The organism is Actinocatenispora sera (assembly GCF_018324685.1).
In the GTDB taxonomy this organism is placed as follows: domain Bacteria; phylum Actinomycetota; class Actinomycetes; order Mycobacteriales; family Micromonosporaceae; genus Actinocatenispora; species Actinocatenispora sera.
The window spans coordinates 3,172,255-3,283,267 of the sequence record NZ_AP023354.1; the positions used below are offsets into that span (position 1 = coordinate 3,172,255).

General features: G+C 72.9%; 117 protein-coding genes, 1 pseudogene and 1 riboswitch (2 of these 119 running past the window's edge). Of the genes and pseudogenes, 67 read left to right on the top strand and 51 right to left on the bottom strand.

Translation table 11 applies throughout. From position 1 onward, the window contains the following. Positions 1 to 173, bottom strand: partial view of a histidinol-phosphatase gene (hisN, locus tag Asera_RS15235; protein ID WP_030448627.1) — the 5' end (the start) only. Its footprint begins 634 nt before the window's first position; the window shows 173 of its 807 coding nt (coding positions 1-173); its start codon is at positions 171 to 173; its stop codon lies beyond the left edge, outside the window. Positions 174 to 320: 147 nt separating this feature from the next. Here hisN and Asera_RS15240 point away from each other — a divergent pair, with 147 nt between their 5' ends. Continuing rightward, complete coding sequence (locus Asera_RS15240; protein WP_030448628.1) at positions 321 to 854, top strand: DUF2087 domain-containing protein; 534 nt, start codon at positions 321 to 323, stop codon at positions 852 to 854. A 154-nt stretch (positions 855 to 1,008) separates the two neighbouring features. Here the strand turns inward: Asera_RS15240 and Asera_RS15245 are convergent, their stop codons facing one another. The 3 genes from Asera_RS15245 to Asera_RS15255 form a co-directional block, all read right to left on the bottom strand. Further along, positions 1,009 to 1,755 carry a lysozyme gene (locus Asera_RS15245; RefSeq protein WP_051802776.1) on the bottom strand — a complete coding sequence of 249 codons (747 nt, stop codon included), beginning with the start codon at positions 1,753 to 1,755 and terminating at the stop codon, positions 1,009 to 1,011. Between the two features lie 265 nt (positions 1,756 to 2,020). Next, positions 2,021 to 2,947, bottom strand: coding sequence for a ribosome small subunit-dependent GTPase A (rsgA, locus tag Asera_RS15250; RefSeq protein WP_211255752.1), 927 nt, complete (start codon positions 2,945 to 2,947; stop codon positions 2,021 to 2,023). Between the two features lie 253 nt (positions 2,948 to 3,200). Further along, positions 3,201 to 4,544, bottom strand: coding sequence for a 3-phosphoshikimate 1-carboxyvinyltransferase (locus tag Asera_RS15255; protein ID WP_084132471.1), 1,344 nt, complete (start codon positions 4,542 to 4,544; stop codon positions 3,201 to 3,203). Positions 4,545 to 4,892: 348 nt separating this feature from the next. Between Asera_RS15255 and Asera_RS15260 the strand changes: the two genes are divergently transcribed. From Asera_RS15260 to rsrA, 4 genes are all read left to right on the top strand, one after another. Continuing rightward, the gene (locus tag Asera_RS15260) at positions 4,893 to 5,237 is read left to right on the top strand and encodes a WhiB family transcriptional regulator (protein ID WP_035298069.1); all 345 of its coding nucleotides are present in this window, start codon (positions 4,893 to 4,895) and stop codon (positions 5,235 to 5,237) included. After that, positions 5,192 to 5,845 carry an alpha/beta hydrolase family protein gene (locus Asera_RS15265; protein WP_051802777.1) on the top strand — a complete coding sequence of 218 codons (654 nt, stop codon included), beginning with the start codon at positions 5,192 to 5,194 and terminating at the stop codon, positions 5,843 to 5,845. The genes Asera_RS15260 and Asera_RS15265 overlap by 46 nt, the downstream gene beginning before the upstream one ends. Positions 5,846 to 6,076: 231 nt before the next feature. Further along, a complete protein-coding gene (locus tag Asera_RS15270) occupies positions 6,077 to 6,859 on the top strand; it encodes a sigma-70 family RNA polymerase sigma factor (protein WP_051802778.1) in 783 nt (260 codons plus the stop codon). A 63-nt stretch (positions 6,860 to 6,922) separates the two neighbouring features. Further along, on the top strand, positions 6,923 to 7,195 hold the full coding sequence (gene rsrA / locus Asera_RS15275) for a mycothiol system anti-sigma-R factor (protein WP_030448635.1): 273 nt from the start codon (positions 6,923 to 6,925) through the stop codon (positions 7,193 to 7,195). A 101-nt stretch (positions 7,196 to 7,296) separates the two neighbouring features. Here rsrA and Asera_RS33955 read toward each other — a convergent pair whose 3' ends face one another. Continuing rightward, positions 7,297 to 7,371, bottom strand: a complete 75-nt coding sequence (locus tag Asera_RS33955; protein ID WP_369814844.1) for a 50S ribosomal protein bL37 — start codon at positions 7,369 to 7,371, stop codon at positions 7,297 to 7,299. 241 nt (positions 7,372 to 7,612) lie between these two features. Between Asera_RS33955 and Asera_RS15280 the strand changes: the two genes are divergently transcribed. From Asera_RS15280 to Asera_RS15305, 6 genes are all read left to right on the top strand, one after another. Next, the gene (locus tag Asera_RS15280; protein WP_030448636.1) at positions 7,613 to 7,834 is read left to right on the top strand and encodes a biotin/lipoyl-binding carrier protein; all 222 of its coding nucleotides are present in this window, start codon (positions 7,613 to 7,615) and stop codon (positions 7,832 to 7,834) included. 328 nt (positions 7,835 to 8,162) lie between these two features. Further along, entirely contained in the window at positions 8,163 to 9,203 is a 1,041-nt protein-coding gene (locus Asera_RS15285; RefSeq protein ID WP_030448637.1) for an SIS domain-containing protein, read from the top strand. A gap of 674 nt (positions 9,204 to 9,877) precedes the next feature. Then, entirely contained in the window at positions 9,878 to 10,525 is a 648-nt protein-coding gene (locus Asera_RS15290) for an ABC transporter permease (RefSeq protein ID WP_030448638.1), read from the top strand. Positions 10,526 to 10,574: 49 nt separating this feature from the next. Next, the gene (locus tag Asera_RS15295; protein WP_035298121.1) at positions 10,575 to 11,750 is read left to right on the top strand and encodes an ABC transporter ATP-binding protein; all 1,176 of its coding nucleotides are present in this window, start codon (positions 10,575 to 10,577) and stop codon (positions 11,748 to 11,750) included. Next, positions 11,747 to 12,538 (top strand): ABC transporter permease, encoded by a 792-nt coding sequence (locus Asera_RS15300; protein WP_030448640.1) that lies wholly within the window; start codon positions 11,747 to 11,749, stop codon positions 12,536 to 12,538. The genes Asera_RS15295 and Asera_RS15300 overlap by 4 nt, the downstream gene beginning before the upstream one ends. 8 nt (positions 12,539 to 12,546) lie before the next feature. Further along, complete coding sequence (locus tag Asera_RS15305; RefSeq protein ID WP_035298075.1) at positions 12,547 to 13,515, top strand: glycine betaine ABC transporter substrate-binding protein; 969 nt, start codon at positions 12,547 to 12,549, stop codon at positions 13,513 to 13,515. 78 nt (positions 13,516 to 13,593) lie between these two features. On the opposite strand, the gene Asera_RS15310 is transcribed toward Asera_RS15305, so the two are convergent. From Asera_RS15310 to Asera_RS15320, 3 genes are read right to left on the bottom strand one after another with little or no spacing between them, the layout of a single operon-like run. Next, positions 13,594 to 14,280, bottom strand: a complete 687-nt coding sequence (locus Asera_RS15310; protein ID WP_030448642.1) for a hypothetical protein — start codon at positions 14,278 to 14,280, stop codon at positions 13,594 to 13,596. A 34-nt stretch (positions 14,281 to 14,314) separates the two neighbouring features. Next, positions 14,315 to 15,094 (bottom strand): dioxygenase family protein, encoded by a 780-nt coding sequence (locus tag Asera_RS15315; protein ID WP_030448643.1) that lies wholly within the window; start codon positions 15,092 to 15,094, stop codon positions 14,315 to 14,317. Positions 15,095 to 15,151: 57 nt separating this feature from the next. Next, positions 15,152 to 15,982, bottom strand: a complete 831-nt coding sequence (locus Asera_RS15320) for a DUF2785 domain-containing protein (protein ID WP_030448644.1) — start codon at positions 15,980 to 15,982, stop codon at positions 15,152 to 15,154. A gap of 86 nt (positions 15,983 to 16,068) precedes the next feature. Between Asera_RS15320 and Asera_RS15325 the strand changes: the two genes are divergently transcribed. After that, positions 16,069 to 17,547: a sensor histidine kinase gene (locus tag Asera_RS15325; protein WP_030448645.1), complete on the top strand. Its 1,479-nt coding sequence runs from the start codon at positions 16,069 to 16,071 to the stop codon at positions 17,545 to 17,547. 13 nt (positions 17,548 to 17,560) lie between these two features. Here the strand turns inward: Asera_RS15325 and Asera_RS15330 are convergent, their stop codons facing one another. Further along, on the bottom strand, positions 17,561 to 18,196 hold the full coding sequence (locus tag Asera_RS15330; protein WP_030448646.1) for a dihydrofolate reductase family protein: 636 nt from the start codon (positions 18,194 to 18,196) through the stop codon (positions 17,561 to 17,563). 338 nt (positions 18,197 to 18,534) lie between these two features. On the opposite strand from Asera_RS15330, the gene Asera_RS15335 reads away from it, so the two are divergent. Next, positions 18,535 to 19,518, top strand: coding sequence for a hypothetical protein (locus Asera_RS15335; RefSeq protein ID WP_157035085.1), 984 nt, complete (start codon positions 18,535 to 18,537; stop codon positions 19,516 to 19,518). 78 nt (positions 19,519 to 19,596) lie between these two features. Here the strand turns inward: Asera_RS15335 and Asera_RS15340 are convergent, their stop codons facing one another. After that, the gene (locus tag Asera_RS15340) at positions 19,597 to 20,595 is read right to left on the bottom strand and encodes an aldo/keto reductase (RefSeq protein ID WP_030448648.1); all 999 of its coding nucleotides are present in this window, start codon (positions 20,593 to 20,595) and stop codon (positions 19,597 to 19,599) included. Next, positions 20,592 to 21,026, bottom strand: coding sequence for a VOC family protein (locus Asera_RS15345; RefSeq protein WP_035298125.1), 435 nt, complete (start codon positions 21,024 to 21,026; stop codon positions 20,592 to 20,594). The genes Asera_RS15340 and Asera_RS15345 overlap by 4 nt, the downstream gene beginning before the upstream one ends. 63 nt (positions 21,027 to 21,089) lie before the next feature. Between Asera_RS15345 and Asera_RS33110 the strand changes: the two genes are divergently transcribed. From Asera_RS33110 to Asera_RS15380, 7 genes are all read left to right on the top strand, one after another. Next, entirely contained in the window at positions 21,090 to 21,956 is an 867-nt protein-coding gene (locus Asera_RS33110) for a TetR/AcrR family transcriptional regulator (RefSeq protein ID WP_244843891.1), read from the top strand. Between the two features lie 150 nt (positions 21,957 to 22,106). Next, positions 22,107 to 22,298: a hypothetical protein gene (locus Asera_RS15355; RefSeq protein ID WP_030448650.1), complete on the top strand. Its 192-nt coding sequence runs from the start codon at positions 22,107 to 22,109 to the stop codon at positions 22,296 to 22,298. Beyond that, entirely contained in the window at positions 22,295 to 25,003 is a 2,709-nt protein-coding gene (locus tag Asera_RS15360; RefSeq protein WP_244843892.1) for an ATP-binding protein, read from the top strand. The genes Asera_RS15355 and Asera_RS15360 overlap by 4 nt, the downstream gene beginning before the upstream one ends. 400 nt (positions 25,004 to 25,403) lie before the next feature. Further along, entirely contained in the window at positions 25,404 to 27,113 is a 1,710-nt protein-coding gene (locus tag Asera_RS15365; RefSeq protein ID WP_030448652.1) for a nitrite/sulfite reductase, read from the top strand. Then, positions 27,110 to 27,268 (top strand): hypothetical protein, encoded by a 159-nt coding sequence (locus Asera_RS15370; RefSeq protein WP_169745901.1) that lies wholly within the window; start codon positions 27,110 to 27,112, stop codon positions 27,266 to 27,268. Before Asera_RS15365 ends, Asera_RS15370 begins: the two co-directional genes overlap by 4 nt. Beyond that, on the top strand, positions 27,265 to 27,963 hold the full coding sequence (locus tag Asera_RS15375; protein ID WP_035298078.1) for a phosphoadenylyl-sulfate reductase: 699 nt from the start codon (positions 27,265 to 27,267) through the stop codon (positions 27,961 to 27,963). Before Asera_RS15370 ends, Asera_RS15375 begins: the two co-directional genes overlap by 4 nt. Next, positions 27,945 to 28,739 carry a sirohydrochlorin chelatase gene (locus Asera_RS15380; protein WP_244843893.1) on the top strand — a complete coding sequence of 265 codons (795 nt, stop codon included), beginning with the start codon at positions 27,945 to 27,947 and terminating at the stop codon, positions 28,737 to 28,739. The genes Asera_RS15375 and Asera_RS15380 overlap by 19 nt, the downstream gene beginning before the upstream one ends. 265 nt (positions 28,740 to 29,004) lie before the next feature. On the opposite strand, the gene Asera_RS15385 is transcribed toward Asera_RS15380, so the two are convergent. Continuing rightward, a complete protein-coding gene (locus tag Asera_RS15385; RefSeq protein WP_030448655.1) occupies positions 29,005 to 29,259 on the bottom strand; it encodes a WhiB family transcriptional regulator in 255 nt (84 codons plus the stop codon). A 308-nt stretch (positions 29,260 to 29,567) separates the two neighbouring features. Next, entirely contained in the window at positions 29,568 to 30,491 is a 924-nt protein-coding gene (locus tag Asera_RS15390) for a diacylglycerol/lipid kinase family protein (protein WP_030448656.1), read from the bottom strand. 126 nt (positions 30,492 to 30,617) lie between these two features. On the opposite strand from Asera_RS15390, the gene Asera_RS15395 reads away from it, so the two are divergent. Further along, the gene (locus Asera_RS15395) at positions 30,618 to 31,010 is read left to right on the top strand and encodes a hypothetical protein (RefSeq protein ID WP_030448657.1); all 393 of its coding nucleotides are present in this window, start codon (positions 30,618 to 30,620) and stop codon (positions 31,008 to 31,010) included. A 243-nt stretch (positions 31,011 to 31,253) separates the two neighbouring features. Beyond that, positions 31,254 to 32,987, top strand: a complete 1,734-nt coding sequence (gene ctaD / locus Asera_RS15400) for an aa3-type cytochrome oxidase subunit I (RefSeq protein WP_212804804.1) — start codon at positions 31,254 to 31,256, stop codon at positions 32,985 to 32,987. 75 nt (positions 32,988 to 33,062) lie between these two features. On the opposite strand, the gene Asera_RS15405 is transcribed toward ctaD, so the two are convergent. Then, on the bottom strand, positions 33,063 to 33,653 hold the full coding sequence (locus Asera_RS15405; RefSeq protein ID WP_030448658.1) for an isochorismatase family protein: 591 nt from the start codon (positions 33,651 to 33,653) through the stop codon (positions 33,063 to 33,065). A gap of 225 nt (positions 33,654 to 33,878) precedes the next feature. Here Asera_RS15405 and Asera_RS15410 point away from each other — a divergent pair, with 225 nt between their 5' ends. Together Asera_RS15410 and Asera_RS15415 are read left to right on the top strand one after the other, a co-directional pair. Continuing rightward, on the top strand, positions 33,879 to 34,499 hold the full coding sequence (locus Asera_RS15410) for a ClpP family protease (protein ID WP_030448659.1): 621 nt from the start codon (positions 33,879 to 33,881) through the stop codon (positions 34,497 to 34,499). Between the two features lies 1 nt (position 34,500). Further along, positions 34,501 to 35,130: a ClpP family protease gene (locus Asera_RS15415; protein WP_030448660.1), complete on the top strand. Its 630-nt coding sequence runs from the start codon at positions 34,501 to 34,503 to the stop codon at positions 35,128 to 35,130. Positions 35,131 to 35,205: 75 nt separating this feature from the next. Here the strand turns inward: Asera_RS15415 and Asera_RS33800 are convergent, their stop codons facing one another. Continuing rightward, positions 35,206 to 35,718, bottom strand: coding sequence for a helix-turn-helix domain-containing protein (locus tag Asera_RS33800; protein WP_051802783.1), 513 nt, complete (start codon positions 35,716 to 35,718; stop codon positions 35,206 to 35,208). A 179-nt stretch (positions 35,719 to 35,897) separates the two neighbouring features. Beyond that, positions 35,898 to 37,178 (bottom strand): nicotinate phosphoribosyltransferase, encoded by a 1,281-nt coding sequence (locus Asera_RS15425; protein WP_030448662.1) that lies wholly within the window; start codon positions 37,176 to 37,178, stop codon positions 35,898 to 35,900. 226 nt (positions 37,179 to 37,404) lie between these two features. On the opposite strand from Asera_RS15425, the gene Asera_RS15430 reads away from it, so the two are divergent. The 7 genes from Asera_RS15430 to Asera_RS15460 all read left to right on the top strand — a co-directional run bounded on the left by Asera_RS15430 (position 37,405) and on the right by Asera_RS15460 (position 47,320). Then, on the top strand, positions 37,405 to 39,867 hold the full coding sequence (locus Asera_RS15430; RefSeq protein ID WP_084132475.1) for a WS/DGAT domain-containing protein: 2,463 nt from the start codon (positions 37,405 to 37,407) through the stop codon (positions 39,865 to 39,867). A gap of 105 nt (positions 39,868 to 39,972) precedes the next feature. Beyond that, entirely contained in the window at positions 39,973 to 40,866 is an 894-nt protein-coding gene (locus Asera_RS15435) for a DMT family transporter (RefSeq protein ID WP_030448664.1), read from the top strand. Then, positions 40,866 to 41,624, top strand: a complete 759-nt coding sequence (locus tag Asera_RS15440) for an SDR family NAD(P)-dependent oxidoreductase (RefSeq protein WP_030448665.1) — start codon at positions 40,866 to 40,868, stop codon at positions 41,622 to 41,624. The genes Asera_RS15435 and Asera_RS15440 overlap by 1 nt, the downstream gene beginning before the upstream one ends. Positions 41,625 to 43,142: 1,518 nt before the next feature. Next, the gene (locus tag Asera_RS33960) at positions 43,143 to 43,748 is read left to right on the top strand and encodes a class I SAM-dependent methyltransferase (protein ID WP_425305978.1); all 606 of its coding nucleotides are present in this window, start codon (positions 43,143 to 43,145) and stop codon (positions 43,746 to 43,748) included. Positions 43,749 to 43,854: 106 nt separating this feature from the next. Next, on the top strand, positions 43,855 to 45,195 hold the full coding sequence (locus tag Asera_RS15450; RefSeq protein WP_030448667.1) for a bifunctional metallophosphatase/5'-nucleotidase: 1,341 nt from the start codon (positions 43,855 to 43,857) through the stop codon (positions 45,193 to 45,195). Positions 45,196 to 45,371: 176 nt separating this feature from the next. Beyond that, the gene (locus tag Asera_RS15455; protein ID WP_244843895.1) at positions 45,372 to 46,727 is read left to right on the top strand and encodes a radical SAM protein; all 1,356 of its coding nucleotides are present in this window, start codon (positions 45,372 to 45,374) and stop codon (positions 46,725 to 46,727) included. Between the two features lie 152 nt (positions 46,728 to 46,879). Further along, complete coding sequence (locus tag Asera_RS15460) at positions 46,880 to 47,320, top strand: hypothetical protein (RefSeq protein WP_030448669.1); 441 nt, start codon at positions 46,880 to 46,882, stop codon at positions 47,318 to 47,320. 37 nt (positions 47,321 to 47,357) lie between these two features. On the opposite strand, the gene Asera_RS15465 is transcribed toward Asera_RS15460, so the two are convergent. Next, positions 47,358 to 48,284 carry an AraC family transcriptional regulator gene (locus Asera_RS15465; RefSeq protein ID WP_030448670.1) on the bottom strand — a complete coding sequence of 309 codons (927 nt, stop codon included), beginning with the start codon at positions 48,282 to 48,284 and terminating at the stop codon, positions 47,358 to 47,360. A gap of 110 nt (positions 48,285 to 48,394) precedes the next feature. Between Asera_RS15465 and Asera_RS15470 the strand changes: the two genes are divergently transcribed. Then, positions 48,395 to 48,898 (top strand): anthrone oxygenase family protein, encoded by a 504-nt coding sequence (locus tag Asera_RS15470; protein WP_244843897.1) that lies wholly within the window; start codon positions 48,395 to 48,397, stop codon positions 48,896 to 48,898. A 106-nt stretch (positions 48,899 to 49,004) separates the two neighbouring features. On the opposite strand, the gene Asera_RS15475 is transcribed toward Asera_RS15470, so the two are convergent. From Asera_RS15475 to Asera_RS15485, 3 genes are read right to left on the bottom strand one after another with little or no spacing between them, the layout of a single operon-like run. Beyond that, positions 49,005 to 49,880, bottom strand: coding sequence for an LLM class F420-dependent oxidoreductase (locus Asera_RS15475; RefSeq protein WP_030448672.1), 876 nt, complete (start codon positions 49,878 to 49,880; stop codon positions 49,005 to 49,007). Positions 49,881 to 49,923: 43 nt separating this feature from the next. Beyond that, positions 49,924 to 50,115: a DUF397 domain-containing protein gene (locus Asera_RS15480; RefSeq protein WP_030448673.1), complete on the bottom strand. Its 192-nt coding sequence runs from the start codon at positions 50,113 to 50,115 to the stop codon at positions 49,924 to 49,926. Further along, positions 50,112 to 51,035 (bottom strand): helix-turn-helix domain-containing protein, encoded by a 924-nt coding sequence (locus Asera_RS15485; RefSeq protein WP_084132479.1) that lies wholly within the window; start codon positions 51,033 to 51,035, stop codon positions 50,112 to 50,114. The genes Asera_RS15480 and Asera_RS15485 overlap by 4 nt, the downstream gene beginning before the upstream one ends. A 150-nt stretch (positions 51,036 to 51,185) precedes the next feature. On the opposite strand from Asera_RS15485, the gene Asera_RS15490 reads away from it, so the two are divergent. Beyond that, on the top strand, positions 51,186 to 51,518 hold the full coding sequence (locus Asera_RS15490; protein WP_157035086.1) for a hypothetical protein: 333 nt from the start codon (positions 51,186 to 51,188) through the stop codon (positions 51,516 to 51,518). Between the two features lie 52 nt (positions 51,519 to 51,570). Further along, positions 51,571 to 51,924, top strand: a complete 354-nt coding sequence (locus Asera_RS15495; protein ID WP_030448676.1) for a VOC family protein — start codon at positions 51,571 to 51,573, stop codon at positions 51,922 to 51,924. A gap of 7 nt (positions 51,925 to 51,931) precedes the next feature. On the opposite strand, the gene Asera_RS15500 is transcribed toward Asera_RS15495, so the two are convergent. Next, positions 51,932 to 52,381 (bottom strand): winged helix-turn-helix transcriptional regulator, encoded by a 450-nt coding sequence (locus tag Asera_RS15500; protein ID WP_030448677.1) that lies wholly within the window; start codon positions 52,379 to 52,381, stop codon positions 51,932 to 51,934. 88 nt (positions 52,382 to 52,469) lie between these two features. On the opposite strand from Asera_RS15500, the gene Asera_RS15505 reads away from it, so the two are divergent. From Asera_RS15505 to glgC, 3 genes are all read left to right on the top strand, one after another. Then, positions 52,470 to 53,063, top strand: coding sequence for a dihydrofolate reductase family protein (locus Asera_RS15505; RefSeq protein WP_030448678.1), 594 nt, complete (start codon positions 52,470 to 52,472; stop codon positions 53,061 to 53,063). 46 nt (positions 53,064 to 53,109) lie between these two features. Then, a complete protein-coding gene (locus Asera_RS15510; RefSeq protein ID WP_244843899.1) occupies positions 53,110 to 53,487 on the top strand; it encodes a PPOX class F420-dependent oxidoreductase in 378 nt (125 codons plus the stop codon). A 111-nt stretch (positions 53,488 to 53,598) separates the two neighbouring features. Then, on the top strand, positions 53,599 to 54,825 hold the full coding sequence (gene glgC, locus Asera_RS15515; protein ID WP_030448680.1) for a glucose-1-phosphate adenylyltransferase: 1,227 nt from the start codon (positions 53,599 to 53,601) through the stop codon (positions 54,823 to 54,825). Positions 54,826 to 54,835: 10 nt separating this feature from the next. Here glgC and Asera_RS15520 read toward each other — a convergent pair whose 3' ends face one another. From Asera_RS15520 to Asera_RS15530, 3 genes are all read right to left on the bottom strand, one after another. After that, a complete protein-coding gene (locus tag Asera_RS15520) occupies positions 54,836 to 55,027 on the bottom strand; it encodes a hypothetical protein (RefSeq protein WP_157035087.1) in 192 nt (63 codons plus the stop codon). A gap of 63 nt (positions 55,028 to 55,090) precedes the next feature. Continuing rightward, positions 55,091 to 56,107: a trypsin-like serine peptidase gene (locus Asera_RS15525; RefSeq protein ID WP_157035088.1), complete on the bottom strand. Its 1,017-nt coding sequence runs from the start codon at positions 56,105 to 56,107 to the stop codon at positions 55,091 to 55,093. 111 nt (positions 56,108 to 56,218) lie between these two features. Further along, on the bottom strand, positions 56,219 to 57,802 hold the full coding sequence (locus Asera_RS15530; protein WP_030448683.1) for an FAD-dependent oxidoreductase: 1,584 nt from the start codon (positions 57,800 to 57,802) through the stop codon (positions 56,219 to 56,221). Positions 57,803 to 57,999: 197 nt separating this feature from the next. On the opposite strand from Asera_RS15530, the gene Asera_RS15535 reads away from it, so the two are divergent. Next, entirely contained in the window at positions 58,000 to 59,556 is a 1,557-nt protein-coding gene (locus tag Asera_RS15535) for a glycosyltransferase family 39 protein (protein ID WP_030448684.1), read from the top strand. A 70-nt stretch (positions 59,557 to 59,626) separates the two neighbouring features. On the opposite strand, the gene Asera_RS15540 is transcribed toward Asera_RS15535, so the two are convergent. Both Asera_RS15540 and Asera_RS15545 read right to left on the bottom strand, forming a co-directional pair. Then, positions 59,627 to 59,950, bottom strand: a complete 324-nt coding sequence (locus tag Asera_RS15540) for a hypothetical protein (protein ID WP_157035089.1) — start codon at positions 59,948 to 59,950, stop codon at positions 59,627 to 59,629. A 133-nt stretch (positions 59,951 to 60,083) separates the two neighbouring features. Next, complete coding sequence (locus tag Asera_RS15545; protein ID WP_051802786.1) at positions 60,084 to 60,728, bottom strand: O-methyltransferase; 645 nt, start codon at positions 60,726 to 60,728, stop codon at positions 60,084 to 60,086. Positions 60,729 to 60,892: 164 nt separating this feature from the next. Here Asera_RS15545 and Asera_RS15550 point away from each other — a divergent pair, with 164 nt between their 5' ends. Beyond that, a complete protein-coding gene (locus Asera_RS15550) occupies positions 60,893 to 62,239 on the top strand; it encodes a S1C family serine protease (RefSeq protein WP_051802787.1) in 1,347 nt (448 codons plus the stop codon). Between the two features lie 170 nt (positions 62,240 to 62,409). Then, positions 62,410 to 62,799: a Sec-independent protein translocase subunit TatB gene (locus Asera_RS15555; RefSeq protein ID WP_030448688.1), complete on the top strand. Its 390-nt coding sequence runs from the start codon at positions 62,410 to 62,412 to the stop codon at positions 62,797 to 62,799. A 3-nt stretch (positions 62,800 to 62,802) separates the two neighbouring features. Here the strand turns inward: Asera_RS15555 and Asera_RS15560 are convergent, their stop codons facing one another. Beyond that, complete coding sequence (locus tag Asera_RS15560; RefSeq protein WP_030448689.1) at positions 62,803 to 63,759, bottom strand: sigma-70 family RNA polymerase sigma factor; 957 nt, start codon at positions 63,757 to 63,759, stop codon at positions 62,803 to 62,805. Positions 63,760 to 63,954: 195 nt separating this feature from the next. Then, the gene (locus Asera_RS15565; RefSeq protein ID WP_030448690.1) at positions 63,955 to 65,103 is read right to left on the bottom strand and encodes an Mrp/NBP35 family ATP-binding protein; all 1,149 of its coding nucleotides are present in this window, start codon (positions 65,101 to 65,103) and stop codon (positions 63,955 to 63,957) included. A 237-nt stretch (positions 65,104 to 65,340) separates the two neighbouring features. Between Asera_RS15565 and Asera_RS15570 the strand changes: the two genes are divergently transcribed. Together Asera_RS15570 and Asera_RS15575 are read left to right on the top strand one after the other, a co-directional pair. Beyond that, positions 65,341 to 67,149: a serine hydrolase domain-containing protein gene (locus tag Asera_RS15570; protein ID WP_030448691.1), complete on the top strand. Its 1,809-nt coding sequence runs from the start codon at positions 65,341 to 65,343 to the stop codon at positions 67,147 to 67,149. A 113-nt stretch (positions 67,150 to 67,262) separates the two neighbouring features. Next, positions 67,263 to 67,802: a GNAT family N-acetyltransferase gene (locus tag Asera_RS15575; protein WP_169745902.1), complete on the top strand. Its 540-nt coding sequence runs from the start codon at positions 67,263 to 67,265 to the stop codon at positions 67,800 to 67,802. Positions 67,803 to 67,874: 72 nt separating this feature from the next. Here the strand turns inward: Asera_RS15575 and Asera_RS15580 are convergent, their stop codons facing one another. The 3 genes from Asera_RS15580 to Asera_RS15590 all read right to left on the bottom strand — a co-directional run bounded on the left by Asera_RS15580 (position 67,875) and on the right by Asera_RS15590 (position 71,092). Beyond that, positions 67,875 to 69,134 (bottom strand): hypothetical protein, encoded by a 1,260-nt coding sequence (locus Asera_RS15580; RefSeq protein WP_035298081.1) that lies wholly within the window; start codon positions 69,132 to 69,134, stop codon positions 67,875 to 67,877. 193 nt (positions 69,135 to 69,327) lie between these two features. Then, complete coding sequence (locus tag Asera_RS15585) at positions 69,328 to 69,849, bottom strand: DUF1003 domain-containing protein (RefSeq protein WP_030448693.1); 522 nt, start codon at positions 69,847 to 69,849, stop codon at positions 69,328 to 69,330. After that, a complete protein-coding gene (locus Asera_RS15590) occupies positions 69,842 to 71,092 on the bottom strand; it encodes a magnesium transporter MgtE N-terminal domain-containing protein (protein ID WP_030448694.1) in 1,251 nt (416 codons plus the stop codon). Before Asera_RS15590 ends, Asera_RS15585 begins: the two co-directional genes overlap by 8 nt. Before the next feature lie 163 nt (positions 71,093 to 71,255). Between Asera_RS15590 and Asera_RS15595 the strand changes: the two genes are divergently transcribed. Beyond that, complete coding sequence (locus Asera_RS15595; protein WP_030448695.1) at positions 71,256 to 72,107, top strand: PhzF family phenazine biosynthesis protein; 852 nt, start codon at positions 71,256 to 71,258, stop codon at positions 72,105 to 72,107. 139 nt (positions 72,108 to 72,246) lie between these two features. Here Asera_RS15595 and Asera_RS15600 read toward each other — a convergent pair whose 3' ends face one another. Beyond that, entirely contained in the window at positions 72,247 to 72,756 is a 510-nt protein-coding gene (locus Asera_RS15600) for a hypothetical protein (protein ID WP_030448696.1), read from the bottom strand. 47 nt (positions 72,757 to 72,803) lie between these two features. Next, entirely contained in the window at positions 72,804 to 73,430 is a 627-nt protein-coding gene (amrA, locus tag Asera_RS15605) for an AmmeMemoRadiSam system protein A (RefSeq protein WP_084132485.1), read from the bottom strand. 254 nt (positions 73,431 to 73,684) lie between these two features. Between amrA and Asera_RS15610 the strand changes: the two genes are divergently transcribed. Further along, positions 73,685 to 74,485 (top strand): SDR family NAD(P)-dependent oxidoreductase, encoded by an 801-nt coding sequence (locus Asera_RS15610; RefSeq protein ID WP_051802789.1) that lies wholly within the window; start codon positions 73,685 to 73,687, stop codon positions 74,483 to 74,485. A 21-nt stretch (positions 74,486 to 74,506) separates the two neighbouring features. On the opposite strand, the gene Asera_RS15615 is transcribed toward Asera_RS15610, so the two are convergent. Next, positions 74,507 to 75,007, bottom strand: coding sequence for a DUF4190 domain-containing protein (locus Asera_RS15615; protein ID WP_051802790.1), 501 nt, complete (start codon positions 75,005 to 75,007; stop codon positions 74,507 to 74,509). A 230-nt stretch (positions 75,008 to 75,237) separates the two neighbouring features. Beyond that, a complete protein-coding gene (locus tag Asera_RS15620; RefSeq protein WP_084132519.1) occupies positions 75,238 to 76,869 on the bottom strand; it encodes an Rv2578c family radical SAM protein in 1,632 nt (543 codons plus the stop codon). Between the two features lie 346 nt (positions 76,870 to 77,215). Here Asera_RS15620 and Asera_RS15625 point away from each other — a divergent pair, with 346 nt between their 5' ends. Beyond that, positions 77,216 to 77,599: a thiol-disulfide oxidoreductase DCC family protein gene (locus Asera_RS15625; RefSeq protein ID WP_030448701.1), complete on the top strand. Its 384-nt coding sequence runs from the start codon at positions 77,216 to 77,218 to the stop codon at positions 77,597 to 77,599. A gap of 92 nt (positions 77,600 to 77,691) precedes the next feature. Here the strand turns inward: Asera_RS15625 and Asera_RS15630 are convergent, their stop codons facing one another. Together Asera_RS15630 and Asera_RS15635 are read right to left on the bottom strand one after the other, a co-directional pair. Continuing rightward, on the bottom strand, positions 77,692 to 78,567 hold the full coding sequence (locus Asera_RS15630; RefSeq protein ID WP_342344421.1) for an MFS transporter permease: 876 nt from the start codon (positions 78,565 to 78,567) through the stop codon (positions 77,692 to 77,694). Beyond that, positions 78,564 to 79,061 (bottom strand): hypothetical protein, encoded by a 498-nt coding sequence (locus Asera_RS15635; RefSeq protein ID WP_244843901.1) that lies wholly within the window; start codon positions 79,059 to 79,061, stop codon positions 78,564 to 78,566. Before Asera_RS15635 ends, Asera_RS15630 begins: the two co-directional genes overlap by 4 nt. A gap of 199 nt (positions 79,062 to 79,260) precedes the next feature. Between Asera_RS15635 and Asera_RS15640 the strand changes: the two genes are divergently transcribed. The 8 genes and pseudogenes from Asera_RS15640 (at position 79,261) to Asera_RS15675 (ending at position 85,091) form a co-directional block, all read left to right on the top strand. Then, on the top strand, positions 79,261 to 80,040 hold the full coding sequence (locus tag Asera_RS15640; RefSeq protein ID WP_030448704.1) for a DUF695 domain-containing protein: 780 nt from the start codon (positions 79,261 to 79,263) through the stop codon (positions 80,038 to 80,040). Positions 80,041 to 80,176: 136 nt separating this feature from the next. Next, positions 80,177 to 80,695: a hypothetical protein gene (locus tag Asera_RS15645; RefSeq protein ID WP_030448705.1), complete on the top strand. Its 519-nt coding sequence runs from the start codon at positions 80,177 to 80,179 to the stop codon at positions 80,693 to 80,695. A gap of 123 nt (positions 80,696 to 80,818) precedes the next feature. Further along, a pseudogene (locus Asera_RS15650) lies at positions 80,819 to 81,433 on the top strand (TrmH family RNA methyltransferase); the annotation flags it as partial. Between the two features lie 149 nt (positions 81,434 to 81,582). After that, the gene (locus tag Asera_RS15655; protein ID WP_030448707.1) at positions 81,583 to 82,224 is read left to right on the top strand and encodes a DUF6758 family protein; all 642 of its coding nucleotides are present in this window, start codon (positions 81,583 to 81,585) and stop codon (positions 82,222 to 82,224) included. 236 nt (positions 82,225 to 82,460) lie between these two features. Next, positions 82,461 to 82,619, top strand: coding sequence for a hypothetical protein (locus tag Asera_RS15660; protein WP_169745903.1), 159 nt, complete (start codon positions 82,461 to 82,463; stop codon positions 82,617 to 82,619). 8 nt (positions 82,620 to 82,627) lie between these two features. Next, positions 82,628 to 83,416, top strand: a complete 789-nt coding sequence (locus tag Asera_RS15665; RefSeq protein ID WP_051802791.1) for a PH domain-containing protein — start codon at positions 82,628 to 82,630, stop codon at positions 83,414 to 83,416. Positions 83,417 to 83,547: 131 nt separating this feature from the next. Next, positions 83,548 to 84,426 (top strand): PHP domain-containing protein, encoded by an 879-nt coding sequence (locus Asera_RS15670; protein ID WP_157035091.1) that lies wholly within the window; start codon positions 83,548 to 83,550, stop codon positions 84,424 to 84,426. Between the two features lie 56 nt (positions 84,427 to 84,482). After that, positions 84,483 to 85,091: a MarC family protein gene (locus Asera_RS15675; protein ID WP_030448710.1), complete on the top strand. Its 609-nt coding sequence runs from the start codon at positions 84,483 to 84,485 to the stop codon at positions 85,089 to 85,091. Positions 85,092 to 85,152: 61 nt separating this feature from the next. Here Asera_RS15675 and Asera_RS15680 read toward each other — a convergent pair whose 3' ends face one another. After that, entirely contained in the window at positions 85,153 to 85,737 is a 585-nt protein-coding gene (locus tag Asera_RS15680) for a TetR family transcriptional regulator (protein ID WP_030448711.1), read from the bottom strand. Positions 85,738 to 85,838: 101 nt separating this feature from the next. Here Asera_RS15680 and Asera_RS15685 point away from each other — a divergent pair, with 101 nt between their 5' ends. Beyond that, the gene (locus tag Asera_RS15685) at positions 85,839 to 86,111 is read left to right on the top strand and encodes a putative antibiotic biosynthesis monooxygenase (protein WP_030448712.1); all 273 of its coding nucleotides are present in this window, start codon (positions 85,839 to 85,841) and stop codon (positions 86,109 to 86,111) included. A 127-nt stretch (positions 86,112 to 86,238) separates the two neighbouring features. Here the strand turns inward: Asera_RS15685 and Asera_RS15690 are convergent, their stop codons facing one another. Further along, positions 86,239 to 86,583, bottom strand: coding sequence for a DUF6191 domain-containing protein (locus Asera_RS15690; protein ID WP_157035092.1), 345 nt, complete (start codon positions 86,581 to 86,583; stop codon positions 86,239 to 86,241). A gap of 313 nt (positions 86,584 to 86,896) precedes the next feature. Between Asera_RS15690 and Asera_RS15695 the strand changes: the two genes are divergently transcribed. Both Asera_RS15695 and Asera_RS15700 read left to right on the top strand, forming a co-directional pair. Next, positions 86,897 to 87,805 (top strand): RecB family exonuclease, encoded by a 909-nt coding sequence (locus Asera_RS15695; RefSeq protein WP_051802809.1) that lies wholly within the window; start codon positions 86,897 to 86,899, stop codon positions 87,803 to 87,805. 117 nt (positions 87,806 to 87,922) lie between these two features. Then, a complete protein-coding gene (locus Asera_RS15700; protein WP_030448715.1) occupies positions 87,923 to 89,137 on the top strand; it encodes an MFS transporter in 1,215 nt (404 codons plus the stop codon). Here Asera_RS15700 and Asera_RS15705 read toward each other — a convergent pair. Next, the gene (locus tag Asera_RS15705) at positions 89,067 to 89,714 is read right to left on the bottom strand and encodes a TetR family transcriptional regulator (protein ID WP_051802810.1); all 648 of its coding nucleotides are present in this window, start codon (positions 89,712 to 89,714) and stop codon (positions 89,067 to 89,069) included. The genes Asera_RS15700 and Asera_RS15705 overlap by 71 nt on opposite strands. 90 nt (positions 89,715 to 89,804) lie before the next feature. On the opposite strand from Asera_RS15705, the gene Asera_RS15710 reads away from it, so the two are divergent. Continuing rightward, positions 89,805 to 90,620: an SDR family oxidoreductase gene (locus Asera_RS15710; RefSeq protein WP_030448717.1), complete on the top strand. Its 816-nt coding sequence runs from the start codon at positions 89,805 to 89,807 to the stop codon at positions 90,618 to 90,620. 36 nt (positions 90,621 to 90,656) lie between these two features. Here Asera_RS15710 and Asera_RS15715 read toward each other — a convergent pair whose 3' ends face one another. After that, positions 90,657 to 91,520 carry an oxygenase MpaB family protein gene (locus tag Asera_RS15715; RefSeq protein ID WP_051802792.1) on the bottom strand — a complete coding sequence of 288 codons (864 nt, stop codon included), beginning with the start codon at positions 91,518 to 91,520 and terminating at the stop codon, positions 90,657 to 90,659. Positions 91,521 to 91,793: 273 nt separating this feature from the next. On the opposite strand from Asera_RS15715, the gene Asera_RS15720 reads away from it, so the two are divergent. Beyond that, on the top strand, positions 91,794 to 92,147 hold the full coding sequence (locus tag Asera_RS15720; protein ID WP_030448719.1) for a nitroreductase/quinone reductase family protein: 354 nt from the start codon (positions 91,794 to 91,796) through the stop codon (positions 92,145 to 92,147). 2 nt (positions 92,148 to 92,149) lie between these two features. Here Asera_RS15720 and Asera_RS15725 read toward each other — a convergent pair whose 3' ends face one another. Next, on the bottom strand, positions 92,150 to 92,464 hold the full coding sequence (locus Asera_RS15725) for a hypothetical protein (protein WP_030448720.1): 315 nt from the start codon (positions 92,462 to 92,464) through the stop codon (positions 92,150 to 92,152). A gap of 160 nt (positions 92,465 to 92,624) precedes the next feature. Next, on the bottom strand, positions 92,625 to 94,262 hold the full coding sequence (locus Asera_RS15730) for a DEAD/DEAH box helicase (protein WP_035298158.1): 1,638 nt from the start codon (positions 94,260 to 94,262) through the stop codon (positions 92,625 to 92,627). Between the two features lie 548 nt (positions 94,263 to 94,810). On the opposite strand from Asera_RS15730, the gene Asera_RS15735 reads away from it, so the two are divergent. Then, positions 94,811 to 95,500, top strand: a complete 690-nt coding sequence (locus Asera_RS15735) for a ferritin-like fold-containing protein (protein WP_244843903.1) — start codon at positions 94,811 to 94,813, stop codon at positions 95,498 to 95,500. A 168-nt stretch (positions 95,501 to 95,668) separates the two neighbouring features. On the opposite strand, the gene Asera_RS15740 is transcribed toward Asera_RS15735, so the two are convergent. The 3 genes from Asera_RS15740 to Asera_RS15750 form a co-directional block, all read right to left on the bottom strand. Continuing rightward, positions 95,669 to 95,896, bottom strand: a complete 228-nt coding sequence (locus tag Asera_RS15740) for a DUF3107 domain-containing protein (protein WP_030448723.1) — start codon at positions 95,894 to 95,896, stop codon at positions 95,669 to 95,671. Between the two features lie 82 nt (positions 95,897 to 95,978). Continuing rightward, a complete protein-coding gene (locus tag Asera_RS15745; RefSeq protein WP_157035093.1) occupies positions 95,979 to 96,140 on the bottom strand; it encodes a hypothetical protein in 162 nt (53 codons plus the stop codon). Positions 96,141 to 96,249: 109 nt separating this feature from the next. Next, positions 96,250 to 96,906 carry a TetR/AcrR family transcriptional regulator gene (locus Asera_RS15750; RefSeq protein ID WP_030448724.1) on the bottom strand — a complete coding sequence of 219 codons (657 nt, stop codon included), beginning with the start codon at positions 96,904 to 96,906 and terminating at the stop codon, positions 96,250 to 96,252. A gap of 624 nt (positions 96,907 to 97,530) precedes the next feature. Here Asera_RS15750 and Asera_RS15755 point away from each other — a divergent pair. Further along, positions 97,531 to 100,083, top strand: a complete 2,553-nt coding sequence (locus tag Asera_RS15755) for a hypothetical protein (RefSeq protein WP_051802793.1) — start codon at positions 97,531 to 97,533, stop codon at positions 100,081 to 100,083. Between the two features lie 156 nt (positions 100,084 to 100,239). Here the strand turns inward: Asera_RS15755 and Asera_RS15760 are convergent, their stop codons facing one another. The 5 genes from Asera_RS15760 to Asera_RS15780 form a co-directional block, all read right to left on the bottom strand. After that, the gene (locus Asera_RS15760; RefSeq protein ID WP_030448726.1) at positions 100,240 to 101,223 is read right to left on the bottom strand and encodes a C40 family peptidase; all 984 of its coding nucleotides are present in this window, start codon (positions 101,221 to 101,223) and stop codon (positions 100,240 to 100,242) included. 12 nt (positions 101,224 to 101,235) lie between these two features. Further along, positions 101,236 to 101,386, bottom strand: a riboswitch (cyclic di-AMP (ydaO/yuaA leader). A 199-nt stretch (positions 101,387 to 101,585) separates the two neighbouring features. After that, positions 101,586 to 102,344 (bottom strand): polyprenyl diphosphate synthase, encoded by a 759-nt coding sequence (gene uppS, locus Asera_RS15765; protein WP_030448727.1) that lies wholly within the window; start codon positions 102,342 to 102,344, stop codon positions 101,586 to 101,588. A 130-nt stretch (positions 102,345 to 102,474) separates the two neighbouring features. After that, complete coding sequence (locus Asera_RS15770) at positions 102,475 to 103,026, bottom strand: hypothetical protein (protein ID WP_157035094.1); 552 nt, start codon at positions 103,024 to 103,026, stop codon at positions 102,475 to 102,477. Positions 103,027 to 103,240: 214 nt separating this feature from the next. Continuing rightward, positions 103,241 to 103,606: an STAS domain-containing protein gene (locus Asera_RS15775; protein WP_030448729.1), complete on the bottom strand. Its 366-nt coding sequence runs from the start codon at positions 103,604 to 103,606 to the stop codon at positions 103,241 to 103,243. A gap of 267 nt (positions 103,607 to 103,873) precedes the next feature. Beyond that, positions 103,874 to 104,746 (bottom strand): LysR substrate-binding domain-containing protein, encoded by an 873-nt coding sequence (locus Asera_RS15780; RefSeq protein ID WP_030448730.1) that lies wholly within the window; start codon positions 104,744 to 104,746, stop codon positions 103,874 to 103,876. A gap of 165 nt (positions 104,747 to 104,911) precedes the next feature. Here Asera_RS15780 and Asera_RS15785 point away from each other — a divergent pair, with 165 nt between their 5' ends. The 7 genes from Asera_RS15785 to Asera_RS15815 form a co-directional block, all read left to right on the top strand. Continuing rightward, positions 104,912 to 105,739: an alkaline phosphatase family protein gene (locus Asera_RS15785; RefSeq protein WP_084132493.1), complete on the top strand. Its 828-nt coding sequence runs from the start codon at positions 104,912 to 104,914 to the stop codon at positions 105,737 to 105,739. Further along, entirely contained in the window at positions 105,736 to 106,575 is an 840-nt protein-coding gene (locus tag Asera_RS15790) for an EamA family transporter (RefSeq protein WP_030448732.1), read from the top strand. The genes Asera_RS15785 and Asera_RS15790 overlap by 4 nt, the downstream gene beginning before the upstream one ends. A gap of 112 nt (positions 106,576 to 106,687) precedes the next feature. Further along, a complete protein-coding gene (locus Asera_RS15795) occupies positions 106,688 to 107,644 on the top strand; it encodes a formylglycine-generating enzyme family protein (RefSeq protein WP_030448733.1) in 957 nt (318 codons plus the stop codon). Between the two features lie 121 nt (positions 107,645 to 107,765). Beyond that, entirely contained in the window at positions 107,766 to 108,794 is a 1,029-nt protein-coding gene (locus Asera_RS15800; RefSeq protein ID WP_030448734.1) for a LacI family DNA-binding transcriptional regulator, read from the top strand. 249 nt (positions 108,795 to 109,043) lie between these two features. Beyond that, on the top strand, positions 109,044 to 110,216 hold the full coding sequence (locus tag Asera_RS15805; protein WP_212804604.1) for an ABC transporter substrate-binding protein: 1,173 nt from the start codon (positions 109,044 to 109,046) through the stop codon (positions 110,214 to 110,216). Continuing rightward, positions 110,207 to 110,362 (top strand): hypothetical protein, encoded by a 156-nt coding sequence (locus Asera_RS15810; protein ID WP_212804607.1) that lies wholly within the window; start codon positions 110,207 to 110,209, stop codon positions 110,360 to 110,362. The genes Asera_RS15805 and Asera_RS15810 overlap by 10 nt, the downstream gene beginning before the upstream one ends. Positions 110,363 to 110,387: 25 nt before the next feature. Further along, positions 110,388 to 111,013 carry the 5' portion of a carbohydrate ABC transporter permease gene (locus tag Asera_RS15815; RefSeq protein ID WP_030448736.1) on the top strand. Its footprint extends 352 nt past the window's final position, so the window shows 626 of its 978 coding nt (coding positions 1-626); its start codon is at positions 110,388 to 110,390; its stop codon lies beyond the right edge, outside the window.

The following is a 111,013-nucleotide window of genomic DNA, read 5'->3' on the forward strand; positions in this document are numbered from 1 at the left end:
CGGATCGACTCCTCCACCGACGAGTCGGCGTCGGTCACCGGGGTCAGGTCCGGCTTGGTGTCGACCCGCAGATCCAGCGCGCGGAACCGGGCCATCGAGATGCGGTCGGCCGCGTCGGCGAGCACGTGCGCAAGCGACAGGTCGTCGAGGAAGTCGTCGTGGGCGCGGGTCATGCCGAGAACTCTAGAGGTACTCGCCCAGCGCAGCGCCGTAACCGCCCGCCGAGCGGCGCCGGAACCACCCGTCGAGTGGGGGCGCGACCCGACGGCGTCCGGGTCACGGTGCGGCGGAGCCGCCCGCCCGGCACGGATAATCGGAGCATGAACCCGGAGATCATCTGCCGGCTGCTGGCCGAGCCGGAGCGAGTCAAGACGTACGCCGCGGTCGCGCTCGGCGCCACCTCGCCCAGTGCGGTGGCCCAGGCGACCGGCCTGGTCGCCCGGGACGTGGTCCGGGCCCTGGGGGTACTGACCGATCGCGGCCTGGTGACCGAGCAGGACGGCGTGCTGACCGCCGACCTGTCGGTGTTCAAGACGGCGGTCCGGGACAACCTGACCACCGAGCCGGTCGAGCGGTTGGACCCGGACGACAACCGGGACGCGGTGCTGCGAGCCTTCGTCACCGACGGGCGGCTGGTGAGCATCCCGGCCGCGCGCGGCAAGCGGCGCATCGTGCTGGAGCACCTGGCCGCCTGCTTCGAGCCGGGCGTGCGGTACCCGGAGCGCGCCGTCGACGCGGTGCTGCGCGCCTGGTACCACGACTACGCGTCGCTGCGCCGGTACCTGGTGGACGAGGAGCTGATGTCCCGCGAGCACGGCATCTACTGGCGCACCGGCGGCCCGGTCGACATCTGAGCCGACCCCGGGCCGCTCGCCGGCATCCCCCGCTCCCCGGCATCCCGGCCGGTCGCCGACACCCGGCCGGCTCGCCGGCAGCCCGGCCGCCGCAGACGGCGCTCGGCGCCCCTCGCTGCTGCGAGAGGCGCCGAGGCGGGTACCGCGGGTCGGCTCAGTCGTGGTTGGTGGCGAGCACCTTGAGCCGGTCAATGCTGCCGTTGAAGTAGTCCTGGTCGCCGGGGAACACGCCGGAGTCGGCGTACTGCCACATGGTCCAGGTGGCGGTGCCGGCGGGGATCGACGTCGGCGGGGTGGAGCGGTAGATGGCGATCCAGAACGGGTTCGTCGAGGCGAACGCGCTGGAGTTGCCGGTGCAGGTGTTCCACCAGTCGAACGTCGTGTAGATCATCGGGTACTTGTGCCAGCGGTTGTACATGTAGTTGGAGAAGTCCCGGATCCAACTGACCATGCCGGCGTGCGACAGCCCGTAGCAGGTGCCACCGCTGTAGGGGTTGTACTCGATGTCCAGCGCCGGCGGCAGCGTCTTGCCGTCGGCCGACCAGCCGCCACCGTGCGCGGAGAAGTACGACGCCTGGGTGGCGCCGGAGGAGATGTTCGGGCGGGCGAAGTGGTAGGCACCGCGGATCATGCCCACGTTGTACGAGCCGTTGTACTGCTGGGCGAAGTACGGGTTGGTGTAGCCCGTGCCCTCGGTCGCCTTGACGTAGGCGAATCGCCCGCCGTTGTTCCAGGCGGCCGACCAGTTGACGTTGCCCTGGTAGCCGGAGACGTCCATGCCCTTGACGTAGGTGGCTGCGTGGGCGGGGGCGGCCAGGCCGAGGCTCATCACCGCGGCGCTGGCCATGCCGATCGCGGCGATCACCAGGCGTCTGATCCGCCGGGCTGGGGAACCGGTCATGACTGAACCTCCTGTGTGTTCCAGCCAAGGGGGCTTGGTGGGAGCACGGGTCGGACCGTTCGGCACCTGTCCGGGCATCGGGTACGAGTCCGAAACGAACTTCCAAATCAGGCTGGATACGGCACAGATTCCCACCTTGTGCCGAACAGCTCAAGAGATCCTGGAGAAATTCTTCTCAACCATCGCCCAGAGTGGTGACTTCCGCCGTTCTCGTTACCAGCGGGTAGCGACCGCACCCCGAGCCCGGATCACCGCCGCGGACGCGTCACCACTCGGCGCCGGACCGCGACGCCAGCAGCCGCCGGTACGAGGCGAGCCGGCGCGCCGAGGCCCGCCCGGCGGCGACCAACGCGTCCAGCCCGCAGTCCAGTGCGTCCGGGTCGTGCGAGCAGCCCGACGGGCACTCCGCCGCCCCCTCGGCCAGATCCGGAAACCCGGACAGCAGCGACTCGGCCGACACGTGCGCCAGGCCGAACGAGCGCACCCCCGGTGTGTCGACCAGCCAGCCGTCCCCGCCGGCCAGCGGCAGTACCACCGCGCTGGTCGAGGTGTGCCGGCCCTTGCCGATCGCGCTGACCACCCCGACCGCCCGGTCCGCACCCGGTACCAGCCGGTTGACCAGCGTCGACTTGCCCACGCCGGAGTGGCCCACCAGTACCGACAGCTGGCCGGCGAGCCGGTCCACCAGCTCGGTCAGCGGCCGGTCCGGCCGGGTGTCCACCCGCGGCAGGTCCAGGTCGGCGTAGTAGTCCAGCAGCTCCGCCCGGGCCTCGTCGGCCGCCGGCAGGTCAGCCTTGGTCAGGCACAACAGCGGCTCGATGTCCGCGTCGTACGCGGCGACCAGGCACCGGTCGATGAACCCGGTCCGCGGCGGGGGGTCCTGCAGCGAGGACACGATCACCAGCTGGTCGGCGTTGGCCACGATGACCCGCTCGGTGTTGTCGTCGTCGTCCGCGGTACGCCGCAGCACCGAGCGCCGCGGCTCGATCCGGACGATGCGCGCCAGCGAGCCGGCCGCCCCGCTCAGATCGCCGACCATCGCCACCCGGTCACCCACCACCACCGACTTGCGGCCCATCTCCCGGGCGCGCATCGCGGTCACGGTGCCGCCCTCGTCCAGCACGCAGGTGTAGCGGCCCCGGTCGACGCCGACCACGAAGCCACCGGCGGAGTCGGCGTGCCGGGGACGGATCCTGGTCCGGGGGCGAGAACCGCGACCCGGGCGCACCCGGACGTCGTCCTCGTCGTACTCCCGGCGCCTGACTGTCGCCATCCACCCACCTGGCATCTCGTCGCGTCGCCCGATGCCCGGCGGCGTCGAGACGGACCCTGCTGCCCGCGACCCTATCCGGCGGCCCTCGCCGGCACTCCCGGACACGGCTACCCGCCGGGCATCCGCGCCGGTGCCGGCCCACCTCCGGCTCCGGCGGCAGCGCGCGCCGGGGTCAGCCGGCGAGCATCCGGTGCCAACGGGACGGGAAGCCCGGCAGGCTCTTCGCGGTCGTACCGACGTCGGACAGCGCCACCCCGGGCACCGCGAGGCCCAGCACCGCCCCGGCGTACGCGAGCCGGTGGTCGCCGCGGGTGTCGAACACGCCGCCGTGCAGCGGCCGGGGCGTGATCCGCAACCCGTCCGGGGTCTCCTCGACCGCACCGCCCAACGCCGCCAGGCCCGCGCACACTCCGCTGGCCAGATCCGGCTCACCGCCCAGCCGGCGCACCCCACGCAGGTACGACGGGGCGTCGGCGAGCGCCGCGATCGCGGCGAGCACCGGCACCAGCTCGCCCAGCCGGGCCACGTCGACCTCCGCCCCGTGCGGTTTGTCGACACCCGAGACCACCAGCCCGTCGGTGGTGTGGGTACAGCGGGCGCCGAAGCCGGTGAGCGCCTCGTGCAGCGCGGCGGTCGGCTGCGCCGCCCGGGCCGGCCACCGCGGCACCCGCACCGTGCCGCCGGTCACCACCGCTGCGGCGAGGAACGGCGCCGCCGCGACCAGGTCGGGCTCGATCGTCCAGGCCCGCCCGGTCAGCCGGCCCGGCCGCAGCTCCCAGCTGTCCGGCACCGACGCGTCGATCGCGGCGCCGGCCGCCCGCAGCATCGTCACCGTCAACTCGACGTGCGGAGTACCGGTCAGCGGCGGGCCCTCGTGCCGCACCCGCAGCCCGTGGTCGAAGTCGGCGCCCACCAGCAGCAGCCCGGACACCATCTGGCTGGAGGCGGACGAGTCGAGGCTGACCGCGCCGCCCGGTACGTGCCCGACGCCGTGCACCGTCAGCGGCAACCCGCCGGTCGGGCTGTCCACCCGGATGCCCAGGCTGCTCATCGCGGCCAGTTGCGGTTCCAGCCGGGCCTGGCGCAGGACCGGGTGGCCGTCGAACGAGACCGGGCCGGTGGCCAGCCCGGCCAGCGGCGGCAGGAACCGGGTGGCGGCCCCGGACAACTCGGTGTCCACGTGTACCGGGCCGGCCAGCGGCCGCGGCCGCAGCAGCCACTGCTCGTCGTCCGCACTGGACACGTGGCAGCCCATCGACCGCAGTCCGCGGGCCAGCACGATCGAGTCCCGGGACTCCGACGGGAACTGCAGCGTGCTCGGCCCCATCGAGATCGCCGCGAGCAGCAGCGCGCGGGCCGTCATCGACTTCGACCCGGGTACCGGCACGGTCGCGTCGACCGGCTGCCTCGCCGTCGGCGTCGCCCAGGGCACCGGCGCGTTCGGCTCGTCGGTCCGGACCCGGCGGGGCGGTCGACCGCTGGAGGGTCGACTGCCCGGTTCGTCCGCTGCCGGCATTGCCGGACCCCCGCTCGCGCTCATCATCCCAGTCTGCCCGGGTGAGGCAGGTTTGTGACCGCACCCGCGGCGGGCGAGGGTGTGGCCGCCGAACGGTACGGGCATCGACTGTGGACGATACGCGCCCGACGCCGACCCGGTCCCGGCTCGCCCGGCCATCCGGCGAGGACGCCACGCGTACCACGATGACCAGCCAAATCGCGGGCGAATGGTCGGTTTGGTGGCGAAGGGTGACACTGGGCGCGCCGACAACCCTTGCGTGTGGTCTGCGTGGTGGGGTAAAACACAGCCCCGCGGCCTCGACGCCGCAACCACCCACCACTGCCCCACCCAGCTCGGAGGTGGCACATGACCCGGGCGCGGATGCCCCGCCCGCACGAGGTCGCGGCGGCATGCCGGGACCCTCGGTTGCTCAGGGCTCGGCGCGACCGGTTGGGAGACCTCGCCTGGCGCGCCCAGGGGCGCTGCCAGACGGTCGACCCGGAGACGTTCTTCCCGGCGCCGAGTGAACCCGCCGACGTCGCACTCGCCCTCTGTCGCTCCTGCGACGTGCAGGGCGCCTGCCTCGCCTGGGCACTCGACCAGGGGGACTGCAACGGAGTCTGGGGTGGCACCACGCCCCGGGAGCGGCGCGCCATGCTGGTGGCATGGCGGTCGGAAAACACCCCGGAGCCGGCACCCGCGATGCCGTAACCGAGACCCTGCAGACCTCCCGTGGCGAGGCGCGGGTCGAGCTCGACCTGCCACCCTCGCCGCGCAGCCTGCTGGTCCTCGGGCACGGTGCCGGTGGCGGCGTGGACGCGGTCGACCTGGTTGCGGTGCGTGACGCGCTGCTGCCGGGACGGGTGGCGATCGCCCGGCTCACCCAGCCGTACCGGGTGGCCGGTCGCCGCGCGCCGGCGCCGGCCAACCACCTGGACGAGTCGTTCGTCGAGGTCGTCACCGGGCTGCGGGCCGAGCTCCCGGCGGTACCGCTGGTCGTCGGGGGCCGCTCGTCGGGCGCCCGGGTCGCCTGCCGCACCGCCCGCGCCCTCGACGCGGCCGGGGTGCTGGCGCTCGCGTTCCCGCTGCATCCACCGGGCAGACCGGAGAAGTCCCGGCTGCCCGAGCTGGACACCGGGCTGCCCACGCTGGTGGTCAACGGCGACCGGGACCCCTTCGGCGTACCGCCGTCGTCGGGCACCGTGCGCGTGGTGGTCCGGCCGGGGGAGCGGCACGGACTGAGCGTCGACCCGGCCGGGGTGGCCGCCGTGGTGCGCGACTGGTTCACCGAGCGTGGCTGGGCCCGACGGCCGGCGTGAGCCGGCGCACCGTGTCGCCCCACGCCGGCGTGAGCCGGCGCACCGTGTCGCCCCACGCCGGCGTGAGCCGGCGCACCGTGTCGCCCCCGCCGGCGTGAGCCGGCGCACCGCGATGCCCGGCGGCGTGAGCCGGCGCACCGGGCCGGCACCGGGCGCCGGTGGAATGCCGCCACCACCGCGGGCGTTGTCACAGTCGACGCGCCCCGGGGCCGCCCGGGGACGGAGGGAGCAATTGTGGTGGTAACGGCTCGTAGCGCCAGGACGGGTGATTCGGCCCGGCTGCGCAGCCTGCTGACGGCACCCGAGTGGACCCCGAGCGTGTCTGCCGACACCCCGGGCGTGAGCGGCTCCGGCGTGGGTCGGCTCGGCGTATCCTCGGCCGAGGTGCGGTCGAGGGGGGACGATCACGTGACGCCTACCGAGACGCCGGAACGCCGGCGCGCCCGGTTCGAACAGGACGCGATGCCGTTCGTGGACCAGCTGTACGCGGCTGGTCTGCGCATGACGCGCAACCCGGCTGATGCCGAGGACCTGGTGCAGGAGACCTACCTGAAGGCCTACGCGGCCTTCCACCAGTTCCAGCAGGGCACGAACCTGAAGGCATGGCTCTACCGCATCCTGACCAACACGTACATCAACTCCTATCGGCGCCGGCAGCGTCAGCCGGTGCAGGCGCCGACGGAGGAGATCACCGACTGGCAGCTGGCCGAGGCGGGCTCGCACTCGTCCAGCGGGCTGCGTTCGGCGGAGACCGAGGCGCTGGACCGGCTGCCGGACTCCGACGTGAAGGACGCGCTGCAGCAGCTCCCGGAGGAGTTCCGACTGGCTGTCTACCTCGCCGACGTCGAAGGCTTCTCGTACAAGGAGATCGCGGAGATCATGGACACGCCGATCGGCACGGTGATGTCCCGACTGCACCGCGGTCGCCGCAACCTGCGCCAGATGCTCGAGACGTACGCACACGGCAGGGGCATCTCGCGCGCGAGCTCGGCGCCGGCCGGGCAGGAGGTGTGACGTCGTGCAGGCGACGACGAGGCGCGTGGGCAGCATGACGACCGTGCGAAGTGAGGTGCGCTCGTGAGCTGCGGAGATCCACACGAAACCGACTGCCGAGACGTGCTCAACGAGGTGTACCTGTACCTCGATCTGGAGTGCAGCGACGATCGCCGCGAGGTGATCCGGGAACACCTGGACGAATGCACGCCGTGCCTGCAGGAGTACGGCATCGAGCAGGAGGTCAAGGTTCTGGTGGCGCGCTGCTGCGGCGGCGAGCACGCGCCGGTGGAGCTGAAGGCCCGGCTCATCTCGCGGCTGCGCGAGCTGGTGGTCGAGCCCGACGCGGCCGGCTGACGACCGACGGGGCGGTGGCTGCCGGGACCGGCGGGTCGATCCCGCCGGGTCGCGCGGCTGCTCGGCCGGTCCGGCGCCGGGTTGCGTCGGGCCGGACCCGATCAGGAGTTGGGGCGCTTGCCGTGGTTGGCGGCGCTCTTCTTCCGCGCCTTCTTCTTGCGAGACTTCTTGGCCATGTCTCCTCCTCGCCGGCGAGCCGGCCGTCGTACCGGTACGGCGTGTAAGGCTACCGGCGCCGATACCGGTACCACCGTGCCGGGTGGTGCAGCGCACGCGAGCCCTAGCGGGCCGGCCCCGCGCCGCGGCCGCGTCTCGTCGGTGCCACCACGGGCGTGCCGGCGTGGTTTGATACCGGCGGGACCGCCGCGGGCGGACAGCACGCGCGCGGGTCGGACAAGGGCGTTCAACCGGGAGGTTCTGGCGATGGCCGACGAGATCCGCGCCGAGATGGTGGCGAACGTGTGGAAGGTGGTCGCTGCCGCCGGCGACGCGGTGGCCGACGGGGACACGCTGGTGATCCTGGAGTCGATGAAGATGGAGATCCCGGTGCTCGCCGAGTCGGCCGGCACGGTCGCCAGCATCAACGTCAACGAGGGCGACGTGGTGCAGGAGGGCGACCTGATCGCCGTGGTCGAGTAGCTCACCGCAACGTCACGAAGGGCCCCGCCAGGTGCGGGGCCCTTCGCGTGTCCGGACATCGGTCGGGCCGTCGGGCCTGCGAGGTGTCCGGGCTGGGCGGCGTGCGCGTCGCGGTGCGCGCTCGACGGCGGAATGCGCGCGGCCCCTGCGCGCACAGGGTGAAGGATCACTGCACGATCGAGCGCGATAGTTGGCAACTTCGAGCGGTCTCGTGCACAATCCGTACCAGGAACTGCGTGCTGCGGGAAGGACCCGGCACCGGCACGGGAAACCGGGCACGGAAGGAGCGAACATGATCGAGCACACCGCGCAGGAGGCCGGTGCCGGCATGGCCGCCGACATCGCCGAGCAGGCGGCCGGGTACGAGCGGTTGCTCGCCGAGGGGCTCGCCCCGATCGCGGCGGTGGCGCGCCAGGTGGCCGAGCTGTCGCCGCGGTTCGTGCTGTTCACCGCGCGCGGCACGAGCGACCACGCCGCGCTGTTCGCCGCGTACCTGACGGAGATCCGGCTCGGCATCCCCGCCGGCCTGGCCTCCCCGTCGTCGATCACCGTGTACGGGGCGCGACCCGACCTGCGCGACGCGCTGGTGGTGGGGGTCAGCCAGAGCGGCGGCTCGCCCGACCTGACCGAGGTGGTCCGGGTGGCCCGCGAGTCCGGCGCGCACACCCTGGCGGTCACCAACAACGCCGGCTCGCCGCTGGCCGACGCGGCGCAGCTGCACATCGACGTGCTGGCCGGCAAGGAGCGCGCGGTCGCCGCCACCAAGACCTACACCGCCGAGCTGTTGGCGCTGCTGCTGTTCGTCGAGGGCATGCGCACCGGGTCCGGCCAGCTGGACGCGGCCGACCGGGCCGAGCTCGACCGGCTGCCGGAGCTGGCCCGCACGCTGATCGAGGACCCGACGCCGACCCAGCTCGCCGCGCGGTACCGGTTCGCCGACCGGCTGGTGACCACCGGCCGCGGCTACGCGTACCCGACGGCGCGGGAGACGGCGCTGAAGCTGATGGAGACGAGCTACCTGTCCGCGCTGGCGTTCTCCGGTGCCGACCTGCTGCACGGCCCGCTGGCGATGACCGACCCGGACGTGCCGGTGCTCGCGATGGTCGGTGACGGGCCCGCCGGCCGGTCGATGTCCGAGGTGCTCGGCCGGCTCGCCGAGCGGCGGGCGGACGTGCTCGTGGTCGGCAACGGCGCGCCGGCCGAGCTGCCGGCACACGCGGTCCGGATCGGTACGCCGGCCGTCGACGAGCGGTTCTCCCCGCTGCTGGACATCGTGCCGATGCAGCGGCTGGCGCTGGCGCTGGCGCTGGCCCGGGGCGAGGACCCGGACGCGCCGCGCGGCCTGAAGAAGGTCACCGAGACGCTCTGACCGCGTCACGGCCCGCCTTCCGGTGCGGGCCGAGTCGCTCTGACCTGGTCGCGGCCCGCCTTCCGGTGCGGGCCGAGTCGCTCTGACCTGGTCGCGGCCCGCCTTCCGGTGCGGGCCGAGTCGCTCTGACCTGGTCGCGGCCCGCCTTCCGGTGCGGGCCGAGTCGCTCTGACCTGGTCGCGGCCCGCCTTCCGGTGCGGGCCGCGACCAGGTCGGCAGGTCGAACGCGTCACCCAGCCTGTCTCGACCCGGTCGAAGCCGGGTCCCGGCCAAGGCCGCCACAGCACTGCGCGCGGATCAACGAGGTGCGGTAGCGCAACCTCGCCGGACGCCGGACGCCGGCCGGCGGCGAGGTTTGCCGGTCGTGCCCCTCGGGTATCACGAAAAGTTTCTCCCGCCGTGAACCAAGTCACACGGCGGTAACGAAATGCCGGTCCCGGCGCGAATATCCGCCCACCGCGACGCTCTCCCGCGTTAAATGGAAAAAATGCCCGGTATGTCGTCCGTTAAGGTCCGTTGCGCCGGCGCCCGGTACCTGTCGCGCCCCGTGCCGGCCGGCCGCGGCAACCGGCCGCGAACGGTCGGTGCGTGCGCCCCGTGACGCGCCGCCGGCCATCGGATCCCCGCGGACCCGCCCGGTGGGTCCGCGGCCGTCGAGGGAGGACGGTGACCGCTTGAGCTTCTGGGAGTACGTGCGCAACCGCCAAGAGCTGTTGTGGTTCGAGACCTACCAACACGCCAGCATGGTGCTGCAGTGCCTGCTACTCGCGACGGCGATCGGCCTGATCATCGCGATCGTCACGTACCGCAGCAAGACCGCGTCCGCGATGGCGACCGGCATCGCCTCGGTGCTGTTCACGATCCCGTCGTTCGCGCTGTTCGGTCTGCTCATCCCGGTGTTCGGGCTGGGCGTCACGCCGTCGGTGATCGCGCTGGTGCTCTACTCGCTGCTGCCGATCGTCCGCAACGCGGTGGTCGGAATGTCCAATGTGGACCCGTCACTGGTGGATGCCGCGCGGGGCATGGGGATGAGCCGGTTGCGAGTGCTGTTCAAGGTCGAAATGCCGCTCGCCTGGCCGGTGATCCTGACCGGCATCCGGGTCTCCGCCCAGCTGGTCATGGGCGTCGCCGCGATCGCGGCGTACGTGTCCGGGCCCGGACTGGGTGACCAGATCTTCTCCGGCCTGGCCCGCCTCGGTGGCGCCAACGCGGTCAACTCGGCGCTCGCCGGCACCGTCGGGATCATCATCCTGGCGCTCATCTTCGACGGCTTCTTCGTCCTCATCGGACGGTTCACCACATCGAGGGGCATCCGTGGCTGACGACATCACCACCGGTACGCAGGCCACCGCGGACGCGGACGACAGCGGTCTGCACAACGCGACGCACGGCGTCGAGATCCAGCTGCGCAACCTGACCAAGAAGTACCCGGGCCAGTCCCGCGCCGCGGTGCAGGACGTGACGATGACCATCCCGGCCGGCGAGATCGTCGCCCTGGTCGGCCCGTCCGGCTGCGGCAAGACCACCACGATGAAGCTGATCAACCGGCTGATCGAACCGACCTCCGGGGAGATCCTGATCGGCGGCGAGGACGCCCGCAAGCAGCCCGCCGACCAGCTGCGCCGGCACGTCGGGTACGTCATCCAGCAGGGTGGGCTGTTCCCGCACATGACCATCGCCGAGAACGTGGCGCTGGTACCGAAGATGCTCAAGTGGGCGAAGCCCCGCATCACCGAACGGGTCGACGAGATGCTGGAGCTGGTCGGGCTGGACCCGGCGCAGTTCCGGGACCGGTACCCCCGGCAGCTGTCCGGCGGCCAGCAGCAGCGGGTCGGCGTCGCCCGGGCGCTCGCCGCCGATCCGCCGGTGCTGCTGATGGACGAGCCGTTCGGCGCGGTCGACCCGATCACCCGCGGCCGGCTGCAGGACGAGCTGCTGCACCTGCAGGAGGAACTGCACAAGACGATCGTGTTCGTCACGCACGACTTCGACGAGGCGGTGAAGCTCGGCGACCGGATCGCGGTGCTCGCCGAGGGTTCGAAGATCGTGCAGTACGCCGAGCCGGCGGAGATCCTGGCCCGGCCGGCGAACGACTTCGTCCGCGGCTTCATCGGTACCGGCGGGGCGATGAAGCTGCTGCACGTCACCCGCATCGCCGACGTCGAGCTGGGCGCCGGGGTCACCGCGCAGGCGGGTGACGACGCCGCGACCGTCCACACCCGACTGTCCGAAGCGGACGAACCGTGGGCGGTCGTGCTCGACGCGAACTCGCGGCCGGTGCAGTGGGCCACGGTCGAGGACCTGGCCGGCAAGCAGGGCCCGGTGTCCGACTACGGCACCCCCATCACCACCACCATCTCCGGCCGCGCCGATCTGCAGGCCGGGCTGGAGGCGCTGCTCGGTTCCGACACCGACTTCGTCCCGGTCACCCGGCGCCGCCGCTACATCGGGCTGGTGTCGCTGAACACCGTGCAGGGCGCCATCCAGCAACTGCGCGAGCAGGCCAAGGAGCACGCCACCGTCTCGGCGGGGGAGGGCGGCGCATGACCCTGGCACCCGACGCCCGCACCGGCCCGGGCGAACTGGCGCCGGACGCCGCGGTCAAGCCCAAGCCGCGCCGCAAGTGGTACCTGGTGGGCACGCCCGCGCTGATCGTGGTCGTACTGCTGGCCGACTGGCTGTACGTGCGGGCGAGCCACCCGGACGCGAACGCCCGCACCACGCTGCAGTTCTCGTACCTCGCGACCAAGCTGCTGGAGCACCTGAAGCTCACCCTGGTCTCCGGCGTGTTCGTGCTGCTGATCGCGATCCCGCTGGGGATCCTGCTGTCCCGCCGGGGCGCCCGGTTCGCGATGCCGATCGTGCTGGCGCTGGCCAACATCGGCCAGGGTGCTCCGGCCATCGGCATCATCGTGCTGCTCGCCGTGTTGTGGCAGACCGGGTTCACCGTCGCCGTGGTCGCGTTGGTGATCTACGCGGTCCTGCCCTCGCTGCGCAACACGATGGTGGGACTCAACCAGATCGACCCGGCGCTCAAGGAGGCCGGCCGCGGCATCGGGATGTCCTCGGCGGCGGTGCTGTTCAAGGTGGAGCTGCCGCTCGCGGTACCGGTGATCCTGGCCGGCGTGCGCACCACGCTGGTGCTGCTGATCGGGGTGGCGGCGCTGTCGTCGCTGATCGGGGCCGGCGGGCTCGGCGAGATGATCAGCACCGGCGTGCAGCTGCAGCGCTACAACGTGCTCGTCACCGGCAGCGTGCTCGTCGCCTGCCTGGCCCTGTTCGTGGACTGGCTGGCCAGCCTGGCCGAACGCTACCTGCGCCCGCGCGGGATCTAGGAGGCAGTGTGTCGAAGTTGCTCAGGCTCGGGCTGGTCGCGGCAGGGCTCGCCGCCTGTGGGCTGCTCGCCACCGGCTGCGGGCTGCACCCCGCGTCGCAGTTCGCGCCGGACGTGACGGGCAAGAAGATCAAGGCGGGCAGCCTGGACGGCGCCACCCTGTCGGTGACCTCGAAGAACTTCACCGAGCAGATCCTGCTCGGCAAGATCACCGTGTTGGCACTCAAGGCCGCCGGTGCCGATGTGATCGACAAGACCAACGTGCAGGGTTCGATCAACTCGCGCAAGGCGATCGAACGCGGCGAGGCCGACATGGGCTGGGAGTACACCGGTACCGCCTGGATCACCTACATGGGCGAGTCGAAGCCGATCCCGGACCCGCGCAAGCAGTACCAGGCGGTCAAGGACCGGGACCTGGCCCGCAACCACATCGAGTGGTTGTCCTACGCCACCTTCAACAACACCTACGCGATGGCGGTGACCGGGCCGAACGCGAAGAAGTACGGCCTGAAGTCGTTGTCGGACATGAAGAAGGTGCCGCCGGCGAAGCGGTCGTTCTGCCTGGAGACCGAGTTCTACTCGCGGGTGGACGGGTTCTCCGGGATGCTCAAGTCGTACGGCATCCCCAAGCCACCGGCCAGCCAGGTGCACAAGCTGGACACCGGCGTGGTGTACGACGCGACCGCCAAGGGCACCTGCCTGTTCGGCGAGGTGTTCGACACCGACGGCCGGATCCCGGCGCTGCACCTCACCACGCTCGCCGACGATCGGCACTTCTTCCCGATCTACAACCCGGCACTGACCATCCGCGAGTCGGTGATCAAGAAGTACCCGCAGATCGCCACGATCGAGAAGCAGATCGCGTCCCGGCTGTCCACCCAGGTGATGCGAACGCTCAACGCCAAGGTCGACGTCGAGGGGCAGGAGCCCGTCCTGGTCGCCCGCGACTGGCTGCGCTCCGAGGGCCTGGTCGAGTGACCCGGAACCGGTCGTGACCGCGGCCGGGGCGCGGCACCGCCGCACCCCGGCCGCTGCGGTGGACGGTTGGGGGCCGGGTCAGATGGTGTCGAGGAGGCGGGGGAGCAGGGCGAGTACCCGATCGGCCCACTGGGCGGTGAGGCCGCCGCGTTTCCAGAACAGCACCTGGTTGCGTTCGAACCGCAGCCCCGCCTCGGGATAGGCGACGCGCGTGTCGACCAGCCAGGTCATCAGCTCGTTCGTCAGCACGCGGGATCGGAAGACGGGGTCGGTGTGCCGGATCTCGTACGAGGTGTAGAACCGCTCCTCGATCGACGCCTCGGCCTTGAGCCGCAGCGTCGCCCGCAGCGGCATGATCTCCATCGCCGGTACCGGCCGGGGCAGTGTCACCACCGCGACCGAGTTGGCCTGGATGACGTGGTTGTGGCCGTTGTAGATCCGGATCCGCAGCTCGAACAGCAGTACCGGCAGCCGGCGCAGCGTGACCGGGATCAGCAGCCAGGCCACCCGGTGTGGGTTGGCGTGCAGGCCGTCGCCGGAAAAGGGCCGGCCGCCGAACGCGCGTGCGATGTCGGGCCGCCCACGCAGCTGCACGGTCAGACCTCGGGACCGGGCCCACCGCACCAGCTCGCCGACCCGTTGGTCGCGCCGCCGGTCGACGGCCCGTACCAGGAGGCGCCACGCCACGATCAGCCCGGTGATCAACCCGCCCATCAGGAGCGCGCCGAGCATCAGCAAGGGCGCGGCGTCTCCGGAGTCGGACATGGGCCGAGCGTAAGGATGACGGGCAAGCGTGCCGTCAGTCGAACTGCACGGAGCGCTTCGACAGGCCGTACCAGAAGCCGGCGACCGGGGTGCGGTGCTCGGCGATCGTGTCCTCGGCGGCGCCGAGCGAGACGAACAGCGGGGCGAAGTGTTCGCTGCGCGGATGCGCCAGGCGGGGCGCCGGTGCCTGGTGCGCGAAGTCCAGCAGCCCGTCCACGTCGCCGTCGGCCAGGGTGCGGGCCGCCCAGTCGTCGAACTCGGTCATGAACGAGGCGGGTGCTGCGTCCACCCCGGCGCCGAAGTCCACGCAGGACAGGTTGTGGGTCAGGAAGCCCGAGCCGACGATCAGCACGCCCTCGTCGCGCAACGGCGCGAGCAGCCGGCCGACCTCGAACAGCTTCCGCGGGTCCAGCGTCGGCATCGAGATCTGCAGGACCGGTACGTCGGCGTCCGGGTACATCTCGACCAGCGGCACGTACGCGCCGTGGTCCAGGCCGCGGTCGGGTTCGTCCCGGGTCGGGTAGGCCGTGCCGACCAGCCGGCGTACCTTCGCGGCCAGTTCCGGCGCGCCGGGTGCGGGGTAGCGCACCTGGTAGTAGCGCTCCGGGAAGCCCCAGAAGTCGTAGGTCAGCGGCACCGTACTGGTGGCGCCGAGCGTCAGCGGCGCCTGCTCCCAGTGCGCCGAGACCATCAGGATCGCGGTCGGCCGGGGCAGCCCAGCGGACCAGCCGGCGAGCTGGCCGGTCCAGGTCGGGTCGTCGGCCAGCGGCGGGGCGCCGTGACCCAGGTACAGCACGGGCATGCGTTCGCTCATGCCTGTCACAAAGTCATTGATCTCGCAACTATTCCCGGGTCGGTCGCCGCCAGCGGCTCACCGGCCGGCGGAGGACGCCGGATCCGCCGGTGCGCGGCGCGCCGGGTACGGCGGGAACACCTCGTGCAGCCGGGCCGCGATGGCGTCCGTCACCGCCGCCCGGTGCGGGATCGCCCGCCGGTCGATCATCACGTAGGCGGCACGCAGCACCGCGAAGGTGTTCGCCGCCTCGACCGGCACCGGGCCCGGCTCGCCGGTGGCGAACAGCCGGTCGATCGACGCGAGCCAACCGGTGGCCTGCGCCTCGGTCAGCTCCGGCCGGGCCAGCGTGTGCGCCAGGGCCCGGGCCAACCGGTCCTCCTCCTGCTGCGCGTACCGGTAGTCGGTGCGCGCCACGGTGCGCTCGGCGACCAGCGTGAGCAGGTCCGCGAGCTCGGGCGCCGCAGTCCGCGGCGACCGCCCGAACGCGACCACCACGTCCGAACCGTGCGCGACGGCGTGCAGCCAGCCCAGCTCGTCGTCCCAGCCGCGCACGTCGGGCTCGGTCAGCCACCAGCCGGCGAACGCCGAGCGCCAGCCGGCCAGGGTGGCCGCGTCCAGCAGTCCCGCCGCGGTGGCCCGGTCGACCGTGTTGGCGAGGATCAGCGGTGCGAACGTGCGCGCCTGTACCCGCGGGTGGGTGAACCGCTCGACCATCGCGTCGCCGAGCGCGGCCAGCCGCTCGTCCAGCACGCCGCGCTCGATCCAGCGCCGCAGCACCTCGCGCGCCTGCCAGTCGCGTACCTCCGGGTCGGGGGAGGTGAGCAGCTCGAGCAGCTCCGCGACCGCGGCGTCGAGATCGTCCGGCACCGGGAAGTCGGCCGTCACCACGGCAGCCCAATCGGTCATGCCGGTGACCCTACCGAGCACGCCGTCCGGCCACTCCCGCCGCGTCGCCGCGGCAGGTACCTCGGCACACGCCCTACTCTGGTCGCGTGTCGACACTGCGAGACCTGGTCGAGGAGTACACCGACCTCGCCCCGGCGGACATCGAGCACCTGCACCGGTTGGCCGGTGACTGGCAGCTGCTGTCCGATCTGTCCTTCGCCGACCTGCTGCTGTGGGTACCGACCGCACACGGCCGGTTCCGTTGCGTGGCGCAGGTGCGGCCGACGACCGCGCCCACCGCGTACCAGGACGACCAGGTGGGGCGGGAGGCCGGTGCGCCCGACTTCGCGCACCTGGGCATCGCCCGCGACGAGCGGCGGATCTGGCGCGAGGGCGACCCGGTCTGGTACGGCGACACGCCGGCCCGGCACGAGGCGATCCCGGTGCGCCGGATCGGCTCGGACGAGATCATCGCGGTGGTCGGGCGCGACACCAACCTGTCCGACGCCCGTACCCCCGGCAAGCTGGAACTCAACTACCTCGGGCTGGCCGACGACCTGGCGCTGATGCTGACCCAGGGCACCTTCCCGCCCACCCACCATCCCGGCGAGACCACCTCGGCGCCGCGGATCGGCGACGGGCTGGTCCGCCTCGACGAGCACGGCAAGGCGGTGTACGCCAGCCCGAACGCGCAGTCCGCCTACCGCCGGATGGGGCTGCCGGGTGACCTGATCGGCGAGGACCTGGCGGCGCTCACCGGCCGGCTCGCCGACGACCCGCTGGAGGGCAGCGAGGCCACCGAACGCATCCTGACCGCGCTCGACGGCCAGGGCCCGGCGCGCAAGGAGATCGACGCGCGGGGCGCGAGCGTGCTGATGCGGGCGCTGCCGCTGCTGCCCGAGGGCACCCCGGCCGGCGCGCTGGTACTGGTCCGCGACGTCACCGAGGTACGCCGGCGGGACCGGGCGCTGCTGACCAAGGACGCCACCATCCGCGAGATCCACCACCGGGTGAAGAACAACCTGCAGACCGTCGCCGCGCTGCTCCGGTTGCAGGCCAGGCGATCCGTGCCGCAGGCGCGCGCCGCGCTGGAGGAGTCGGTACGCCGGGTCGCCTCGATCGCGCTGGTGCACGAGACGCTGTCGTTCACCTCCGACGAGGCGGTCGAGTTCGACACCATCGTCGACCGGGTCGCCTCGATGGCCGGCGAGGTCGCCGCGGCCGAGTCCAAGGTGGTGTTCCGTCGCGAGGGCAGCTTCGGGGTACTGCCCGCCGAGGTGGCCACCCCGCTGGTGATGGTGCTCAACGAGCTGCTGCAGAACGCGGCCGAGCACGCCTACCCGGCGGGCGAGTCGGGCGAGGTGGTGGTGTCCGCGCGGCGCCGCCGCCGGCAGGTCGACGTGACGGTCTGCGACGCCGGCGCCGGGCTGCCGGACGGGTTCGTCCTGGACGCGAGCGACCGGCTCGGCCTGCAGATCGTCCGTACCCTGGTCACCGGCGAGCTGCGCGGCACCATCGAGCTGCGCCCGCGCACCCCCGGCCCCGGCACCGAGGCGGCGCTCGCCATCCCGCTGCCCCGCCGCTGAACCGGGCCGGCGCTCAGCGCCGCACGCGGTAGCGGACGTGCGTGACGGTGGGGGAGCCGACGACCTCCACCGGCGTCAGCCGCGGGTCGCCGACGCCGGCGAAAAGCCGCTCGCCCGATCCCAGTACCACCGGGCTGACGTGCAGGAACAGCTCGTCCAGCAGGCCGGCGGCGAGGGCCTGGTTCACGGTGCTCGCGCCGCCCGCGACCAGCACGTCGGAGTCCCCGGCGGCCCGCCGGGCCGCGGCCACTGCCGCCTCGACACCGTCGGTGACGAAGTGGAACGTGGTACCGCCGGCCATCGGCAACGGTTCGCGCGGGTGGTGGGTCGCCACGAACACCGGCGCGTGATACGGCGGATCCGCACCCCACCAGCCCCGCCAGTCCGGGTCCCAGTCGCCGCGCCCGGCCGAGAACATGTTGCGGCCCATCACGAACGCCCCGACCCCGCGGTGCATGCGCGCCACCATCTCGCTGTCCGGGCCCGGTTCCCCGCCGTCGTCGCCCTGCATCGAGTGCCAGCGTTGGGTGGCGAACATCCATTCGTGCAGCCGTTCGCCGCCCACCCCGAGCGGCTCGTCGAGGCTCTGGTCGGGGCCGGCGACGTAGCCGTCGACCGAGACGGACAGGTTGCTTCTCACGATCCCCATGTACGGACCGACGAGACGTGGCCCGGAAACTCATCGCGAACCGTTCTCGCGGGTTCGGGCAATGGCGGGTGTGACACGGCCGGCGGCACGAAGCGCGCCGCGAACTCTTCACGCGGGTTCGGCAAACAGTAGATGTGAGGTCACGACACGAGGCCCGGCATCGCCGGGCGTGGGTGGGGACCCGGTGGGACCCGACCGCGGCGAGGCGCGCCGACCGGTCGCGGCACCGGGCATCCCGATCGGCACGGGGCACTCCCGACTGCACCGTGCCACCGCCCGGACCCCGCCAGGAGACCGATCTCGACCGGTCCGGGCGGCTGCCGCGATCGGCTGGCGCGGTGTCGATCCGGCTCGCCGCGCTCACCGCCGGCCTCGCTGCGACGCTCCTGGCCGCCGGCGGCCTCGCGTCGACCGGCGCCACCCCGGGCGCCTCGACCCCGGCCCCGGCCGGCAGCCGGCACGCCGACCGTCGGCACGGCCTGGCCGGCGTGCGGTGGGGGACTGACGAGCCTCAGGCCGCCGACACCACGACCGCGATTCGCCCGGTACCGGTGCGCTACCGGGCCGCCGGGAGCCACCCGGTGCGGTCCGTCGCACCGCCGCTCGGGCCCGGCTTCGGGTCCGGCCACTCGCTTCCCCGGCCGCGCGGGCGTCCACGGCCGCACGCGGTGGCGTGCCGAACCGCCGACCGGCTGTCGCTGTCGCTGGCCGAGCAGCCGGACACCGACCGGGGCCACCGCGGCCACCGCGCGCCCGGCGGCGGTACCGGCCACGGGCGCCTCACGGTGACCGCGGACGGGGTGCCGGTGGCCGACGCCGCGGGCACCGGCTCGGTGACCGCGACGGTGGCCGAGCAGGCACACCGGTACCGGATCGAGCAGGCGGTGCCGGGCTTCGGCAGCGCCGGCACCGTGCGGTCGACGTACACGGTGGCCTCGGCCGCCGGCGCCGGCGCCCCGCTGCCGGCCGGCTGGCGCTGCGCCGCGGACGGCGCCGACCCGAGGGTGGTGCCGCTGCTGACGCTCACCGCGCCGCTGCCGGTCACCGCCGACGGCACCGTACCGGCCCGGGCCTCGTTCGTCGCCGCGGTCGGCCACCTGCCCGGTGTCACCGCGGTACCGGTCACCGGCCTCACCGCCGCGACCAGCATCGACGGCGCCGGGTACCGGCCGGCACCGGTCACCGCGCTCGGCCACGGCCGTTACCGGGTCACGCTGCCGGCCGCCGCGACCGGTACCGCCGTCTCGCTGCGGCTGGCCACCACCGACGCGGCCGGTTCGACCCTCACCCGCACCCTCACCAACGCGTACCGGGTGGCGTGACGAGGTCCCGGAACCGACGGGCGCCCGCGACGCCCCGGCGGCGGGCGGCCGGGCCGGCGGGGGATCGCCGGCGGTTCGTCAGATCGCGGCCGCGCCGAGCACCCAGGGCGTGGTCTGCTCGATGAACTCGGTGGGGAATCCGGGTGCGAACCCGGTCGCCGCCTCCAGCCGCCGCACCTGCTCGGGTTCGAGCGAGACCTCGAGGCAGCCGAGGTTGTCCACCAGCTGGGCCACGGTGCGGGCGCCGATCATCGGCAGCACCGCCGGCGACCGTACCCGGGTCCAGGCCAGCGCGACCTGTGCCGCGGTCGCTCCGATCTCGTCGGCCACCGCCTGCACCACCCGCGCGATCGCCCGGTCGTGCGGATCGATCGAGCCGGGGTCGAGGCGGGTCGGCCCCGGTGCACCCGCCGAGGCGTACTTGCCGGAAAGCACGCCACCGCCCAGCGGACTCCAGGCGGTCACCGCCATCCCGAACGCCGCCGCCATCGGCAGCAGCTCGCGTTCGGCGTCGCGTTGCAGCAGGCTGTACGGCACCTGCAGGCCGGCGAAGCCGGTCCAGCCGCGCCACTGTGCCAGGGTGTTCGCCCGAGCCACCACCCAGGCCGGCGCGTCGGAGATGCCGACGTAGAGCACCGTGCCGGCGGTCACCGCGTCGTCCAGTGCCCGCATGGTCTCCTCGACCGGGGTGTGCCGGTCCCACAGGTGCACCCAGTAGACGTCGACATGGTCGGTACGCAGCCGGCGCAGGCTGGTCTCCAGCGACAGCCGCAGGTTCTTGCGGTGGTTGCCGCCGCCGTTGGGGTCGGTCGCATCCCGGGTGACGGTGTACTTCGTGGCCAGCACGAACCGGTCCCGGCGCCCGGCCAGCAGCTCGCCGACGATCTGCTCGCTGGCACCGCCCCGGTAGTTGATCGCGGTGTCGATCATGTTGCCGCCCGCGTCGGCGTACGCGTCGAGGATCCGGCGGCACTCCTCCGGCGAGGCACCGACCCCGCCCTGCTCGCCGAACGTCATCGCGCCCAGGACGAGCTCCGACACGCGCAGCCCGGTCGGGCCGAACCTGCGGTACCTCACCCGAACATCGCCGCCACGTGCGCGGCGAGCTCCTCCGCCGGTACGTCCCGGAGGTGCTGGTCGAGGGCCCAGCGATGCCCGGACGGGTCGAGGAACTGCGCGGTGCGGTCGCCCCAGAACGCGTCGTGCGGCGCCTCGAACTCGGTCGCGCCCGCGGCGAGCGCGCGCTGCCACGCGGCGTCGGTGTCGGGCACCGGAAGGTGGAACGCGGCCGGGGTACCGCCGAGCGCGGCCGGCGTGCGCATGCCGGCGGCCGGTACCTCGCCCGCGACGGCGAGCACGGTGTCGCCGAGTCGAAGTTCCACGGTGAGCGGCCGGCCGTCGGGCAGGTTGACCCGGCTCGTCTCGCGCGCGCCGAGCGCCGCGGCGTACCACTCGGCTGCGGCCTGCGGATCGTCGACCACCAGGTGCACGGCCAGTTGTGTTGTCATGCCCCCGACCATACATAGTGTTCAGTCATCGTGTCCAGACGTACGATCCGGTAGGGTTGCGGGGTGACCGCCCGACGCGACGACCCCGCTGCCAGCGCGCCCGAGCTCCGCGAACGCGTCCTCGACGCGCTCCGTGACCTGCTGCAGGAGCGCACCTTCGAGTCGCTCAGCGTGGCCGAGATCATCGCCGCGGCCCGGGTGTCCCGGGCGAGCTTCTACTTCTACTTCGCCGGCAAGCAGGCGGCCCTCGCCGAACTCGTGCGCCGCGCGGTCGGCGCCGGCCACCAGGCCGCGCAACCCTGGACGCGGTCCGCTCCACCCGCTCCCGGATCGCTGCCGGCCCCGGCCCCGGCCTCGCCTGGCGCCACGGCGTCGGCTGGTGCCGGGGCATCGCCGGGCGGCCCGGCATCGGCCGGCGGCGCCGAATCGGCGGGCGGTGCGGCATCGGCCGGCGGCGCCGAATCGGCGGGCGGTGCGGCATCGGCCGGCGGCGAATCGGCGGGCGGCGGGGAGCCGGCGGGCGCGGCGGTCGACCCGGATGCGGCGCTGCGCGCCGGAATCGAAGCCGGGGCGACACTGTGGCTCGACAACGCCGGCGTGCTGCGCGCCATCGTCGAGAACTGGGGCTCCGACCAGCAGCTTCGGCAGCTGTGGCTGGACCAGATGGCGACGTTCACCGCCGCGACGACGGCACGGATCCAGGCGGATCCGGAGGCGATGCGCCGGCTCGACGGCGTCGACGTGGCGGCCGTCGCCGCCTCGCTCACCTGGCTGGGCGAGCGGCTGTACTACCTGGCCGCGTGCGGAGTGCCACCGTTCGACGACCGTGCGGTGCTGGTCGACACGCTGCACCACGTCTGGACCTCGACGCTGCACCCGGCCGCTGTGGCCGGCACGCGGGACTCCGAAACAGACCCTAGGTATACCTAGGTCCCCGGGGGCGGCGCTAGGTATGCCTAGCGGAGTCCGGGTGCGGATCTAGGTACCCGCCAGCGGCAAAGATAGGTAATCGATGCCGATGTGGGTGGCCCCTTACCAGCGCAGGATGAACACGTACCTGATGACTGGTTTGGAGGAACGATGTTCAGCAACCCGGATGTACTGCTCGACCTGGCCAACGGCTACCAGCAGGACCACCTGGAGGCGGCCGGCCGGGCCCGCCTGCTCGCCGCCCGCAAGCGCGGCAGCCACCGTCGTACGCGCCGGCGCGGTGCGCCGCGGAGCACGGCTACTGTGGATCCGTGCGCGGGTGGGATGGTACCGGTCCGATGATGGTCGGACGCGACGGCGAGCTGCGCCGGCTGGTGCAGCTCGCCGAAGCCGGCCGGCCCGCCGTCGCGGTCATCGCCGGGGAACCCGGCATCGGCAAGACCCGGTTGGTGGCCGAGCTGACCCTCGGCCTGCCGACCGACACCAAGGTCCTCATCGGGCATGCCGAGCCCGGCTCGCTCTCCCGGCCGTACGAGGTGCTGCTCGACGCGATCGACGGGCGCCCCGGCGTGTCCGAGGCGGTGCTGGACGAGTTGACCGATCCGCACCGCAGCCCCGTGCAGCGACTGCACTCGGGCCTGTCGCTGCTGGCCGACCAGATCGGCAACGCGCCCGCGGTGATCGTCTTCGAGGACCTGCACTGGGCCGACTCGGAGAGCGCCGCGCTGTTCGAACGGCTCGCCGATCACGAAGGGCCGCGGCTGCTGATCGGCACGTACCGTCCCGACGAGGTGTCCGGCCGGCAGCCGATCGGCGCCCTGCTGGCCCGGATGGAGCGCCGGCACACCCTCACCCACCTGCGGCTCGGCCGGCTCACCGAGGCCGACACCGCCGCGTACGTCGCGTCCGCGCTCGGCAGCCCCGCCCCGTACCGGACCATCGCCGCCCTGCACCACCGCACCGGCGGCAACCCGTTCTTCCTGGAAGAGTTGCTGCGGTCGGCGCCCGACGACATCGAGTCGCTCGGTGACGCACCGCTGCCGTGGAGCCTCGCCGAGGCGTTGCGCCGGCAGGTCGAGTCGCTCCCCGCCGACATCCGGCACCTGGTCGAGGCCGCCGCCGTGCTCGGCTACCGGATCCCGTTCGACCTGCTCGCCGCCGTCACCGCGACCGGCGAGGACGAGCTGATCGCCGCGCTGCGCGAGCTTGTCGGCTCCGGGGTGCTGGTCGAGTCCGGCGAGGACGAGTTCAGCTTCCGGCATGCGCTGGTGCGCGAGTCGATCACCGGCGCCATGCTCGCCCGGCAGCGCCGCCGGATGCACGAGGCGGCGCTGGAGGTGCTGCTTCGAGACGACGACGCGGACCCCGCGCTGATCGCGCACCATGCCGCCGCCGCCGGCCGGTACGACGACGTGGTCGCCGCGGCCCGTCGCGGCGCCCCGCTCTACCTGTCGATCGGCTCCGCCTACCAGGCGTTGCAGCTGGCCGAGGCCGGCCTCGACGAGGTACCCGACGACGTCGAACTGCTGTGCTACGCCGCCCGGGCCGCGTGGCTGGCGAACCTGCTGGACGACGCCGTGCGGTACGCCCGGTGCTGGCGGGACCGCGCCACCGACGTCAGCGACCGCATCGACGCGCTGCACCTGCTGATCCGGGTGGCGTTCGACGCCGACGAGCCGGCCGAGCTGAGCACCGCCGCGCATCAGGTCGAGCGGCTGGTGGCCGGCCTCGCCCCCGGCCCGGAGGCGGCCCGCGCGATGACCGCGCTGGCCCAGGGGATGGCGCTGCTCGGCGACGTCGGCGCCACGGTCGACTGGGCCGACCGGGCGATCGCGCTCGCCGACGAGTTCGACCTGCCCAGGATCCGGCTGGCCGCGCTGGTGGAGAAGGGCGTGGCGATGACCGAACGGCCCGACAGCGCACCGGCCGGCTGGGCGATCCTGTCCGACCTGGTGGACGAGGCCGAGCGGTGCGACGAGTGGGTGCTGGCGGCCCGCGCGCTCAACCACATGATCCAGGATCTGCCGCCGTCGTTGCCCTCCGACCACGGCGACCTGCTGGAGCGGATGCGGGTCGACGCCGAGCGTGCCGGGTTCGAGCAGATGGCGGTGGCCGCGTACTACTCGGGTCGGGCCCGGCTCGCCGTCCGCGAGGGTGACCTGGCCGCGGCGATCGAGGCGCTGGAGGCCGGCCGACGGCTGAACCGCGGGTACCGGCGGCGCGGTCGGCGCGCCGACTACCACGGTCACTTCCTCACCGGCCTCTACCTGGAGGCGGGCCGGTTGGACGACGCCGCGGCGGTGCTCGACGAGCTACGCGCGCAGCCACAGCCGGTCGCCACCGCGATTCCCGGTCTCGCCCTGCACCTGGCCGCGCGGCGGGGCGCCCCGGAGGTCGGAGCCTGGCTGGACGAGTTCCTGGTGGCGCTGGCGAAACAGTCCTGGCGGGACGGCGAGCAGGCGCACGACCTGATCTCGGCCGCGCTGGCCGCGGACCTGCCGCTGGCCCGGCTGGACCAGCTGCGGGCCGAACTGATCGGACCGGAGTCCTGGGATCAGCACCGGCGGCTGGTGGATGCGCAGCTCGACGAGGCGCACCGGCGCTTCGCCGAGGCGCTGCCCGGCTACCAGGCGGTGGCCGACGAGCCGCTGCTGATGCCCGCGGTCGGCGGCACCGCGCATCTCGGCGCAGCCCGCTGCCTGCTCGCGTTGGGCCGCACCGACGAGGCGTGCCGGCACGCGGAGGCGGCCGGGTCGAAGCTGGCGAGCTGGGGCGGCTGGCGGGTCGCCGAACTCACCGCGGTACGGGCGGAGCTCGGCCTGGCCGGCCCCGCGGCAGCGGCGGCGGGCGAGCGCGGCGACGGGTTGACCCGTCGCGAGCGCGAGGTGGCGCGGCTGCTCGCGGCCGGCCTGACCAACGCCGAGCTGGCCGGCATGCTGCACATCTCGCCGAAGACCGCGGCCGTGCACGTGTCGAACATCCTGCGCAAGCTGGCGGTGTCCTCGCGCACCGAGGTCGCGGCCCGGCTCGGGGGCTCCGGTGACTGACCCGCGCCGTGCCCGCGCCGAGCGCCGCGCCGGCGTTCGTCCGGCGATGCGGGCAGAGATGCAGGTCACTGTGTACTGTCCGGCGATTGTTCGGCATGCGAAGCTGTGCGGTATGAGTGCCGCGGTGCAGCGCAGGTTGGTGGTGCGACGTCACGTCGACCACTGCCGCGTGCACAGCGCCATCTGTTGCCCGGTCGCCTGAGCGACCGTGGCTGCCGCCGTTCGGCGGCGTCCCGCCGGGTGCATGAACACCCCGGCCCACCTCACCGCCCGGTCGCCGTACGGCCACTCCTGATTCGATCCGCCGTGCCGTGCCGCCCGGGAGCACACCGACGTCCTCCCTGCCGCGGGTGATGTGCGGCGGTCCGCCTGCTCGCACTCCGCGCCGGAAAGGACCGACATGCCGGCCAGCACCTCCACCAGTACCGCCCCCGCCGCGCCGGGCGCCGCCCACCCGACCCGTACCGCCAGGCCGGCCCGGCCGAAGGGGCAGGGCCAGTGGGCCAACGGGCACCGGGAGCCGCTCAACGGCAACGAACAGCAGAAGAAGGACGACGACGGGCTGAACGTCCGGGTCCGGATCGAGAACATCTACGCGCACCGCGGCTTCGACTCGATCGACCCCGCCGACAAGCGCGGCCGGTTCCGCTGGTGGGGGCTCTACACCCAGCGCAGGCCCGGCATCGACGGTGGCCGCACCGCGGTGCTCGAGCCCGAGGAGCTGGAGGACCGGTACTTCATGCTGCGGGTGCGGGTCGACTCCGGCCAGCTCGACCTGGACCAGCTGCGCACCATCGCGTCGATCTCGACCGAGTTCGGCCGCGACACCGCCGATCTGACCGACCGGCAGAACATCCAGTTGCACTGGGTGGAGATCGAGAACGTACCGGAGATCTGGCGCCGGCTGGAGGCCGTCGGGCTGTCCACCACCGAGGCGTGCGGGGACGTACCGCGGGTCATCCTGGGCAGCCCGGTCGCCGGGGTCGCCGCGGACGAGGTCCTCGACGCCACCCCGGCGATCCGCGAGATCACCGACCGGTACCTGGGCAGCCAGGAGTTCTCCAACCTGCCCCGCAAGTACAAGACGACGGTGTCCTGGCTTCCCGACACCCCGTACGAGGCGAACGACATCGCGTTCCTCGGCGTCGAGCACCCCGAGTACGGGCCGGGCTTCGACGTGTGGGTCGGTGGCGGGCTGTCCACCAACCCGATGCTCGCCAAGCGGCTCGGCGTCTGGGTACCGCTGGCCGATGTGCCGCGCGTCTGGTGGGGCGTGACGAGCATCTTCCGCGACTACGGGTACCGCCGGCTGCGGGCCCGAGCCCGGATGAAGTTCCTGGTGGCCGACTGGGGCGTGGCGAAGTTCCGCGAGGTGCTGGAGACCGAGTACCTGAAGCGGCCGCTCGCCGACGGACCGGCACCGGAGCGCACCGCACCGATCGACCACGTCGGGGTACACCGGCAGGCCGACGGCAACTTCTACGTCGGGGTGTCGCCTTCCGTGGGCCGGGTGTCCGGCACGCTGCTCGGCCAGCTCGCCGACGTGGCCGCCGCGCACGGGTCGGGCCGGGTGCGCACCACTCCGTACCAGAAGCTGCTGGTGCTGGACGTGCCGGAGTCCGAAGTGGACTCGCTGGTGGCGGAGCTGGCCGGCATCGGCCTGTCGGCGACCCCGTCGCACTGGCAGCGCTCCGCGCTGGCCTGCACCGGCATCGAGTTCTGCAAGCTCGCGATCGTGGAGACCAAACAGCTGACCGCCGACCTGATCGCGGAGCTGGAGCGGCGGGTACCGGAGCTCGACGTACCGATCACCGTGCACGTCAACGGGTGCCCGAACGCCTGCGCCCGTACCCAGGTGGCCGACATCGGCCTGAAGGGCCAGCTGGTGCTCGACGCCGAGGGCCGGCAGGTGGGCGGCTTCCAGGTACATCTCGGCGGCGGACTCGGCCTGGACGCCGGGTTCGGCCGCAAGCTGCGCGGCCTGAAGGTGACCGCCACCGAGCTGCCCGACTACGTGGAGCGGCTGGCCCGTCGCTACCTGTCCGACCGCAAGCCGGACGAACGGTTCGCCCAGTGGGTGGTTCGCGCCGACGAGGAGGATCTAGCATGAGCACCAGTCGAGTAGTGCCCTATCACTGCCCGTACTGCGCGGGTGAGGACATCCGTCCACATGGGACCCAGCACGGCGAGTGGGAGTGCCGGGAGTGCGCCCGGGTGTTCGCGGTGCGGTTCGTCGGGCTGCTGGCCGCCGAGGACGTCCGGTGAGCGGCCGGGATCCGGCGGCGCTGCGCGAGGTGGCGCTGCGGGCGGGGCGGGACCTGGAGGGTGCGCCGGCCGAGGAGATCGTGGCCTGGGCCGCCGAGGAGTTCGGCGACCGGTTCTGCGTGACGTCCTCGTTCGCCGACGCGGTGCTGGCGCACGTGGTGTCCCGGGTCAAGCCGGGCGTCGACGTGGTGTTCCTGGACACCGGGCTGCACTTCACCGAGACGCTGGACGTACGGGACCGGGTGGCGCGGGACATGGCGGTCAACGTCCGTTCGATCCGGCCGTCGCTGACGGTCGGGCGGCAGGACGCCGAGTACGGGCCGCGACTGTTCGAGCGCGACCCCGACTCGTGCTGCGGGCTGCGCAAGGTGGAGCCGCTCGCCGAGGCGCTGGAGCCGTACGACGCGTGGGCGACCGGGCTGCGCCGCGACGAGTCGCCGACCCGGGCCGACACGAAGGTGGTCGACTACGACGCGAACCGCAACATGGTCAAGGTGGCGCCGATCGCGGCCTGGACACAGTCCGATGTGGACGCCTACATCGCCCGGCACCAGGTTCCGGTCAACGACCTGATCCGGCAGGGGTACGCGTCGGTCGGCTGCTGGCCGTGCACCCGCCGTACCGCGCCGGGGGAGGACCCGCGGGCCGGCCGCTGGCCGCTGTTCGACAAGGTCGAGTGCGGGATCCACTCGTGACGCTGCCGTTTCCTGGCGACCGCCGGGGCACCGCGCTGTTGCTGGTGGCGCACGGGAGCCGGGATCCGCGCTCCGGCGCGGCGATCGAGGCGTTGGCGGCGCGGGTCGCGGCGGCCCGGCCCGGGATGCGGGTGGCCGCCGCGTCGCTGGAACATCGCGGTCGCCGACCCGTACCGGTCGCGCGGGAGCTGGCCGCCGCCGGTGTCACCGGCATCGTGGCGGTACCGCTGCTGCTGACCGACGCGTACCACTCGACGGTCGACGTGCCCGCGGTCACCGCCGAGATCCGCGCCACGCTGCCGCGGCTGCCGGTCGCCCGTACCGGTGTGCTCGGCCCGGACGAGTTGCTGTCGGCCGCGCTGGCCGTCCGGCTCGCCGAGCTCGGGATGTCCGGTGTGGACGGACTGGTCCTGGCCGCGGCCGGTACCAGTGATCGGGCGGCGCGGCAGGGCATCGCCGAGGTCGCGGCGGGATTCGCGGCACGCCGCGGTGTCCCCGGTACGGTCGCGTTCGCGGCCGGGGCCGGCCCGGACGTTCCGACGGCGGTGGCCCGGCTGCGGTCGACCGGCGCGCGCCGGATCGCGGTGCTGTCGTACTTCCTTGCCCCGGGCCGGTTGCACGACCGCATCGTGGCCGGTGCGCGGGGTTGCGGCGTGCCGGTGAGCGCGCCGTTCGCGGACACCGGGCCGGTCGCCGAGCTCGTCCTGCGCCGGGCCGACCGGGCCTGGGATTCCGTTGCCCGGCAGCAGCCTGCGCTGTCGGTGCCGGTCTACTGACCGACCGTGTCATCCTCCATTGTGGACGGGGACCGACCCGGAGCCGGCGACGCCGCGCATGCGGTGCCGGGCTGGGCATCGCATCCCCGGCCGAGGCGGGTGGGTGGCTCCGGCGGCGGGTGATCGACGCCCGCCGTGCCGGCACGTCTGGTACGCAAGGCTAACGACCGGCGCCGCGATCCGTGACGCACCAAGGCGATGCGGACAGCACGATGCCCCGGACCTGATCGGTCCGGGGCATCGGCGCGCTTTGCGTCTTCGGGTGTCAGGCGGTCCGAGCCTGCACGTGCAGACTGCGACGGCGCTTCAGCGAGCGTCGCTCGTCTTCGCTCATTCCGCCCCACACACCAGCATCCTGGCCGGACTCCAGAGCCCACTGCAGGCAGGCTTCGGAGACCGGGCAACGCCGGCAGACCGCCTTGGCCTGCTCAACCTGCAGCACGGCCGGACCGGAGGTGCCGATCGGGAAGAACAGCTCCGGGTCCTCGTCGCGGCAGACGGCACGATGGCGCCAGTCCATGAGGGCAACACTCCTCGGGTCGTGTAGTTGCTACCGGTGGCTTTGTGGTTTGTCTCGCGTGCCGCCCCAGGCACGCGCCGACAGGCGTGTCACTCGCTTGTGAATACTTTCACGAACTCACGCGATGTCAAGGGGAAACCGGAAGAAAGTCGAACGCGGTGAGTAACGTCACCGCACATATGTTCTGACTTGTCCGGATTTACCGCCCTGATTTGGCGACTCCGTGAAACGCACCCGCGGTGCAAGCAACCGCTCTGTTCGTAGCCCCTGGTGTTCGTGCCCAAGGCACGCACACCCACGTCTCACCGTCAGCAGACTACGCGCAAAGCCTCCGGTGCGGAGCGAAACGTGATTTCGTCGCGCTCGTCAAGGTAATCACCATCGACCTGAAACGCCAGGGGTGTCAGGCAACTCAGCGTGAATTCGGAGATATCGTGCAGGGAGACCACCCGTTTGCCCCGTGGCCTGGCCCGCAACGACAGCGTCTGCTGCACCACCCGTAACGATGCGGCCAGCGGAAGACCACGCAGCGCAAGCACGTCCAGCCCGGTGTCGAAGCCGGCGTCCGGGTTCGGATTCACCGGGTGCGTACCGAAATACGTCCACGGTGCGGTGTTCTGCACGATCGCGAGCGACAGGTGCCGCTGCGGCTCCGCATCCGGCCGAGACAGCGTGATCGGTGCGGTGCGCCGATCGGTGCCGGTGAGGTACTGCAACAACGCGGAGCGTACGTACAGCCCCTTGGTCGCGGTGTGCCCGCGGGTGCGGGCCTGCTCCACCCGCTGGATCGTCGCGGCGTCCAACCCCAGCCCCGCCGAGCAGGTGAACCAGCGGTCGTCGGCCCGCCCGAGCCCGATCGTCCGGGTCCGCTTCTCCCGCAGCGCCTCCAGGATCACGCCGGTGCCCTCGGCCCAGTCGGCCGGTAGTCCCAGTGCGCGGGCGAACACGTTCGTCGATCCGCCCGGTACCACCGCGAGCGCCGGCACCTGCGGCCCCGGCCCGTCGGTCAACATGCCGTTGACGACCTCGCTGACCGTCCCGTCGCCGCCGAGCGTCACGATCACCTCGACGTCGCCGCGGGCCGCCTGCCGGGCCAGCTGGGCCGCGTGGCCTCGGCCCTCGGTGTAGCCGACCTCCAGGTCGACCTCGCTGCGCAGCGCCCGGGTCAGCACGTCACGGCTGCGCTCGGTGGTGGTGGTGGCGTTCGGGTTCACCACCAGCAGTGCGCGCATGACCAGCAATCTACCCAACCGCACGACCGCTCCGGTCGGCGCGCACCGCGGTTGGACACCGTACGAGGTCGGGGCGCGCGGCCTGCCGGGCACCGCCGCGCCGCGACCCGTCAGTACCCTGTGGGCGTGTCCGAACCGGAGCGCCGGGTGCTGCCGGCCACCCTCAAGATCGCCGTCGGGCTGCTCTGCGCGGAGGGCGTCGCGCTGTTCGCGCTGGGTATCTGGCTCGTTGTCGCGTCGTTCACCGGTCAGCCCACCGACCGTGCCGCGAGCATCACCGAGGCGGTCGTCACCGTGGTACTCGGGCTGCTCCTCGGCGTCCTCGGCTTCCTGCTGGTCCGCCGGCACGCCTGGGCCCGCGGCCCGGTCATCGTGCTGCAGCTGATGCTGCTCGCCATCGGCTACTTCATGATCAGCGCCGGCGTGGTGTGGGCCGGGATCCTCGTCATCGCGCTCGGCCTGGTGGTGGCCGGCCTGCTGATCGCCCCTGCCAGCCGCGAGAGTCTCGGCATCCACTGACCCCGGGCCGGTGCCGGCGGTGACGGCCGGGTCTGCGGGGCGCCGATCGGGGCGTCCACCAGGCATTGCGGCCGCGACACCCGACGCCGGAGCGCCCCGGTCGGGGGACTATTCTGCGCGAGGGTGTGGCTCGGACCGTGCCGGTGACTGCCGAACTGTCCGGGCCGCGCGTGCGCCGGCGCCCCCGTCGGCGCGGACAGCAACAGGAGGGCTTTCGTGACCACCGTCGCTCCCAGGCCGCCGGTGCCGAAGCAGCCGAGCGCACCGAAGCCGATCGTGACCCGGCCGTGGCCCGTGCACGAGGCGCCGCGCGGCTCGTGGTTGTCGCGCACCATCCGGACCACGGACGCGAAGCAGATCGGGATCATGTACATGGTCACCGCCTTCGCGTTCTTCCTGGTCGGCGGGTTGCTGGCGCTGCTGATGCGGGCGGAGCTGGCCCGGCCGGGCATGCAGTTCCTGTCGCCCGAGCAGTACAACCAGCTGTTCACCATGCACGGCACGATCATGCTGCTGATGTTCGCGACGCCGATCGTGTTCGCGTTCGCCAACTACATCGTGCCGCTGCAGATCGGCGCGCCCGACGTGGCGTTCCCGCGCCTCAACGCGTTCGCCTACTGGCTGTACCTGTTCGGTAGCACGCTGGTGGTCGCCGGCTTCATCACCCCGGGCGGTGCGGCCGACTTCGGCTGGTTCGCCTACCAGCCGCTCGCCGGCGTGGCGAACTCGCCGGGCGCCGGCGCCACGCTGTGGTTCGTCGGTCTGATGATCTCCGGTCTGGGCACGATCCTCGGCTCGGTCAACCTGGTGACCACCGTGCTGACGCTGCGCGCGCCCGGCATGACGATGTTCCGGATGCCCATGTTCACCTGGGCGATCACGGTGACCGCGCTGCTCGCGCTGCTGGTGTTCCCGATCCTCGCCGCCGCGCTCGCGGCCGCGGTCGCCGACCGGGTCCTCGGCACCCACGTGTACGACTCCGCCACCGGCGGCGCGATGCTCTGGCAGCACCTGTTCTGGTTCTTCGGCCATCCCGAGGTCTACATCGTCGCCCTGCCCTTCTTCGGGATCATCTCCGAGGTCATCCCGGTGTTCAGCCGCAAGCCGCTGTTCGGCTACAAGGGCATGGTCGGCGCGCTCGTCGGCATCGCGGCCCTGTCGATGACCGTCTGGGCGCACCACATGTTCGCCACCGGCCAGGTACTGCTGCCGTTCTTCTCGCTGCTCAGCTTCCTGATCGCGGTGCCGACCGGGATGAAGTTCTTCAACTGGATCGGCACCATGTGGCGCGGCCAGTTGACGTTCGAGTCGCCGATGTTGTTCTCGATCGGCTTCCTGGTCACGTTCCTGTTCGGCGGCCTGTCCGGCGTCTTGCTGGCCTCGCCGGCGATCGACTTCCACGTCTCCGACACGTACTTCGTGGTGGCGCACTTCCACTACGTGCTGTTCGGCACGATCGTGTTCGCCGTCTACGCCGGGGTCTACTTCTGGTTCCCGAAGATGACCGGCCGGATGATGGACGACAGGCTCGGCAAGCTGCACTTCTGGCTCACCGTGATCGGTTTCAACGGCACGTTCCTGGTGCAGCACTGGCTCGGCGCCGAGGGCATGCCCCGCCGCTACGCCGACTACCAGGCCGCGGACGGCTTCACCACGCTGAACACGATCTCGACGCTCGGCGCGTTCATCCTGGGCATCTCGACGCTGCCGTTCCTGTGGAACGTGTACAAGTCGTACAAGAGCGGCCCGGTCGTCGAGGTCGACGACCCGTGGGGCTACGGCAACTCGCTCGAGTGGGCCACCAGCTGCCCGCCGCCGCTGCGCAACTTCGACCGGATGGTGCGCATCCGCAGCGAGCGCCCGGCCTTCGACCTGAAGTTCCCGGAGCTGGAGGCCGTCGACGACCACGGCAAGCTGCCGCCAGCGCCGGTCTCGCCGGCGCCGGCGATCAACGCCAGCGCCGAGAAGGACGACTGAGCGACACCGACGACACGGCGGCCCGCACCGAGCACGGTGCGGGCCGCCGTCGTCGGTACCCGGGGCCGGGCCTGGTCACTCCACGTGCGGGGTGCCGGTCAGGGTGACCCCCGCGTCGGTCAACTCGGCCAGCGCCGCGTCCACCGTCGGCCGGGCCACCCCGGCGGTCAGGTCGAGCAGCACCCGGGTCCGGAAACCCTCCCGCACCGCGTCCAGTGCGGTCGCGCGCACGCAGTGGTCGGTGGCGATGCCGGCCACGTCGACCGCGTCCACGTCGTGCCGCCGCAGCCACTCCGCCAGCGTCACCCCGTGCGCCTTGCCCTCGAACCCCGAGTACGCCGCGGCGTAGGCGCCCTTGTCGAACAGCGCCTCCAGCCGCGCACGGTCCAGGTCCGGATGCAGGTCGGCGCCGACCGTGCCGGCCACGCAGTGTGGCGGCCAGCTGTGCACGTAGTCGGGGTCGGCGCTGAAGTGGTCGCCCGGATCGAGGTGGTGGTCGCGGGTCGCGACGACGTGCGCCCAGCAGCGGTCCGCCTCGGCCGCCGCCTCGTTGGCCGCGAACAGCGACGTCAGCCGCCGCGCGATCGCCGACCCGCCCGCCACCGCGAGCGAGCCACCCTCGCAGAAGTCGTTCTGCACGTCCACCACGATCAGTCCGGTTGCCACGGGGACCCCTCCTTCGTCGCTTCGATTCTTGCGCGCCGAGCGGCCCGATCCGGCCGATCCGGCAGTCAGCCGGCACACATCGGGGAGTCGGCCGCCCGGCTCGCTTCGCTGCCGGCTGATTCCGTCTGCTGACGGCAAAGAACCCTGCCGGCCTGCCCTCGGGTGCCGCACCGTTGGTCACGACGGCGCCGCGCCGGCGCACCGAACACAGAGCGGGGAGTGGGCATGCAAGCGTTCACGGGTGGGTCGCTGACCGCCATCGGGTCGATGGACGACCAGCTGGCCGGTCGGCTGCTGAGCCAGCGGATCATCGTGCTCGGCAGCGAGGTCGACGACGAGGTCGCCAACCGGCTGTGCACGCAGCTGCTGCTGCTGTCGGCGGAGGATCCGCGCGCCGACATCAGCCTGTACATCAACTCGCCGGGCGGGTCGGTGCTCTCCGGCCTGGCGATCTACGACGTGATGCGGCTGATCCCGAACGACGTCAGCACGCTGGCGCTCGGCCTGGCCGGCAGCATGGCTCAGTTCCTGCTGACCGCCGGCACCAGCGGCAAGCGGTACGCACTGCCCAACGCGCAGGTGCTGATGCACCAGGGGTCGGCCGGCCTCGGTGGCACCGCCGCCGATGTGGAGATCTACGCCAGCCAGCTGGAACGGCTCGGTGCGCTGATGCACCGGCTCACCGGCGAGCACAGCGGCCAGCCGGCCGAGACGATCGCCGCCGACGGCCTGCGGGACCGGTGGTTCACCGCGACCGAGGCACGCGAGTACGGCCTGATCGACCACATCCTCGAGCACGTCGACGACGTGCGACCCACGTCCGGCAAGCGGCGGATCGGAGTCTGACATGTCCCAGTACACGATCCCCACGGTGGTGGAGAAGACCGCGCTGGGCGAGCGGGCGTTCGACATCTACTCGCGGCTGCTGTCCGAGCGGATCATCTTCCTCGGCACCCCGATCGACGACGGCGTTGCCAACGTCGTCATCGCTCAGCTGCTGCACCTGGAGGCGGAGAGCCTGGATCTCGAGATCAACCTCTACATCAACTCGCCGGGCGGCTCGTTCAGCGCGTTGACGGCCATCTACGACACGATGCAGTTCGTCCGGCCCAACATCGCCACGCTGTGCGTCGGCCGCGCCTCGTCGGCTGCCGCCGTGCTGCTCGCCGCCGGTACGCCGGGCAAGCGCGCGGTGCTCGAACACGCCAAGGTGGTGCTGCACCAGCCGTCCACCGCGGAGGGTTCCTTCGACGTGGCCCAGGGCACGCTGCCGGACCTGGCCATCCAGGCCAAGGAGGTGGTGCGGCTGCGGGCCGAGATGGAGACGATCCTGAGCCGGCACACCGGCCACGACACGCAGAAGATCGCTGCCGACATCGACCGGAACAAGACGTTCACCGCGCAGCAGGCGGTCGACTACGGCATCGCCGACGAGATCCTCACCGTCCGCCCCATGCCGGCAGGAACCAGCTGGTAGCCGGGCCGCCCGGCGTGGTGTCGGCCTCGGCCGCCCGCCTGGCGCTGGCCGAGCGGGTGGCCGGGGCCGGGTCGGTCAGGCGGCGAGGCACTGCACGTCGGGGCTCGACGGCGGCGCGACCGGGAAGCGGCTCGGTGCACCGTCCCCGGACAGCCGCAGCAGCCGCAGCCTGGTCGGCGCGACCAGCGAGGCGGTCGGATCGGCCCACGACCCGGCCGGCTCGCGCTGCAGCGGGTCGAGCTCGTCGCGCAGCCCGAGGCGCACGTCGGGCCGGCTCCGGCCCGGACGCCAGCCCGGCCCGGGCAGCACGCGGTCGGCGCTGAGATCCCACAGCATCTCGGTCAGCAGCTCGGTCAGGTCGATGCCCAGCGCCGTGCACACCGCGGCCAGCACCTCCGACGACGCCTCCTTGCGGCCGCGCTCCAGCTCGGACAGGTAGGCCATGGAGATCTGGGCCGCCCCGGCGACCTCGCTCAGCGTCCGGCCCTGGAACTGGCGGGCCCGACGCAGGACCCGGCCCACCACCCGCCGCAGCAGCTGGGGGGTCGGGCGGTCACGTTGGGCAGGCACCGCATCCGGTTGGGCCATCGACGCCTCCTGAGCGCGTGTCGAGGTCCGCGTGCCGGTGATGTGGCGACGAACCCGCGCCGTCCGACAGGCGTTGGTGGAAAACCGATCCCCTCACCTATACCCGCTTCGACGGCCGTCCGGGACGCCATTTCGCCACCGGCGTAACCGGTCCGGCCGGCCGCCGCCACCGCGGCCGGTCAGTTGCTGATCATGGTGACCGGGATGGCCGGGTCACCGGCCGACAACTTCAACCCGTCCCACGGGATCGACACCAGGCACTCGGCCAGATGCGCCCGGCTGGTGGCCAGGTCCGGCAGGTCCGCCGCCGGCTCGCCGCCCACCAGGTACGGCCGCTGCAACGCCCGGTCGTGCGGCTCGGCGCTCGGCCGGCAGCGGGACGCCACGACCTCCTCCACCGCGGTACCGGTGGGCTTGTGCCGGCGCACCGCCACCTTGCGGCCGCCCACGGTCTTCTTGTTCTCCGACCGCTTCACCACCGGCCGCCCGTCCACCTCGACCAGCTTGTACACCAGCTGGGCGGTCGGCGCGCCGGAGCCGGTGACGACCGCGGTGCCGGCGCCGTACGCGTCGACCGGTGCCGCGGCGAGCGCGGCGATGGAGTGCTCGTCCAGGTCACCGGAGACCACGATGCGGGTGTCCCGGGCGCCGAGCGAGTCGAGCAGCTCGCGCGCCTGTACCGCCATCACCGACAGATCGCCCGAATCGATCCGGATCGCGCCGAGCTGCGGACCGGCCACCTCGATGGCCGTCCGGATGCCCTGGCTGATGTCGTACGTGTCGACCAGCAGGGTCGTACCGGTGCCGAGCGCGGCGATCTGCGAGGCGAACGCCTCCGCCTCCGAGTCGTGCAGCAGCGTGAACGCGTGCGCCGCGGTACCGGCGGTCGGCACGCCGTAGCGCACACCCGCGGCCACGTTGGAGGTGGAGGCGAACCCGGCGAGGTAGGCGGCCCGGGCGGCCGCGACCCCGGCCTGTTCGTGGGTGCGCCGGGAGCCCATCTCGATGATCGGCCGGCCGTGCGCGGCGGTGACCATCCGGGCCGCGCCGGATGCGATCGCGCAGTCGTGGTTGAGCACCGACAGCAGCAGCGTCTCGAGCAGCACGCCGACCGCGAACGGGGCGGCGACGGTCAGGATCGGTGACCCGGGGAAGTAGAGCTCGCCCTCGGCGTACCCCTCGATGTCGCCGGTGAAGCGGTAGTCGGCGAGCCAGCCGGCGGTGCGATCGTCGAGCACGTCCTGCCGGCGCAGCAGGTCCAGGTGCTCGTCGGTGAACCGGAACTCGCGGATCAGCTCGACCAGCCGCCCGGTGCCCGCGACCACCCCGTAGCGCCGGCCGCTGGGTAGCCGCCGGCCGAAGACCTCGAACACGCACGGCCGGTCGGCGGTGCCGTCGGCCAGTGCGGCCCGCACCATGGTCAGCTCGTACTGGTCGGTGAGCAGTGCGGTGGATTCCACGCCGTCTCCCGCATCGTCGCTGGCTGGGGGGCCGCCGCACGCACGGCGCGCCTCCGGGTCGCGGTCAGACTAGCCGCGCGCCCGCCGGGCACCGACGCGCCTGCCGCCCATCGTGGCCGGCGCGACCGACCGTCGCCCGCTGTGCGGCACGGAACAATGGCGCACAGCGGACGTCGAACCGGCGTAACGTTTTGGCGGAAGATCGCCGAACGCTGGGGGACGGTGGATGGGCCCGGGTGCTGACGGGACACCGCGCCGAGTGCTGGTGGTCTCGGCCGACATGGGCGGGGGGCATCACGCGACCGGGCGGGCGCTGGAGGAGAGCGTCGAACGGCACTGGCCGGGCAGCGAGGTGCGATGGGTCGACACGCTCGACGCGATGGGCGGCTGGGTCGGTCCGTTGTTTCGCCGCATCTACGTGGCGAACGTGCAGGCAACCCCGTGGATGTACGAGTTCTTCTACTCGGCGCTGTGGCGGCACCGCTGGTTCGCCGCCGCGTCCAAGGCGACGCTGGCCGCCTGGTCGGGCCGGCGGCTCGCCACCGAGGTGGAGCGGTTCGACCCGGACCTGATCCTGTCGACCTATCCGATCGGTTCGGCCGGGATGTCCTGGCTGCGGCGCCGCCGGCTGCTCCCGGTCCCCGTGGGTGCCTGGGTGTCGGACTTCGCGCCGCATCCGTTCTGGCTCTACCGCGACCTGGACGCGACGTTTCTGATGCACCCGGCCGCACTGCCGGCCGCCGAGCTGGCCGAACCGGGTATCGCGGCACGGGCGACGGTGCCGACCGTGGAGCGCCGGTACCACCCGGGTGACCCGCAGCTGGAGCGGCCCGAGCTGGGCCTGCCCGCGGACCGCTTCGTGGTGCTGGTGACCTGCGGTGCGTACGCGTTCGGCGCGGTCACCGAGGCGGTCGACGCGCTGCTCGCCGCGCCCGGGGCGATCCAGGTCGTGGTCGCCTGTGGCCGCAACGAGCGGCTGCGCAGCGCGCTGCTCGCCCGCGGCCTGCCCGGGGTGCGGCTGCTGCCGCTGGGCTGGGTGCCGGACACCGCGCCGCTGGTGCGGGCCGCGGATCTGGTGGTGACCAATGCGGGCGGCGCGACGTCGCTGGAGGCGCTGGCCACCGGCCGCCCGGTGGTGATGTTCCGGCCGATCGCCGCGCACGGTGCCGCCAACGCCGCGCTGATGAGCCTGTCCGGGCTGGCCGAGACGTGTTCGACGGCGGCGCAGCTGACCGCGCTGGTGTCGGCGCGCGCCAAGGCCGGCGGGTCGGGCGCCGAGAGCACCGCGGTCAAGGAGTACCTGGACGGCCACGATCCCGCGCTGGACCTGCCGGCGCTCGCCGCCAGTACCCCGCCGGCGCCGCCGCCGCCGACCGCGTCCGGGCGGATCCGGCCGGTGCGTCGGGCGTGGCCGCTGCGCCCGCCGGACTCGTTCTTCCTGCACGTGCAGACCCGGTCGATCACCCAGCAGGTCGGTGCGGTGATCACCGCCGAGCCGGAGCCGGGTGCCGCGCCGCTGACCGCCGAGGTACTGGTCGACCGGATCGGGGCGGCGCTGCCGGTGCTGACGACGCTGCGTCGCCGGGTGGTTCCGCGTGGTGGCTGGCTGCGGCCGGGCTGGGTGGTCGACCCGACGATCCGGGTGGCCGACCACGTGCACGAGGTCGTGGTCGCGAGCGAGGCCGAGCAGGCCGCGGCGCTGGACCGGTTCTGGTCCGAGCCCGTCTCGTTGCGCCGCCCACCGTGGCAGCTGCTGCTGGTCCGCCGGGACGACAGCGACGCGGACGGCTGCAGGCTGGCGTTCAAGATGCACCACTCGATCGGCGACGGGCTGTCGCTGATCGGCACCCTGGACCGGATCCTGGAGACCCCGGGTCGCCGGGCGCTGCGGCGCCGCGGCGCCCGCCGGCAGCGCTCCCGCACGGTGCGGGAGGTGGCGTTCCAGGCCAGCCGGGTGGTGCGGGGGATGTGGGAGCTGGGCACGCATGCCGGTGCACCGCGCCACCCGCTCAACCGGGAACTGACCGCGAACCGGCGCGGCGTGGTCACCGTGCCGTTGCCGACCGAGCAGGTGCGTGCCGCCGCCCGCCGGCACCGGGTACGCAGCAGCGAGGTGCTGCTCGGGGTGCTGGCCGAGGCGCTGCACCGGGCCGGGGTGGCGGACGGGGTGGGCGCGCCGGACCGGTTGCGCACGATGCTGCCGGTCGCGATGGCCTCGGCGAACGGCGCCCGTACCGCCGGGAACCAGACCGGCGTGGTGTCGGTGGATCTGCCGGTCGGCCCGATGACGGTCACCGAGCGGATCCAGCGCATCCGCGGCGACCTGCACCGGCGGATGGATCTGGGTGAGCCGCACGCGGCGGCGTTCGTCATGCGGGCGCTGGGGATGTTCCCGGCACCGGTGCACGCCTGGATGTCGCAGCGGGTGTACAGCAGCCAGTTCTTCAACATGATCGCGTCCTACATACCGGGCCCGTTGCAGCAGCGCCGGATCGCCGGCCACCGGCTGACCGCGGTTTACCCGGTGGTGGCGCTGGCCGAGGGGGTCCCGCTGGGTATCGGCATCATGCGCTACGCGGGTGTGACCGGCGTCTGCGTGCTGTACGACGAGTCGCTGCGCGGCATCGCCGAGCCGCTGGCCGGCGCGCTGCGCTCGGCGTTCGCCGACGCGCTGGCGGAGGGCCGCTGATGCTTCACCGGGGGAGTGCCGCCGGCGCTCGCGTCGGGCGGCGCCGGGCCGTCGTGCCGCCGTACCGGCTGGGACAGTCGCCGATCGTCCGGGTGCGGTGAGGCGATGCCGCCCGGACTGTTCATCGCCGTACCGGCGGCGGTGGTCGGCGCGTTGTCGTTCGGCATGTCGTCGAACCTGCAGTACCGCGCCACGCATCAGGTGCCGACCCGACGCGCCGGCGACCCGGCACTGCTCGCCGACCTGATGCACACGAGGATGTGGCGGCTGTCGATCGTCCTGGCGCTGACCGGCTTCAGCCTGCAGGTGCTGGCGCTGCGGTTCGGGCCGGTCATGCTGGTGCAGCCGTTGCTGGTGTGCAGCCTGCTGTTCTACGTGCTGCTCACCCCGGTGCTCGCCGGCCGCCGCCCGGACGCGGTACGGATCGGCGGCGCGCTGCTGACCCTCGCCGGGCTGGTGGCGTTCCTGCTGGTGGCGCGGCCGACCGATACCGGCGGTAGGGACCTGACCCCGGCGACCATCCTGCCGCTGGGCGTGGGCCTCGCGGTGTTGCTCACCGCCTGCCTGATCGCGGCGGCGACGGTGTCGAAGCAGTGGCGGCCGCTGCCGCTCGCGCTGGCCACCGGCATCTGCTACGGAGTGACCGCGGGCCTGGTGCGCAGCCTGTCCGACCGGTTCGCGGACGGTTTCCCGGAGCTGCTCTACCACTGGCAGCTGTACGCGATCTGCGTGCTCGGCCCGTTCGGCGTGCTGCTCAACCAGAACACGTTCCAGGCCGGCCGGCTGGGGTCGCCGGCGCTCGCGATCATCACCACGGTGGACCCGCTGATCTCGATCGGGGTGGGTCTGCTCTGGCTGGATGGCACGATCGCGGTGGGGGTGGCCGAGGTGGTGGGTGAGATCATCGCGTTGGCGGTGATGGCCCTCGGCATCGCCGTGTTGGCGACCCGGGCACCGCATCTCGTCGCGGCCGGGCAGCAGGTGGGGGAGGGTGACTGATGCGGGTGCGTGGTGCGGTCGCGCTGGTGACCGGTGCGTCCTCGGGGATCGGCTGGGCCACCGCGTTGCGGCTGGCCGAGCTGGGCGCCCGGCTGATCCTGACCGGCCGGGACACCGAACGGTTGGCGATGCTCGCGACGATGACCGGCGGTACCCCGCTCGCCACCGACCTGTCCGAGCCGGGCGCGGTGACCCGGCTGGCGCGCGCCGCGCTCGACGCGGCGGGCCGGGTGGACCTGCTGGTCAACAACGCCGGCGAGGGACACGCCGGCCGCTTCACCGCGATGAGTTCCGAGCAGGTGGCCCGGTTGGTGGCGGTGAACCTGTCGGCGCCGATCGAGCTGACCCGGGTACTGCTGCCCGGGATGGTGTCCCGGGGCACCGGCCACGTGGCGTTCGTCACGTCGATCGCCGGCCGTACCGGGGTGGCCGGCGAGGCGGTCTACTCGGCGGCGAAGGCCGGCGTCGACGCGTTCGCCGAGTCGCTGCGGTTCGAGCTGGCCGGCTCCGGAGTGCGGGTCGGCGTGCTCGTACCGGGCGTCGTGCGGACGGCGTTCTTCGACCGGCGCGGGGCCGCCTACCAGCGGCAACGCCCGCGGCCGCTGCCGGCGGCGCGGGTCGCCGACGCGCTGGTGCGCAGCATCGTCACGGAGCGGGACGAGAGCTTCACGCCGTCCTGGCTGCGGCTGCCGGTGGCGATCCGCGCGGTGGCGCCGGCCACGTACCGACGGTTGGCCGGGCGGTTCGGCGGTTCCTGAGCCGCGCTGGGTAACGTACCGTAGGCGGGTGGTTTCGCTCGGCCAGAACGTCACGGCCCGGTCCCGACCGGGAATCCTGGCGCAGCATGACGACGATTCTCCGGTAAGGTCTCTCCATCCGGTGCGGTTCGCCGGGCCATAACCCTCCCTTCATCGTCGGTTTGCGTGTGCGGCCGGCGTCGAATGAGCCGATCAGTCGACACCGTGGGGGTGGCCTGCGCGTGTCTCTGCGGTACCGAGTCGGGCGCGCCAGCGCTCGGCGGTGCGGATGGGCATGCGTACGGCCAGCGAGGCCCGGTGGGCGGCCAATGCGGCGGCCGGTCAGCGAGAGAACACGTGAAGTGAACAGGCAGCGTCCGGCAACCGTACAGGGACTATCGAGTTATTCGTCCGTGATGCGATACTGCCTCACCTTGCGAATAACGAGAGACGTTATCGGGAGAACACATGGGTCAGCTCAAGCAGCGCGTCAACGGCCTGGTCGAGAGGACGACCGGATACCGGTTCGTGCGGGCAGATCAGCTGCGCGGGCTCAAGACGGGCATGGTTGGCCTGGTGGAGCAGTTCACCGGCGGTGAGGTGAACGGGTGGGTGTCGGTGCCGCGAGGCGCCGACCCGGTGCGGGTGAGCCTGCAGGTCAGCGGCTTCGAGGTCGCTGCCACCTGGGCGAGCGACGCGGTCAAGCGGGGCAACTACGGCGAGGCGCGGCGCTTCCACTTCCGGATCAAGGACATCTGGCAGTACGTCACGACCGACGACAAGTTGACCGTCAGCGTCGACGGCGTCGCCCTGCCCATCACCAAGCACGGCATGTACCTGCGCCCCCGCAACAACGGGCAACACAGTCTAGGAGAGTTGAAGCGTCGGATGTCCAACGGTCACGTCTTCGGCCAGACCGGCCGACTCCAGTTGTCCAAGAAGCTCGACACCGAGTGGCAGGACAAGGTCATGGGCCTGTACGGCCAGGTCCGCGAGCTGGTCAAGGAGGTGTACGGGTACGACGTCTTCTTCGTCTACGGCACCCTGCTCGGTGCGGTCCGCGAGGGCGGCGTGATCGGCCACGACGTCGACTTCGACGCCGCGTACGTGTCCCGGCACAGCGACGGCAAGGTCTCCGCCGACGAGCTCCAGGAGATCGCGTTCCGGCTGGTGGAAAGCGGCCTGGACGTGGAGTGCAAGCGCACCGCACTGCACATCCACGACACCAAGGACCCGGAAACCCGGATCGACCTGTTCCACACGTACTTCAACGACGAGGGGCTGCTGCAGTTCCCGTTCGGTGTCGCGGGCACCACCGAGGTGCGCAAGAGCGACTGGAAGGGCACCAAGGAGATCGACTTCTGCGGTGGCCGCGGGCTGCTGCCGGTCAACGCCGAGCAGATGGCCGAGCACCTCTACGGCGAGGGCTGGCGGACCCCGAAGCCGGGCTTCAAGTGGGCGCGGGACCGGGTCAAGAGCGACCAGTCCGGCATGATGCCGCTGTCGTACGGCGAAGAGGTCTACTGGTCGAACTTCTACATGCGGGCCAACTTCGACAGCGGCTCGACGTTCTTCGAGGCGATCAACGCCCGCGAGGACACCCCGCAGAACATCATCGACATCGGCTGCGGCCAGGGGCGCGACTCGTACGCGTTCGGCAAGGCCGGCCGCACCGTGCTCGGCATGGACCGCTCCAAGGTCGGTGTCAAGCACGCCGCCGCCAAGGCCGAGGAGTTCGGCATCGCCGACCGCGTCAGGTTCACCGCCTGTGACGTGTCCGACGCGCCGGCGCTGCGCAAGAACCTGACCGAGGCGCTCGCCGCCGCGGACGGGCCGGTGCTGTTCTACATGCGGTTCTTCCTGCACTCGCTGCCGGAAGAGGTGCAGAACACGCTGATGAGCGTGCTCAGCGAGTGCGCCCGCACCGGTGACATGTTCGCCGCCGAGTTCCGCACCGACAAGGACGAGGCGCTGGAGAAGACGTACGGCAAGCACTTCCGCCGTTACCAGAACGGCCCGGCGTTCGGTCAGTCGCTGAAGGACACGTACGGCTTCGACCTGCTGCACGAGCAGGAGGGCCGGGGCCTGTCGGTGTACAAGGACGAGGACCCGGAGCTCTACCGCGTGGTCGCCATCCACCGCTGATCCACTTCGCGACGCGGGCCACACCTTCACGGGTGTGGCCCGCGTCGCTGTTCCCCGCCCGGGCGCAGGATCGACACGGCCCGATCATGATCGGCAGAATCGACCGATGCCGACTCTGGAACTGCTGCATTTCAACGATGTGCACGCCCGGTTCGACGGGCTGGCGCGGCTGGCCGCCCGGGTACGGGAGATCCGCGCTGCCGCACCGCATCCGGTGCTGGCGCTGGACGGTGGCGACATCGAGGACAGCGGGGTGGAGCTGTCCGCGCTGACCCGGGGTGTGGCGGCCTGGCGGCTGCTGCGGGCGGCGGGCGTGGACGCCGCGGTGGCGGGCAACGGCGGACTGTTGCGGTACGGGCCGGGCGTGCTCGCCGAGTACGCCGCGGCGTTCGGCGCACCGCCGCTGCTGTCCGACGTGGCGCTCGACGGCGGGGTGTTGCCGGGTACGGTCGCCGCGCGGCTCGTTGTGGCCGGTGAGCTGACCGTCGGCATCATCGGGATCACCGACTGGTTCACCGCCTATGCCGACTTCGGCCTGACCGAGTTGCCCCGCACCACCGAGGTCTGCCGGCATGCCGCCGAACTGCGCGAGCAGGGCGCCGACGTGGTGCTGGTCCTCAGCCACGCCGGCATCGACAACGACCGTGCGCTCGCACAGAAGCTGATCGGCCGGGTCGATCTCATCGTCGGTGGTCACAGCCACACGCTGCTGCCGGACGGCGAGCACCGGCCGAACGCGGTCCCGATCGTGCAGGCCGGCAACTTCGCCGAGCATCTCGGCCGGGTTCGGTTGTCGGTGGACGACGGGTGGGTGTCGGTGGTGCAGACGACGACCGAACCGGTGCCGGCGGACGCGCCGCGCGACCCCACGGTACTGGCCGAGCTGGCGGCCTGCGAGCGTGATCTGGCGGGCTGGCTGGCCGACCCGGTCGGTACGCTGCCCGGCGGCGCGGAGCTCACCGCGGGGACCGGGTCGGCCATGGTGCTGCTGCTCGCCGAGGCGGTGCGGGCGGTCTTCCCGGTCGAGGTGGCCGTGGTGTACCCGGTGCACTGCGCCGCCGGGATCGCGGCGGGTGCGGTGGCGCGGGGCGACGTGTGGCGGGCGACCAGCTCGCCGGCAAACGCGGCGGTGGCGACGCTGACGGGCGCGCAACTGCGCGAGATGCTGCGGCGCGGGGCCACGGCGGAGCAGGCGGGCCGCCAGCCGCGGGCGTTCCGGGGGCGGGCCCTGGGGTACCTGCACGCGGTGGGGGTGACCGCGGTGGGCGACCGGATCCTGGTCGGAGCGGAACCGCTGGACGATGCCCGCCGCTACCGGGTGGCCGGCACGGACGTGGAGCTCTTGCCGTACGGCGGCCTGGTGGACACGGTGCCGGCCGACCTGACGCTGGACACCAGCCGGATCCTGCCGGAGCTGCTCACCGAGTACCTCGTCGCCCGGAGCTGACGTTCCCGCTGGTCGAGCATGGGGTGCGCGGAAAGCGCTTGCTGCGGAGGCTCGGACCAGGATCGACCAGGCGGACGGGTGGGATGGGGCGCGTCACCCGGGGTCGGGCGGGCCCGGGGACGGAAGATCGGGGCGGCGTACGGTGGCGGGGAGAGTGGACGCCGGGAGGGGTGGCGATGGCTGAGGTCGGGGTGAGTCTCGGTGCGACGCGCGCGGAGCAGATGCCGCGGGGCGAGCTGCTGGAAGACGCGATGCAGCGGTTCGGCCACCTGCCACCGGAGGCGATCCTCAAGGAAGACCTGCTGCGCACCGGGATGGCGTTCGACGACTCGGCGCTGACCGACAACGAGGACGGCGAGGTCAAGCCCAAGTCGTACTTCATCTTCTCGTTCGACCACCGCGAGCTGCCCGAGCTGGGTACCGCCGCGCTGCGCCGGCCGCCGGAGGAGATCGTGCTGACCGGCGGGCCGTTCGGGCTGCGCCGCACGGTGGTGTCGGTGCGCGTCAACCCGGCCTCGCCCTACCGCGTGGCCGCCGGCGAGGACGGGCTGCTGCGACTGCACGTGGACGGCCGGGCCATCGCCGACGTCGGCCTGCCGCCGATGCCGGAGTACTACCGGCACGCGCTCGGCAACGGCAAGCAGGTGATGGAGGTGGCGCCGACGATCCAGTGGGGCTACCTGATCTACCTGACGGTCTTCCGCGTCTGCCAGTACTTCGGCGCCAAGGAGGAGTGCCAGTACTGCGACATCAACCACAACTGGCGCCAGCACAAGAAGGCCGGCCGGCCGTACACCGGGGTCAAGCCGGTGGACGAGGTGCTGGAGGCGCTGGCCATCATCGACGAGTACGACACGGCGAAGCTGTCCACCGCGTACACGCTGACCGGCGGCAGCGTCACGAAGACCGTGGAGGGGCTGGCGGAGGCCGACTTCTACGGGCGGTACGCGAAGGCCATCGAGGAGCGCTTCCCGGGTCGCTGGATCGGCAAGGTGGTCGCGCAGGCGCTGCCGAAGGCCGACGTGCAGCGGTTCTTCGACTACGGCATCCGCATCTACCACCCCAACTACGAGGTGTGGGACAAGCGGCTGTTCGAGCTGTACTGCCCGGGCAAGGAGCGCTACGTGGGCCGGGAGGAGTGGCATCGCCGCATCCTCGACGCGGCCGACGTGTTCGGCGCCCGCAACGTGATCCCGAACTTCGTCGCCGGCGTGGAGATGGCCGCGCCACACGGCTTCACCGAGGTGGATGCGGCGATCGAGTCGACCGCCGAGGGCCTGGAGTACTTCATGTCCCGCGGGATCACGCCGCGGTTCACCACCTGGTGCCCCGAGCCGACCACGCCGCTGGGCCGGGCGAACCCGCAGGGCGCGCCGCTGGAGTACCACCTGAAGCTGCTCACCGTGTACCGGGAGACGATGGAGCGCAACAAGCTCGCTGCCCCGCCCGGCTACGGCCTGCCCGGCGCCGGCAACGCGGTCTTCTCGGTCAGCTCGTTCATGGACACGCTGCCGCCCGAGCCGGCCGGGTAGCCACGGCCCCGGCGGGCCGGTGCGGTGCCGTCGGCGGTCAGCCTGGCGGCGGCCGGTTTCCGGGCCGCATCGAGCCGTCGGCCGGTGCGGTGCCGGCGCCCGAGGCACGACGGCGGCCGCCGCCGGGGGTTCGACGGCGGTAGGGTGCGCGCGTGACCGAAGCGACTCAGGCCGGCGTGCTCGGCCGCGGCGCCGCCGTACGGCGGTGCGCGCTGGCGATCCTGATCGGGGTGGCGGCGGAGACCGGCGGCGGGGTGCTCGGTTCGTACCTGTGGAGCACCGCGGAGGCGGTGCAGTTGTGCGTGGCGCCGCCCGCGCTCGCCGCCGCCGGGCTGGGTACCGCAGCGCTACGGGGCCGGCCGCCGCAGCTGGCCGTGTCGCTGTTCGGCCTGTACGCGCTGGGCTGGGCGGTCGCCTTCCTGGGCCATGCCGGCCCGCCGTACCAGCGGCCGTTCTGGCCGGCGTTTCACCTGGGCCTCGCCGGCGCCGGGATCCTCACGACGGTCGTCGGGTTCGTGCTCGCCGCCCGGGTCGGCCGCCGCGTGCAGGCCGAGGCGCCGGCGGACGTCCCGGAGGTCGGCGCCGGCCGGTAGCCGGTCACGGGCTCCACTGTGGACGCCGCCGCGCCGGTCAGCCGGCCTCGCGCCAGTGCTGCGGGCTGACCCCGTGCACCCGTTTGAACGCGGTACTCAGCGCGAACGGGCTGCCGTAGCCGACCCGCCGGGCGACCGCCGCCAGGGTGGCACCGGTCCGCAGCAGGTCGGCGGCGAGGCCGAGCCGCCAGCCGGTCAGGAACGCCATCGGCGGCTCCCCGACGAGCGCGGTGAACCGGCGGGCCAGCGCGGCCCGGGACACGCCGACCTGCCGGGCCAGCAGCTCCACCGTCCACTGGTGCGCCGGATCGGTCTGCAGCAGCTTCAACGCCGGCCCGACCACCGGATCGGCGAGCGCCAGGTACCAGCCCGGCGCGGTGTCGGGCCGGGCCAGGTGTGCCCGCAGCGCGGCGATCAGCAGCAGGTCGAGCAGCCGGTCCAGCACCGCCTCCTGACCGGGATCGTCGCGGCCGATCTCGGCGGCGAGCAGGTCCACCAGCGGGCAGTCCCATTCGTCCCGGTGCAGGACGAGCACGGTCGGCAGCGCGTCCAGCAGCCGCCGGCTGATCTCCCCGCAGGTCTGGTACGTGCCGGTCAGCATCATGTCGGCGGCGTCCGGGTCGTGACCCCAGGTACGTACGCCGAGGTCCCAGCGGTGGCCGAGGTCCTCGCCGCGCAGCGTGTGGCACTGCTGACCGGGGCCGATGACGACCTGCGGCTCGGTCGCCGGATCGTCGGCCACCGTGTACGGCGCGGGCCCGCGCACGATCGCCACGTCACCGGGCCCGAGCCGTACCGCCGGGTCGTGGTCGGGCAGCAGCCACGCGGCGCCGCGGGCGACCGCGACCAGGGTCAGCGGTGCCTCGTCCTCGATCCGCATCGACCACGGCGGGTCGAGGACCGTGCGCAGCAGGAACGCGCCCTTCGCGCGCGGCCCGTCCAGCAGGTCGACCAGCGTGTCCATCCGCCGAGCGTAGACGTTCGCGGATGCGGCCGAGCGTTGCGGCGATGGCCGTACCTCGCCGGTTCCGGTTGGCTGGAGGACGACGGGAAGCCTCCACGGAGGCGGTCGGAATGGGGGAGACGCTGATGGGTGCGGCGCGCGAGTTGACGTTGGGGCTGGCCACGCTGGGGTTCGGGCTGATGGCCGGGTTGTTCTACGCGTTCGCGGTCGCGGTGATGCCGGCGCTGCGCGGCGTCGACGATCGGGCGTTCGTCGACGTGATGCGGCGGATCAACCGCGCGATCCTGAACCGCTGGTTCCTGTCGGTTTACGTCGGTGTGCTGCTGCCGGTGGTGGCTGCCGCGGCGCTGCACGTCCCGGCCGGCGGCCGCGCGGTGCTGCCGTGGGTGCTCGCCGGGTTGCTGCTCTACCTGGTGATGTTCGTGATCACCGGCGGGGTGAACGTCCCGCTGAACAACCGGCTGGATGCCGCCGGCGACCCGGCCGCGCTGACCGATCCGGTCGCGGTACGGCGGAGTTTCGAGGCGACGTGGGTGCGCTGGAACGTGGTACGCGCGCTCACCTCCACCGGCGCCTTCGCCTGCCTGGTGGTTGCGCTGCTGGTGTCGGCGTGACCCTCGCCGGTGCAATGGAGGGTGCCGTCGCGTCCGGTGCTCGGACGCCACGGCGCTCCGCGGGTGCTGAATTTTGCCTGGTCCGACGAGGGTCGCCGCCGGGTGGTCAGCCGATGGCGCTCAGGCGGGGGAGGACCTGCTGGGCGACCTTCTCGGTGAACTCCACCGGGTTCTGGCCGGGGTTGGGCATGACTCCCAGCTCGGTGATGCCGAGCTTGGCGTACTGCTCGGCCGCGGCGGCGAACCCGTCCGGATCGTCCAGTGGATCGACCGTGGCCAGCGCGGTCTTCGTGATCCGGTCGTAGTCGGTGCCCTCGTTGGTGCAGTGGGTACGCAGCACGTCGAGCTTGTGCGCGATGTCGTCCGGCGTGGTGGCGAACAGGTTGCAGGCGTCGCCGTACTTCGCGACCAGCCGCAGCGTCTTCTGCTCGCCGCCGCCACCGATCAGGATCGGCGGGTGCGGCCGGGTGATCGGCGCCGGCGAGCAGATGGTCTCCGCCAGCTGGTAGTGCTTGCCCTGGTAGGGACCGTCGTTGTCGCTCCACATCTGCTGGCAGATCTGGATCGTCTCCTCCAGCCGCTCGAACCGCTCCGCGACCGGCACCACCGGCACCCCGAGCGCGCGCTGCTCCCGCTCGTACCAGGACGCGCCGATGCCCAGCCGTGCCCGCCCCTCGGACAGCACGTCCAGGGTGGTGACGATCTTGGCAAGCAGCCCGGGGTAGCGGTACATCACGCCGGTCACCATCAGCCCGAGCGTGGCCCGGCTGGTGTGCCCCGCCACGTACCCCAGCGCGGTGTAGCCTTCCAGCATCGGTTCGGTGGCCTCGCCCTGCTGCTCCATCTGGAAGTAGTGGTCCATCACCGTGAAGCTGGCGAACCCGGCCTGGTCGGCCAGCCACGCGGAGCGCTCCAACGTCGGTGCGATCGACCGGACGTCGCCCGGCGTCGAGTAGGTCCAGTAGTGCAACCCGAGTTTCATGCCCACCCCTCAAAACTCCACCATGGACAGTCCACAGTGGACTTCAGTCGTACTGGCCGGCGCGCACCGTGGCGACGAAGGCGCGCCACGCGGCGGCATCGACGTCCAGCGTCGGCCCACTGCGATCCTTGGAGTCTCGCACCCCCACCGCCCCCGCGAACCGCACTTCCACACAAGACGCGTTGCTCGAGCTGCGACTCGACTTGAACCACTCGCCCGTGCGCTCGAACTTCACTTCGAGGCACGCCGCGTTGTTCGTGCTGCGGGTGGATTTGAACCATCGACCGATCGGGGGCATTGCAGCTCCTTCGCACGCTGACCGATCAGCTGGAGCGAGTCCTCGACGGTCAACGCCTTCTCGATCGCGTAGTGGAAGGCCATCGAAAATTCGCGAACCTGTGATGGGTCATCAGTGAGCGCCGTCGATGTGAGCGTCTCACACCACGCGATGGAGCGGAGTCGTGGGGATCCGAACGAAAGCACGTGGAACGGGCCGCCGAGCGCCGGATGCGCACCCGCCGTGAACGGCAGGACGCGCACCTCGATGTGCTCGCTTTCCTGCGCCAGCCGGGCGACCCGGTCGAGTTGCTCGTGCATGACGGCAGGTCCGCCCACCTCTTGGTGGAGGGCACCCTCGCCCAGGATCACCACCAGTTTGAGGTGTGGGGGCGACGAGACACGCGCTTGTCGTCGGAGGCGGCACTCGACTCGCTGATCGACTTCGGTGAGCCGGATGTAGGGCGATCCATCCGCGATCACGGCTCGTGCGTACGACTCGGTCTGGAGCATCCCCGGCACCAGGCACCCTTCGTAGGACAGACAGGTCTCGGCGCCGGCTTCGAAGCCGAAGTAGCGCTGGAGTTCGGCGCTGAACAGGCCTGAGTACTCCTGCCACCAGGCCTTTTCGTTGGCGCCCAAGCGAAGTTGTTCCAGCTCGGCGGCCTCGTCGGTGTCGATGTCGTAGATCCGGCAGAGCTGGGCGAGCCGGGCCGCGGTGAGCTTCGGCCGGCCGGCCTCGGTCATCGAGATGAACGTCTGGGTGCACGGGATGCGTTTCGCGACGGCCGTGGCGGTCAGGCCGAGCTGCTCGCGCCGTTCGCGCAGCCGGAGACCCAGCTCCCAGCCCTTGACGACGGGCGACGTTGCCGTACTCATCGGTACTCCTTGTCGGTCATGCCGGGAACACGGTATGCCGTCGTGGTGGATGGTGCAATGAATGTGGATGGGCTGGTTCTATAACCATGACTTGTTGTATCGTGCCGGCAACCGCAATTCGTCACAAGATGGGAGCTGAGAGTCATGTGGGTGGGGACGGCGCGGGGGATGCACTACATCGACGACGAGGACCGGGATGCGTACTGCTTCGCGCTGACCCGGCTGGTCGGTGACGATCCGGTCGACCTGGACGGGTGCGTCATCGGCAGCATGCAGGTGGTGGCCGAGGAGCAGACGGTCGAGCAGGTCAAACGCGGCATGCGCGGCTGGGCGCTCGCCACCCTCGCGGCCGGCCGGTACGGCTTCGGCCGGTACGAGGTGGCGATGGGGGTGCGGGACCGGGACGGCGACCTGGACGCGCGATGTGGACACGAGGTCATCGACTGGGACGGGGACCGCGAGCTGGTGCCCGCGGGCGGTTGAACGCTCGGCAATATCGGCGTGCCGACGGCCGGCGCCGACCTACCGTGCCGGTATGGGACTGCACATCGAGATGGTGACCATCGACTGCGCCCAGCCGCGCGTGCTGGCCCGGTTCTGGTCGGCCGCGCTGGACGTGGCGGCGGTGTTCGAGTCCGACGAGTTCGTCCTGCTCGGCGCGGGCGGTGACGGCGAGCCGGAGCTGGGACTGCAGCAGGTACCGGAGGCCAAGGCCGGGAAGAACCGGGTGCACGTGGACCTGCGTACCGACGATGTGCCGGCGCAGGTCGACCGGCTCGTCGCGATCGGCGCCAGCAAGGTCGCCGAGCACGCGATGCCCGGCCTGCACTGGACGGTCCTGACCGATCCCGCCGGCAACGAGTTCTGCGTCGGCTCCCGCGAGGCCTGAGGCGGCGTCAGGAGGCGGCGGGGCCGGGCAGGATGTCGACGTCGGTGGCGTGCATGGGCTCGCCGCAGTGGTTGCAGCGCAGGTCGACGCCGCTGATCTCGCCGCAGGTGTGGTGCCGGTAGAGCACCGGGGGGCCGGCCTCGCCGGCGAGCCAGCGGTCGCCCCAGCCGACCATCACCATCAGCAGGTCGATCAGTTCGGTCCCCTTGCGCGTCAGGCGGTACTCGTAGCGCGGCCGCCGGTCGTACGGGTGGCGTTCGAGCACGCCGTGGTCGACCAGGTGGTTGAGCCGCTCGGTGAGGACCTTGCGGGAGATGCCGAGGTCGGCCTGAAGGTCGTCGAACCGCCGCATCCCGACCCACACGTCGCGCAGGATCAGCGGCGACCAGGGCTCGCCGATCACGTCGAGGGTGCGGGCGATGGAACAGACCATCGCGCCGAAGTTCGTGCGCTGCATGCGACCAGTCTAGCCATTGGGGTTCCCTTACGAAACTCCAACTGCTACGGTCATGGAGTCTCTTGAAGGAACTCCAAGGAGCGCGACGATGAGCAAGGTCTTCAGTGCACTGGCGGTGTCGGTCGACGGGTTCATCACCGGCCGCGACCCCGGCGCCGATCGCGGCCTCGGCGACGGTTCGGTGCTGTTCGACTGGTACGGCAGCGGCGACGTGCCCAGCCGGCTGTTCGACGGCTTCCGGCTCACCGAGCCCAGCGCGCGGGTCTTCGACGACCTCGCCGGCCGCATCGGCGCGGTGATCGTCGGCCGCAACACCTACGAGGACTCCAGCCACTTCGGTGGCGGCAGTCCGCACCCGACCGCGCCGGTCTTCGTCGTCACGCACCGGCCCGCCCCGGACATCACCGACCGGCAGACGCTGGTCACCACCGGGATCGAGGACGCGGTCGCGGCCGCCCGCGACGCGGCCGGCGGCAAGGACGTCGGCCTGATGGGGGGCGGCGTGGTCACCGCCGCGCTGCGCGCCGGGCTCGTCGACGAGCTGGTGTTGCACCAGGTCCCGGTCCTGCTCGGCGCCGGCCGCCGCTACTTCCAGGGCCTCCCCGAGCACGTACGGCTGCGCCTGGTCGACGTGACCCCGGCACCCGACGTCACCCACCTGCACTACCAGGTCGAACGCTGACCCGCCCGAACCCCGACCACCCTCGAACCCCCGAACGGAGCTGATCATGATGGTGAACCCCGAGGTACAACGCGTGCTCGACGGCACCCCGATCGCGCACCTGGCCAGCCTGCTGCCCGACGGCGCCCCGCACAGCGTCCCGGTCTGGATCGGTACGCACGGCGACCACGTGGTGATCATGACCGGTCCGGGCAGCCGGAAGGCCCGCAACCTGCGCCGCGACCCCCGCGTCGCGCTGTCGCTGACCGAACCGGACAACCCGTTCCGGCCGGTGATCCTGCGCGGGCGGGTGGTGGAGTGGGTGACCGGCGACGCCGGTTGGGAGATCGTCGACCGGATCGCGGCGAAGTACCTCGGCGGACCGTACTCGCGGGACGAGGAGCGGGTCGTCGCGCTGATCGAGCCGGACCACCAGCTCGCCTGACGCCGGGCGGCCGGTGTCGGAGTGCCGGCGCGGATGGCGCGCGGATCAGCAGCGCGTTAACAGGCTGTGTCCCAGGGTGCCGCGGAGCGCGATGGCGGCTATGGTTCGGACATGGCACGCGGGGCACGGGTCTTGGGCATCGTTCTCGCCGGCGGCGAGGGCAAACGGCTGATGCCGCTGACCGCCGACCGGGCGAAGCCCGCGGTGCCGTTCGGCGGGCAGTACCGGTTGATCGACTTCGTGCTGTCCAACCTGGTCAACGCCGGCTACCTCAAGCTGTGCGTGCTCACCCAGTACAAGTCGCACTCGCTGGACCGGCACATCTCGCAGACCTGGCGGATGAGCGCGATGCTCGGGCAGTACATCACGCCGGTGCCGGCGCAGCAGCGGCTCGGCCCCCGGTGGTACACCGGCTCGGCGGACGCGATCTTCCAGTCGCTCAACCTGGTGTACGACGAGGGTCCCGACTACATCATCGTGTTCGGCGCCGACCACGTGTACCGGATGGACCCGCGGCAGATGGTCGAGGCGCACATCGCCTCCGGTGTCGCCGCGACCGTCGCCGGCATCCGGGTACCGCGGGACGACGCGCGGGCGTTCGGGGTGATCGAGACCGGCGAGGACGGCAAGACCATCACCCGGTTCCTGGAGAAGCCGGCGCAGCCGCCGCCGATCCCCGGCGACGAGGCGCACGCGTACGCCTCGATGGGCAACTACGTGTTCACCGCGGACGCGCTGATCGACGCGCTGCGCACCGACTCGGAGGACCCGGCATCGGCGCACGACATGGGCGGCAACATCATCCCGATGCTGGTCGACAAGGGCGACGCCGCGGTCTACGACTTCGCCGCGAACGACGTGCCCGGCGCCACCGAGCGCGACCGCGGCTACTGGCGCGACGTCGGCACCATCGACGCGTACTACGCCGCGCACCTCGACCTGGTCTCGCTGCACCCGGTGTTCAACCTGTACAACAGCGACTGGCCGATCCGCGGGCACGTGCCGCCGCTGCCGCCGGCGAAGTTCGTGCTCGGTGGCCGGGCGTACGAGTCGCTGGTGTCCGCCGGCTGCATCGTCACCGGTACGGTCGCCCGCTCGGTGCTGTCGCCCGACGTGATGGTCGAGGACGGCGCCTGGGTGGAGGACTCGGTGCTCTCCGACGGGGTACGGGTCGGCCGCGGTGCGGTGGTCCAGCACGCCATCCTGGACAAGAACGTCGTCGTGCCGGCCGGCGCCCACCTCGGCACCGACCTGGGCCGCGACCGCGAGTTCCACACCGTCACCGACTCCGGCATCGTCGTGCTCGGCAAGGGCGAACCGGTCCACCGGCACCGCTGAGCCGCCGCGGTCAGTTCCCGCCCTTCGGCATCGGGACACCGCTGGTGATCTCGTGCTGGGAGGGCTGCTGCGAGTGGTGCGTGGGGCTGGCGGGAGCGGGCCCGTGGCCGGCGCCGTCCGACGATGACCGCACCGCCCACGCGACACCGATGGCGATCGCGACCACCATGACGCCCACCAGCGCCCAACCGAGCACGCGCATCGTCGCCACCGCCTTTCCTGCCCGTCGCCGGCCGTGCGGAACGGCCGACGCCGATGCGGACCGTCACGTGGTGTAGGACGCCACCTCGTTGTAGAGGTTCATCACGTCGGTGTCGAAGTAGGGACTGTAGCTGACGTCGTCCGGGCCGTGGCTGACGATGCCGTCCACGTAGCCGAGATAGGTGCTGTTGTTGTACCGGTCGAAGAACGGTCCACCGCTGGAACCACCGGTCAGCAGGCAGTCGAAACCGATCTGCTCGCTGCCATGCGGATAGATGTTGTTCTGGCAGTAGTACTGCCATTCACCGTCGAACGGATCCTCCGCCGGGTAGGCAAGGATCGTGATGTACAGGTCCTTCGGGTAGTTGAACTCGATGCCGTCGCCGCCGACCGTGTCCACGAGCCGGGTGCCGTCGTTGCGCCAGACGTTGACGAAGCCGACGTCCCAGTCGCTGTCGCCGTCGCTGGTCCAGCCCTGGAAGGTGGTCAGCTGCGCGGCGTACCAGGTGCCGTAGGGACGATCGCCGTGGTCGTAGTACGGCACGAACTGCCAGTTGGTCATCCACTTCGAATGGTCGGCGTCGTAGACGCAGTGCCCGGCGGTGGACACCAGGTTCTTCGCCGACCCGTTGACCGCGCTACCGGAGCAGACGTAGTCGAGCCCGTCGCCCGGATCGTGGAAGAAGACCTTACCGACGGTCGGCGACGCGTTGATCGTGGTCGCCGGCTGAATACCGGTACCGGCATGCGCCGCGGCCGCCGCGGCCGGCTGGTGTGTGGGCGTGGCCGGCGCGACGCTGCGGCGCGGCCCGGTCGGGGTCGGCTGGTCACGGGCCGAGCCGTGTGGTTTCGCGCCGTCGGCGGGGATGGCGCGCGCCATCCGTTCCGGCGTCCAGTACTTGGCGACGGCGTTGCGCACCGACGCGCGGTCGGTCGCCGCGGTGCCGGAGGCGTGGGCGGTCGCCGACACCGCCGCGGCTGGACTGGGTGCCGCGACGGCCGGGCTGCTGACGGCGACGGCGAGCAGGATCGTGGAGCACGCGCTCAGAGCGATGAGGGGGGCGCGAAGCGAGGGTCGCACGATGATCCTCCCGAACGTGAGGAGACGCCACAACGAGTGGCAGGTCGGCATCCTACGCACGATCTCGGGGGAAACAAACCTTCCGTTGCGAAGTTTGCCCTCGGTGGGATTTTACCGACATGGCGACCGTCGCGCAGGTCCGAACCAGGTCGTCAACGCCGTCGACAGCGCCGCCAGGTCGGCCGGTGCCGTACCGTCGGCGACCCAGGCGAGGTGGCCGTCCGGGCGGACCAGCAGGCCGGTGAGGTCGCCGACGTTCGTGGCCCGCGCGGTGACCACCCGGACCCTGCCGGCGTACCCGGCCGCCGCCGCGCCCACCGCCGGGTCGTCGGCCAGGTCCAGCAACAGGCCGGCGCGGTCGGTGGTCAGCTCGGCCAGCGGCACCGACCCGTCCGCGGTGACCAGCCCCGGATCCGGGCAGAACCGGCCGAGCAGCGGGTGCCCGTCGCTCGCGTACCGCACGTCCAGCCCGCCGATCATCGAGGTCAGGTACCAGTTGACCTGCTCCAGGTCCATCAGCTCGGTGAACAGGTCGCGCAGCGCGGCGGACTGCGGGTCCGGCCGCAGCAGCGCCAGCTGCGCCCGGGTGTTCGCGAGCACCCGCTCGGCGACCGGGTGCCGCTCCCCGCTGTAGCTGTCCAACAGCGTCTCGTCGGCGTCGCCGGCCAGCACCGCGGCGAGCTTCCAGCCGAGGTTCGCCGCATCCCCGATCCCCAGGTTCAGTCCCTGCCCGCCGAACGGCGAGTGCACGTGCGCGGCGTCGCCGGCGAGCAGTACCCGGCCCCGCCGGTACCCGTCGGCCAGCCGGGCGTTGTCGGTGAACCGGGTGCCGGTGCGCATCGCGGTGACCGTGACGTCGACGCCGCTGACCCGGCGGATGCTCGCCTGCACCTCTGCGGCGGTGACCGGCGCGTCCCGGTCCGCCGGCGGCCCGTCGAACTCGACCGTGAGCACCCGGCCGGGGAACGGCCCGTACACCATCAGGCCGGTGTCGGTGCGGTTCCAGCCCATCGCCAGCCCGTCCGCACCGGTCAGCTCCACGATCGCCTGGTGCCCGGTCATGGTCGGCGCCGTACCGGGGAACGCGAAGCCGGTGAGCCGCCGCACCGTGCTGCGGCCACCGTCGCAACCCACCAGGTACCGGCACCGCACCGGCTCGCCGCTGGCCAGCGTGACGGTCACCCCGTCGTCGTCGGCGACCACGCCGGTGACCTCGGCGCCGCGCCGGACCGTCCCGCCGAGCCGGGCGACCCACCGGTCCAGCACCCGCTCCAGCTCCAGCTGCGGCATGATCATCATCGGCCGGCCGATCGACGCCCGGCCCGCCTCGCCGGCCTCGAACAGCCCGCGCGGCCGCAGCTCCAGCAGTTCCATCGCCACCGGCAGCTCCTCGGGCGTGAACCCGAGCTTGAAGATGCCGGCGAAGTGGCCGCGCGCGCCCGGCCTGCCCCCGCCCCGGGCCGGCTTCGCCACCGCCGCCATGATCCGCTGCTCGATCTCCGCCAGCTCGGCACCGAGCCCGGCCCGCTCCAGCACCTCGACGGTACGGCCGCTGATCGAACCTGCCTTGATCGTGTCGCTCGGTTCGGTCAACCGCTCCAGCACCGTCACCGACACACCTCGGGTGAGCAGCTCGCCGGCGACCATCAGGCCGACCGGACCGCCACCGACCACCACCACGTCTGCATCCGTCATGCCGCGAAGCGTCCGGCCCGACGCTGGCAGCATCCGCACCGCCGGCTGACAGCCGCTGCCAGGCCGCTGGCAGCGCGGCCCGGTCTGCCCGAGGCCAGTCGTTCCCTTTACTGCCGTTTCGTAGATACCGACACCGGTTTGCGAGGGTCTGCGGTGCGGGCCGGACGCAGCCCCCGCGACCGCTCTAGGATCCGCGGATGGACGGTGCGCCGCCGCAGACGCGGCCGACCCCGCTGTACTGGCGCGCTCTGCTGCCGGTCGCCCTGGTACTGATCGCGGCGCTGCTCGCGCTCGCCACCCGGTACGGCTACCACCGCGACGAGCTCTACTTCCGGCTGCTCGGCCGGCATCTGGCCATCGGCTACGTCGACCAGCCGGTCGGCACGCCGGCGCTGGCCCGGCTGTTCACCGCGCTGTTCGGCGACAACCTCGTCGCGCTGCGGCTGCCCGCGGCCCTGGCCGCCGCCGGTATCGCCCTGCTTGCCGCGGCGCTCGCCGCCGAGTTCGGCGCCGGCCGCCGCGGCCAGCTGCTCGCCGCGATCGGTACCGCGACCGGGGTGTTCCCGTTGATCGGCGGGCACGTGCTGCTCACCTCGTCGGTCGATCTGCTGATCTGGCTCGGCACCATCCTGTGCTCGGTCCGGGCGCTGCTGCGCGACCCGCGCTGGTGGCTCGCGGCGGGCGCCGTCGCCGGGGTCGGGCTGCTCAACAAGCAGCTGATCGTGCTGCTCGCGATCGGGCTCGCGGTCGGCCTCGCCGCCCTCGGGCCACGCCGTACGCTGCGCGACCGGTACCTGTGGCTCGGCGTCGCGGTGGCCGCGGTGCTCGGCGCGCCGAGCATCGTCTACCAGATCGCCCACGGGTTCCCGCAGCTCGCGATGGCGTCCGCGCTGTCGGCCGACGACGGTACCGAGAACCGGATCGAGTTCGTCCCGTTCCAGCTGGTCCTGCTCGGACCGCTGCTGGCGCCGATCTGGTTCGCCGGGCTTGGCGCCCTCGCCCGCCGCCCGGCCTGGCGACCGGTGCGCTGCCTGGTGATCGCCTACCCGGTGGCCGGGCTGATCGCGCTGATCGGGGGCGGTCGGGCCGACTACGTCATCGGCCTGGTCGTGGCGTTCTTCGCGACCGGCTGCGCCGTGCTCGACGCCGACCCCGCCACCACCGGAGAGGTCGGTGCCCGGTCTGCCGGCTCGCCGTCCGCCGGTGCCGCGGACCGGGCCATGCCGGGTGCGCGGCGGCGGCGCTGGCTGCGGCTGGCGGTGGCCGCGGTCGCGGTCGACGCGGTGATCGCGACCCTGATCTCGCTGCCGGTCCTGCCGGTGCGGGTGGCTGGGCAGACCCCGATCCCGGGGCTCAATCCGACCATGCGCGACGCGGTCGGCTGGCCGGCCTACGTCCACCAGGTCGAGGCGGTGTACCGCAGCGTGCCCGAGCCGGCCGCCACCGCGCTGCTGGCCGCCAACTACGGCGAAGCCGGCGCCCTCGACCGGTTCGGCACCGGACTCCCCACTGTCCATAGTGGACAGAACGAGCTGTGGGAGCAGGGCCCGCCACCGGACACCGCCACCGCCGCGGTGGTCGTCGGCCTGGAGCCGGCCGACCTGCCCGGCGTGTTCGCGCACTGCGAGGTACGCGCCCGGCTGGACAACGGCGTCGGCGTCGACAACGAGGAGCAGGGCCGCGCCGTGCTGTTCTGCACCGGTCGCACCGCCGGCTGGCCCGCCCTCTGGCCCCGCCTCCACCACCTGGACTGACCGCCCCCGCCGTCCGGCGCACGTGCCGGAACGGGGCCGCTGGGGCCAGGGACCGGCGCCCGCCGGGAGGTCAGTGGCCGTACGGGCAGCGGGAGCCGCGCCAGTGGTCGACGCAGTAGGAGCGCTCGCAGACCGGGCAGAAGTACGGCGCCCAGGCCGGGTCCCGGTCGTACAGCACGCCGGGCAGGTCGTCGTCAGCCGACCGGACCCGGTGCGCCAGCCGCTCGTCGCCCAGCGGCTCGGCCACGTCGGTCGCGCCGAAGCCGGACACCATCAGGGTGGCGTTGTCGCCGGGGCCGGGCAGCAGCTCCACCATCGCAGCCGCCTGGCGGCAGCCGTGGTACTGGCAGGCGACGGCGGTGCGGGTTCGCGCCGGAGGTGTTGAGTCGAGCACCTGGCAAGTGTGCCGAAAGCCCACAACCTGATCTATTCGCAAGATCACTTTGATCAGATGTTGACACATCCGGCCCGGCGGCCAGCGGCGAAACGTGGGTGCATCGTCCCGCCCCGGGCCGCTCCGTGCCCGATCAGCGGGCGCCGTTCGTGCGGACCGCGGTGAGCAGGCCGTCGGCGACCGGGAGCAGCGCGGGCAGCCAGTCGTCGCTGTCGCGTACCGACTTGGCCAGCTCGCGCAGCGTCACGCTCTGCGGGTCGCGCGCCGCCGGGTCGGGCACCCGGCCACCGCCGAGCGCGCCGGCCACCGCCACCACGCCGCCCGGTCGCAGCAGCCGGTACGCCTCCGCCACGTACTGCGGGTACTCGGTCCGGTCACCGTCGACGAACACCATGTCGTACGCGCCGTCGGCCAGCCGCGGCAGCACGTCCAGCGCGCGGCCGGCGATCAGCCGGGTCCGGGACGGGGTGAAGCCGCCCTCCCGGAACGCCAGCCTGGCCTGCCGCTGGTGCTCCGGCTCCAGATCGATGGTGGTGAGCACGCCGTCCGGGCGCATGCCGCGCAGCAGCCAGACCGAGCTGACGCCGACCCCGGTACCGACCTCGACCACCGCCCGGGCACCGGCCGCCGCGGTGAGCAGGCGCAGTGCGGCGCCGGTACCGGTATCCACCGGATCGACGCCGATCTCGGTCGAACGGGCACGGGCGTCCGCCAGTACGTAGTCTTCGGCAACGTACGACTCGGCGAAAACGTGGCTCTGCGGTCCCAGGGTGGCCATGGCCTAGAGCCTAAGGAATGATCCGTCCGACTCGGGGATGCCATGACGTGTAATCCTGGAATACGGCGCCACCGGGTTGTCCGACGCGGGCGAACGCGGTGCCACCGCACGCTCACCGCGTGCACGACCGGGATACCCGGACACTGGGGAGAGGTGGACCAAGGGTGACCGACGGCAGCACGAGCGGTTTCCCCGACCCGCAGTGGTCGAGTGGTGGGCAGCGCCCACCGACCGCGTGGCCGGGCGGCGCGCCGCAGCCCCCGACGCCACCGCCACCGTCCCCACCGCAGCGCTCGTCGGCCTGGTGGTCCAGCGGCGGCGGTCACGATCCGTGGCGAAACCCGCAGACCCCGGCGGTACTGCTGCACCAGACCAACGGTGAGCCGGGGCCGCCGCTCGATCCGGTCCCCGACCCGCCGGCGCCCGGTGCGGCGCCCCGCCGTTCGGTCGGGCTGGCGGTGACGATCGTGGTCGCGCTGCTCGCCGGGGCGCTGGGCGGAGCGCTCGGCTACCTCGGCGCCTCCGGCGGCGGCACCGGCCACGGCGTGCTCGGCGCCTCCGCGACCGACAAGCCGAAGGCCGCCGACCGGGCCCCCGAGTCGGTGTCGGCGGTGGTCAAGAAGGCGTTGCCGAGCGTGGTGACGATCCTGATCCGGACCGACAAGATGGAGGGCAACGGCTCCGGCTTCGTCATCTCCTCGTCCGGCTACATCCTGACCAACAACCACGTCGCGGCGGCCGGTTCCGGCGGCGAGCTGAAGGTCGCGTTCTCCGACGGGACCACGGCCGACGCCACCGTCAAGGGCACCGACCCGGAGTCCGACCTGGCGGTGCTCAAGGTCGACAAGAGCGGGCTGACCCCGATCAAGTTCGGCGACTCCGACCGGATCGCGGTCGGTGATCCGGTGATCGCGATCGGCGCGCCGTACGGGCTGTCCAACACCGTCACCACCGGCATCATCAGCGACCTCGACCGGCCGGTGATCACCGGCAAGGACGAGAGCAGCGAGGCGTACATGGCGGCGATCCAGACCGACGCCGCCATCAACCACGGCAACTCCGGCGGCCCGCTGCTGGACGGTGCCGGCCGGGTCATCGGCGTCAACACCGCCATCCGCACCGCGGACGAGTCCGGCTCGGACGAGAACAGCGGGGGGAACATCGGCCTCGGCTTCTCCATCCCGATCAACCAGGCCAAACGGGTCGCCGACGACATCATCCAGACCGGCAAGGCACGCCGCACCGTGATCGGCGCCACCGTGGACAGCTCGTACGACAGCACCGCCGGCGCGCGAATCAACAAGGTCGTCGGCGGTGGCCCCGCGGACAAGGCCGGGCTCGAGGACGGCGACGTGATCGTGCGCTACGACGGCCAGCTCGTCGGCTCCGGCACCGATCTGATCGCGTTCGTGCGCAAGGACGCGCCGGGCACGGTCGTCCCGGTCGAGTACGAGCGGGACGGCGCCAAGCACAGCGCCAACGTCACCCTCGGTGCCGCCACCCAGAACTGACCCGGTCGGCCGATCCGATACCTCCGGTTCGTCGTCGGTGCCGGGTTCGCGCGGCGAGGTCGGCGAAGAGGCACCGACCGCGGAGTCCCACACCGGTCGGCCCGGTGCGTAAGGTGGGTGCGTTGCCCGGGGTTCGCGACGACCCCGGGCCCGCAGGGTGAGGAGCGTGGATGTTCGACAGTCTCGGCTGGCCGGAGATCTTGGTGCTCGTCCTCATCGGCCTGTTCATCTTCGGCCCGGACAAGCTGCCGAAGTTGATCTCCGACGGGGTCAACATGATCCGGCAGTTGCGCCGGATGGCCACCAACGCCACCGGCGACCTGTCCCGCGAGCTCGGCACCGACATCTCGCTGGAAGACCTGCACCCGAAGACGTTCGTGCGCAAGCACATCCTGTCCGAGGACGACCAGGACGCCATCCTGCGGCCGTTCAAGGAGGTCTACTCGGAGGCCAGCGACACCGCCGGCTCCCTCGACCTCAACTCGGCACTCAACGACGACGAGCCGGCGGCCGACGCCGGCCCGCGCCGGCGCCCCCGCTTCGACGTCGACGCCACCTGAGCGTCAGTCGAGCCGGGCCGGCAGGCCGAACAGCGGGAACAGCCGCTCGGTGTCCAGGAAGCTGTGCCAGGCGGTGATGCTGTCGCCGTTGGTCTCGATGATCTGCAGCGCCCACGGCGCATGCCCGCCGTCGGGACTCGGCCGGTACTGACCGAAGGCGGCCGAACCGTTCGCACTGGCCGGGATCAGCCGGGAACCCTGGCACTCCGCGCCGGGGCCACGCAGCCAGTCGAGGATGTCGGCCCGGCCGGACAGCCACAGCGGCAGCGGCGGCATCGACATGATCGCGTCCTGCCGCAGCAGCGCGGTCAGCGACTCCAGATCGTATTGTTCGAAGGCGGTGAGGTAGCGGGCGAGCAGGTCGCGCTGTGCGTCGTCGAGCGGCTTCACCGGCTCGGCGGCGTCGCGCTCGGCCATCGTCGCCCTGGCCCGCTGCAGCGCGCTGTTGACGCTGGCCACCGTCGTGTCCAGCAGTTCGGCGACCTCCGAGGCCGGGAACGCGAGCACCTCGCGCAGGATCAGCACCGCCCGCTGCCGCGGCGGCAGCGACTGCAGCACCGCCACGAACGCCAACCGGACCGAGTCGCGGTGCGCCGCGAGCTCCGCCGGGTCGCCGGACTCCGGCAGCATCCGGTCGTCGGGGGCCGGGCCGATCCAGGTCGCCTCGGGCAGCGCGTCGGGGATGGAGCCGCCGGACCAGTTGTTGGTCAGATCCATCGGGCGGGCCCGGCGCTGGGTGCCCTTGACCATGTCGAGGCAGACGTTGGTGGCGATGCGGTAGAGCCAGGTGCGCACCGACGCGCGACCCTCGAACGAGCCGAACCCGCGCCAGGCCCGCACCAGCGTCTCCTGCACGGCGTCCTCGGCCTCGAACGCCGAGCCGAGCATGCGGTAGCAGTATCCGGTCAGCTCCGTGCGGTGCGGTTCGAACCGCTCCGCGACAACGGTGTCGCTGGTCACGCGTCCCCCCGGCGTCGAGTCGGCCACCTCGGCCGATCAGGGCGCCGAGTCTACGACGGCCCCCCGACGTTTTCGGGCTGCTCGCGTCAGCTCCGACCGAATGACCGATGACGATCCCGCGGCCGAGGAGAACGAGCGGGCGATCAGGCTCGGGAGGGCGAGCGGGCGATCAGGCTCGGGAGGGCGAGCGGGCGATCAGGCGGGGGAGAGGCCCAGGGAACGGCCGGCCAGGCTCTCCCGGCGCACCGCGAGCCGGTCGGCCACCGCCGACAACGCCACCGCGGCGGGCGACTCGGCATCGGACAGCACGACCGGGTCACCGGCGTCGCCGGCCTCCCGTACCCGGGTGTCCAGCGGGATCTGGCCGAGCAGCGGCACCTCGGCGCCGATCGTGGTGGACAGCGTCTCGGCGACCCGGGCGCCCCCGCCGGCGCCGAAGACCTCCATCCGCTCCCCGGACGGCAGCTCCAGCCAGGACATGTTCTCCACCACGCCGACCAGCCGTTGGTGGGTCTGCAGCGCGATCGCGCCGGCCCGCTCCGCCACCTCGGCGGCGGCCAGCTGCGGCGTGGTCACGACCAGCAGCTCGGCGGTGGGCAGCAGCTGGGCGATGGAGATCGCCACGTCGCCGGTGCCCGGCGGCAGGTCGAGCAGCAGCACGTCCAGATCGCCCCAGTACACGTCGGCGAGGAACTGGGTGAGCGCCCGGTGCAGCATCGGGCCGCGCCACACCACCGCCGCGTTGCCCTGGGTGAACATCCCGATGGAGATGACCTTCAGCCCGTGCGCCGCCTGCGGCGGCATGATCATGTCCTCGACCCGGGTCGGGCGGTCGGTGACGCCGAGCATCCGCGGCACCGAGTGGCCGTAGATGTCCGCGTCGACCACGCCGACCGACAGGCCGCGGGCGGCCAGCGCCGCGGCCAGGTTGACCGTCACGCTGGACTTGCCGACGCCACCCTTGCCGGAAGCCACCGCGTACACCCGGGTGCGCGAGCCGGGCTGGGCGAACGGGATGACCGGCTCGCCGCCACCCGCGCTGCCGCGCAGCTTGGACTGCAGGTCGCGGCGCTGCTGCTCGGTCATCACGCCGAAGTCGACCCGGACCGAGGTCACCCCCGGCACCGCGCCGACCTCGCGCGAGATGTCGGTCTGCAGGGTGTCGCGCAGCGGGCAGCCGGCGACGGTCAGCAGCAGGCCGACGGTGACGCCGCCGTCCGCGTCGATGTCGATCGAGCGGACCATGTCCAGCTCGGTGACGGGGCGGCGGATCTCCGGGTCCTGCACCTTCGACAGTGCGGTGCGGATCTGCGGTTCGAGCTCGGCAATGGCAGGGGCGGACATGTTCCCCATGCTACGAGCCCGTTCGCGGTTCGCCCGCCGAGGTCGACGTGACCCGCGGCTCGTCACCCTCGGACCGGCCGCCGGCTCCTGCCCGGTCGTGCCCGACTCGTACCGTTCCCTGGGGGATGTTCCGATCCCGGACTGCGCTGGCAAGGGGGAAAGCCCGCGGAAAGGGTTTACCTGGCCCATTCGACTGGTGCAGGATTCCTTCGACATCTGGACGGATGGAGGACACGCATGTCCGAGATTTCCCGACGGTCATCGGTTTCCCGGCGGTCGCTGCTGCTCGGCGGTGCCGGTGGAGCCGCCGCCATCGCGCTCGGCGGTACCGGCGCCCTCGCGCCCGGCGCCGCCGCCCAGGCCGCGCCGGTCGGCCACCGGGGCGACCCACCCACCGCCACCGAGGCCGACATCCGGTTCAGCCCGGGCCGCACCCTGCGCAGCGGCCGGCCCGGCCAGGTCGGCCTGGTCGGCGACACCGTCCAGGCGATGCCGGACGACCTCGCCCGCTACCTGACCACCACCCCGGAGAACCCCAGCCACCCGATGTACGCCGGCGCCGCGGTCATCGCCGTCAAGGACGGCGTGATCGTGCAGCACGCCGCCGTCGGCGACGCGGTGCGCTACACCCTCGACGGCACCACCGTGGTGGAACTGCCGGAGTCCCAGCGCATCGCCGCCAGCACCGACACCATCTGGGACCTCGCCTCGATGTCCAAGCTGTTCACCGCCACCTCGGTGATGCAGCTGATCGAGCAGGGCAAGGTCGACCTGAACGCGCCGGTCGTCACCTACCTGCCGGCGTTCGCCTCGCACGGCAAGTCCGACATCACCGTGCGCAACCTGCTCTGCCACACCAGCGGGCTGATCCCCGACCCGATTCCGTCGCTGTGGGCGGGCTACCAGACGATCCCGGAGCGCAAGGCCGCGATCCTGGACACCACGCCGTCGGCGCCGCCGGACACCCAGTACGTCTACTCCGACCTCAACTTCCTCACGCTCGGGCTGATCATCGAGACGATCAGCGGGCAGAGCCTGGACGTGTACGTCCGGGAGCACATCACCGAGCCGCTCGGCCTGCACGACACCATGTACAACCCGCCCGCCGCGCTCAGGCACCGCGTCGCGGCCGAGGAGTACGAGCCGTGGGCCGACCGCGGGCTGGTCTGGGGCCAGGTGCACGACGAGAACGCGTGGGCGCTCGGCGGCGTCGCCGGACATGCCGGCGTCTTCTCCACCACCCACGACCTCGCCATCTTCGCCCAGATGTACCTCAACGGCGGCCGGTACGGCCGGGCCCGGATCCTGAAGGACGAGACCGTGCGGCTGATGCTGCACGACTACAACGGCGCCCAGTTCCCGTACGACACGCACGGGCTCGCCTGGGAACTCGGCCTCAACTGGTACATGGGTGCGCTCGGCTCGCCGGTCACCTTCGGGCACACCGGCTACACCGGTACCTCGATCGTGGTGGACCCGCTGTCGCACTCGTTCGTCATCCTGCTCACCAACCGGGTGCACCCGAGTCGCGACTGGGGCTCCAACAACATCTCCCGCCGCGTCGCCGCCGACGACCTCGGCCTGGCGCTGCCGGTGCAGGCCACCCACCACGCGTACTACAGCCGCACCGACCACGCGGACAGCACGCTGACCGTGCCGGTCCCGGACGGGGCGACCACGCTGCGGTTCCGCCTCTGGTACGACACCGAGCCGCTGTCGGACTTCCTCACCCTGCAGGCGTCCGCCAACGGCACCGACTTCACCGGGCTGTCCTGCGACCTCGCCGGCGGCCCGTGGTCGTGGACGGCCGGGGACGGCTCGGTCAACGGGTACGGCGGCCGGCGCTGGCTGTCCGGCACCGCGCAGGTACCGGCCGGCACCACGGCGCTGCGCTGGCTGTACGCCACCGACCCGAACTCGCAGGGCCGCGGCGTCTACGTCGACGACGTCACCGTACTGGGCAGCCACGGCGTCCTGTTCGACTCGCGCCGATCCGCCGACGCGGCACGGATTTCGCTCATCGGCTGGACGCGGCTCGACGGCTGAGCCAAGATGACGGCAACCGGCCGCGTGCCCTTTCCACCCCTTGGGGCGCGCGGCCGTCGTCTCGGCTCCGGCGCAGCACCCTGCCCGGGCCGTACCGGACGGGGGTGGTGCGGGTGAGCCGGGAGATCGTGACGTGGTCGGCCGACGAGGTGCTGGCCAACGCCGATCGGCTGGCCGCCGTCTACGGCGTCGCGTTCGCCGCATACGGCGAGACCGACGACGACACCGCCGCGTTCCGGCACCGGTCGCTGCCCACCCACGCCCGCCGCGACGACTTCCGCTGCGTCGTCGTGCTCGACGACGACGAGCTGATCGGCTTCGGCTACGGCTACCAGGGCGCGCCCGGGCAGTACTGGACCGACCGGGTCGCCGACCTCGCCCCGCCCGCGGTGGTCCGCGGCTGGCTCGGCGGGCACTTCGAGGTGGTGGAGCTCGCCGTACTGCCGGCCAGCCAGGGCCGCGGCCTCGGCGGCGCGCTGCACGACGCGCTGCTCGCCGACCTGCCCCACCCGGCCGCGCTGCTGTCCACCTGGCAGTACGACACGCCCGCCCGGCGGCTCTACCTGCGCCGCGGCTGGCAGCCGCTGGCCGAGCTGCCCGACGCCACCCTGATGGGTACCCGCCTCCCGTTCGGCGCCGCTCGACCCGCCTGACCCGGCCACCACGTCGATCGAGGTCCCGTGCTCGGCGGGCCGGGTGCGACCCGCCGATCGGCGGGCGCGGCCTCAGCCGGCGTCGCCGGCGTCCGCGCTCGCCGGAGGGTTGGCGGGCTGCGTCGTCGGCGCCTCGCTGCTCGGCGCCTCGCTCGGCGAGGGCGCGGTGCTGTGCGTCGGGGTCGGTGTGCCGGTGCGCGCCGGCCCGGTACTCGGCTGGCGGCCGGGCGACGTGCTGTCGCTCGGGCTCGGCGCGTTCGAGCCGCTCGGACTCGGGGATCCGCCGCTGTCGCCGCCGTCGTTCGCCCCGGTGGTCGACCGCCCGTGGTGGCTGCCGCCAAGGACCGCGCCGGCGGTACTGCCGCTGTCGCCGTGACCCCACAGCGCCGAGAACGACGTACCCATCAGCGCCTCGATCCCGGTCAACGCGCCGAAGGCGAGCACGAAGATCAGCGCGGCGCTGCCGGCCAGGATCGCCACCCGCCGGGGCAGCGACCGCCGGCGCGGCGCCCCGTAGACCCCACCCGGCCGGCGCGAACCGCCCGTCCTGGCGCTCTCCGCCGCCCGCTGGAGCGGCCGGGTCGGCGAACCGCCCGCCCGGGCGCCCACCGCCGTCCGCCCGAGCGGCCGGGTCGGTTCGTTGCTCGGGTCGAGCGGGTGGGTCGGTTCGATGGTCGTGTCGAGCGGTCGGGTGGCCTCGTCGTTCGGGTCGAGCGGGCGGCTCGGTTCGCCGCCGTCGGGCTGCGGTACCGCGGCGCGCAACGGCTGGCTGGGTATCCGCGCCGTCGCCGACACGACCGGGGCGGAACCCGTACCGGCCCTGCCGGGCGCCGTCGCGCCCGTGCCACCGGCCGCCGCGACGCCCTGGCCGGCCTCGGCGCCCCGGACGGTCCCGTGGCCCTGGCCAGGCTCGGCGCCCCGTACCGGTGCCGTGCCCCGGCCCGCCGGGTCGGTGCCCGTGGCGGTACGGCTGGTCCCGGCGGTCGTGGCGCCGGCGAGGGCGGCGGCGACGCTGCCGATCGCGGCCTGCGCGTCGCCCGCGGCGGCCCTGGTGGCGCCGTTGCGCCGCAGCACCTTGACCTGCGCGCCCTTGAGCGTCTCCGCGCCGCGCTTGAGCGACGCGGTGTAGAGCGCGTTGCCCACCGTGGCGACGACGCTGACCAGCGCGGTACCCACGATGGTGCCGGCGACGCCGAGCGCGGACGCGGCGACCGCGGCCGAGACGGTGGCGGCGACCGACGCGACGATCTGTACCCCGGACAGCTCGATGCGGCGCCGCTTGCTGCGAGTCGCGGGCTCGCCGGTGGCGGCTCGGGTCTCGTCGGGGGGCACCGTCGTCCTCTCTGGGGGCAGGGGAGGACCGGCACATCGGTGGTCGTGGCCGGACCTCGTGGCCCTTCTACTGTGGCCGCGACCTGCTGGTTCGTTCAGTGGTTCGGGACCGATGTGGGAGACGACACCGGATCCCGGTTACGCACGCCACTGCAACCGCGACGCACCGTGTCGACGCCGACGCGGACCGACGTCACGGCTCGGGCGTGGCCGCCGGTACCGGGTTCGGTGGGTCCCGGCGGTCGATCTCCTCGATGAGCCGGGACAGCTCCGAGCGGACGAAGTCGCGGGTGGCCACCTCGCTCAGCGCGATCCGCAGGGCGGCGATCTCCCGGGCCAGGTAGTCGGTGTCCGCCTTCTGCGCGGCGGCCCGGCGGCGGTCCGCGTCCGCCTGGATCCGGTCCCGGTCGTCCTGCCGGTTCTGCGCCAGCAGGATCAGCGGCGCCGCGTACGACGCCTGGGTGGAGAAGAACAGGTTGAGCAGGATGAACGGGTACGGATCCCAGCGCATCCCGGCCAGCCCGATCAGGTTGAAGCTCACCCAGAGGATCACCACCACCGTCATCACCACGATGAACTGGGCGGTACCCATGAACCGGGCGGCGGCCTCGGCGAACCGGCCGAACGTGTCCGCATCCCAGCGCGGCAGCCGGAACCGGCCCGGGACCCGCGGCTGGTCCAGCCGGCCACGTACCGGCCGCTCCCCGTCAGGCACGGTCCCGGTCCCGCCAGTCCTCGGGCAGCAGATGGTCGAGCACGTCGTCCACCGTCACCACCCCGACCAGCCGGTTCAACTCGTCCACCACCGGCATCGCGACCAGGTCGTAGGTCGCCATCTGCCGGGTCACCTCGGCGATCGGCGTCTGCGGACCGACCGGGTCCAGGTCGTCCACCACCACGCCGCCGACCAGGTCCGACGGCGGTTCCCGGAGCAGCCGCTGGAAGTGCACCATGCCCAGGAACCGGCCGCTCGGGGTCGCCGCCGGCGCCCGGCTGACGAACACCTGCGCGGCCACCACCGGCGACCGCTTCGGCTCCCGGATCGCGGCCAGCGCCTCGGCGATCGTCACGTCCGGCAGCAGGATCACCGGATTGGTCGTCATGATCGACCCGGCGGTACCGGCCGCGTAGTCCATCAGCCGCCGCACCGGCGCCGCCTCCGCCGGCTCCATCAGCGCGAGCAGCTCGTCCTTCTCCGGCTCCGGCAGTTCGGCCAGCACGTCGGCGGCGTCGTCCGGGTCCATCGACTCCAGTACGTCCGCGGCACGCTCGACGCCGAGCGACTCCAGGATCTCCACCTGGTCGTCGTTGGGCAGCTCCACCAGCACGTCGGCCAGCCGGTCGTCGTGCAGCGCGCCCGCCACCTCCAGCCGGCGCCGGCCGGACAGGTCCTGCAGCGTGTTCGCCAGATCCGCGGCGCGCATCTGGTCCAGCACCGCGAGCAGGTTCGCGGTGCCCTGCTCACCGGCCGCGTCGGACAACCCGGTGACCTGCTCCCAGTCGACCTGGCGCAGGTGGCCGCGCCGGCCCAGGTGGGTCGGCGTCGCGCGCACCGCCAGCCGGCGCAACGTCCACTCGCCGGACCGCTCCTGCTCCATCCCGACGTCCACCACGCTGCCCGGCCGCGGGTCGCTGCCCGGCTCGGTGACGCTCACCCGCCGGTCCAGCAGGTCCTCCAGGACCAGCACCTCGCCCGGCTTCTTCTCGAACCGCTTCAGGTTGAGGGTGCCGGTCGACAGCAGCACCGCGTCCGCCTCGATCGTGGTGACCCGGCCGATCGGTACGAAGATCCGGCGCCGAACCCCGATCTCGACCACCAGGCCGACCACCCGCGGCGGGGCGTTGCCGGGGCGCATCCGGGCCACCGCGTCGCGCACCCGGCCGACCTGGTCGCCGTTCGGGTCGTACACGACGATGCCGGCCAGGCGCGCCACGTACACCCTGGTCGCCGCTGCCACGCCGCCAGCCTAACGACTCGGTGGACGGTAGCGGCGCAAACGCCGCGCCAGGCGCATTCGGCGTGTGCCGCGCGTCCCACTCCGGTACCGCTGGCCGCGCTCGGGGTCCACTGTGGCCGGAGTGGCACTGTCCGGACCCGGCCCGGGGCTCTACGGTTTCGGCATGCTTCGGTACGAGATCGTCGACGTGTTCACCGACCGGCCCTACGCCGGCAACCCGCTCGCCGTGGTGTTCGGCGCCGACGCGCTGGACGACGCCCAGCTGCTGTCGATCGCCGGCGAGTTCAACCTGTCCGAGACCGCGTTCGTGCTGCCGGCGGCCGCCGGAGGCAGCTACCGGGTGCGCATCTGCACGCCGCAGACCGAGCTGCCGTTCGCCGGCCACCCCAGCGTCGGCACCGCCGCCACCCTGGTACGGCTCGGCCGGCTCGCGGCGGGAGCGCTGATCCAGGAGTGCGGCGCGGGCAACCTGCCGGTCGAGGCGACCGCGCAGCGGGCCACGCTGACCGGTGGCGAGCCGAGCGTCGGGCCCGACCTCGACCCGGCGCCCTACCTCGACGCCGTCGGGCTGACCGCCGCCGACCTCGCCGGCCCGGCGCCGCGGCTCGCCGGTTCCGGGATCGACTCGGTACACCTGCTGGTGCGACCGGACGCGCTGGCCCGCACCGCGCCCGAGGTGGCGAAGATCCGCGCGGCGGCACACACCATCTCGGTCAGTGCCTGGGATCCGGCCACCGCCACCTCCCGGGCCCGGGTGTTCGCCGGCGATCTCGGCGTACCGGAGGATCCGGCGACCGGCTCGGCGGCGCTGGCGCACGGCGCGTACCTGGTGGCGGTCGGGCTGCTCCCGGCCGACGGCGTCACCGGCTACACCGTCCGGCAGGGCGTCGAGATGGGTCGACCATCCACACTGGAATGTGAGGTCACCGCGGTTGCCGGCCGCGCCACCCGCTGCCGGGTCACCGGCGAGGTCGTCCCCGTCGCCGCGGGCGAACTGCGCGAACCACCGCGCTGACCGACATCCACCGCGGCGCCGCCCCCACGACGCGATCGGCCGGCCCCGCCAGTGGTGTCGCCGCCCGCCGACCGCGTGCGTTGCCGGCCATCGTCAACGCCGCGCGGGTCGGCGGCGGCGTGGCGGCCGGCCGCTCGGGTCAGCGGCGGCGCGGGGTGCGGTGCAGGTGGAACGGGGTTGCGGTGCGCCGCGCCGCCGGCGTCTCCGGCGCCGGTGCGGCAAGCGATGCGTCGGGCAGCGGCGCCGGCGCACCGGCCGGCGTCAGCCGCGACACCACACATTCGGCTGCCCAGCGCGCCCCGGTGTCCTCGTCCGCGGGCAGGTTGAGCCGCTTGGCCGCGAGTTGCGGGACCACCCGCTCCCATTCCTCGCCGCCCGGCTCGACCCGCCGTACCGACGCCGGCCAGGTCACGATCCGTCCGCCGCTGTCGCCGCGTGCGGTCACCGTGCACCGCTGCGCCTCCGCCAGCCCCGGCACCGGCTGCTCGCCCGGCCCGGACACCACGTACAGCGCGCCGTCCAGCCACGCGCACCACACCGTGCTGGCCTGCTCCGGCGGCCGGCCGGGCAACTCGGCGAGCCACGCCACCGACGCCTTCCGCATCGCCTCGACGACCAGCGGTACCGGTTCCTCCGGGGAGTTCGTCACCGCACCATCCTGACCGATCCGGGCCCAACCGTCAGCCGCGCCGCCTGTCACCGGCCGAGCGGGCCGCGCGGCGCACGATCGTGGAACTCGACCGTGCGGTACCGGCTCGCGGCGAGTCCCGCCGGCCAGCCGCCGGCCGGCCAGCCGCCCTTGACCAGCAGCCGGTCCAGGAACACGGCCGGATCGGCGATCTTCGCCCACACCGCCGGCAGGAACGTCGAGCGCCGCACCCCGTCGGTCAACACCAGGCCGTCGATGCCCGGACGCAGCGCGGCGAGCAGCTCCGCCCGGCCGGCCACCGCCAGCGGCTCGGCCGGGGTCAGCACCGACACCTCGACGTCCAGCTCCGGCCAGTCGTCCGCGGACACCGGCGGCAGCCGCGGGTCACGCATCGCCCGGGCCGCGTTGCGGGCCACGTCCAGAAACAGCGGCCGCACCGGCCGCAGCGACCCGATGCAGCCGAGCAGCCGGCCGCGCCGCTCCAGCGTCACGAACGACGCCCCCGGCTCCGACAGCACGGGCTCCCCGGGCGGCGCCACCGCGGGCTCGGCGCCGACCAGGCGGCGCCGTACGGTCTCCACCGCCAGCCCGGTCAGCGCCGCGCCCTGCGCCTCGGTCAGCGTGCCGGCACCCGCCACCCGCTCGCTCGGTTCGGCTTCTGGGTCGATTGTCATGATTCACCCGCAGCTTTCCGATCGATGAGGCCGATCCACGGCGCCGTCCCGGCGGTGGCCCCCAGCACCGTGGTACCGCACCCGGTCCACTCCCGCCACCGCGGTTCACCGGGTCGGCCGACCCGGCATCCGGATGCCGCCGGCGCGGCCAAACGCCGTACCGGACCGGGTCGGACACCGTAGGTTCGCACTACCGCGGAGAAGGGCCGCGCGAGTCGTTGCGCCGTCGCGCACGGAAAAGGGAGGATCACGGCATGACCGACCAGACGAGGCAGGACCTCCCGGCTCCGCTGACCGACGACCTGACCGGGCGCACCGCCCTGGTCACCGGCGCCGGCAGCCCCAACGGCATCGGCTTCGCCACCGCTCGCCGGCTGGCCGCGATGGGTGCCCAGGTGGCGATCGTGTCCACCACCCGCCGCATCCACGACCGGGCCAAGGAACTCGGCGCCACCGGCTTCGTCGCCGACCTCACCGACGAGTCGGAGGTCGGCGCGCTCGCCGACGCGGTCACCGACCAGCTCGGCGACGTCGACGTGCTGGTCAACAACGCCGGTCTCGCCTCCAAGACCAGCCCGGAGGTGTTCCGGCCGGTCACCCAGCTCAGTCACGAGCAGTGGCGGGCCGAACTGGACCGCAACCTGACCAGCGCGTTCCTGATGAGCCGGGCGGTGGTCGGGGCGATGGCCGAACGCGGCTGGGGCCGGGTCGTCAGCGTGTCCGCCACCGAAGGGCCGATCAACGCGATGCCCACCGAAGGCGCGTACGCCGCGGCCAAGGCCGGCGTGCTCGGCCTGACCCGGGCGCTGTCGATGGAGCTGGTCGCCGACAACGTCACCGTCAACGCGGTCGCCCCCGGGCTGGTGCACACCGACGCGTCCACCCTCACCGAACTGCGGCAGGGCCTCGACACACCGATGGGGCGGCCCGGTACCGCCGACGAGGTCGCCGCCGTGATCGCGTTCCTGTGCACCCCGTCGGCCTCGTACGTCACGGGGCAGCTGATCGTGGTCGACGGCGGCAACAGCATCCGCGAGTCGCACTACCGCGGCTGAGCCGATCGCCTGCCGGCCGGGTCAGCCGCCGAACAGGCCGGTGAGCACCGGCAGCACGAAGCTGTAGCCGTCCGAGCCGCTGTCGTAGCTGCTGCTGCTCGCCGTCGCACCCACGATCAGCACCAGGAAGCCGATGTAGCCGAGGCAGCCCAGCACGTACAGCCCGGCGAAGACGTAGCCGACGATCAGCCCGGCGATGGCCAGCCCGTCGCCCTGCTCGCCGGAGACCCTGATCTGCTTCTTCGCGATGTGCCCGAAGATGATGCCGAGTATCGACCCGATGATCGGCACCACGAAGGCGCCACACAGCGCGCAGACCAGCGAGGCGATGGCCATCGAGTTGGTCGTGGTCGACTGCACCTGGTAGCCGTAGCCGGCCTGGCCGTACGGCGGCGGCCCGTACGGCGGCGGCGGCCCGTACGGCGGGGGCTCGCTGCCGGAGGGCAGCGCGTACGGCGAGTAGGGCTGCTCGTCGTAGTAGGGGCCGCCCGGTGGCTCGCCCTGGGGCGTTGGCCAGCTCATCGGTGTGTCCTTCCGTGCCAGCCCCGTTCGGAGCGTGACCCGTCTCGCCCGAGCGCAGACCGGGTCCTGTGGGGGTGCGCCCGAGGTTACCTGTCGCGTGCACGTCGACGCTCGTGGCACGGACGTGTCCGGCGTTGTCGGTCAGCCGGGCGGGCCCGGCACGCCACTGCCCTCCGCCAGCCGGCGCGCACGGGCGACTCGCCTCGCTCGGCCGGGGTTCCCGACGCGCTCTAGACCAGGCGCAGCTGTTCTGCCGGCGGCGCCTGCGGGGCGGTGTCGCCGACTTCGCGAAAGTTGCCGGCCGACCGGTCCGGCAGCCCGTGCCGGCGGCACGCGGACCGCACCCGGGCGACGACGGTGCGCTGGTAGGCGGCCGGGGCGTAGCTGCCGTTGCGGTAGAGCCGCCGGTACGGCTGGACCAGTCGCGGGAAGTGCCGCTCCAGGAACGCCTGGTACCACTCGCGGGCACCGGGTCGCAGGTGCAGCACGATCGGCGTGATGCTGGTGACGCCCGCCTCGACCAGCGCCGCCACGGTGCGGTCCAGCTCGGCCTCCTGGTCGGTGAGGCCGGGCAGGATCGGTGCCATCAGCACCGAGCAGCCGATGCCCGCGTCGGTGAACCGGCGGACCAGGTCGAGCCGGCGTGACGGCGCCGGGGTGCCCGGCTCGACCAGCCGCCACAGCGTCTCGTCCAGGAACCCGATGGAGAAGGCGACCGACACGTCGGTGACCGCCGCGGCCTGGGTGAGCAGGTCCTGGTCTCGCTGGATCAGCGTGCCCTTGGTCAGGATCGAGAACGGGTTGGCGTGGTCGCGCAGCGCGCCGAGGATCTCGCGCATCAGCCGGTAGCGCCCCTCGACCCGCTGGTACGGATCGACGTTGGTGCCCATCGCGATCGGCTCGCCGCACCACCGGGGCGAGGCCAGCTCGCGCCGCAACAGTGCCCCCGCATTGACCTTCACGATGATCTTCGAATCGAAGTCGTGCCCCGCATCCAGATCCAGATAGGTGTGCGTGTTCCGGGCGAAGCAGTTGTGGCTGACCACGCCGTTCGCGAGGAAATCCCCGGTTCCGGTGGTGATGTCGTACATCACGCGTTCCTCGGCGAGATCCTCGATCGAGACGACCCGCAGATCCGCGCCGCACTCGACCCCGGTACCGATCGGCGTCCGCACAGGGTCGACCGGGTACAGGTGCGTCGCAAGGGCCCCGTCGCCTCGGCTGGTACCGGACCGGTACCCGCGGCGGTGGTCCGGCCGTGCGGCGGCCGGGACGGGATGCGAACCGAGGCCGAGCAACGTGTCGCCGGTGCCGAGGTGCGGCCGCCGTGCGGAGCCGCCCGCCGCTTCGCGGACGTGTTTCCAGCCGCGCTCGGTCAGGAACCGGTGATCGCCGCTGGCCACGATGGTCGTGCCGTCGGCGAGCGTGACCCGGTGCGCCCGCTTCACGGTGCGCCAGTGCGCCAGCACCCGGGTCGGGACGTATCGCCGGTCGACGCCGTCCCGGCGGGTTCCGCAGATCTGGTCACCGACGTGTAGCTCGGCGATCGGGCGCGAACGCCCGTCCGCGAGCAGCACCCGTGTCGCGCCGTCCAGGCAGTAGACGCAGGCATGGGTGCAGCCCCGGTAGGGGTTGATGGTCCAGCGGAAGGGCATGGCCGACTCGCCGGGGACGCGGTTGATCAGCGACTTGGCCTGGATCTCGATCGCCATCGCGTCTTCGGTGCCGGCGATGACCGGCCCGGTCGGGGCGAGGTGCAGGCCCGCCCGACCCGAACCGCGCCGCTGCGCCGCCGGATCGGGCAGGTCGAGCGGCAACGCCTGCTCGGCCAGGTGGTCGGCCCGCTGCTGTTCCCAACGCATGCCCTCCATTCGAACACACGTTCGATCCATCGTCCACCGAAACGGCTGATCCGATCGCCGCGAAGGGCGAGCCTGACCTGCCCGGACCGGCGCCGGCTGCGCGACGTGCCGGCCGCGCCGCACGTGCCGGCCGCCGGTACGGCGGAAACGGTCGCTGGGAAATTCGGCGGGTGGACGAGCTGCGCAGGATCTTCGACCAGGCCGGGTGCCGGGGCACGATCCGGGTGTCGTCGTCGACCGACGGCGCCTCGGCCTGAGCGGCCGCGGCGACCGGTGCCGAGCCGGTGTCGGGGGACACCGGCGTCTTCGGTGGCCGGGGAAACCGAACAGGGGCAGGATTGGCGGTATGACCGGCGATCGCCCCACGTTTCTGTTCGATGGCGACTGCGCGTTCTGCTCGAGCTGCGCGGGGTTCATCGAGCGGCACATCCCGACCCGGGCCGCCGTGCTGCCCTGGCAGCGGGTCGACCTCGACGCGCTCGGCGTCAGCCAGCAGCAGGTCGACGAGTCGGTGCAGTGGATCGACGCGGCCGGAGTCGCGTCCGGGCCGGACGCGATCGCCCGGCTGCTGCGCGATGCCGGTTCGTTCTGGCGGCCGCTGGGCGTGGTGCTCGGCGCGCCGCCGGTGCGCTGGCTGGCCTGGCCGGTGTACCGGTGGATCTCCCGGCACCGTGACCTGATGCCCGGCGGTACCGCCGCCTGCGCGCTCCCCGCCGCCGACCGCCACTGACCACCGCCGATCCGCGACTGACCCGCCGCCGACCCGCCGCCGACCACTGGCCCGCCCCGCCCACCGGCTGGCGCCGGCCGAGCCAGACGACGCTAGCCGGGCAGCGGGGGAGCGGGGTCGGTGCCGCGGCGCAGCAGCCGGGCCGCCCAGCGCACCGGCCGCACCCGCTCCAGCGGCAGGAAGCTCGTCATCGCGATCAGGTGCGGGACGAAGCTGATCGTCACCGCCGCGAACACCATCAGGTGGAACGCGTACATCAGCGCGACCTGCAGGTAGTACCAGCGGCCGCGGAGCAGGAACACGACCGGTGTGGTCAGCTCGAACGCGACGATCAGGAACTGCACCACGACCAGCAGATGCGGTACGTGGGTGGACCACTCGACGAGTTCCGTGCCGCGGCGCAGCACCGCGCGGGTCATGGTGGCGCCGGTCAACCACTCCAGCCCGCCGAACCGGAACTTCGCCCAGGACGACAGGAAGTAGGTGGCGACCACCGCGAGCTGGGTGCACCGCAGCGCCCACCCGGCCCGCTCCGACCGGGTCGGGTCGCCGTGCCGCGCGGCACCGACGGTCGGCAGTACGGCCAGCGCCACCAGCAGGTCGAACCGGTCGTGGTCGACCTTGCCGTAGCTCATCGCGACGAGCATCCACTCCAGGTACAGCGCGAAGACGAGCCAGCCGAGCAGCCGGGGCGCGCGACCGGTGGCGGCCAGCAGCGCGGCCGCCAGCAGTACCCAGAACAGGGCGGTGATCAGCAGGTGTCCGGGGGTGGGCAGCGGCAGCAGCCGGCCGATCAGCAGCGGCTGGTAGAGCGTGCCCGGCACGTCGGCGTGCAGCCGTACCCACGGCGTGAACAGCACCAGGTCGGCGGCCACGAACAGGTAGACGAGGGTACGGAACGCGGCGATCCGGCCCAGCGGCATCGGGCTGGTGAACCAGCGCCCGAGCGCGCGAACGGCCGCGGTCACCGGGCCCGCCAGGTGGCCTCGGTACGTTCGGTGTAGGCGCCGGTGGGCCGGCCGTCGCGCAGCGCCAGCAGCCGGACCACGACGTCGATGCGCACCAGCCGCGGCGCGTCCGGCTGGCGCCGGTGGTACGCGGTGGCGATCGCGCCGAGCAGCTCCGGGTGCTGCTCGATGCGCGGCAGCTGCCCTTCCAGCTCGGCGCGGCGGAACCCGGTCTGGGTGTCGGTGAGCTGCAGGTGCCGGCCGGACGCGTCGACCGCGTGCAGCCGGGTGTCGTGCACCGGCGCGTTCAGCCTGTCGGCGGTCGCGTACATCCGGAACGGGCCGAACGGGAAGTCGTCGTCCTGCCCGACCAGGGTGCCGGCCAGCAGCAGCGCCACACCGGCGAGCGCCACCACGACCCGCAGGGCGCGGCCGCGCGGGCTCAGCCGCCGCACCGGCGGGTCGTCCGGTACCTCGTCGCCGGTGCCGGCCCGGGTGGTGATCTGCCCCTGCATGCGCAGAGTCTGGCACGCCGCTCGCACCCGCGGGTGGACCCCTGCCCGCCGTACCGCCACGGTCGACAGGTGTCGTGCCGGCCGGGCGGGCGGGCGGCCGGTACGGCAGACTTGCCGGCGGTGGCCGGGTACGGTCGCCGCGTCGACGGGCCGTTCGCCGGCCCGGCAGCACATCGTTCCGCTCGAGGGAGTCGCCGTCGTGCCGCTGTTCCGCCGCAACAAGCCGAGCTGGGAGCCGGACTGGCAGACCTTCCCGGGCCGGGTACCGGCGTCCGCGGACCGGCCGGAGGCCGACGCGATGCTGCACGCCGACCTGGCCGCGGTCGCCGCCGCGCCGGTCGCGGAGCTGCCGGTACGGCTGACGGTGCGGGTCGCCTTCGGCGCCACCCGGCCGGACGGCTCGCCGGCGGCGGGCGCGGCGCACCAGCTCTACGTGTTCGAGGACAAGCTGGCCGCCGAGGTGGCCAAGCGCGCCGACGGGCAGTACGTGGGCCGGGTGATCAGCGCCGGCGAGTGCACGTTCGTGTTCCAGCTGCCGGCCGAGCCGGGGGAGCTGAAGCTGCCGGCCGGCCCGGAGCTCGCGACCGGTCCGGCGGTACCGGTGCAGCACGTCGAGGCCGACCCGGACTGGAGCTACGCGCGGGCGGTGTTCACCAAGGACCCGGCGGCCGAGCAGCGCAGCTACAATCGTCCGCTGGTGGCGGCGCTCGTGGCCCGGGGCGACCGGGCGGAAATACCCCGGCCGATCGAGCACTCGGCGCACTTCGCCGACCAGGCCGGCGCCGGCGCGAGCGGCAAGGAGCTGGGCGCGCTGGGCTACCGGGTCACCGCGAGCACCGATCCGGAGGGCGGCGTCACGCTCACCGCGGTACGGGCCGCGCCGCTCACCGCCGTCGACGAGGCGTCGGTGCAGGTACAGGCGGTCGTGCAGGCACACGGCGGCGACTACGACGGGTGGGGCAGCGACCTGGTCCGCTGACCGGCGGGTACCGCACGGCAGCCTGACGTATCGTCGTCGATCCGACACCTGACGTGGTGGCACCGGGTCGGGAACGCCCCGTCATCGGACATTCCGGCTCTATGCTGAGACCGGAGCCGAGGGTGCGGAGGCGAACATGACCAGTCAGACGCAGCACCGGGACGTCACCGACTTCACCCCGCACGAGTGGCAGCTGCTCGTCGAGCTGCCGGAGCGGGTGGTGATCGCGGCGACCTCCGCCGAGGCGGACGGGATGCGCCGCACCATCGACGAGGGGCTCGCCGGCGATCGCGCCATCGAGACCGGCCGGCACTCGGACAGCCCGCTGGTGCGCCGGGTCGCCGCCGAGTTGTGGACCGACGACGACACCGAGGCGCCGCGGCCGGCCGCGGTCGAGTTCAACGACCGGGCGCGCGGCGTCGCCGACGTGCTCGCTGCCTGCCGCCGGGCGGCGGACGTGCTCGCCGCCAAGGCCGCGCCGGCCGACGCCGCGGCGTACCGGGACTGGATCGGCGCGATCGCCGACCGGGTCTGCGCGGCGGCCCGGTCCGGTGGCTTCCTGGGTATCGGCGGCGAGGCGGTCTCCGCGGCCGAGCGGCGCTTCCTGGCCGAGCTGGCCGCCGCCTTCGGCGACCCGTTCGACCGTGCTCGCTGATCGCGCTGCGCCGGGCAGCGGTCGACCATGCTCGCTGATCGCGCCGCTCCCGGGGCAGCGTTCGACCGGGTCTGCTGGCTGCGGCCGGTCGGCGGGCCGGGCGCCGCGCCGTATCGTCGGATCGTGCACGACGAACAGGACAGCGGCGTCGGCGTCGGCCCCTGGGCGGGCCCGTGGCCGGACGATCCCCGGCTCGACCCGGAGTTGCTCGCCGGCGGTGACCGGCGCAACGTGGTCGACCGCTACCGGTACTGGCGGCGCGAGGCGATCGTGGCCGACCTGGACACTCGCCGGCACGACTTCCACGTGGCGGTGGAGAACTGGCAGCACGACTTCAACATCGGCACCGTGGTGCGCACCGCGAACGCGTTCCTCGCCCGCGAGGTGCACATCGTCGGCCGGCGCCGCTGGAACCGCCGCGGCGCCATGGTGACCGACCGGTACCAGCACGTCCGGTACCACCCGGGCATCGAGGAGCTGCTGGCGTACGCGGCGGATGCGGGCCTCACCCTGGTCGGCATCGACAACCTGGCCGGGTCGGTACCGCTGGAGTCGGTGACGCTGCCCCGGCGCAGCCTGCTGCTGTTCGGGCAGGAGGGGCCGGGACTGTCCGAGCCGGCCCGGCGGGCGGCGAGCCTGGTCTGTTCGATCGCCCAGTACGGCTCGACCCGGTCGATCAACGCGGGCGTGGCGAGCGGCATCGCCATGCACGCCTGGATCCGGCAGCACGCGACGCCGCCGACCGAGCCGGCGGCCGGCAGCGTGCCCGCCGGTGCCGGTGCCGGTGCCGGTGCCGGTGCCGGTGCCGGTGCCGGTCCGGGGCCGGTCGGGCCGATGCCGGTGGCGTCGACTTGACGCGACCGGTGCAGACGATCACCGTGGGATGAGTGAGCGGGGCGAGGTGCCCACGATGCGGACGACCGGTCCACCGGTCGGACACCGGGCACGCCGAGTGGGTCTGCGCGCGGCACGGCTCGGTGCCGCCGCTGCAGATTCCGGCCGGGGTCGGCCCGGCCGAGGTGGACGCGGTGCGTGCCGGCGGCCGGGTACCGCTGTGGTGCCCGTGGCCGCCGCTGCCGGACTGGATGCTCACCGGTGTCGGCTGGGCCGGTGACGTGCCGGCCGGCGCGGTGGCGACCGTGTCGGCCTGCTCGGGCCCGGCGCCGCTGGGTGGCCCGGCCGACGTGGTCCTGGTGGCCGAGGAGCCGGGTGTCGGGCTCGGCTGCTGGTTCGCCGGGATCGGTGGCACCGACCCCGGCCCGGTGCTCGGCGCGGCGGTGTCCGCGGGCGTGGCGCACGCCAAGATCGTCGCGGGTGGCCATCCGACGCCGCTGTGGTCCGTGCCGTCGATCGACGACCGCAGCGTCTACGTCGGCGAGGCGAAGGGCCTCTGGCTGTACGCGATAGCCCATCCGGCCTCGGCCGGCTACGTGCTCGCCGAGCACGTCGTGCTGCACGATCTCACCGATTCCCGACCTGCGGAACTCAGGTACGGAGCGTTGTCGCCGTACCTGTCCGCGGTGCGCTGAGCGGATCCGGCCCTACCAGCGACGTCGGTCGAATGGCCGAGGATGCCCGAACACTGTGCGTACCGGCGCGGTACGTGGCGACCGACCGTGCCCGGATCGTCGGGTACCGTGTTGGAGGGCGACGTGACGCGGTGCCGGAATAGTGTGGGATTACCCTGGTGAATTCAGGGCTGGAGATTCACAGTATGGCGTCTAGCTGATACGCTCAGTAGCGATAGTGACGTCGGGGAGGGACAATGATCAAGAAGATCCTCACCTGGGGTGGCCTGGCCTTCCTGATTTTCTTCATCGCCTACAAGCCCACTTCGGCCGCGACGGTCGCCAAGACCATCGGCGGTGGCATTGTCGACATTCTGACCGGCGTGGGTAACTTCTTCTCCAGCCTCGTGGGTTAATTTGAGGGATGCACCGCGACGAGGCCGACCGGTCGGCGGATGACGCTCGGCGCGACACCGAGCCCATCCCCGGAATGGCGCATCCCCCAAACCTGGCCGACGATCTGCTGGGCGACGGCGACTCGCCGCCACCCAGCGGTCGGGCCGACATTCCACCGCCGATCGAACCGGCCGGCGGCTACTCCGACACCGACGACTTCGACACGGCCACCGGGCTGCCCCACGACGGCCCGCGCCGGGTCACCTCGGTCGAGCCGGAGCCCAGCGCCTATGTCGCGCGCTACCTGTTCCCGACGGAGAAATACCGCGGCGAGTGGCGTCGGCACTGGATCCACATCATCGTGCCGATCATCGTGCTGATCGTCGCGACGTTCCTGATGGGCTTCGTCAGCAGCCTGCTCGCCCACTACAAGGCCGACATCGCGGTCACGGTCGTGGTGCTGCTGTGGGTGCTGTCGCTGATCTGGGTCGGCTGGCGCGCGTTCGACTGGTTCCAGGACAGGTTCATCCTGACCAACAAGCGGGTCATGCTGATCAACGGGCTGATCACCCGCAAGGTGGCGATGATGCCGCTGCTGCGGGTCACCGACATGAAGTACCAGCAGTCCCCGCTGGGCCGGATGCTCAACTACGGCACGTTCGTCCTGGAGTCGGCCGGTCAGGACCAGGCGCTGCGCGAGGTGCCGCACCTGCCCAACCCGAACGAGCTCTACCTGCGCGTCGTCGAGGAGATGTACGAGCCGGAGGCGGTCGAGGCCCGGCTGGGCGAGTCCGAGGCGGACGGCAGCGACGCCTGACCCGATCGGCCGGCAGCGACGCCGCCCCGGTCGTCCGGATCGGTCGGCAGCGACGCCGCCCCGGTCGGCCGGCAGCGACGCCGCGCCGATCGGTACCGACCGGCGCGGGTCGCCCCGGCACAATGAGCGGCATGCGCATCGACCTGCACGTGCACTCCTCGGCCAGCGACGGTACCGATTCGCCGGCGGCGCTGCTGAGGCTGGCCGGTGAGGTCGGTCTCGACGTGGTCGCGCTGACCGACCACGACACCACGGCCGGCTGGGCGGAGGCGACCGCGGCGGTACCGCCGGGATTGACGCTGGTGCCCGGCATCGAGATCTCGGCCCGCTGGTGGGAGGCGCCCGGCTCGCCGATCGGTCTGCACCTGCTCGCCTACCTGCCCGACCCGGACGAGCCGGAGCTGGCCGCGGCGCTCGCCGGGGTCCGGCACAACCGCAGCACCCGCGCCCAGCGGATGGTCGACCTGCTGCGCGCCGGCGGCATCGACGTCACCTGGGACGAGGTGCTCTCCGACGCGGCCGGCGCGCCGGTCGGCCGGCCGCACCTGGCGCAGGCGCTGATCCGGCGCGGGCTGGTCGACACGGTCAGCGAGGCGTTCGCACCGCAGTGGCTGGGGCAGCAGTTCCGGCTTCCGAAGGACGATCTGGAGGTCTTCCACGCGCTGCGGCTGATCCGTGGCGCCGGCGGGGTGCCCGTGTTCGCCCACCCGCTCGCGCACCGGCGCGGCCGGGTCGTACCGGATGCGGTGATCGCCGAGATGGCCGCGGCGGGCCTGGCCGGGCTGGAGGCCGACCACCCCGACCACGGGCCGGCCGAACGCGACCACGCCCGGCGGTTGGCCGCCGACCTCGGCCTGTTCGTCACCGGCTCCAGCGACTACCACGGCAGCAACAAGCCGACCGGTATCGCGGTCGAGCTGACTAGCCCCGCCTCGTACGAGCAGATCCTCGCCCAGGCGACCGGCACCACACCGGTGGCGAGCCCGGTCACCCCGGACCGCACCGGCTGATCACACCGGCGATCGAGCTGGTATCCGTGTGTGGTCGCAGGAGGGGGTGGCGGGGGATGGATCTGCAGCTGTTCGGCACGGCGGTGGTGACGCTGTTCGTCATCGTCGACCCGCCCGGTTCGGTACCGATCTTCCTCGCACTGACCCGCAGCATGGACTTCCGCGCCCGGAACAGGGCCGCCTGGCAGGCGGTGTGGTTGTCGTTCGGGGTGATCGTGGCGTTCGCGGTCGCGGGCGGCCAGATCCTCAAGTACCTCGGCATCTCGCTGCCGGCGATGCAGGCGGCCGGCGGCTTGCTGCTGCTGCTGGTGGCGTTGGAGCTGCTGACCGGTAAGCAGGACGACCCGGACTCGACCGCCACCTCGAACGTCGCCCTGGTACCGCTGGGTACCCCGCTGCTCGCCGGCCCCGGCGCGATCGTGGCGTCGATCGTGTTCGTCCGGCAGGGCGACGGGATCGCCGACTACGTGGCGATCGCCGCCGCGATCGTCGCGGTGCACGCGATCATCCTCGGCTTCCTGCGTTTCTCCAACGTCATCGTCCGGGTGCTCAAGCAGGGCGGCATCGAGGTGCTGACCCGGATCTCCGGTCTGCTGGTCGCCGCGATCGCGGTGCAGCTGATCGCCGATGCGATCGCGAGCTTCGTGCACCAGTACGGCGGCTGAGCCGCAGCCCGCCGCGCCGGCTGGTCACGGGCGCCTCTCCCGGCGTGCCGGCCGCGGCGGCTCAGCCGGCGATCCGGCGCACCATGGCCACCAGCGCGGCGCGCCGGCCCGCGGGGGTGTCCGCGTCGGCCCCGGCGGTCATCATCCGCACGATCTGCGGTACCGAGAGCCACCAGACGGTCAGCGCGACCACGGCGTAGAGCAGGTACGCCGGGTTTTCTGCGGCGTTGACGGTGCCGCGGCGCTGCGCCTGCGCGAGCGCGGCCACCTTGCCGGCGTAGTACCGGGTGCGGTCGGCCTCGGCGGGGACCGGCTCGTCGCCGGCCTGCAGCCCCTCCCAGTGCATCAGCCGGACCAGGTGCGGGTGCTCGGCGTGGTAGTCGTAGACCCGCCCGGCGTACTCGCCGAGGTCGTCGGCGAGCGCGTCGGTGAGCGGTACCGCGGCGGCGAGCCGGCCGAGTTCCTGGTCGAGCACGACGCCGAACAGCTGCTGCTTGTTGCCGAAGTACTGGTAGATGCGTTCCTTGTTGACGCCGGCCGAGCTCGCGATGCGATCCATCCGGGCGCCGACCGGGCCGTGTTGCGCGTACTCCTGGACTGCGGCGTCGAGCAGGAGCTGTCGGGTGCGTGCGGTGTCCCAGGCCATGCGTCGAGCATACGGCAATTCCAACTGCCCAGTTGCATTTCCGGTCGCCGCCGTGGCAGTATCCAACCAGCCAGTTGGAAATTGCTCCGAGAGGGAACACGATGACTGAGCCGTCCGCCACCGTCGCCCGCACCGCCTGCCCCGCGGCGCCTACCGTCCCGTCGGTGCACCGGCGCGCGGCACTGACCTGGATCGCCGTGTACGGCGCGATCACCACGGCGCAGTTGCTGTTGGGCGACCTGATCGGCGCGCTGCCGCTGCCGCTGCGCACCCTGGTACTCACCGGGTTGGTGGTGCCGCTGGTGGTCTACGTGCTGGTGCCCCGGCTGCTACGGCTCGACGCCGCAGTGACCCGCCGCAGCCCCCGGCGTTGAGTCGGTGCGGTGCGGTGCGGTGCGGCCGGAGGTGGTGGTCGCACCGGATCAGGCGGTGCCGGCGTTGAGTCGATCGGTGCGGTGCGGTGCGGTGCGGCGGCGGCCGGAGTGTGGTGGTCGCGCCGGATCAGGCGGTGCCCTCGGCGGCACGCTCGGCCGCGGCGGCGCGGGCGGCGGCGATCGCCTCGGAGCTGCGCCGGCCCAGCCGGGCCGCGCCGTGGACGGCGGCGCTCGCACCGTCGGTGTCGGTGTCGGTGCCGCGAGACCTGATCACGGCGACGCCGCGCTCCAGATCTACACCGCCCGGAGCATCGTTGCCGATGTCCTGCCGTTTGCTCTTGAGCTCCTGGATCAGCTCGGTCTGCTTGCGTTTGCCCGGCTGCAACAGACCAGCGAGCTCACCGAGACCGGCCGCAGCCATCGCGGCCGAGGGCGAGTCGCTGTCGCCGCGCATCCACTTCAACAGACCCATGGACACCTCCGAGGGGATCGCCGCCACAGTACTCCACGCAACGTTCCCGCCGCCTTGCCAGCGGGGCGGCGGCCGGCGGCCGGCGTGACCAAGGTACGGGCGTCGCCGCCCGGGGTGAGCCGAGTGCGTTCCGTACCCGCGGCGCCTCGCTCGCGGGATCGGCCCGGCGCGACCGGCGCCGGTCTGGCCGGCGCGGGGCGGTCCGGGCGACCCGCGCGATGCGGGTCGGCCCGGCTGCGCCGTAACGTCACACCCTGCTGGCAGGATCGACGGTGTCCGGGTTTGTGGCGTGGCGAGCGGTTGAGGGGTGCTGATGTCGGAGCAGGTGCGGCCGCGGGCGGCGGTGCCGGAGCAGCTGGCGCTGGGCGGGATGCCGGAGAAGCTGTTCGTGTGCACGCCGAGCAAGCTCGGGGCGTACGAGGACTGTCCGCGCCGCTTCCGCTACCAATATGTCGACCGGCCGCAGCCGCAGAAGGGGCCGCCGTGGGCGCACAACTCCCTCGGGGCCAGCGTGCACACCGCCCTGAAGAACTGGTACGCGCTGGATGTCGCGGCGCGCACCGTCGAGGCGCTGCCCCGGCTGCTGCGCGCCACCTGGGTCGCGGAGGGCTACCGGGACGGCGCGCAGGAGCGGGCGGCGTTCGACGTGGCGCTGCGTTGGCTGGAGGAATACGTCGGGACCCTCGATCCGGCCGACGACCCGGTCGGCGTCGAGCGGGTGGTCGCGACCCGCACCCCGGTGCTCGCCTTCAACGGCCGGGTCGACCGCATCGACCGGCGCGGTGACGAGCTCGTCATCGTCGACTACAAGACCGGTCGTGCGCCGCTGACCAGCGACGATGCCCGCGGCTCGCGCGCGCTGGCGCTGTACGCGTTCGCTGCCGAGCGCACCATTCACCGGCGCTGCCGCAGCGTCGAACTGCACCACCTGCCGACCGGCTCGGTGGCCGCGCACGAGCACACCGAGGAGTCCCTGCGCCGGCACGTGAGCCGCGCCGAGGACACCGCCCGCGACATCGTCGCGGCGCAGCGGCGGATGGCGGCCGGCGAGGACCCCGACGCCGCCTTCCCGACCGCGCCGTCGAACCGGTGCTCCTGGTGCGACTGGCGGCGGGTCTGCCCGGTCGGGCGGGACGCGGTCGAACGGGAGCCGTGGTCGTCGGTGCAGCGGGCGCTCGACCCCGCCGGCGATGCCGCGGAATCGACCCCCGCGGCCGGCTGAAAAGCGAGTAATTTTCGGATACGCTGCGCGGCACCGGCGCCGGGAACGTCCCGGCACCGGTGGTCCGATCGGCGATCGTCCGCGCACCGGCCGGGCGGTGGCGAAACGGAGGCGGCGATGGGGCAGTCGGGCCAGGCTTCGGCGGGCGCCGGTGCATACCGGGACCCGGTGACGCGCTGCGCGATCGGCGTCGCGTACGCGGTGCAGGGGTTGTGTTTCGCCGCGCTGCTGACCCAGGTGCCGGTGCTGCAGGACAAGTTCGACTTCTCCGACGGTGCGCTGACCCTGCTGCTGCTGGCGGTGCCGGTGGTGGCCGGGCTGGGCAGCGTGCTGGCCGGCCTCCTCGCCGAGCGGTTCGGCAGCGCGGTGGTGCTGCGCGTCGCCCAGCCGCTGGTGTGCCTGGCGGTCCTCGGCGCCGGCGCGGTCGGCGACCGTCCCCTGCTGTACGGCGTGCTCGCGGTGTTCGGGCTGTCGGTCGGCGCGGTCGACGCCACCATGAACATGCAGGGCGTGAGCCTCGAACGGCGGTACGGGCGGTCCATCCTCGCCTCGTTCTACGCGGTGTGGAGCGCGGCGGGCATCGTCGGCGCGCTCAGCTCGTCGGCGAACGAGCACTGGCGCCAGCCGCTGTGGGTCGGGTTCGGGGTGGTCGCCACGCTCGGCATCGTGGCGTCGGCGGCAACCGGTCGGCGACTGATCCGGCGCGACGCCGAGCGGGCGCTCGCGGTCGATCCGAGCGCGGGGCCGGCGGTGCCGTGGCGGCCGATCGTGCTGATCGGTATCGGCGTCGCCCTGATGTACGTGGCGGACTCCGCGACGTCCAACTGGAGCGCGGAGTACCTGCGCCGCGGGCTGTCCTCGCCGGCGGAGTTCGCGGCCTGGGGTTACGCGGTCTACCAGGCGTGCATGGTGCTCGGCCGGCTCGGCGCCGACCAGGCGGCCCGGCGGTGGGGCCCGGTCGCCGCGGTGCGGGCCGGGGTCGCGGTCGGCGTGGTCGGTCTGGCGGTGGTGGTCGCCGCGCCCGGCACCGCGGTGGCCATCGTCGGCTTCGGCATTCTCGGCTTCGGTCTCAGCGTGGTGGTGCCGCAGTCGTTCTCGGCGGCCGGGCAGTACGACCCGGCCGGCACCGGGCTGGCCATCGCCCGGGTCAACCTGTTCAACTACGTGGGTTTCCTGGTCGGTGCGCCGCTGGTCGGCGCGGTCGAGCAGCTGACCACCTGGCGGATCGGGTTCGCCGTCCCGCTGGTGCTGGTCGCCGTGATCATTCCGCTCGCGACGGCGTTTCGGCCGGCTCGTCGGCAGTCGGCATCGGCCGTGCCAGTCGGCGAATGATGCCGACCAGCGTCTCGCCGTAGCGCCAGCGAAACTCCGGGTCGCTCGGGTCGGTGCCGAACAGGCGGCGGGCCAGCTGCGGCATGATCACCGGCGCCATCACCATGCCGCGGATGGCCAGCAGCACCGCGGCGGTGTCGACGTCGGCGGCAAGCTCGCCGCGCTGCTGCCAGGCGCGGGCGCGCGGCTCGTCGTCCTCGTCGGCGAGCACGTCGGGTGAGCCGTCGTCGCCGAGGCCGCTCCAGGCGATCAGCCGGGCCGGGCACGGATCGGTCAGGCCGGCCGCGAGGTAGCTGAGCACCGCCTGTTCCAGCGGCGTGTCGGGACCGGCGAACTCGTGCTCGCGCTCCCGCCAGCGGTCGTGCAGGGCGCGGTAGATGCCCTCCTTGCCGCCGAAGTAGTAGCTGATCAGCTGCTTGTTGACGCCGGCGCGGGCGGCGATGTCGGCGACCTTGGTACCCGCGTACCCGTGCGCGGCGAACTCGTGCAGCGCGGCGTCGAGCAGCAGCCGCTGGGACCGCTCGGCATCGCGTTGCCGCTCGTCCGGGTTCGGGGTGCGGCGGGGACCTGCGGGCATGGCCGCCATCCTAATCCGCCACCCGGTCCAGTTAGTCATCCATCGAGATGATTATGCTGGCTGGTAAGTTGATTAACGAGAGGAGTCATCATGATCGTCGTGACCGGGGCGACCGGCGGAGTCGGTGCGGAGGTGGTCCGCGGGCTCGTCGAGTCCGGCCACCGGGTTCGTGCCCTGTCCCGCCGCCCGGACGAGTTGGCCGTGCCCGCCGGGGTCGAGACCGCCCGGGCCGACGCCGAGTCTCTCGCCGCAGCGTTCGCCGGCGGTACCGCCCTGTTCCTGTACTCGACGTTCGGCGATCCGGCGATCCCGGTCGCCGCCGCGAGGGCCGCCGGCATCGCGCGGATCGTGCTGCTGTCCTCGGCCGCGGTACGAGACGGCGCCGACGACCCGATCGCCCGGCACCACCGAGCCGTGGAACAGGCGGTCGAGTCGTCCGGCCTGGCCTGGACGCACCTGCGGCCCGGCGGGTTCGCGAGCAACGCCCGCTGGCTCGCCCCGCAGGTACGGGACGGGGTGGTGCGGTTGGCCTACCCCCAGGTGGGCACCGCGCCGATCGATCCGGCGGACATCGCCGCGGTGGCCGTCCGGGCCCTGACCGAGGACGGCCACGCCGGCCGGGCGTACCCGCTGACCGGGCCGGAGTGGCTCACCCAGGCCGACGAGATCTGCATCCTCTCCGCCGCGCTCGGCGTGCCGGTTCGGGTGGAGCAGGTCGACCCCGAGGCGGAGATCGCCGTGCTCACCGGCTCGATCCCGGAGCGCTTCGCCCGCGGCCGCCTGGAGATCCAGGCGGCCATGGTCGACCAGCCCTCCTCCGTGGTGGACACGGTCGAGCGCCTCCTCGGCCGCCCGGCCAGGACGTTCGCCGAGTGGGCCGCCACGCACGCCACCGAGTTCAAGTAGCTCGGATCAGGCCACCGGTTCGGCGAGGGCGGCGAGTCAGAGCCGCGGGTCGTGGCCGGCGAGCCGGGCGCGCTGCAGGCCGTCGCGGACCCGGGGGGAGTGCCGGTACCGCTCGGGCAGCGCGCCGGCCGCGAGCCGCAGCGACCGGGCGGCGAGGCTCGCGCCGACGTCGCCAACCGGCAGGCCGAGCCCGCCGTAGCGGCGCCGGGCCCAGCCGGGCAGCAGCCCGAACGCGACCGCGGCGATCCCCATCCAGCCGCCGCGGGCCGGCGTGTACCCGAGGCCGCGCGGCATCGTCGGCCAGAACAGGAACGCGGCCGCGGCCGCCGCGTCCCGAGTGAGGGCCAGCCGCGGCTGCATCGCCGCGTAGTACTCGGCGATCTCGGCCGCGGAGGCCGGCACGGTGCCGGGGTCCAGTCCGACCAGCTCGGCGGCGCGCAACTGCTCGGTGTAGTACCGGTCGACGTCGGCGTCGGTGAGCCGGACGCCGCCGCGCCGGGCGGTGGACACGAACGACTCGACCTCGCAGACGTGCGTCCAGCGCAGCAGCTCCGGCTCGTCGACCCGGAACTCCGCCCCGGAGTACGGGTCGTGCCCGCGCAGCCGCCGATGGATGCCGCGCACCTTCGCGCCGGCCCGGCGCGCCTCGTCGCTGGTACCGAAGGTCACGGTCGCGACGTAGTCCCCGGTGCGGTACAGCCGCCCCCACGGGTCGGTCCGGAAGTCGGAGTTCTGCGCGACGCCGGCCATCGCCCGCGGGTGCAACGCCTGCAGGAACAGCGCGCGCAGCCCGCCGACGGCGAGCAGCAGGTTGCCGTGCACCCGCCAGCTGACGCTGCCGGGCCCGAACAGGCCGAGGTCGACGGGCGTCGAGCCATCGACCGACTTCGCTACGTCCACCGGGCCAGCGTGCCACGGTCGTGCCGGGCGCCGGTCCGGCCCCCGAGCCGTGCGTGGCCCACCACGCCGGGCTGGATCCCCACCGAACGCAACATCACCCGTACGGTGACGCTCGGTGTTGGATGGTTTGCGGTTAGGCGTCCGTAAAAACCGGCCGCGCGGCGTCGCGCTGACCTGATGCGGGGCGTTTCGGGAGGTAACTTGGGCTGTGTCGACGGTGGTAGCGAGCCCTCGGCGGTGCCGAGAGCCCTCGGACGAAGGGCACGATGCGACATGCTGACGGATCTTGCGCACGGCGATCTGGCGACCGCACCGTATGTCTTCCTGACCACGCATGGTCGCGGTGAGGGGCGCTCGCAGACCGTCGAGCTGTGGTTCGCGGCCTATCACGACACCGTGTACCTGCTCTCGTCGAGCGGGGACCGGCCCGAGTGGGTCCGCAACATCGCCCGTGACCCCGACGCGGAGCTTCGCATCGGCCGCTACACCCGGTCCGGGAAGGGCCGCATCATCGACGACCCGGACGAGGCGAACCGGGCCCGCCGCCTGGTGGCGTGCAAGTATGCGCCGCACGCACCGAGTGGCTGGGGCAGTGAGTGCCTCGCCGTGGCGGTCGACCTGAGCTGACCTCAGCCCACCAGCCGGGCGCACACCACGATGATCAGCACCAGTACGACGGCGCCGGCGACCAGGCCCACGCCGTAGGTGATGGTGCGCGCGGCGCGCTCCTCCTCGTCGAGCGCGGCGTGCTGCTGCACCGGCATCTCCCGCGGCGGCGCCGTCGGCACCACCTCCTGCGGGCGCCACCCCGGCGGCGGCGGCGTGCTCGGCGGCGGCGGTTCGTACCGGGGCTCCGGCGCGGCGGCCGGCTCGCGCCGTGGCGCGGCGGCACCGTTCGGTGGCCGCCGCCAGTACGCGTCGTCGGCGCGGTCCGCGTTCGTCACGGCATCGACGCTACCAACCGGGTGCCGACCGGCCGCCCGCGCCACGGCGAGCGCCGGGCGCCCGCGCGACAGGGAGCGCCGGGGCCGACCGGGCGCCCGCCACAGCGTGCGCCGGTGTCGACCGGGCGCCCGCGCCACAGCGAGCGCGGGCGTACCGGCATCAGTCGGTGCCGGGATCGATCGACGGGTCGGCGTTGCCGCCGCGCGCCTGCGCCGGCCGGCGGCGACGCCGCCGGTTGCGGCGGGCGGCCGAACCGCCCTCTGCCGTCGTCGCGGTGTCCGCCGGGCCGGCCGGCTCGGCCGGCGTGCCGGTGTCGGCGGCGCGCTCGGCCACCGTTCCGTCGTCCAGGCGCCGACGGCGCCGCCGGCGGCCACCGGTCGCCTCGGCGGCCGGCTCGGCCCGATGACCGGGCCCGTCGGTACGCGCCGGGGCGTCCGGGCGCTCGCCGCGACCCCGGCCGCGGCGAGCGCCGCCGGCGGACCGCCGGCGACCCGCCGCCGGGCGGCGGTGCGGCTCGATGTCCTCTTCCTCCTCGGCCGCGAGGCCGGCCCGGGTGCGCTGCTCGGGAGCCAGCGTGCCGGGCGCGCCGGCCGGGATGTCCAGGTCGGCGTAGAGGTGCTCGGAGGTGTGGTAGGTCTCCGGCGGATCGGCCACCCCGGCGCCCAGCGCCTTGTGGATCAGCTTCCAGCGGGGCAGATCCTCCCAGTCCACGAACGTCACCGCGACGCCGTGCGCGCCGGCGCGGCCGGTACGGCCGATGCGGTGGGTGTAGGTGTCCGGGTCCTCCGGGCAGTCGTAGTTGATCACGTGCGTGACGCCGGTCACGTCCAGCCCGCGGGCCGCGACGTCGGTGGCCACCAGCACGTCGATCTTGCCGGTACGAAACGCCCGCAGCGCCTGCTCGCGCGCGCCCTGCCCGAGGTCACCGTGCACCGCGGCGGCCGCGTACCCGCGGAAGTCGAGGTCGTCGGCGAGCTTCTGGGCGGCCCGCTTGGTGCGGCAGAACACCATCGTCAGCCCACGGCCGCGCGCCTGCAGGATGCGCGCCACGACCTCCGCCTTGTTCAGCGAGTGGGTGCGGTACACGTACTGCTCGGTGAGCGGGTTGGGTCCGGTCTCGGCGGTGTGCGTGGCGTGGATGGTGATCGGCCGGTGCAGGTAGTTGCGCGACAGGGCGACGATCGGGTCCGGCATGGTGGCCGAGAACAGCATCGTCTGCCGCTTCGTCGGCAGCATCTTGACCAGCTTCTCGATGTCCTCCTGGAAACCCAGGTCGAGCATCCGGTCGGCCTCGTCGAGCACCAGGATCTTGATCCCGGTGAACACCAGGTGCTTGGACTTCGCCAGGTCGAGCAGCCGTCCCGGGGTGCCGACGACCACGTCGACGCCGGTGGCCAGCGCCTCGATCTGCGGCTCGTACGCCCGGCCGCCGTAGACCGGCAGCACCCGGATGCCGCGCAGCTTGCCCGCGGTCTCGATGTCCCGGGCGACCTGCAGGCCGAGCTCGCGGGTCGGGAGTACGACGAGGGCCTGCGGCCGGCCGTCGGCGCCCTCGGCGGGCCCGACGATGCGCTGCAGGATCGGCACCCCGAACCCGAGCGTCTTGCCGGTGCCGGTCGGTGCCTGGCCGATCACGTCGGAGCCGCGCAACGCGATCGGGATCGCGTCCTGCTGGATGGCGAACGCGTGCTCGATGCCGACGTTCGCCAGCGCCTGCACCGTCTCGTCCCGCACGCCCAGCGCGCGGAAGGTGGGGCTGTCGGGCCGGACCGGCGCGCTCGCGGCGAGCTCGTGCACCGTCTCGGCGGGGGAATCGTCTGAATTGTTGGGGTAGTCGAGCGACCCGGCCGGGGCGGCGACGGCGTCCGCGGGGGCCGCGCCCGGCGTGTCGCCGGCGGCCTCGTCCCGGTCCGGACGCGGGTCGCTCTCGGTGTGTGTCTGCAGTGTGTGTCCCTCTCCCGCCACGGCGCTGACGGCGCGGCCTTCGCGGCGCGCCGCGGCCGACCGATGCGTCGGCCACAATCAACCACCGACCCTCGCCGCCACGCCGAAAGACTCGGCGTGCGCTCGGCGCTGCGGCCGGGGGGCCAGACCCGGCGCCGGTGCCACCATGGCTGGTGCTCCGGCGTGCGGGGCGGCGTCGCGGGTATCCGTGGCGTCTTCTGTGTGGGTCCGTTGTCCCCACCTCACGCGCCATGGTACGTGCTGATCGGATGATCTGCCGAACCGGCGGTGACCGGGCGGCGGCCGTCCGGCGTCCCGGGCGGTAACCTGCCGTCGACACGCGCGCCGGTTCGCCCCGGGGCGCGAGCAGATCGGCCGGGGGCGTGGAGGAGGCTGGCGGGGTGGCAGAGGACACGCAGGACGGGCCGGTGACCGACGACGGGTACGTGCCGCCGACCGAGGCGGTGGTCGCGCTGCTCGGCGTGCTGGCGTACGGCACGCTGGTGGCGTTCGACCGGATCGCGGCAGACGCCCGCATGGCCCCTGACCTGCGACGACGGGCCATGCACTCGGCGATGGCCGCGGTCGAGATCGGCAACTACCAGCGGCTCGCCGACCGGCTCACCGAGCTGGGTGCCGACCCGGACGGTGCAATGGCCCCGTTCGCCGGGCCGCTGGACGCGTACCACGACTCCACCCAGCCACGCGACTGGCTGGAAGGGCTGGTCAAGGCGTACGTGGGGGACGGCATCGCGGACGACTTCTACCGCGAGGTGGCCCGGGTGCTCGCGCCGCGCGACCGCGAGCTGGTGCTCGACGTGCTGCACGACACCCGGTACGAGGACTTCGCCTCGGCCGAGATCCGGGCCGCGATCGCGGCCGACCCGAAGGTGGCCAACCGGCTGGCGCTGTGGGCGCGGCGGTTGATGGGCGAGGCGCTCAGCCAGGCCCAGCACGTCGCCGCCGAACGCGACGAGTTGACCATGCTGGTGCTGCACGGGTCGGGTGACATCGCCGGGGTGATGGACCTGATCAAGCGGCTGACCGCGGCGCACACCGACCGGATGACCAGCCTCGGCCTCAACAACTGAGCCGCCGGAGGCCGGCCCGCTGCGAGGTCGCCGCCGGCCCGGCCCGGCCGGTCCTCCGCGAGGCCCGGGCCGGCGGCGACCGTGGTGTTTTCGAGCCGGTGCCAGAACGACCGAGGGGCCGTCGACGGTCGCGAACGCGACCGTCGACGGCCCCTCGGTGCCGCCGGCTCAGCCGGCGGAGAAACCGATCGGCCGCGGGCTGGACTCGGCGATCTCCACGTAACCGATCTTGTCGACCGGGACGATCACCCGCCGGCCCTTCTCGTCCTCCAGCGCCAGCACACCGGACTTGCCGGCCAGCGCTTCGGTGACGGCCTGCTCCACCTCGGCCGGAGTCTGCTTGCTCTCCAGCACGAGCTCCCGCGGTGCATATTGCACACCGACCTTGACCTCCACGGCCGCCTCCTTGCTCGCTTCACGCTGCGATCAGAAGCGTATCCGACCGATCACCGGGACACGGGCGTTGGGGCGTGCACGCTCAGCGCCAGGCCAGCACCTTGCCGAACCGGACCAGCTCGCCGTACGTCTCCGGCCGCACCGGATCGAGAGCCAGCCGCAGCGGTGCGGCCGCCGCCTCGGCCGGCGACCGCGCGCCGGACATGTCCTCGAACCACGGCCGGGACGCGTCGGTGTCGATCAACCCCGGGCATACCGCGGCGATCAGCGTGCCGTCCCGGGTGTCGGCCGCCCGCCGGTCCCGGGCGAGTACCCGGACCGCCGCGACCTGGCCGACCGGGCCGGCCTGGCGGTCAGTCGTCCGGGCGGCCGTCGGCCAGCGGAAAGTTCGAGATACCGCGCCAGGCGAGCGCCGCGACCAGCGCGATCGCGTCCGGCTTGGGCACCGCGCGGGCCGACGCGAGCCAGAACCGGGCGGCGTTCTCGGCGGCACCGGTCAGCGCCACGGCGAGCAGCTCGGCACGGTCCCGACTGACCCCGGTGTCGGCCATGATCGTCTCGGTCACCGCCTCGATGCAGCCCCGTTCGGCCCGCTCCACCCGTTCGGCCACCGCCGGGTCGTTGCGCAGGTCGGACTCGAAGACCAGCCGGTACGCCTCGCCCTCACCGTCGACGAAGTCGAAGTAGGCCTGCATGGCGCCGGCCACCCTGACCTTGTTGTCGCTGGTCGCGGCCATCGCCTCGCGTACCCGGCTGACCAGGGCGTCGCAGTGCTTGTCCAGCAGCGCCAGGTAGAGCTCGAGCTTGCCGGGGAAGTGCTGGTACAGCACCGGCTTGGAGACGCCGGCCCGCTCGGCGATGTCATCCATCGCGGCGGCGTGGTAGCCCTGCGCGACGAACACCTCCTGGGCGGCGGCGAGCAGCTGGGCGCGGCGCTGGGATCGCGGCATCCGGACCGGCTGCGGCCGGGTCGCGCCGGAGCGCGCCGCCGGGCCGGGATGCGCGGTCATGCCGACACCCGGCATGCCGCGGGCACCCGACAGGGGCACCTGGTCGGTAACACGTATGCCCGCATGAGTGGCCTCGCTTTGCTGCGGCGGACCCGGCCACGTCGCGGGGCTGCGGTGCGGTCCATGGCCGGCTGTTCTCTGTGAGCCTAACGGAGTCCGGGAGCGTCCCCTCCCGACCCGCGCAGTACCGGACGAGTCGCTGTGCGCCGTCAGGCGCCGGACAGACGTGATCTTCCGGTACCGACGGGTAACGGCGGCCTGCACGATAGCCTGCGGGCCGCGCCGCCCCAGGTGCCTGCCGGCCGCGTTGCCGGCACGAGCGCGTGCGACACCGGTCCGCACCCGTACCTCCGCCTTGCCGGCGGACGAAGGGGACTCGCCGCGACTCCACCGCTGTCGCGCACCAAGTCGTACCGTTGCCGTGGTTTCGGTGCGACCGCCGTCGCTGTGCCACGCCGAGCCAGCGGCGCATAATGTTCGCCGATCCGGCACAATCGGCGGACACCGGCGGGCACGGCACGGCACGACCCGCTCCGGCAGGTCGACCCGCGCGGGCGGGGCGAGCAGCGGCGGCCCGTGCGGCCGAGCCGGTGTGGCCGAGGACGGGACAACCGGGTGGGGAGCGTGCGGGTGTACGAGCCGACCAGACCAGATCCGCCGGCGCCGGACGACTCCGGTTCGCGCGGCTACCGGATCGGTCCGTGGCCGCCGGTGCCCGCCGAGCCGTCGGGGGCGCCGGACACCGAGTCCACCGCCCGGCTGTCTCGCCGGCACCAGCGAGCCGAGCCCGAACCGCCGGCCGAGCCGCCCGCGCCGGCCCGGCCGCGGCGCCGGCACGGCCGCGACGACACCACCCAGACACCGATCCTCGGGCAGATGCCCGCCGCGTTCGGCGCCCCCGGCCCGGTCCCGCAGTGGGCCTCGCCGGAGCCCACCGAACCGGTGCCGCCCGCCTCCGCTGGGCCGTGGCCGCCGACCGAGCCGTCCGGCCCGCGGTCCGCACCCGGACCGGGTCAGTGGCCCGCGCCGGAGCCGTCCGGTCAGTGGGCCGAGCCGGAGCCGTCCGGCCAGTGGTCCGCTCCGGTCCAGGACGGCCAGTGGCTCGCGCCGGGCGGGTTCGCGGCGCCGCCGGAGCTGCCGGCCGCACCGGTCGATCGGTCGAGTCGCTGGCCGGCACCGCCGGCCGAGGCGGCGGACGACTGGTTGGCGCTGCCCGAGCAGCCCGGATGGGGCGCGCCGGGGCAGCCAGGGCAGCCGGCACGACCTGGCCAGCCGGATCAACCGGGCCAGCCGGATCAACCGGGCCAGCCGGATCGACCCGGCCAGCCGGCACCGTCCGGCCACTGGTCCGCGCCACCCGCGCCGTCGGCGCCACCCGGGCCGTCCGAGACGCCGGCGCCACCCGGGCCGTCCGAGCCGTCCGGCCAGTGGTCGGCGCCGCCCGCCGCGGCGGCGGCCCGGCGGGCCCGGCACGCGCACCCGGACACCGCCCCCGGGCCGGGCGACGGATCGTCGATGTTCGGCTTCGAGCCGACCACCCGGCACGCGCCGGCAGGGCCGGACGAGCCCGCGCCGGCCCTGCCGGTGCGGCTCGGGCCGTTGCCGCCGAGGCTCGAACCGCCGACCGGGCGACCGCCGGCCGGGCCCCCCGCGTTCGGACAACCAGGCGCGTTCGGCCAGCCCGGCGCGTTCGGCCAACCAGGCGCGTTCGGTCAACCAGGTGCGCCCGGCCAGCCCGGCGCCGCCCCGGCCGGCCCGCAGTCCGGGAACGGCGCGGCTGCCGGGCGCCAGCCCGAAGCGGCCCACCCCGGGCCCGGCCAGCCGGGGCCGGAGGCGCCGGACGCCGCGGTGTGGGGGACACCGCCCGCCTCGATCCCGCCGTACCCGCAGCGGCCGGGGGACCAGCCGCACGCCTCGGCGTATCCGGACGGCTCGACCTCGGCGCTGCCGTACGTGCCGACGCCGGAGACGGCGGAGTTCACCTCGCCGTTCCCGCCGCCCGCCAGCGGGCCGACGCCGGCGGCCGGTGCGACCGCGCCGCCGGAGTACGGGCCGGCCGGTGACACCGGGCCGACGTCCACCGGCGCGCTGCCGCCGGCGGTGGACCCGTTCGGACGGCATGCGGCGCCGGCCGAGGACGGGAAGTGGACGGTGCCGCCGCGGGTGCAGTCCGCGATCGACGCGGTACGAGCGTCGCGCCCGGGCCGGCACGGCGCCGATCGCGCCCCCGCCGGTGGAGCGGACGTCGGCGGGCCGGCGCCGGAACGGTTCGGTGCGCCCGCCGACGGCGGGAGCGGGCCGGAACGCGCGGACCGCGCCAGCGAACCGGGCACCGAGGCCGCCGTCCCCACCCGTACGACGCCGGGCCCGGCAGGGGCGGGAGGGCGGCGCTCCCGGGCGGCCACCGGTGATGCCGCGGCGCGGGGTGGCGCGGACACGCCGACCACCGAGACGCCGGTGCTGGCCACCCCGACCCGGGTGGACGCCGAGAGCGTGCTGGCAGCCGTACGGGACGTGCCCGGGGTGCGCGGTGCCGACCTGCGCACCGACGCCTCCGGCGGCCGCACGCTGCGGCTGGACGTGGCGGACGGGGTGAACGCCGAGGAGATCACCGCCGCCGCCGGGGACGCGCTGCGCGACCGGCTCGGGGTGGAGGCGAGGCTGACCGTCGCCGATGTCGACGAGGAGCTGGACGCCGCCCCGGACGACCGGGCCGAGCTGGACCGGACCGCCGCCGGCGCCGCGACGCCGGCGCTACGCGCACCCGGCCGGGGGGGCGATCCACGGGCGGTGATCGAACGCATCCAGGTCGCCACCGCCGGCTCGGAGTGCGCGGTCGAGGTGTGCCTGACCGCCGAGGGGGTGCGCGCGGTCGGCCGGGCCGGCGGCCCGGCGCTCGACCCGTACCTGTTGCGGGTGGCGGCGCAGGCGACGGCCGACGCGGTCGGGGTGTTGGTGGCCGGCCGGGCCCGCTGCGCGGTCGAACACGTCGACGTGGTGACCGCCGGTCCGTGCCGGGTGGTGGTGGTCGTGCTGGTGCTGCTCGCCGGCGACACGGCGGAGCGGCTGGTCGGCTCGGCGGTCGCCGGCGGTGACCCGCGGCAGGCCACGGTGCGGGCCACCATGGCCGCGCTCAACCGCCGGCTGGTCCCGCTGCTGGACGCGGTCCTCGCCTGAGCAGCGGACCCGCCCGGGACGCTCGTCGCTGGCCGCGGCGATCGGTACCCAGTCGCTGGTCGCTGGCCGGGCAACCGGACCGGGGCGCCGGACCCGCCCGTGGACGCGAAACGGCCGGTGCCCCGTGGCGGGGCACCGGCCGTGCCGGTACTGCGATCAGGGGCGACCGATGCCGTAGACCGGCATCATGTCGATCGACGACACCTTGACCACCTCGCCGAACGTCGGCGCGTGGATCACCTTGCCGCCGCCGACGTAGATCGCGACGTGCCCGAGATTCTCGTAGAACACGAGGTCACCGGGGGCGATCTGGCTGCGGCTGAGGTGCGTGATCTGGTTGTACTGGTCGGCCGCCACGTGCGGCAGGCTCACCCCGGCCTTCGCCCACGCGGCGAGCGTGAGCCCGGAGCAGTCGTACGAGTCGGGCCCGGCCGCGGCCCACGCGTACGGCTTGCCGAGCTGCGCGTAGGCGAAGTCGACGACCGCGCCGGCGCGACCGGACACCTTCGGCGGGGTCTGCCCGGAGCCGGTGCCGGTCGTCTCGGTGGCGCTGCCGTACGCCTCCTCGCGCAGCTTCTTGAGCTTGTCGACCTTGGCCGAGATCGACGCCTTCTTCTTCTTCAGGTCCTTGACCTGCTTGCTCTGCTTGGCGTACAGCGCGGCGAGCTTCTCGTGCTGCCCGTCGAGCTTGCGCTTCGCGGTGATCAGCGAGCGGATCTGGTCGGACTGCTGTGCGCTGAGCCGGTTGAGCGTGGCGATGTTGTTCAGCGTGTCGCTGGAGCTGCCGTTCAGTACCGCGTTCCAGGCGGTGGCCGGGCCACCCTTGTACGCGGCGGCGGCGATCGCGTCGACCTGCTTCTGCGCGGTGGCGACCTTGCCGGACAGCGGCTTGAGCTTCTTGTCGACCGCGGCGATGCGCTTCTTGGTCTTCTTCTGCTCTTCGGTGATCTTGTTGTACTGCTCGACGACCTTCTCGAACTGGGTCGACTGCTGCTTGATCTGCTGCTCCAGATCGGCCTGCGACGGTGCGCCGTGTGCCGGCGTGGTACCGACGAGGGATGCGGCGGCCACCGCGGCGGCCGCGACCGCGGCCAGTCCGATCGCGCGCAGCGACGCCCACCGGGGGCGTGCAGTGTCCATGCGGGTCTGCGCCCTTCTTCCTCAGACCGCCTACCGGGTTAGCTGACGGGTTCGGACGGGAAGAGCGCCCTACCGGGACTATGGCCTGTCCATGGCCCCGGATTCACCCCGTGGTACGGGTGGGTCCTCGGCTCGCCTGGCGGCGACTCGGCGGTGCCGTCCGGAGCTGCCCGACGGGGCGGCGGGGGGCCGGACGACCCCGTTACCGTAGCCGCTGGCGCGACGTGGTCAACGCCGTCGCGACCGGGTCGGTGACCATCCCCACAACACGGTGACCGACCGTCGGTGACTGACTGCGGATCCGTTGGTACGAGCGGAACTCGCGCGCCGCACCGTGGTCGTGCGGCGGCACGGCGTGAGCGTCACGCACCGAAGCGGCGCTGCCGCTCCGCGTACGAACGGAGCGCGCGCAGGAAGTCCACCCGGCGGAAGGCCGGCCAGTAGACGTCACAGAAGTACAGCTCGGAGTAGGCGGACTGCCACAGCAGGAATCCGGAGAGTCGCCGCTCGCCGCTGGTACGGATGACGAGGTCGGGGTCGGGCAGGTCGGCCGTGTAGAGGTGCGCGGCGATGTCGTCCGCGGACAGCGTCGCGGCCAGCTCGTCCATCCCGGTACCGGCCGCGGCGGCGTCGGTCAGCAGCGAGCGGAACGCGTCCACCAGCTCCTGCCGGCCGCCGTACCCGATCGCGATCGTCAGGCACGGCCCGGTCTCCGGGCTCTGGTCGGCGGCGAGCTTCAGCGCGTGCGCGGTCGAGTCCGGCAGCAGTTCCAGCCGGCCCGCCACCCGCAGCCGCCACCCGGCCCGCGGGTTGGTCGCGCGCTGCTCGATCATCCGCATCAGCGAGTCGAGCTCGCCCCGGTCGCGCCGGGCCAGGTTCTCGGTGGACGCGACGAACACGGTGACGTGGTCGATGCCCAGCTCCGTGCACCAGTCGAGCAGGTCGTCGATGTGGTCGGCGCCGGCCTGGTGGCCCATGCTGACGCTGGCCAGGCCGGCGGCGCGGGCCCAGCGCCGGTTGCCGTCCATGATCAGACCGACGTGCCGCGGGCAGTCGGTGCGGGCGAGCGCGGCGAACAGCCGCCGCTCGTACAGGCGGTAGAGCAGGTCGCGGGGCGTCATCCGGCCAGCCAACCAGCCGGATGTGTGCATTCGGCGAAGAACCTGTGCGCGTAGCGCAGAAGGCCCGGCACCGCAGCCGCGGTGCCGGGCCTCGGGGCGGCCGGCGGGTCCCCGCTCGCGGGTGACCGGGTCAGCGCGCGAACGGGTTCAGCGTCGGGTCGTCCGGGTCGCTCACGCCGTCCGAGTAGTGCACGGTGTCGAGCGTGCCGTCGCCGTCGGTGTCGGTGGCGACCGCGTCGATGTTGCCGTCCTCGTTCCGGTCGACGCCCACCTGGTCGAGGTTGCCGTCGCCGTTGCTGTCCACCGCGTAGGTGTCGGCGGTGCCGTCGTAGTTCTGGTCCGCGACGACCTGGTCGACGTTGCCGTCGCCGTCGGTGTCGCGCCCCACCAGGTCGATGTGGCCGTCGCCGTCGCGGTCGGCGTAGACGGTGTCGGCGGTGCCGTCGCCGTTGCTGTCGACCACCTCGGTGTCGAGCCGGCCATCACCGTTGGTGTCGTAGAAGACCTCGTTGGCGACGCCGTCGCCGTCGGTGTCGACCATGACCATGTCCGCCACGCCGTCGTGGTCGGTGTCGACGATCATCGTCTCGCTGCCGTCGGTGTGCTGCTCGACGACCACGTCGTCGGCCAGACCGTCGCCGTTCACGTCGACCGAGCTGTCGCCGCTGTCGAAGTCGCTCATGGTCCCCTCCATGGAGAACCCGCGTGCCGCGGGAGGTCGAGATCCCGCGCTGCCGCGGGGCCGTTGGCTGCGACGGTTTCGCCGGTCGCGATCCGTTGCTGGGGCCAACAGTGCCAGAGGGGTACCAGCCGGGCCATCGCGGATTCGTGCCACGTCCTCCCGGCCGGCGTAGGCCGGGTTCCCGCTGGTGAGCGCGGGCGGCGGGTGCGATGGGTCAGCCGGCGCTGGAGGCCGAGCCGAGCAGTGCCTCGATCGCCTCGTCCAGGTCGGGGTAGAGGTTGAAGATCGTGGTCAGCTGGGTCAGCTCCAGGATGTCCAGCACCCGGCGCGGGGCGGCGGCGATCGCCAGCCGGTGGCCGGAGTTACGACCCTGCTGGTATCCGGCGACGAGCACACCCAGCCCGGTGGAGTCGAGGAAATCGACGCCGGACATCTCGACCACGGCGTCCCGCTCGGCGAGCGCCGTGGTCAACTCCTCGCGCAGCCGCCACGCGGTGTCCACGTCGATGTCGCCGGAGACCGTGAGCACGGCGAGTTCGTCGCGGTCGGCGCGGGCCAGCTCGAACGTCGGGCGGCTCATCGCCCAGGCTCCAGCCCTGCGGTACGCAGCATTCCCATCCTCATGAGCATGTCCCGATTCTCCCTGAGCCGCCGGACAACACAGTGTCTCCTACCCGCCGACGGGCAGTTCCTAACGGGTTGCCACGGAAGAACTTGCGGGGAGCAACCGCATCAACCAGTTACTGTCCGACGTCACGGTGAGGGTACGGCACGCGCCGCCCGAACGGGCACGTTCCGGGGCCGGCCGGTATGCCGGCCGACCGGCCGTGCCGGCACCCGCGGGCCGTCAGCGCAGCGTGTCGGCGAGTTCGAAGACGGCCCGGACCAGCCGGGACCGGCTCGCGTCGCGCCGGCAGGCGAGGTACTGGGTCAGGTCGAGGTCGAGACCGGGCAGCGCCAGCACGGCGAGGCGCGGATCGGGTGGCAGTTCGGCGTCCGAGACCACCCCGACGCCGAGGCCGACGGCGACCGCGGAGTGCACCGCCTCCCGGCTGTCGACCTCGATCAGCTCCGGCCACTCGGCGAGCGACCGGCCGGCGGCGGCAAGGGCCCGTTCGAACACCCGGCGGGTGGTCGAGCCGCTTTCCCGGATGACCAGCTGGGTACCGGCCAGCTCGTCCAGCGTCACCTCGGTGCGCGCGCCGAGCGGGTGCCGGCGCGCGACGAACGCGACGACCCGGTCCCGCCGTACCGGCACGGCATGCAGCCGCGGATCGTGCCCGCCGGCGGCAGTGAGCGCCACGTCGACCCGGTCGGCCACCAGCTCGGCGAGCACCTGCTCGGAGTTGCCGGTCGACAGCGCGACCCGCACCCCCGGGTACCGGTCGCGCAGCGCGGCGAGCAGCGGCATCACGTGCATCGGCGCGTCGGCGCCCAGGCGCAGCCGGCCGGTACGCAGCCGGGCGCCGTCGTCGAGGATCTGGTCGGCCTCGTCGGCGGTGGCGAACAGCCGGCCGGTGCACTCGTGCAGCACGGCGCCGAGTTCGGTCAGCGTGACGCGGCGGCCGGTGCGATGGAACAGCACCACACCGTAGCTGCGCTCCAACGCCCTGACCTGCTCGGACAGCGTGGGCTGGCTGATGTGCAGGCGTTGCGCGGCGCGGCCGAAGCTGCCCTCGGTCGCCACCGCGTGGAACGACCGCAGGTGGAGGAGATTCATAGATCAGACCGATCTCGACCATAGGAAGTTTCGACTGGACCGATCGTAGCGGCTCTCCCAGAATGGCGTTGGCTGCCTGCGAGCCGGGCGCCGGCGGTCCGTTCAACTCACGTAGCTCAGCCGTGCCGGACGCATGCGCGAGACGTGTTACCCCGGAGGAGACCGATGTCGCCCGTGCTCGTCCTCGGTATCGACGGTGTCCGGCACGACGCGCTGTGCGCGGCGTCGACCCCGGAACTGGATCGGCTCGCCACGGCCGGCTTCCGGGTCCCGGTACCGGTCGCCGCCGACTCGCCGACGATCTCCGGCCCGTGCTGGACCACGATCGCCACCGGGCTGCCCGCACCGGTACACGGGGTGCGGGACAACGCGACGCCGGGGAATCCGGTACGGCCGGACTTCCTCAGCCGGATCCGCGCCGCACGACCCGGCACGACCACGTTCGCGGCCGCCGGCTGGGCGCCGCTGGTCCGGCCGGTCGGCTGCGGGCCGATCTTCGCCGGGCACGGCTTCCGGCCGCTGGCACCGGACGAGCGGTACGACGTGGCCGCCGCGAACCGGGCCGACGAGGCGATCGTCGCCGCCACCGTCGACGTGCTGTCCGCCGGCACCGAAGCCGGCACCCCGGCGGCGGCGTTCGTGCACCTGGGTACGCCGGATCTGGTGGCGCACCGGGACGGGGTGGCCATCGGGTACCGGCAGGCGATCGAGACCGCCGACCGGCGGGCCGGCCGGATCCTCGCCGCGGTGCGTGCCCGGGCCGCGGCCACCGGCGAGGACTGGACGGTCCTGGTCGCCACCGACCACGGGCATCGCGACGGCGGCGGCCACGGTGGCGACTCGGTGGCCGAGCGCGCCGCCTGGCTGATCGCCGCCGGCCCGGGCGTACCGCGCCGGCCGCCGAGCATGCCGACCCAGGCGGACATCTACCCTCTCGTACTGTCCGCCGCCGGAGTACGGCCGGCCGATGCCGGCGGCGAGGCGGACGGGTGAGCGTGCTGGTGTTCGCCGTGGTGCTCGCCTCCGCGGTGCTGCACGCGAGCTGGAACGCGGTGGCGAAGGCGATCCCGGACCGGTTGGTGGCGTCCGCGCTGATCGGCCTCGGCTACCTGGTCGGCGGGGTGGCCGGGATCGTGGCGTTCGGGCTGCCCGCGGCCCGGTCGCTGCCGTACGCGGTGGGCTCGGCGCTGCTGCAGGCCGGGTACCTGCTGCTGCTGACCGCGGCGTACCGGCACGGCGAGTTCGCCCGGGTGTACCCGCTGGCCAGGGGCATGTCGCCGCTGCTGGTCACCGTGGTCACGGTGACCGTGCTGGGTGCCCACCTGTCGCCGGGCGAGCTGGCCGGGATCGCGCTGATCGTCGGCGCGCTGGGAGCGCTGGTGCTGGTCGGCGGCCGGCCGCGGCGCGGCGACGGGCTCGGGTTGGCCGCCGCCACCGGCGTGGTGATCGCCTCGTACACGCTGGTCGACGGGATCGGCGTGCGCGGGTCCGGCGACGCGCTCGGGTACGCGTCGCTGCTGTTCGCGCTGCAGGGTCCGGTGCTGCCGGTGGTGTGCCGGCTGCTGTCTGGGCCCGGCTTCACCGCCCGGCTGGTGCCGCGCGCCCCGCTCGGGCTGCTCGGCGGGCTGCTGTCGCTGCTGTCCTACGGCGCGGTGGTGTGGGCGCAGAGCCTCGGCAGCCTGGCGTTGGTGTCGGCGTTGCGGGAGACCTCGGTGCTGTTCGCGGGCCTGATCGGTGCGCTGTTCTTCGCCGAACGGTTCAGCCGGCTGCGGATGCTGGTCACCGGCGTCGCGGTCGGCGGCATCGTCCTGCTGCAGCTGGCCCGTTGACCGGTGCCGCGGTGGCGCTCCGGTGGCTGGCACGCGGTGCCATGGTGGCTGCGGAGGCGGGCGAGCGGGTGCCGCGGTGCCGCGGTGCGTGGCGGGGGCGACAATGGCGGCGATGAGCACCGACGAGACACCCCACTGCTGCGCTCCGACCAGGCCGGACGCGCCCCCCGAGCAGGCACCGCGGCCGGTCGCCGCCGCGAGCGGGCGACCGCGCTTCGGCGGGCTGGTCGCGCTGCCGGGCGGGACGTTCCGGATGGGTACCGACGATCCGGACGGGTTCCCGGCCGACGGTGAGGGCCCGGTCCGCGAGGTGACCGTGGCGCCGTTCCGCATCTCGGCGACGACGGTGACCAACGCCCAGTTCGCCGCGTTCGTGCGGGAGACCGGCTTCCGCACCGACGCCGAGCGGTACGGCTGGTCGTTCGTGTTCCACCTGCTGGTGCCGCCCGCACTGCGTCGCTCCGGTACCCCGGTGGCCGGGCCGGCGCCGTGGTGGCTGGGCATCGCCGGGGCGAGCTGGCAGGCGCCGGAGGGGCCGGGCTCGGACGTGTCCCGGCGCTCCAACCACCCGGTCGTGCACGTCTCGTACGACGACGCGGTGGCGTACTGCGGCTGGGCCGGGGTGCGGCTGCCGACCGAGGCGGAGTGGGAGTACGCGGCGCGCGGCGGCCTGGAGGCGGCCCGGTTCCCGTGGGGCGAGGAGCTGACGCCCCGCGGCCAGCACCGGTGCAACGTCTGGCAGGGCACGTTCCCGACGCGCAACACCGAGGAGGACGGCTACCTCGGTACCGCGCCGGTGAAGTCCTTTCGCCCCAACGCGTTCGGGCTCTACAACGTGTCCGGCAACGTGTGGGAGTGGTGCGCGGACTGGTTCACGGTGGACCGGGCGCAGCTGCCCGACCACGACCCGATCGGCCCGGCCGAGGGCACCACTCGGGTGATCAAGGGCGGTTCGTACCTGTGCCACGATTCCTACTGCAACCGGTACCGGGTGGGCGCGCGCAGCAACAACACGCCGGACTCCTCGACCGGGAACATGGGTTTCCGGGTGGCCGCGGACCCTGCCTGAACCGACCGGGCGCCGGCCGGAGGTGCGGCCCGCCACACCGCAGAAGCGGCGCGCGGCATTATTCCGCGGCCCTATACTTGACCGGTTCAGTTGAACGGTCAAAAAAGGGAAGGCGGCGCGGATGAAGCGGCCGACGATTCTGGACATCGCCCGCGCTGCCGGGGTGTCCAAGGGTGCCGTGTCGTACGCATTGAACGGCCGACCCGGCGTGTCCGCGGCGACCCGGGCGAAGATCCTGGGGATCGCCGAGGAGATGGGCTGGGTGCCGTCCAGTGCCGCCCGGGCGCTGTCCTCCGACCGGGCGGACGCGGTCGGCCTGGTCGCCGCCCGCACCCCCGAACTGCTCGCCACCGAGCCGTACTTCATGCGGGTGGTGGCCGGCATCGAGGAGACGCTCGCCGGTCGCGGTACCGCGCTGCTGCTGACCACGGTGCGCGACGAGGCGACCGAACTGGACACCTATCGCCGCTGGTGGGTGGGCCGGCGGGTGGACGGCGTGCTGCTGCTCGACATGCGTACCGACGATCCACGGCCGGCGCTGCTGCGCGAGCTCGGTGCGCCGGGCGTGGTGATGGGCGCGCAGCGCGGGTACGAGAACCTCGCGTCCACGAGGGTGGACGACCACGACGCGATGCTGCGCGCGGTCGGCCACCTCAGCGGGCTCGGCCACCGGCGGATCGCCCGGGTCTCCGGCCCGCAGCGGCTGGAGCACGCGGCGCGGCGCAGCCGGTACTTCGACGAGGCCTGCCGGTCGCTGCTGGGCGCCGAGCAGGTGCAGGTGGAGGCGGACTACACCGCGCACGGCGGCCTGGTGGCCACCCGCGGGCTGCTGGCCCAGCCGGACCCGCCGACCGCGATCATCTTCGACAACGACGTGATGGCGGTGGCCGCGGTCAGCGAGCTGACCAGTGCCGGTGTCCGGATTCCGGCCGATCTTGCGGTGCTGGCCTGGGACGACTCGCCGCTGTGCGAGCTGGTCCGGCCGGCGGTCACCGCGTTCGAGCACGACGTCTCCGCGGAGGCGGGCGCCGCGGCCCGGCTGCTGCTGGCCCGGCTGGCGACCGGTACCGCCGAGGACGTCTGGCTCGGCCCGCGGCAGCTGCGGGTGCGTGACTCCACCGCGCCGGTCGGCGTGAGCAGGTCCGCCTAGGCTCGGTTCGAAGTGCGCGTGGGCGGGATCTGGTGGCGGCTCCGCGGGCCGTGGGGGACCTCACGGCAGACCCTGGGTACCACTCCTGTCACCACCCGGTCACCGCGACGTATCGTCCAGGTGAACCGGTTCAGAAATCGGCTCGAGTGGGTTAACATCAGCGACACCTGAACCGGTTCATGTCGTATGCCGGACGGACCGGCGAGCGGCACGGACGCCGCGTGGCAGCGCGGTGCGAAGGAGTCGATCGTGCGTAAACGGATTCTTGGGGTGGTGGCCCTGTCGGCGGCGCTCGTCGCCGGGGCCGGCGGGCTGACGGCCTGCGGCTCGTCCGACAGCGGCTCGGACTCGAAGACCATCACCTACTGGGCAAGCAACCAGGGTTCCAGCATCCAGAACGACAAGGATGTGCTGGGCCCGGAGTTGAAGAAGTTCACCAAGCAGACCGGCATCAAGGTCAAGCTGCAGGTCATCGGCTGGAACGACCTGCTCAACAAGATCACCACCGCGACGACCTCCGGCCAGGGGCCGGACGTGGTCAACATCGGCAACACCTGGTCGGCCTCCCTGCAGGCGACCGGGGCGTTCGTCGACTTCGACAAGTCGCACATGGACAAGATCGGCGGCCAGGACAAGTTCCTCGCCACCAGCATGAGCTCGACCGGTGCGGCCGGCAAGACGCCCACCTCGGTCCCGCTGTACGGGCTGAGCTACGGGTTGTTCTACAACAAGAAGATGTTCGCCGACGCGGGCATCAAGAATCCGCCGGCCAGCTGGCAGGAGCTCGTCAGCGACGCGAAGAAGCTGACCAAGCCGGGCGGCAAGCAGTACGGAATCACCCTGGCCGGCGCGAGCTACACGGAGAACGCGCACTTCGCGTTCATCTTCGGCCAGCAGCAGGGCGGCACGTTCTTCGACAAGTCGGACAAGCCGACCTTCAACACGCCGCAGAACGTCAAGGCGGTCCAGCAGTACATCGACCTGATCAGCAAGGACAAGGTCGCCACGCCGGCGTCGGCCGAGCACACCACGACCATGGACGCGGTGAGTGACTTCACCGGTGGCAAGGCGGCCATGCTGCTCGGCCAGAACAACACCGGTACCACCATCCAGGCCAACGGCATGAAGACGTCGGACTACGCGGTCGCGCCGATCCCGGTGCTGACCCCGCTGCCGGCCGGCGGCAAGAAGATCAACTCGCACGTGGCCGGTATCAACATCGCCGCGTTCAAGGGCGGCAACGAGACCGGCGCGATGAAGTTCATCAAGTTCATGACCAGCGCCAAGGAGCAGGTGATCCTGGACAAGGCGTACCAGGCCCTGCCGGTCACCGCCGAGGCGGCCAAGGATCCGGCCTTCCAGACCCCGAGAACAAGATGTTCGTCGACGTACTGGCGAACACCGCGGCGCCGATGCCGATGATCACCGACGAGTCGCAGTTCGAGACCACCGTCGGCAACGCCATGAAGGACCTGATCGCGAAGGCGGCCACCGGCAAGACGGTGAGCGCGGCCGACGTGAAGAAGTCCCTCGACGACGCTCAGCAGAAGATGCAGAGCGGCGGCTGACCGGTAAGTAAGGCGGAATCGTCTGATGACGGCAACTGACAATGCCGTCCGGGAAGGGCGACGCGCCGGCAAGGGGTCCGCGAAGACCCCGCGCCGCCGGCGCGTCGCCCAGAACCGGTGGCTGCCGTACGTGCTGCTCGCGCCGGCGATCATCTTCGAACTGCTGGTGCACGTGATCCCGATGTTGACCGGGATCGGTATCAGCTTCCTCAAGCTCAACCAGTTCTTCCTGCGCAACTGGGTGGAGGCGCCGTTCGCGGGGCTGTCCAACTACCGCTATGCGATCGACGTCAACGGCAGCATCGGCAAGGCGCTGCTCTGGTCGTTCGCGGTGACGATCGCGTTCACCGTCCTGGTCGTCGGCATCTCCTGGGTGCTCGGCATGTTCGCCGCGGTGATGCTGCAGCGTTCGTTCCGCGGCCGGGCGCTGCTGCGCACGATCTTCCTGATCCCCTACGCCCTGCCGGTCTACGCGGCCGTGATCGTCTGGAAGTTCATGCTCTCCCGGGACAACGGGATGGTGAACCACCTGCTGGCGCAGCTGCACATCACCGACGGGCACACGTTCTGGCTGATCGGCAACAACGCGTTCGCGTCGATCGTGGTGGTGGCGGTGTGGCGGCTGTGGCCGTTCGCGCTGCTGACCCTGAT

Bases quoted from the DNA above. Each gene is read 5' to 3' on its own strand.
- Asera_RS15240 (WP_030448628.1), top strand. From the start codon at position 321: ATGAACCCGGAGATCATCTGCCGGCTGCTGGCCGAGCCGGAGCGAGTC.
- Asera_RS15245 (WP_051802776.1), bottom strand. From the start codon at position 1,755: ATGACCGGTTCCCCAGCCCGGCGGATCAGACGCCTGGTGATCGCCGCG.
- Asera_RS15255 (WP_084132471.1), bottom strand. From the start codon at position 4,544: ATGCCGGCAGCGGACGAACCGGGCAGTCGACCCTCCAGCGGTCGACCG.
- Asera_RS15260 (WP_035298069.1), top strand. From the start codon at position 4,893: ATGACCCGGGCGCGGATGCCCCGCCCGCACGAGGTCGCGGCGGCATGC.
- Asera_RS15265 (WP_051802777.1), top strand. From the start codon at position 5,192: ATGGCGGTCGGAAAACACCCCGGAGCCGGCACCCGCGATGCCGTAACC.
- Asera_RS15285 (WP_030448637.1), top strand. From the start codon at position 8,163: ATGGCCGCCGACATCGCCGAGCAGGCGGCCGGGTACGAGCGGTTGCTC.
- Asera_RS15300 (WP_030448640.1), top strand. From the start codon at position 11,747: ATGACCCTGGCACCCGACGCCCGCACCGGCCCGGGCGAACTGGCGCCG.
- Asera_RS15310 (WP_030448642.1), bottom strand. From the start codon at position 14,280: ATGTCCGACTCCGGAGACGCCGCGCCCTTGCTGATGCTCGGCGCGCTC.
- Asera_RS15315 (WP_030448643.1), bottom strand. From the start codon at position 15,094: ATGAGCGAACGCATGCCCGTGCTGTACCTGGGTCACGGCGCCCCGCCG.
- Asera_RS15320 (WP_030448644.1), bottom strand. From the start codon at position 15,982: ATGACCGATTGGGCTGCCGTGGTGACGGCCGACTTCCCGGTGCCGGAC.
- Asera_RS15330 (WP_030448646.1), bottom strand. From the start codon at position 18,196: ATGGGGATCGTGAGAAGCAACCTGTCCGTCTCGGTCGACGGCTACGTC.
- Asera_RS15345 (WP_035298125.1), bottom strand. From the start codon at position 21,026: ATGACAACACAACTGGCCGTGCACCTGGTGGTCGACGATCCGCAGGCC.
- Asera_RS15355 (WP_030448650.1), top strand. From the start codon at position 22,107: ATGTTCAGCAACCCGGATGTACTGCTCGACCTGGCCAACGGCTACCAG.
- Asera_RS15360 (WP_244843892.1), top strand. From the start codon at position 22,295: ATGATGGTCGGACGCGACGGCGAGCTGCGCCGGCTGGTGCAGCTCGCC.
- Asera_RS15365 (WP_030448652.1), top strand. From the start codon at position 25,404: ATGCCGGCCAGCACCTCCACCAGTACCGCCCCCGCCGCGCCGGGCGCC.
- Asera_RS15370 (WP_169745901.1), top strand. From the start codon at position 27,110: ATGAGCACCAGTCGAGTAGTGCCCTATCACTGCCCGTACTGCGCGGGT.
- Asera_RS15385 (WP_030448655.1), bottom strand. From the start codon at position 29,259: ATGGACTGGCGCCATCGTGCCGTCTGCCGCGACGAGGACCCGGAGCTG.
- Asera_RS15390 (WP_030448656.1), bottom strand. From the start codon at position 30,491: ATGCGCGCACTGCTGGTGGTGAACCCGAACGCCACCACCACCACCGAG.
- Asera_RS15410 (WP_030448659.1), top strand. From the start codon at position 33,879: ATGCAAGCGTTCACGGGTGGGTCGCTGACCGCCATCGGGTCGATGGAC.
- Asera_RS15415 (WP_030448660.1), top strand. From the start codon at position 34,501: ATGTCCCAGTACACGATCCCCACGGTGGTGGAGAAGACCGCGCTGGGC.
- Asera_RS33800 (WP_051802783.1), bottom strand. From the start codon at position 35,718: ATGGCCCAACCGGATGCGGTGCCTGCCCAACGTGACCGCCCGACCCCC.
- Asera_RS15430 (WP_084132475.1), top strand. From the start codon at position 37,405: ATGGGCCCGGGTGCTGACGGGACACCGCGCCGAGTGCTGGTGGTCTCG.
- Asera_RS15435 (WP_030448664.1), top strand. From the start codon at position 39,973: ATGCCGCCCGGACTGTTCATCGCCGTACCGGCGGCGGTGGTCGGCGCG.
- Asera_RS15440 (WP_030448665.1), top strand. From the start codon at position 40,866: ATGCGGGTGCGTGGTGCGGTCGCGCTGGTGACCGGTGCGTCCTCGGGG.
- Asera_RS33960 (WP_425305978.1), top strand. From the start codon at position 43,143: ATGCGGGCCAACTTCGACAGCGGCTCGACGTTCTTCGAGGCGATCAAC.
- Asera_RS15450 (WP_030448667.1), top strand. From the start codon at position 43,855: ATGCCGACTCTGGAACTGCTGCATTTCAACGATGTGCACGCCCGGTTC.
- Asera_RS15455 (WP_244843895.1), top strand. From the start codon at position 45,372: ATGGCTGAGGTCGGGGTGAGTCTCGGTGCGACGCGCGCGGAGCAGATG.
- Asera_RS15465 (WP_030448670.1), bottom strand. From the start codon at position 48,284: ATGGACACGCTGGTCGACCTGCTGGACGGGCCGCGCGCGAAGGGCGCG.
- Asera_RS15470 (WP_244843897.1), top strand. From the start codon at position 48,395: ATGGGGGAGACGCTGATGGGTGCGGCGCGCGAGTTGACGTTGGGGCTG.
- Asera_RS15475 (WP_030448672.1), bottom strand. From the start codon at position 49,880: ATGAAACTCGGGTTGCACTACTGGACCTACTCGACGCCGGGCGACGTC.
- Asera_RS15485 (WP_084132479.1), bottom strand. From the start codon at position 51,035: ATGAGTACGGCAACGTCGCCCGTCGTCAAGGGCTGGGAGCTGGGTCTC.
- Asera_RS15495 (WP_030448676.1), top strand. From the start codon at position 51,571: ATGGGACTGCACATCGAGATGGTGACCATCGACTGCGCCCAGCCGCGC.
- Asera_RS15500 (WP_030448677.1), bottom strand. From the start codon at position 52,381: ATGCAGCGCACGAACTTCGGCGCGATGGTCTGTTCCATCGCCCGCACC.
- Asera_RS15505 (WP_030448678.1), top strand. From the start codon at position 52,470: ATGAGCAAGGTCTTCAGTGCACTGGCGGTGTCGGTCGACGGGTTCATC.
- Asera_RS15510 (WP_244843899.1), top strand. From the start codon at position 53,110: ATGATGGTGAACCCCGAGGTACAACGCGTGCTCGACGGCACCCCGATC.
- glgC (WP_030448680.1), top strand. From the start codon at position 53,599: ATGGCACGCGGGGCACGGGTCTTGGGCATCGTTCTCGCCGGCGGCGAG.
- Asera_RS15520 (WP_157035087.1), bottom strand. From the start codon at position 55,027: ATGCGCGTGCTCGGTTGGGCGCTGGTGGGCGTCATGGTGGTCGCGATC.
- Asera_RS15530 (WP_030448683.1), bottom strand. From the start codon at position 57,802: ATGACGGATGCAGACGTGGTGGTGGTCGGTGGCGGTCCGGTCGGCCTG.
- Asera_RS15535 (WP_030448684.1), top strand. From the start codon at position 58,000: ATGGACGGTGCGCCGCCGCAGACGCGGCCGACCCCGCTGTACTGGCGC.
- Asera_RS15545 (WP_051802786.1), bottom strand. From the start codon at position 60,728: ATGGCCACCCTGGGACCGCAGAGCCACGTTTTCGCCGAGTCGTACGTT.
- Asera_RS15555 (WP_030448688.1), top strand. From the start codon at position 62,410: ATGTTCGACAGTCTCGGCTGGCCGGAGATCTTGGTGCTCGTCCTCATC.
- Asera_RS15565 (WP_030448690.1), bottom strand. From the start codon at position 65,103: ATGTCCGCCCCTGCCATTGCCGAGCTCGAACCGCAGATCCGCACCGCA.
- Asera_RS15570 (WP_030448691.1), top strand. From the start codon at position 65,341: ATGTCCGAGATTTCCCGACGGTCATCGGTTTCCCGGCGGTCGCTGCTG.
- Asera_RS15595 (WP_030448695.1), top strand. From the start codon at position 71,256: ATGCTTCGGTACGAGATCGTCGACGTGTTCACCGACCGGCCCTACGCC.
- amrA (WP_084132485.1), bottom strand. From the start codon at position 73,430: ATGACAATCGACCCAGAAGCCGAACCGAGCGAGCGGGTGGCGGGTGCC.
- Asera_RS15610 (WP_051802789.1), top strand. From the start codon at position 73,685: ATGACCGACCAGACGAGGCAGGACCTCCCGGCTCCGCTGACCGACGAC.
- Asera_RS15615 (WP_051802790.1), bottom strand. From the start codon at position 75,007: ATGAGCTGGCCAACGCCCCAGGGCGAGCCACCGGGCGGCCCCTACTAC.
- Asera_RS15620 (WP_084132519.1), bottom strand. From the start codon at position 76,869: ATGCGTTGGGAACAGCAGCGGGCCGACCACCTGGCCGAGCAGGCGTTG.
- Asera_RS15625 (WP_030448701.1), top strand. From the start codon at position 77,216: ATGACCGGCGATCGCCCCACGTTTCTGTTCGATGGCGACTGCGCGTTC.
- Asera_RS15635 (WP_244843901.1), bottom strand. From the start codon at position 79,061: ATGCAGGGGCAGATCACCACCCGGGCCGGCACCGGCGACGAGGTACCG.
- Asera_RS15645 (WP_030448705.1), top strand. From the start codon at position 80,177: ATGACCAGTCAGACGCAGCACCGGGACGTCACCGACTTCACCCCGCAC.
- Asera_RS15660 (WP_169745903.1), top strand. From the start codon at position 82,461: ATGATCAAGAAGATCCTCACCTGGGGTGGCCTGGCCTTCCTGATTTTC.
- Asera_RS15665 (WP_051802791.1), top strand. From the start codon at position 82,628: ATGCACCGCGACGAGGCCGACCGGTCGGCGGATGACGCTCGGCGCGAC.
- Asera_RS15670 (WP_157035091.1), top strand. From the start codon at position 83,548: ATGCGCATCGACCTGCACGTGCACTCCTCGGCCAGCGACGGTACCGAT.
- Asera_RS15675 (WP_030448710.1), top strand. From the start codon at position 84,483: ATGGATCTGCAGCTGTTCGGCACGGCGGTGGTGACGCTGTTCGTCATC.
- Asera_RS15680 (WP_030448711.1), bottom strand. From the start codon at position 85,737: ATGGCCTGGGACACCGCACGCACCCGACAGCTCCTGCTCGACGCCGCA.
- Asera_RS15685 (WP_030448712.1), top strand. From the start codon at position 85,839: ATGACTGAGCCGTCCGCCACCGTCGCCCGCACCGCCTGCCCCGCGGCG.
- Asera_RS15690 (WP_157035092.1), bottom strand. From the start codon at position 86,583: ATGGGTCTGTTGAAGTGGATGCGCGGCGACAGCGACTCGCCCTCGGCC.
- Asera_RS15695 (WP_051802809.1), top strand. From the start codon at position 86,897: ATGTCGGAGCAGGTGCGGCCGCGGGCGGCGGTGCCGGAGCAGCTGGCG.
- Asera_RS15700 (WP_030448715.1), top strand. From the start codon at position 87,923: ATGGGGCAGTCGGGCCAGGCTTCGGCGGGCGCCGGTGCATACCGGGAC.
- Asera_RS15705 (WP_051802810.1), bottom strand. From the start codon at position 89,714: ATGCCCGCAGGTCCCCGCCGCACCCCGAACCCGGACGAGCGGCAACGC.
- Asera_RS15710 (WP_030448717.1), top strand. From the start codon at position 89,805: ATGATCGTCGTGACCGGGGCGACCGGCGGAGTCGGTGCGGAGGTGGTC.
- Asera_RS15720 (WP_030448719.1), top strand. From the start codon at position 91,794: ATGCTGACGGATCTTGCGCACGGCGATCTGGCGACCGCACCGTATGTC.
- Asera_RS15750 (WP_030448724.1), bottom strand. From the start codon at position 96,906: ATGACCGCGCATCCCGGCCCGGCGGCGCGCTCCGGCGCGACCCGGCCG.
- Asera_RS15760 (WP_030448726.1), bottom strand. From the start codon at position 101,223: ATGGACACTGCACGCCCCCGGTGGGCGTCGCTGCGCGCGATCGGACTG.
- uppS (WP_030448727.1), bottom strand. From the start codon at position 102,344: ATGACGCCCCGCGACCTGCTCTACCGCCTGTACGAGCGGCGGCTGTTC.
- Asera_RS15770 (WP_157035094.1), bottom strand. From the start codon at position 103,026: ATGAGCGACTTCGACAGCGGCGACAGCTCGGTCGACGTGAACGGCGAC.
- Asera_RS15775 (WP_030448729.1), bottom strand. From the start codon at position 103,606: ATGAGCCGCCCGACGTTCGAGCTGGCCCGCGCCGACCGCGACGAACTC.
- Asera_RS15780 (WP_030448730.1), bottom strand. From the start codon at position 104,746: ATGAATCTCCTCCACCTGCGGTCGTTCCACGCGGTGGCGACCGAGGGC.
- Asera_RS15785 (WP_084132493.1), top strand. From the start codon at position 104,912: ATGTCGCCCGTGCTCGTCCTCGGTATCGACGGTGTCCGGCACGACGCG.
- Asera_RS15795 (WP_030448733.1), top strand. From the start codon at position 106,688: ATGAGCACCGACGAGACACCCCACTGCTGCGCTCCGACCAGGCCGGAC.
- Asera_RS15800 (WP_030448734.1), top strand. From the start codon at position 107,766: ATGAAGCGGCCGACGATTCTGGACATCGCCCGCGCTGCCGGGGTGTCC.
- Asera_RS15810 (WP_212804607.1), top strand. From the start codon at position 110,207: ATGCCGATGATCACCGACGAGTCGCAGTTCGAGACCACCGTCGGCAAC.